The organism is Marivita sp., assembly GCF_020055675.1.
Classification (GTDB): domain Bacteria; phylum Pseudomonadota; class Alphaproteobacteria; order Rhodobacterales; family Rhodobacteraceae; genus Marivita.
This window is the reverse complement of sequence record NZ_JAIPUS010000009.1, coordinates 1-113,812: the sequence shown is the minus strand read 5'-3', so window position 1 is coordinate 113,812 and position 113,812 is coordinate 1. Positions and strand designations below refer to the sequence as shown.

Here is a 113,812-nt window from a genome sequence, read left to right as displayed (position 1 = left end):
CTCGTCTTGACCCCTGCCGCGTCCCCGACATCTCTGTTGTGCCGGTGGACCCATCCACGCACTTGACGCGCCTGGGTCGGCCTGCGCATGTATACCGCGATTGGCGCATGCCATGCCAGCCCCGACGAAGAAGAAACCGAATGCTGCTGCTCATAGACAATTACGACAGTTTTACCTACAACCTCGTGCACTATCTGGGTGAGCTTGGCGCCGATGTCCGGGTCGCACGCAACGACGCTATCTCGGTGCAAGAGGCACTGGCGATGAACCCGGCGGGTATCCTGCTGTCGCCCGGCCCCTGCGACCCGGATCAAGCGGGCATCTGCCTTGACTTGACCCGTGCCGCCGCCGAAACACGCGTTCCGCTCTTGGGCGTGTGCCTGGGCCACCAGACGCTGGGACAGGCGTTCGGAGGACAAGTGGTGCGCCATTCGGACATTGTTCACGGCAAGATGGGGGTGGTGCATCATGACCAGGCGGGCGTGTTCGCCGGGCTGACCTCTCCGTTCAAGGCGACGCGGTATCACTCTTTGGTGGTCGCACGCGACAGCCTGCCGGATTGCCTCGAGATCACGGCCTGGCTCGAGGACGGCACCATCATGGGGCTGCGCCACCGCCAACTGCCCCTGCAAGGCGTGCAGTTCCACCCCGAATCCATCGCCTCGGAACATGGGCACGCGCTGCTCCGGAATTTCGTGACCGACATGAAGGTGCCCGCATGAGTGATCTGATGAAGCCCCTGATCTACGCAGCCTCGGAAGGCCCTCTGAGCCGGTCGCAGGCCGAACAGGCGTTCGAGCTTCTGTTTGACGGCGCGGCGACCCCGGCGCAGATCGGTGGCTTGTTGATGGCGCTGCGGGCGCGGGGCGAAGCCGTGTCCGAATACGCCGCAGCGGCCTCGGTGATGCGCGCCAAATGCACGCCCGTAACCGCGCCCGAGGGCGCGATGGATATCGTCGGCACGGGCGGCGACGGGATGGGTACATTGAATATCTCGACCGCGGCGGCCTTTGTCGTTGCCGGTGCTGGAGTGACCGTCGCCAAGCACGGCAACCGCAACCTGTCCTCCAAATCCGGTGCGGCAGATGCTCTGACCGAAATGGGAATCAACGTCATGGTCGGGCCCGACGTGGTGGAGCGTGCGCTGGAACAGGCTGGCATTGGCTTCATGATGGCCCCGATGCACCATCCGGCGATGAAACACGTCATGCCGGTGCGGCAGGAACTGGGATCAAAGACGATCTTCAACATCCTTGGCCCGCTGACCAATCCCGCCGGCGTCAAGCGGCAGCTGTCCGGGGCCTTTGCCATAGACTTGATCTTTCCGATGGCCGAAACGCTCAAGGACCTGGGGACCGAAAAAGCGTGGTTGGTACATGGCGGCGACGGGACCGACGAAATCTCGATCGCGGAACCGACCCAGGTGGCCGTTCTGGAGAATGGCAAGATCCGGGGCCGCGAGGTTCATCCCGAAGATGCTGGGCTGCCGGTGCATCCCTTCCGCGACATCCTTGGCGGCACCCCTGCCGAAAACGCGGCGGCCTTCCGCGCGTTGCTCGACGGGACCAGGAGCGCCTATCGCGATGCGGTGCTGCTGAACGCGGCAGCGGCGCTGGTGGTGGCGGACAAGGCGAAGGACCTGAAATCCGGCGCCGAAATGGCTGCCGACAGCGTCGACAGCGGCGCCGCGAAGGCCCGCGTCGAGGCGCTGGCGCGGGTCACGCAGTCGGCGTGACGCGGTGTATCCGGGTGGCAGACGATGCGGTGACGCATCGTCGATGTTCCGACATCGGACCCCCCCATGGCTCTGCTCCGGGCCCCGCAGGACTGTCACCCCGGGCAAACCACGGACATGCAGCATGCTGACGCCTCCCCGACATTGGGGTCATCTGCCGTTTTTCCAGGAAAGCCTGCCCGCGATCCGGACAGCCCTGGAGGCCGAAAGCCGCCCCGTTCTGCCCCCGGCAAAGCAGGTCTTTGCCGCCCTCGACGCCTGCGCGCCGGCCGATGTGAAGGTGGTGATCCTGGGCCAGGACCCCTATCCGACGCCCGGACACGCGCATGGGCTTGCGTTTTCGGTCGCGCCCGATGTCGCACCGCTGCCACGGTCCTTGGCGAATATCTTCAAGGAGTTGCGCGATGATCTGGGGGCTGCGCCACCCGATGGAGATCTGCACTTCTGGGCCGATCAGGGTGTGCTCCTGCTCAATGACGTTTTGACAGTGCCCGCCGGGGCGGCGCGCGGGCACCGGCGGCTGGGCTGGCAACGGCTCGTGCCGCAGGTGCTCGATGCGCTGTCAGACCGGCCGCGCGCCTTCGTGCTTTGGGGCAATGATGCGCGCGGCCATGCCGCCCGATTGCAAGACAAGGGCCACTTCGTCCTGCAAAGCGCCCATCCCTCGCCGCTTTCGGCGTATCGCGGGTTTTTCGGATCGCGCCCCTTTTCCACCGTGAACGCTTGGCTTAGACAGCAAGGACACGCCCCGATCAACTGGACAACGCCATGAGTGCCACCATCCTAGACCGCATCAAGGCTTACAAGCTCGAGGAAATTGCCGCCGACAAGTCGCGCGTGCCGCTCTCGGAGATCGAAGCCAGGGCAAAGGACGCCGACGCTGTTCGGCCCTTTGGCGCTGCGCTGCGCAATGCGCAGGTGACAGGCTATGGCCTGATCGCCGAAATCAAGAAGGCGTCGCCCTCAAAGGGCTTGATCCGGGCGGATTTCGAACCGGCAAGCCTTGCGCAGGCCTATGAAGCCGGAGGGGCGGCGTGCCTGTCGGTGCTGACCGACGCGCCGAGTTTCCAGGGGGACAAGTCGTACCTGGTCGCCGCGCGGCGGGCCACCTCGCTGCCCGCGCTGCGCAAGGACTTCATGTATGACACCTACCAGGTGGCCGAGGCGCGCAGCCTTGGCGCGGATTGCATCCTGATCATCATGGCCAGCGTCAGCGATGCACAGGCGGCGGATCTCGAAGATGCCGCGATCGCCTGGGGGATGGACGTGCTGATCGAGGTGCACGACCGCAGCGAACTGGACAGGGCCCTGGCGTTGAAGTCCGCGTTGATTGGCGTGAACAATCGCAATCTCAAGACCTTCAAGACCACACTTGAGACAACACGTGACCTGTCGAAGCATCTGCCACCTGACCGGATGCTGATTGCCGAATCCGGCCTGTCAACGCCGTCCGACCTTGCCGATATGGCCGCCCATGGCGCGCGCAGCTTCCTGATCGGGGAAAGCCTGATGCGGCAGGCCAACGTGGCCGAGGCGACGCGCGCGCTGCTGGCCGACCCGGTGGCGGCATGAGCGGGTTGTCGCATTTCGACGCAAAGGGCGATGCCCATATGGTCGATGTCTCCGACAAGGCCAGCACGGCGCGGATCGCGGTGGCCGAAGGTCACATCAAGATGGCGCGGGAAACCTTTGATATCATTCATGAGGGCCGGGCCAAGAAGGGGGACGTGCTCGGAGTTGCGCGACTTGCCGGGATCATGGGCGCCAAGAAGACGGCCGACCTGGTTCCGCTTTGCCATCCCCTTCCCGTAACCAAGGTTTCGGTCGAGCTGACCCCGGCGCCCGATCTGCCCGGTTTTCGGATCGAGGCAACGGTCAAGACCACGGGCCAGACAGGCGTCGAGATGGAGGCGCTCACCGCCGTTTCCACCGCTGCGCTCACCGTCTATGACATGGCCAAGGCGGTGGACAAGGAAATGGAGATCAGCGGCATCCGCGTCATGCTGAAGGATGGCGGCAAATCCGGACGGTACGAGGCGGTATGATCTCGGTCGCAGACGCGCTGGAACATCTATTCGCACTGGCCCGCCCGCTCGAGGCCGAGACCGTCCCGCTGTTGCAGGCGCATGGCCGGGTGTTGGCCAGGGATGTTGCGGCGACCCGCGATCAGCCGCCCTTCGATGGTTCCGCGATGGATGGCTACGCAGTCGTCGAGGCAAAGCCCGGAGCCAGGCTGCGCGTGATCGGTGAATCCGCCGCCGGCCAAAGATTTGAGCACCCTGTCAAACCCGGCGAAGCGGTCCGCATCTTTACCGGCGCCCCGGTTCCCGCAGGGGCGAAAACGGTTGTGATCCAGGAAGATGTCACGCGCGATGGTGATACGATCACGCTTGGCGACCGGCTGGGCGATACCTCCCATATCCGGCCGGCGGGCGGCGATTTTCGAATCGGCGACACGGTTGGCGCAGGCCGTATTATCGGGCCCAACGACATTGCACTTCTGGCCTCCATGAACGTGGCCGAGCTGCCGGTGACACGGCAGCCCGTGGTGGCGCTCATCTCCACCGGAGACGAGCTTGTCATGCCAGGAGAGACCCCCGGTTCCGACCAGATCATCGCGTCGAACACGCTCGGCCTGCATGCGCTGATGCGGGATCTTGGGGCCGCGCCGCGCTTGCTTCCCATTGCGCGGGACAACGAGGCATCCTTGCGCGCCGCGTTCGATCTGGCGCAGGGGGCAGATGTGATCGTGACCATCGGAGGCGCCTCGGTGGGCGATCATGATGTGGTGGCCAACCTCGCTCCGCAAATGGGGTTCGACCAGACCTTCTACAAGGTGGCCATGCGCCCCGGCAAACCGTTGATGGCCGGGCGGTTCGGCGACTCCATAATGATTGGCCTGCCTGGCAATCCGGTGTCGGCGATGGTGTGCGGGCATGTCTTCCTTGCGCCCGTCATCCGCGCGATGCTTGGCCTGCCCACCGCGCCTGCGCCCCGCAAATCGGGCATCCTTGCTCAGGCCCTGACCGCCAATGGACCGCGCGAACACTACATGCGCGCCCGCTTTACAGATGCGGGGCTTGTCGCCTTCGACGCGCAGGACAGCTCGCTCTTGCGGGTTCTTGGCCAGTCGGACGCGCTGATCGTGCGGGCACCGAACGATCCACCGCGCATGGCCGGTGACACGGTCGAATATCTGCCTATCCGCTAGACGATCGCACTGCGTTCACAAATTCTTGACACAAAACAAGAACATTATTAGAACAAACGGCGAGGATCATCCGAGCGGAGGCAGAGCATGCTCACCAAAAAACAACTCGACCTGCTGGAGTTCATCAGCAAACGCGTTGCGCGCGACGGCGTACCGCCCAGTTTCGATGAAATGAAAGAAGCGCTTGATCTGCGGTCGAAATCAGGAATCCACCGCCTGATCACAGCGCTTGAGGAACGCGGATTCATCCGCCGCCTTGCCCATCGCGCCCGCGCGATCGAGATCGTGAAACTGCCGGATTCGCTCATGCAGAAACAACCCGGCTTCACCCCCCGTGTGATCGAGGGCGATCTGCCGGATGGGCCGGGTCCGGCCAACACCCTCGAGGTTGAAGACACCGGGGCAGTCGATCTCGAACTCATGGGGCGGATCGCCGCCGGTGTGCCGATCCAGGAAATCAACGATGTCCCCCCGAAGATGGCGGTCCCGGGCACCATGCTGTCCAGCAATGGACGGCACTATGCGCTTGAGGTCAAAGGCGATTCGATGATCGACGCCGGGATAAACGATGGCGATGTCGTGGTGATCCGCGAAACGTCTTCCGCAGATAACGGCGATATCGTGGTGGCCCAGATCGAAGGCTACGAAGCGACGCTGAAACGCTATAAACGCAAGGGTGAAAGCATCATCCTCGAAGCGGCAAACCCGGCGCATGATCCGCGCATCCTGCCAGTGGGCGACGTCAAGGTACAGGGGCGCCTGGTCGGTCTGATCCGCACTTACTGAGCATCGCGCACCGCTTGGTTGTTCCACAGGCGCGCGCCGGATCGGTCGCGCGCCTTTTCGATGATCCAGGTGTCATCCACCCCGCGCGTAACGGCGAGGCTGCCAAGTGGGCCAAGCATGGGTGCATCGATCACCGTGCACCGCGCCGCCGTCGGGTGATCCGGCAGATCGGCGCTGGCGATGACCAATTCACCCGCATTGCATCCATCGAATGTCGCCGCGTTTCGTTTGCCATGGATGTGACGCACCTGGCCACGTGCCGCCGCCCAGAGGTCCGCGGCCGCCGGTTGGCTCAGGCCGTGGCCGTCATTCTCCAACCAGACGCGGGCGACAAAGCCCGACCCTTTCGGCCGCGACAGCGCACGACCCTGATCGGTCATAACCCCCACGAGCGTGCCGCCTTCGGCAACGAGGATCGGTGGACGATCGGCCCCGCTCCACAGCAGCACGGCAAGAGCCACCGGGCCCAGTCCGACCCACCGCCCGCGCCCCTGCCAGACAACAACGAACAGACACCCCAACGCGATCAGCGGCAGGACAGAGGCGCCTGGCGTCATCACGGGACGCACGGCCCCGTCCAGTTTCGCCATGTGCTGTGCAACCGCCAGGATCCAGTCGAGGCCGAGACCCATCACGCCGAGACCCAGACGCTCGAGTCCCAAGGGCATCAACAGCACGCCCAGCACCGCCGCCGGGATCACCACGAGACCCATCAAGGGCACCGTGAGCAGGTTCGCGACCAGGCCGTATTGTGCCACCTGGTTGAAATGCGCCATGGCGACCGGAGCCGTGGCCGCCCCGGCAACCGCGGAAGACAGCACAACCGAAGCCACGCCGCGCAGCACACGGTGGCGCGGCAATTCATGCGTGCTGTCGCGGATCGCTCCGAACACCGCGACCAGCGCCGTGGTTGCCGCGAAAGACATCTGGAACCCCGGCCCCATCATCGCCTCTGGGCGCAGAGCCAGGACGATCACCGCAGCCAGCGCCACCGCCCGCAGGGAAATGGCACGCCGGTCCACCATCACCGCAAGCAGCATCACCGCCACCATGACAAAAGCCCGTTCGGTCGCCACATTGCCCCCCGAAAGCGCAAGGTAGATGGCGGCGACGCCCAAAGCGCCCGCCGCCGCGATTTTCTTGATCGGCCATCGCAGGCCGATCGGGGTGAGCAACAGGCCAAGCCGTAACAGGGCGAAGGCAAAGGCGCTGACCAGCCCCATATGCAGGCCCGAGATGGCCAGAAGATGCGCAAGGTTGGTGTCGCGCAGAGCCTGCAAAACGGGTTGCGGGATCGCGCTTCGGTCGCCAGTGATGATGGCGGTGGCAAACGCCCCGATCTCCCCGGCAAGCGCCGCCTGAACACGCGCCGAGATTGCCATCCGGACTTGAAACATGGGGCGGTTCCGCCCCGCCTTTTCCCACAGGACAAGCGGTACACGGGTATATCCCACCGCGCCGAGCCGCAGGAACCAGGCGTGGCGCCGGAAATCAAAGCCGCCGGGTTCCACCGCACCGCCCGGCGGGCCCAGATGGGCGGTGGTCATGATGGTCATGCCCGGCCGCGGCGTCAGGCTTTCGGACGTGATGTGCATCGACAGGCGCACACGTGTCGGCGTTTCAGACAGCGGCACATTGGTCAGCCAGACACGGTCCAGCGTGATGCGCAATGCGTCCGAGGCAGAACGGTCAATGGCAACCACACGGCCCGTCACCGGCCCGTAGTACCGCCACTCCAGCACCGGCCCCGCCACCAGGTGCGCCCGCGTTCCAGCCAGCGCAACCCCCAGCGCCACCATCGACACGGCGCACATCAGCGGCGCAAGGGCGGACCGACTGCGCAGGTAAAGCAAGAGAGTCATGCCGCCGCTTGTGCCACTGGCAATCAGAACCCAGGTCGGCGGCTCGATCCGCAGCGCAAAGAACAACCCGATTCCCAGCCCAAGGCACACCGGAACGAACGGAAACAGCCCGCCCCGCTGCGCCAGAAGCAGGTCGGGGATGACAGACCGGACCCGCGCCATACTTGCCCCCGTGGATGGTGCTGGTTAAGAGAGCCTTAAGTTATCTCCTAGACAGTTATCGAAAGGTAAACGCGCCCAATGTCCGGCCAGATCGTCACCCGTTTCGCCCCCTCGCCCACCGGTTTCCTGCATATCGGCGGTGCGCGCACGGCGCTGTTCAACTGGCTGTATGCGCGGGGATGCGGAGGAAAGTTCCTGCTGCGAATCGAGGATACCGACCGGGTGCGCTCGACCCCAGAGGCGACGGCAGCGATTCTCAAGGGGCTGGATTGGCTTGGGCTGGATCATGACGGCGAGGTCGTGAGCCAGGCCGCCGGGGCCGAACGTCATGCCGAGGTGGCGCATGCGTTGCTGGCAAAAGGCGCGGCCTACAAATGTTTTTCCACGCAGGACGAAATAGAAGCGTTTCGCGAAGCCGCGCGTGCCGAGGGCAGATCGACGCTTTTCCAGAGCCCCTGGCGCGATGCCGAGCCGTCATCGCATCCGGACGGACCTTTCGTCATCCGTCTGCGCACCCCGCAGGACGGCACAACGGTGATCCGCGACGAGGTGCAGGGCGATGTCACCATCCGCAACGATCAGTTGGATGACATGGTGCTGTTACGCTCGGACGGCACACCGGTCTACATGCTGGCGGTTGTTGTCGATGACCACGATATGGGCGTGACCCATGTGATCCGGGGGGATGACCACCTGAACAATGCGGCGCGCCAGATGGGGATCTATACCGCGATGGGCTGGGACGTGCCGGTCTGGGCGCATATCCCGCTGATTCACGGCCCCGACGGCAAGAAACTGTCGAAACGCCACGGCGCGCTTGGGGTCGATGAATACCAGGTGTTGGGCTACCCGGCGGCGGGGATGCGCAATTACCTGGCGCGTCTGGGCTGGAGCCATGGCGATAACGAGTTCTTTACCGATGATCAGGCAAAAGAGTGGTTCGACCTGAACGGCATCGGCAAATCCCCGGCGCGGTTCGACTTCAAGAAGTTGGAGAATCTGAGTGGACAGCACATGGCCGTGGCGGAGGATGCTGCACTGCTGCATGAATTGCAGGAATACTTGGCGGCAGCGGAAAAACCACTTCTGAACAAGGCACAGGCCGCCGGGATGCTCGATGCGATGTATTGCCTCAAGGACCGGGCGCGCACCTTCCCGGAACTGATTGAAAAGGCTCATTTTGTTCTGGTCAGGCGCCCGGTAGAGGCGGACGGGAAAGCGTCCAAGGCCCTGGATGCGGTATCCCGTGGTATACTGAAATCGTTGACGCCGCAGTTGCAAAATGCTAGCTGGATGCGCGACGATCTTGAAGCCGTCACATCCCGGATCGCCGAAGAGCACGGGACAAAGTTCGGCAAGCTGGCAGGCCCGATGCGGGCTGCTCTTGCGGGCCGGACCGTGACGCCGAGTGTGTTCGATATGATGCTGGTTCTGGGGCGGCAGGAAACCGTTGCCCGCCTGGAAGAAGCAGCCGCTGCGGGCGACAAATGACACCGATTGGTGCATGTTGCCGTAGATTGGGGAAGCTGGCTTTGAACCACTGTTCAAGGCAACGAGACGAAGGGACCACGTATGTCTGACACCTCTAAAAACGCGACGCTGAGGATTGGCGACTCCTCCTACGAACTGCCGATCCATTCCCCCACCGCAGGACCGGATGTGATCGACATCCGAAAACTCTACGGTCAAGCGGGTGTGTTCACCTATGATCCCGGTTTCACCTCGACCGCGGCCTGTGACAGCACCATCACCTTTATCGATGGCGACAAGGGTGAATTGCTGCACCGCGGCTATCCGATCGATCAGCTTGCAGCGAAATCGCATTACCTCGAAGTCTGCTACCTGCTGCTGTACGGCGAATTGCCCTCGGCCGCGAAACTTGAGGAATTCGAGACCACGATCACCCATCACACGATGATCCACGAGCAGATGCACAATTTCTTCCGTGGGTTTCGTCGCGACGCGCATCCGATGGCCACGATGGTGGGTGTCGTCGGCGCGATGGCTGCGTTCTACCATGACAGCACCGATATCAATGATCCGCGCCAGCGCGAAGTCGCCTCGCACCGCTTGATCGCTAAGGTGCCGACGATTGCCGCGATGGCCTACAAGTATTCGATCGGCCAGCCCTTCGTTTACCCGCGCAACGATCTGGATTACGCGGCGAACTTCCTGCACATGTGTTTTGCCGTGCCGGCCGAGGAATACGTGGTCGACCCGATCCTCGCCCGGGCGATGGATCGCATCTTTACGCTGCACGCCGATCACGAACAGAACGCGTCGACATCCACGGTGCGCCTGGCGTCGTCTTCCGGGGCCAACCCGTTTGCCTGTATCGCGGCGGGCATAGCCTGCCTTTGGGGTCCGGCGCATGGTGGTGCGAATCAGGCCTGCCTGGAGATGCTCAAAGAGATCGGATCGCCGGAAAACATCCCGGAATATATCGCCCGCGCCAAGGACAAGGACGATCCTTTCCGTCTCATGGGCTTTGGCCACCGCGTCTACAAGAACTTCGATCCTCGTGCGACGGTGATGAAACAGTCTGCGGACGAGGTGCTCGATCTCCTGGGCGTCGAAAACAACCCGGTGCTCGCAACCGCAAAAGAACTGGAAAAAGCGGCGCTTGCCGATCCCTACTTCTCGGAAAAGAAGCTGTTCCCGAATGTGGATTTCTATTCCGGCATCATCCTCGAAGCCATGGGATTTCCGACCGCGATGTTCACCCCGATCTTTGCATTGAGCCGGACCGTGGGTTGGATTTCCCAGTGGAAAGAGCAGCTTGCCGATCCACAGATGAAAATCGGCCGTCCGCGCCAGCTTTACCGTGGCGAAACAACGCGCGATTACGTCGATATCGAAAACCGCTAGAGCGAACTGCGCAAAACCGGGCACCGGTTTTGCGGGTCCCCGACATGGGTGTTCAATGAATGAGAGCGGGTCGCGTGACCGCAGATGAACGCGACCCGCATATTCCATTTATAGTCGCCGATCCGATGAACGCGACCGCGATCGCACCATGTCGCGTAGAATTTTACCCAGACCGGTCGCGCGCGTAACACCTATTGTGTCGACGCTGTCTGGTCGGAAGATGCGTATCTCCCGCTCAGGCGCAACCGCCGCACGGCATGACGCCGCTTATCGTCCCTCGTATAGCGCAGGGCGCTTTTCGAGGAACGCCACAGCACCTTCCTTGAAGTCGCGGGTCTGGCCGCACTGGCCTTGCAGCTTGGCTTCCAACGCAAGTTGTTCTTCAAGGGTATTGTCAAACGACGCGCGGATGGCGTGTTTGACGTGGTGATAGGCGACTGTCGGGCCTTTGGCCAAATGCGCCGCGCGGCTCTGCCAGTGCTGTTCGAATGCGGCATCGGGCACCGCTTCCCAGATCATGCCCCAGTCGTCCGCCTGGCGCGCGGTGATCTTTTCGGCAAAAAGCGCCGCGCCCATGGCCTTGGCCAGCCCCATCTGGCGCGGCAGGTAATAGGTGCCGCCGGCATCCGGGATCAGGCCAATGCGGGTGAAGGCTTGCAGGAAGAAGGCGGAGTCCGTCGCGATCACCACGTCGGCGGCAAGCGCGAGGTTGGCCCCTGCCCCGGCCGCAGCCCCGTTGACCGCGCTGATGGTCGGCACCGGGCAATCGAAAATCGCGCGCAGCATCGGGACGTATTCATCACGCAGCGTACGTTCCAGATCGAGATTCGCAGTGCTCGTCCGATCTCCTAGATCCTGCCCTGAGCAAAACGACTTGCCCGCCCCGGTCAGTACAACGACGCGGGCGGCGCGTCCGCCCTCCTGCACCGCATCCGTGATCTCGGCGCGCATCTGGGTGTTGAGCGCATTCATCACATCGGGCCGGTTCAGGGTGATCGTTGCGATATCATCGGTAATGTCGAATGTGATCGTCTGGTAGTTCATCTGCCCTGCTCTTGTTGCGCCAGTTCGGCGCATGACACACCAGACTGCCTGCTTTGGCAAAGGTCAACGCGCCGTCAAGACTCCCTGAGCAGCTCGTTCAACCGTTTTTCCTCATCTTCGGACAGACGCATCTCTGTCGGCTCGGTGGCGGCTGCGCGGCTGCGTACATAGAAGATGCCAACACCAAGCGCGATCAGGAACAGAGCCGGAGCCGCGAGCCACAGAATAATGTTCCACCCGTCGGTGCGCGGCTTGAGCAGAACAAATTCGCCATAGCGGTCAACCAGGTACTGGACAACCTGCTCATCGCTGTCGCCCTCGACCAGTCGGTCTCGCACCACAAGGCGCAGCTCGCGCGCCAGATCGGCGTTGGATTCGTCGATGCTCTCGTTTTGGCAGACAACGCAGCGCAGACCTTTGGACAGGTCGCGCGCGCGCTCTTCCAACGCCGGGTCGTCCAATACCTCATCGGGTTGGACGGCCATAACCGGAGTCGCCATCGGAAATGCGACGGCCAGGCACAGGATCAATGCACACGCACGGATCCGGGCTGCCACTGTCCAAACCCCGATCATTCCGCGGGAACTCCCGATGGTTCTGCGGCTTGCCGCCGCGTGCCGGCGGCAACGCGGTAGCGCCGGTCGGACAAAGACAGAGTTCCGCCCAATGCCATCAGGATCGAACCCGCCCAAATCCAGTTCGCGAGCGGTTTGATATAGGTCCGCATGACCCAGCCGCCATTGTCCTGTTCATCGCCGATCACCACGTAAAGGTCGCGCAGGACGCGGTAGTCGATCGCCGCCTCGGTCGTCGGCATCTGCGCCACGGGATAGTTGCGCTTTTCCGGGTTGAGTACGGCAATCTGTTCTCCATCCTGGCGCACGATGACGTCGCCCATGGTCGAGAAATAGTTGGGTCCACGCACCTCGTTGACGGCCGTCAGCTCCAGTTCGAAATCACCGACCTGGAATGGCTCTCCGATCTGGGCCACGCGGATGTCCTCTTGTTCCCATGCCATCAGACCTGCAATGCCAACCATGGTGATGCCAAATCCGATATGCGCTGTCGCCTTGCCCCAGTCAGACCGCGGCAGCCGGAACAGGCGTGACCAGTCACGCGTCTGGCCCAACCTGTTTACAAGATCCAGAACCGCGCCCGACACGATCCACGTGCCGAGGAACATGCCCACCGGACCCAGAAGGCTATTGCCCGTCTGCACGGTCCAGAACAAGCCCAGCACCAGCACACTCAGGATGAAGCCGGGAAGCAATTGCTTAAACGCGCGGCCTACCTTGGCACGCTTCCAGCTCAGCATCGATCCCAGCGGCAAGAGCAGGCCAAGCACCACCATGAACGGCGTGAACGCCATGTTGAAAAAGGGCGCACCAACGCTCAGCTTGGTGTCAAAGAACATCTCGGCCACGACCGGCCACATTGTGCCGATGAAAACCACGAAGCAGCTCACCGCCAGAAGGATATTATTCGCCACCAGCGCGCTTTCCCGGCTGGCCACCCCAAAGACACCCTTGGCCTCCATCCTGCTGGCCCGCGCTGCAAAAAGCGTCAGCGCGCCGCCGGTGAAGAAAATCATGATCATCAGGATGAACACCCCGCGTTCAGGATCATTGGCGAACGCATGAACCGAGGTCAGCAGGCCAGAGCGAACGATGAACGTGCCGATCAGCGAGAATCCGAACGCGAGGATTGCCAGCAGGATGGTCCAGCTTTTCAGTGCCTCGCGTTTCTCGACCACGATGGCCGAGTGCAACAGCGCCGCCGCCAGGAGCCATGGCATGAAGGAGGCGTTCTCGACAGGGTCCCAGAACCAGAAACCGCCCCAGCCAAGCTCGTAGTAGGCCCACCACGATCCAAGCGCGATGCCGATGGTCAGGAACACCCAGGCCGCCAGCGTCCAGGGCCTCACCCAGCGCCCCCAGGCCGCATCGACGCGTCCCTCGATCAGGGCCGCGACCGCAAAGCTGAAACAAATGCTCAGCCCGACATAGCCCAAGTACAGGAACGGCGGGTGAAACGCCAATCCGGGGTCCTGCAACAGCGGATTGAGGTCTTGCCCGTCGAAAGGCGGCACCGCAAGGCGCAGGAACGGGTTCGAGGTGAACAGGATAAAGGCGAAAAACGCCACTGCCACGGAGGATTGCACCGCGAGAACCCGTGCGCGCAGCGTTGGTGGCAGACCGTTGCCGAACCAGGCGGCCATCGCGCCGAACAGCGTCAGGATCAGCACCCAGAGCAGCATCGATCCTTCGTGATTCCCCCATACGCCGCTGATCTTGTAGATCATCGGTTTTGCCGAATGACTGTTTTGCCAGACAAGCTTGAGAGAGAAATCCGAGGTCACGAACGCATAGGTCAGCGCGACAAAGGAAAAGCCCGTCAACAGGAATTGCACCGTCGCTGCGGGTTCGGCAACGGCCATCCATCCCGGCCAGCGTTTGTGTGCGCCCACCATCGGGACCACGGATTGCACGATCGCGACAAGAAACGCGAGAATGAGGGCGAAGTGACCGAGTTCTGTAACCATACCAAACACTATAGGGATCGCGCAGCCATGGGCCAATCCATTTCGTGTGTCAGAGCGGTTCACATTGTCGCAAGCGTCGGGATCAGCGGGATCTTCGGTGCCGCTGCCAGTCTTCCAGCGCTGCGTTTCCATCGGTATGGACCGGGCCGGGCGGGTCCACGACAGGCTCGGCCTGCGACGCCGGGCGGGCTGGCATTGATGCCATGCGGGCCACCAGATCGCGCTGAAATTCCTGCCCCTTGGCCTGGTGCCGCGCGCCAAAATAGAAACTGACGATGGCGCCCAGGAGCCACCAAAGCGGGTCCGGCACCAGCGCGAGCCCGGACATCCGCGCAGCGAACCATGCGGGATCGACCATCGCGGAGACGAACAAACCCAATGTGCCCAAGGCCATCGCCGGGCGCGGCACGCGGTTGAGTGCATCCATCAAACGGTCGAACCATCCACGCTGCGGCGCGTAAAATTCCTGCGCGTACTGCGCAAGTGATGCCCCATAGCGGTCGAGATCCCGCTGTGCCTGCGCCTCGGCATTGGGGCGAAACACCTCTGCGGTGTCACGGACAAGGTTGCGCCCTGACCCGAAGACCAGCGAAAACACCTGTTCAATCAATCCCATGCTGCCACCCTTTGCCGGAACGCCTCTGCTGTCAGATGATACCGTGCGGCCAAAAAGGTCTCGGCACGTGTGATCCACCCCCCTTTGCCTCCGGCTTGGGTTCGCGCGTATTTGCGGCTGGCAGGGCGGCGGTCGGCCAGCGCAAAGTAGTAATTGCGCCGCTCGATTCCATAGGCATCCACGATATGATCGGGCGCCACTGCGTGGGCCCGCGCGGAGGCCGCGATGGTCTTTGGCCCGATCACGCCATCGACCTCGACCTTGAAGCCCATCTTGCCCAACAACCGTTGCAGGATCTTCACCGAATTGGCCCCGGCATTCACGTACATATCAAAGACTGTGGCCTGCAATGGTTCGGGCAATTCAGCGATGCGCGGGCGCGTGAAATAATGCGCGACAAAGATTTCGGCCGCCTGGGCTGCCGTGAGTCGCCGTACATCCGTCTCGTTCACCCGCCCGTCGCCAGTCAGGTCCAGTCCCAGCCGCCGCATCGTATGGATTGTCACGCCATGCTTGGTGGCGCCCCCCGGATCATCCGGGTCATTCACGTATCCGCCTTCTCTCGCGACGATCTCCTGCGCGATCCGGTACACATCGCTGTTTTGCCCGTCCATAGTCCTCACCCGATTGCCTTGCTGCGCAAAGACTGCAAAGCTGCGGGTTAACAGAGTCACAAACGGGCGCACGCAAGACCATGGACAACGGATATCCCTCTGATATGGAAGAGAAAACAGCAGAGGACATCATCTGCCACCTGGACCTTTCCCCACATCCCGAAGGCGGGCATTTCCGCCAGACATGGGAGGCGAACGGTCCCGGTCGCCCCTCCGGCACCTGTATCTTTTTCCTTCTGGCCGCGGGAGAGCACAGCCATTGGCACCATGTCGATGCGACGGAGATCTGGCATCACTACGCCGGTGCGCCGCTCATTCTGTCGATTGCCGCGACAGATGACGGTCCCGCACAGGATTGCCACCTGGGCCCGGACCTGTTCGCCGGCCAGTCACCTCAATTGATCGTGCCGCCGCATTACTGGCAGGCCGCACGCAGTACCGGTGACTGGACCCTGGTTGGCTGCACCGTGAGCCCAGGCTTCCGTTTCGACGGTTTCACCCTGGCGGCACCGGGATTTGACATTCCCCGCGCGGATTGAAACATCATCGGAATGACCATCCCCTATCTGACCCCGCTGGCCGCTGAGGCCCAACGCGCCCTCGGCATATCCCGGCCATGGCCGCTCGCGATTGCGGACCGTGTCCGTTTCGGTGAGATCGATCCGCTCAACCATGTGAACAACGTGGCCTATCTGACATGGTTCGAAACCGCACGGGTCGTGTATTTCAAGCAGATTGGATTGTCGCGCTACAAGGATCCCGACGTCGAGCCCCGCATCGTCATCCGCCGCGGCGAGATCGACTGGCTTCGGGAAATGCGCGCGAACGAAGATTACGTGGTTCTTTCCCGCACGATCGCCTATCGCACCACCAGTTTCACCATGGAGCAGGAAATCTGGGCCGGCGGCAGCAAACGGGCCGCCTTTACCTGCGTCATCGTCCTGCTCGAACCGGATGGCAGCGGCCGGATGCCGATACCGGACAACATCCGTGCCCACTTTCACACCGTCGATGGCGTTCCGGAGCCACCCGCAACGGCATAGTACCGTCGTCAGCCAGCCACCGGCTCAGCCAAAGCGTTTGACATAATCGACAAGCGCTTGCGTGCTTGGGTCCTTGTCTTCGGCCGACGCGGCACCGCTGACCACCGGGCCAAGCGATGTGGCCAGTTCCTTGCCAAGCTCGACACCCCATTGGTCGAACGAGTTGATGCCAAGGATTACCCCTTCGACAAACACCCGGTGTTCATAAAGCGCGACGACCTGGCCCAGCACCTCGGGTGTCAGCCTGGGCATCATCAGCGTGGTGGACGGACGGTTGCCCGGGAATACCCGGTGCCGCGCCTGCCGCTCCAGGTCATCTCCGCTCAGCCCTTTGGCCGCCATGCGCGCGCGCGCCTCTTCAAGAGACCGGCCACGCATCAACGCTTCGGATTGGGCAAGACAATTGGCGATCAGCAATTCATGGTGGTGGCGCAGATCGCTCTCGTGGCCTTCGGCGGCGACCATGAACTCGCATGGGATCACCCGTGTGCCCTGATGGATCAACTGGTAGAACGCGTGCTGACCGTTCGTGCCGGGTTCGCCCCAGACCACGGGCCCGGAATCCAACGGCAGGTTCGCCCCGTCCATCGCCACGGATTTGCCGTTGCTTTCCATCTCCAGTTGCTGGAAATAGGCGGGCAGACGCGACAGCCGATTGTCATAGGGCAGAACCGCGCGTGTCGCATGGCCCAAGCCTTGATTGTGCCAAATCCCCACCAGCGCGAGCAGCACCGGCATGTTTTCATGCAAATCTGCAGCCCGGAAATGCCGGTCCATCGCCTGCCCGCCGCGCAGAAACGCGCGGAAGCCCTGCGGCCCGATTGCGATCATCAGCGACAGGCCGATCGGCCCCCACAACGAGTAACGTCCGCCGACCCAGTCCTCGAAGCCAAGCACGCGCTCGGGCGGGATACCCCACTCGCTCGCGGCGCCGGCATTGGACGACAGCGCGATGAAACGCCCGTCGGTGGACACACCGTGATCCTGCAACCAGGCCCGCGCCGTGCGCGCATTGGTCATGGTCTCGATCGTTGTAAAGGTCTTGGAGGCGACGATGAAAAGTGTCGTTTCGGGGTCGCATCCGCGAAGCGTGTCCGCGATATCCGCGGCATCCACGTTCGACACGAAATGGCAACGCGGTCCGTCGCGATAGGGTGACAACGCCTGATAGGCCATCGCGGGCCCAAGGTCAGACCCGCCTATGCCGATATTGACCACATCGGTGATCGCGGACCCGCGCGCCTCGTTTGCCACAACCTCCATCCGGGCCAGGGTGCCGTAAACCCCGGGCATGACATCCTGCCCGTCCACCAGAACCGCATCGCCATCCAGGTTGCGCAGTGCCGTATGCAGCACCGCACGGGCCTCGGTTTCATTGATCTTCTCCCCCGTGAACATCGCGTCACGCCGCGCCGGGATATCCGCGGCCCTGGCGAGCGCGAACAGCATGTCACGCGTGGCGGTATCGATCTGCGTCTTGGAATAGTCGAACAGCAGGTCGAGCGCCGTCACACTGAAGACCTTTGCCCGGTCGGCATCCGCTTCGAACAGGCCAAGTATCGACCGGTCACGCCCCGCCTCGGCCGCCGCTTTGAGTTCCTTCCACATTCTGCTCACTCCGACCAATGGACCGTCGCCTCCTCGATCACCGCGTTGATTGGCGCATCCTCGGGCAGCTTGCCCTTCGCGTTGGCCAGCGCGTCTTTCTTTTCGGACCCGAAAATCAGCACATGCTTGCGGATGGCATCATTCAGAACCCGCCCGCTGAGCGTGATGCGCGGCTCGGGCGCACCGGGCGCGCGCATTGCCACAAGGATCGGCGCGTTTGGTGACAGAGCGATCTCAAGCTGGTCTGCGCCCGGGAAAATCGACGCGGTGTGCATGTCGGTCCCCATACCCAGCAACAGAACGGCCAGCGGCAATGCGGGTTCGATCTGCGATTCCAGGTCGACGAGAACCTCCTCGGGGGTGTCAGCCGGCGCGTAGAGCGGCAAGAGACGCGCCGCCGCCGCGCGATCCACCAGCAAGCGTTCGCGGATCAGCCTTGTGTTCGAGCGGTCGCTCTCTTCGGGCACCCAGCGTTCGTCGGTCAGCAGAACGTCGACCCGGCTCCAATCCAGATCGGCGGCGCAGAGATCGTCGAATACCGGACCTGGCGAGGTGCCCCCGGGTACCGCCAGTACCGCGCGGTCCTCGTGGCTCAGGATCGAGCGCAGATCCCCCGCGATCCGGTTGGCAAGATTGATCGCCAACATTTCGCGATCGGGGTAAGATTGAAAATCGTAGCTCATGCCTTCACCTCTCGCCATTTGCGTCCATCCCGATGCATCAGCATCAGCGCGTCTTCGGGTCCGGAGCTCGCGGGTTCGTACTCCTTTGGCACGTCGTTGCGCATCACCCAATCCGCGATGATCGGATCTGTCCAGGCCCAGGCCGCCTCGACCTCGTCACCCCGCATGAAGAGCGTCTGGTCCCCCCGGATCACGTCCATGATCAGCCGCTCGTAGGCATCCGGTGCCTCTTCGGCCTCGGCGCCCAGCGTTTCGGCAAAGCTCATGTCGAGCGGCACATCCAGAAGTCGCATCCCCCCCGGCCCCGGTTCCTTGATCGTCACATCCAGCGTCATTCCTTCGTTCGGCTGCAACCGGATCGCCAGCACGTTGCGGTGCCGGCCCGCATCCACGCCAAAGATCGAATGCGGTGCGTCCTTGAACACCACTGCAATTTCGGAGGTACGCGCCTTGAGCCGCTTGCCCGTGCGCATATAGAACGGCGTACCGGCCCAGCGCCAGTTGGAGACATGGCACTTCATCGCGACAAAGCTTTCGGTGCTTGACTTGGGATTCTCAACATCCTCGCGATAGCTCGGCGCGTCCCGGGCCGCGCCATATTGGCCGCGCACGACGTGATGCCAATCTACAGGCTCCAGCGCGCGGATCACCTTGAGCTTTTCGTCCCGCACCGCATCCGGATCGAACTTCGCCGGAGGCTCCATCGCGATAAGACACAAAAGCTGCATGAGGTGGTTTTGTACCATGTCCCGCATCGCGCCGGACTTGTCGTAATAGCTCCCCCGGCCGCCAACACCCACGGTCTCGGCCACGGTGATCTGGATGTGATCGACGTATTGCGCGTTCCACAGCGGCTCGAAGAGCATATTGCCAAAGCGCACGGCCATGAGGTTCTGCACCGTCTCCTTGCCAAGATAATGGTCGATCCGGTAAATCTGCGCCTCATCGAAATGTTGCGCCAGCGTGGCGTTGAGCGCCTTGGCAGACTTCAGGTCATGGCCGAACGGTTTTTCCACCACGATGCGACTGTCGGGTGTGGCCAGGCCAAAGCGATGCAGGCGTTCGGCCAGATCACCGAACAGCGACGGCCCAACCGAGAAATAGAACGCACGCACACAGTCCGGGCGCATCTTGCCGTTCAACTCGTTCCAGCCGCCATCACCCTTTGCATCGGTGGTGACGAAATGGATCGTGTCGAGAAACGCCTCCAGCGTGCCGCGTTCGCATGTCCGGCCACCGCCGAACTCCTCGACGGCGTCGGACACCATGTTGCGATATTCTGCATCATCAATGTCAGATCGTGCGGCGCCGATGATCTGTGATCCTTCGGGCATTTGCCCCGAACAGAACCGCCGGAAAAGACCCGGCAGGATCTTGCGGCGGGCCAGATCGCCTGTGCCGCCAAAAATGACAAGGTCGAACGGATCAACGGGAATAACGCGGGACACCATGGCACGGTCCTTCCGATTCTGATTGGTTTGCGGACTTGTTAGCGCTAACGGACCAGATGTAAACGTATTTCTGTCTTTCGCAGACAAGAGTATCATTCCGAAGCGACACTGCAATAACCGATGCCGGCCGGGATCTCATAGCAGCGGCAAGCAGCCGCCCGCCTGTCATCAACGCGCTTGATCCCGCCTCTGCCGCGTGCCACCACCCACCCAGCCAAGGAGGTTCCGATGCCACCCCGCAAAATCATCATCGACACCGATCCGGGCCAGGACGATGCGGTCGCCATACTGCTTGCGCTGGCCTCACCCGAGGAGATCGAGGTTCTGGGCATCACCGCCGTTGCGGGCAACGTACCGCTGACACTGACGGAACGGAACGCGCGGATCGTCTGCGAATTGGCGGGCAAACCTGACACGAAGGTCTTTGCCGGGTGCGATGCACCGATCGCTCGCAAGCTGATCACGGCAGAGCATGTGCACGGCAAGACCGGCCTCGACGGTCCGACCCTTCGCGACCCGACCATGCCGCTTCAGGACCGGCACGGCGTCGACTTCATCATCGACACGCTGCGCCGCGCCCCCGCGGGGACCGTCACGCTCTGCCCGCTTGGACCGCTGACCAATATCGCCACCGCCCTGGACCGTGCACCCGATATTGCCAGCCGCATCCAGGAGATCGTGCTGATGGGCGGTGCCTATTTCGAGGTGGGCAACATCACCCCGGCGGCGGAATTCAACATCCATGTCGACCCCGAGGCCGCCAGAATGGTCTTTGCCTGCGGTGCGCCCATCACCGTGATGCCACTGGACGTGACCCACAAGGCGCTTGTCACCGCTCCGCGCAACGACGCCTTCCGCGCCATGGGCAGCCCGGTTGGCGTTGCGGTGGCCGAGATGACGGATTTCTTCGAACGGTTCGACAAGGAAAAATACGGCAACGCCGGTGCACCGCTTCACGACCCCTGTGTGACCGCCTACCTCATACAGCCGGAGCTGTTCACGGGACGGCACATCAATGTCGAAATCGAAACGCAGTCCGAGCTGACACTTGGGATGACCGTTGCCGACTGGTGGCGCGTGAGCGGGCGCGCGCCAAACGCGATGTTCATGGGCGATATAGACGCCGACGGTTTTTTTGAATTGCTGACAAACCGGTTGTCCCGGCTATGAGATCCCTGCACCTTGCCAAGCCCGAGGATCTGCCAAAGCTGCTGCCGTTGGTTGCCGCGTTTCACGACCATCAAGGGTTCGCCACCACGGCCGAGCATCAGCACGACGCCATCCTGCCACTGCTGCAAGGCAGCCCGCATGGCGCGGTCTGGCTCATCGGACCGCGCCGTGCGCCGGTGGGATATGTCGTGGTTTCTTTCGGATGGTCTGTTGAATATGGCGGCATGCACGCCATCGTGGACGAACTTTTCGTGCGCAGCGCCGTGCGCAAGCGCGGAATGGGGTCCGAGGCGCTCAATGCACTGGCCAAGGCTCTGCGCGTTGGCGGCATCCGCGCCCTGCACCTTGAAGCACAGCAAAGCGATGATGCCCTAAAGAGCTTTTATCACCGCGCCAAGTTCATCACCCGGCACGGCTATACCTATATGACGCGCACGCTCTGAGCGTCAGATCGACGACACGACGATGATCATCAGCAGCGAATACAGCATGACGCCCCCGCCGATCAGCCAGATCGGATAGTTGCGCCCGACACTGGCCTTGGCCAGCTCCTTGGCCTGATAAAGCAGGTCCGGCCACGTGTAGCTGACAAAATCGCCCTGGGTAAAGATCACCTCGATGCGGCCTTCGTCATCCACCACCGGCAAGCGGCGGAAGCGTTCATTCGACATGATCCGCAACCAATCCACCACGTCATCCGTCGCCTTTGCCAGTTTCGGATCACGCGTCATGATATCGGCAAGCGTTGTGGTCTTCGCATCTTTCCCGACATTGACCAGCTTTTTCATCACATCGCGTTCTGTGGCGATCCCGATCACTTTCTGATCGTCGTCAACGACAACGACGGACCCGAAATTCTTCGCGCTCATCTCGGTCACCGCCTCGGCCACGCTTGCGGTTGGCGGGAAACAGAGCGGTTTCGGTTTCGATGCGAATTCGGGCCGGTCCTTGAGACTCATGCCATATGTCGTCGAGGCAACCATGCGGGATACTCCTTTAAGTTTACTTCCAATGTAGGATAGCGCCGATTTCGCCAAGACAAGCCACTGGAGACATGGCCCGCCTGACCCTATATTGACGGCATGACCCTACATATCCCCTTCGACAACAGCTATGCTGCCTTGCCCGATGGCTTTTTCGCCCGTGTCCAACCAGAACCCGTCAAAGCACCGTCGCTGATCGCGGTGAACGCGCCCTTGGCCCGAGATCTGGGCATCGACGGGCTGGACGATCCGAACCTCGCAGCCGTGTTTGCCGGCAATGCCGTGCCCGGCGGTGCGGCGCCGCTTGCACAGCTTTACGCCGGCCACCAGTTCGGCCAATACAATCCGCAATTGGGCGACGGCCGCGCCGTTCTGCTGGGCGAAACCGTTGGGACAGACGGCATCCGACGCGACATCCAGCTCAAGGGATCGGGCCGCACGCCCTATTCCCGCATGGGGGACGGGCGCGCCTGGCTTGGGCCGGTGTTGCGCGAATACGTCGTCAGCGAAGCGATGCACGCGCTGGGCGTGCCCACAACCCGCGCTCTGGCCGCTGTTCGCACGGGCGAGAAGGTGGTCCGCGAACGCCCCTTGCCCGGTGCAGTGCTGACCCGCGTCGCGCAAAGCCACCTGCGAGTCGGCACGTTCCAGGTCTTTGCCGCGCGTGGCGACACGACCGCTTTGCAAACGATGTTCGACTACGCGGTGGACCGTCATTATCCAGATGCCACCGACCCCGCGCGTTTCCTCGATGCCGTGATGCACAAACAGTCGGCATTGGTCGCACAATGGCTCAGCCTTGGCTTCATCCACGGCGTGATGAATACTGACAATTGCAGCATCTCGGGCGAAACCATCGATTACGGCCCCTGCGCCTTCATGGACAGCTATCACCCCGAAACCGTCTATTCGTCGATCGACCGGTTCGGGCGCTACAGCTATGCCGCGCAGGCCGACATGATCGTGTGGAACATGGCGCAGCTGGCAACGGCACTCCTGAGCCTGATGCCCGACCCCGAAGCGGCGGTCGACCCGTTCACGGCACAAATTCACACCATGCCCGAGATGATCCGCGCCGAATGGCTGACCCGCTTTGCCGCCAAGATCGGCATCTCCGACCCCAAGCCCGAGGATGCGCAGCTTGTGACCGATTTGCTGTCGCTCATGCAGGTGTCGGAGACAGATTTCACCAACACATTCCGGGGCCTGGTCGACGGCACCGCACGCGACCAGTTCGCGGACCCCACCGGGTTCGACCAATGGGCCGTGGGCTGGCAAGCCAGGCTCGATGGCGAAGACGACCCACAGGGGCGAATGCGGTCGGTTAACCCCGCGCTGATCCCGCGCAATCACCGCATCGAAGACATGATCACCGCTGCGATTGCCGGCGACGATGCGCCGTTCCACCGTCTCAATGCGGCCTATGCCAACCCATACGAGGATGACGAGTCCTGTAACGATCTGCGGCTCCCCCCCAGATCGAACGAGGTGGTCCACGCCACATTCTGCGGGACCTGACCCGCGCGCGGCCATAACAGTCGCTTCCGAATGGAGAATCTGTCATCGTGGACGGAATCAATTTCGGAGGAGCGTTATGAGTCTCATGGGAACACTGGCCAAGATGGCCATCGGGTATGCCGCTGCGCGCGGCGTTGATAAATTCTCTGGCAGCAACGGGATGAGCGGCCTGTCGGGCGGCGCGCAAGTCGAAGGCGACAACCCGATGGCCAAGATGCAGGCGCAGATGGGACAGATGCTCGGCGGTGGTAGCAGCGGTGGCGACAACCCGCTCTCCGGGTTCATGGAAAAATTCCAGGGCGGCGGTCTCGACCTTGCCGCGATGATGGGCGGTGGCGCCTCTGGCCAGACACAGGACACGGGCAATGACGGCGGCCTGCTGTCCCAGATGGGGGGCAAGGGCGGTGCAAGTCTTGCCGGTATTCTTGCCGCAGCGGGCGGCGCGGCCACGGCAACCGGCAAAAGCACGGGCGACATGCTCGACCAGATCAATAAATCCGGGGCCACCGCACCCCAGGCCGAGGAAACCGCGTCCCTGATGCTGCGCGCGATGATCCAGGCCGCAAAGAGCGATGGCGGCATCGACGAGGCCGAGCGCGCAAAGATCCTCGAAACCGTGGGCGACGACGCCGATCCCGACGACATCGCCTTTGTGCAGGAACAGCTCGCGGCACCGGTCGATGCCGAAAGCCTCGCCAAGGATACGCCCGAGGCGCTGCGCGCGCAGGTCTACTCCGCATCCTTGATGACAATCCGCCTCGATACCCAGCCCGAAGCGCAATACCTGGACACATTGGCCCGGTGCATGGATCTCGACCAGCCGACGGTGAACAGCCTGCATCTGCAAATGGGCGTTCAGCCACTTTACAGCTGAATGTGATATACCCCCCATGAAAGGCATTTTGCTCGCCTGTCTCGGTGTCCTGATCCTGACGCCGGACGCTCTTCTTATCCGTCTGTCCGGCCTCGATGCGGCACCGTTGGTGGCATGGCGCGGGTTAGCCATGGGCGCGTGTTTTCTCGTCGCGGCCACGCTGGCCGGACAGATGCGACACTACGCGCGCCTTGCCTCGAAAGTCGGGGTCGGGCTGGTGCTGGCGCAAGCGGCGAATGCCACGCTCTTTGCCCCTGCCATCGCAATGGCGCCGGTCGCGCTTGTGCTGATCGCGGTGGCCACGGTTCCGATCTGGGCCGCCGTCCTGTCATGGCTGCTCTACCGCCAGCCGACCCGCCCGGCGACCTGGGTCACCATCGTGGTTGTCTGCGCAGGGATCGTTCTTGCCATGACCGGCAAGGGGGACATGGCGATTTCGCCCCTTGCGTTGATCGGCGTGGCCTGCGGCCTGGGCGTGGCGCTTAGTCTCGCGCTCAGCTTCACGCTTCTGCGTCACAACCCGGATATTCCACTTCTGCCCGCCATTGGCACAGGTTCGATGCTGGCCGGGCTGACGGCCTTCAGCGTCACATCACCCGCCGCAATGGGCGCCGGCACCACTTGGGCCATCGCTGTTGCCAGCTTCCTCGTGCTGCCGCTGTCCTTTTACCTGATGTCAGAAGCATCCCGGCACACCGCATCGGTCAATGTCAGTCTTGTGCTTCTGCTCGAAACAGTGCTTGGTCCGTTCTGGGTCTGGTGGTTTCTGGCCGAAACGCCCAATATCAACATGATCACGGGCGGGGCGATCGTGATAACGACGCTGGCACTATATCTTCGGCACCTGCGGCGACGCGCGTGGCCGCCAGTTCCGGCCTGATCCGGTTGGATTTTTAGCCGCCCGCTTATGGTCATGACCGGTACAGTTGGCTAAAACGCGTCGCACCACGACACGAGGCTTGGGCGATGTCCGATACGATCATCTTGCGCTGCGAAGCCCAAGGGCTGCGCCTGACGGACCAACGGCGGACCATCGCACGGGTTTTGCAAAGCTCCAACGACCACCCCGATGTCGAAGAGCTCTATGCACGGGCGGCCGGCGTCGACCCGAACATCTCGCTTGCCACGGTGTACCGAACGGTCAAGCTGTTTGAAGAGGCCGGGATCCTCGAAAAAGTCGATTTCGGCGATGGTCGGGCGCGTTATGAAGACGCCGAGCGCGATCACCATGACCACTTGATCGACCTGCACACCGGCAAGGTCATCGAATTTGTCGACCCCGAGATCGAGGCGCTCCAGGAAAAAATCGCCGCGAAACTGGGCTACAAGCTCAAGGGCCACAAGCTCGAACTCTACGGCGTGCCGATGAAGAAATGAACATCCCGGTCCGCAGGCTGTCGTTGCACAGGCAAAGAATACAGGCAAGGAATACGGCGCCCGCAACACCACAGGGTTCCCCGCCCCGTCGATCCTTTTGTGAATCAGGGCTGGTGGCACCCGGCAAATGCGCCTAGCACGCAGGGATGCAGAATCTTCAGGGTATAATCCTCATGATCCTCGCCATGGCGGGATTTGCGCTTGGCGATGTCGGGATCAAGACGCTCTCGGACAGCCTGTCGCTCAGCCAGATCGTCATGACCATGGGGGTCTGCGGCACGAGCTTTTTCCTTCTGCTCTGCCGTGCCAGGGGCCAGCCGGTGCTGACCCGCGGCCTGCGCCACCCGGCGGTCGCCACACGGGGCCTGGCCGAGATCGCCGCGGCGCTCTTCATGGTCAATGCGCTTGCCCTGACCCCGCTGTCGCTGGTGACCAGCGTGACGCAGGCCGGCCCGCTTTTGGTGGCCATCGGCGCGGTTCTGGTGTTCGGGGAAAAAGTCGGCTGGCGGCGCTGGTTCGCGATCCTCGTAGGGCTGACTGGCGTGATGATCGTGCTGCGCCCCGGCACGGCCGATTTCAACATCCTCGCCCTGCTGGCGGTTGGCGCGACACTGGCGCTGGCGATGCGTGATCTGTCCACCCGCGCCGCCCCCAAGACGCTCAGCAACCTGCAACTCGCGACAGTCGGCTTTGCCTCTTTCCTCGTCGCCGCGCTGGTTCTGATACCCTTCACACCCCCGTGGCAGGTGCCGACACTGGCACAAACCGGGCTTCTGGCGCTCGCCGTCTGCCCGACGATTGCCGCCTATTATGCGATCACCGCTGCCATGCGGGTTGGCGACATCTCGGTCGTCACACCGTTCCGCTATACCCGGCTGCTTTTCGGCGTCGTTCTGGGTATCGCGTTCTTCGGCGAAACGGTGGACCTGTGGATGGCCATCGGCGGCACGCTTGTGGTGGCCTCTGGCATCTATACCGTTCTGCGCGAACACAGACTGCATCGGCAAGCGATATCGGGCCTGCAGGAGCCCCGTTAGCGCTACCAAGGACCCGTTTACTTTGCCTCCGGCCCTGATATACGGAGCGTCGAACGTATCTGCTTCGGGACCCCTACGCCATGAGCACCATCATCGACATCCACGCCCGCGAAATCCTCGACAGTCGTGGCAACCCCACCGTCGAAGTCGACGTCACCCTGGAAGACGGCACCATTGGCCGCGCCGCAGTGCCCTCGGGTGCGTCAACCGGCGCCTACGAGGCGGTCGAAAAGCGGGACGGCGACAAGAGCCGTTATATGGGCAAGGGCGTGCTCGAGGCGGTGGCCGCCGTGAATGGCGAAATCGCGGAAGAGATCGTGGGGCTCGATGCCACCGGACAGGTGGGCATCGATATGGCGATGATCGAACTGGACGGCACCGACAACAAGGGCCGGCTTGGTGCCAATGCCATTCTCGGCGTCAGCCTCGCCGCGGCCAAGGCCGCCGCCGATTTCACCGCACAGCCGCTCTTTCGCTATGTCGGCGGCACCTCGGCGCGGGTTCTGCCAGTGCCGATGATGAACATCATCAATGGCGGCGAACATGCCGACAACCCGATCGACATCCAGGAATTCATGATCATGCCGGTGGCGGCGGACACCATCCGCGATGCGGTGCGCATGGGATCCGAAGTATTCCATACCTTGAAAAAGGAACTGTCGGCCAAGGGCCTGTCCACCGGGCTGGGTGACGAGGGCGGCTTTGCGCCCGAGCTTGGATCGACCCGCGAGGCGCTGGATTTCATCCTGCGATCCATCGAAAAAGCAGGCTACACACCCGGCGACGACATTATGCTCGCTCTCGATTGTGCCGCGACCGAGTATTACAAGGACGGAAAATACGTCTATTCGGGCGAAGGCAAAACCCTGACCTCGGATGAAAACGTGTCCTACCTTCAGGCGCTGGTGAACGACTACCCGATCCTGTCGATCGAGGATGGCATGTCCGAAGACGACTGGGACGGCTGGGCGATGCTGACCGAAGTGATGGGCGACACCGTGCAGCTGGTGGGTGACGATCTCTTCGTGACCAATCCGACGCGTTTGGCAGATGGCATCGCGCGCGGCTGCGGCAATTCCATGCTGGTCAAGGTGAACCAGATCGGCACCCTGACCGAAACGCTGAAGGCGGTCGACATGGCCCACCGCGCGCGGTTTACCAACGTGATGTCGCACCGCTCGGGCGAGACCGAGGACGCCACGATCGCCGATCTTGCCGTGGCGACGAATTGCGGGCAGATCAAGACCGGATCACTTGCCCGCTCCGACCGGTTGGCCAAGTATAACCAGTTGATCCGTATCGAGGAAATGCTGGCCGAGACGGCAGAATACGCCGGACGATCAATCCTCAGACGCTGATTTCGAATTTTCCTTCGGAAAATCCGACAGGCCGGGCGCTGCGCGCCCGGCTTTTTTGCATATTTGGAAAGAGAAGAAGGGCGCGGCGCGTCAGCTTCCTGCTTTGGGGTCCTTGTAGGTGCCCTGCTCCTTGAGAGCATCCACAACTTCGGCCGGCATGTATTCCTCGTCGTGTTTCGCAAGGATTTCCGACGCCTCGAATACGCCGTTCACGTATTTTCCAGTACCGACCATGCCTTCGTTTTCCGAAAAGAGGTCGGGCAAGACACCAGAATAGGTCACCGGCACGGTGGCGCCGCCATCCGTCACGGAGAATGACACGGTCGATCCCTGTCCGCGCACGATGGATCCTGCCTCGACCAGCCCGCCGATGCGAAACGTTTCGTTGGCCGCGGGTGGCTCTGCCATCACCTGACTGGGAGAGCGAAAAAAGTTTATTCCGTCGCGCATCCCGTATCCGACGAGCGCGGTGGACAACACCAGCGCGATCGTCGCCAATGCGATGACCTGGATACGGCGTTGCTTCTTGAGCGATTTCAGAGCCATCGGGACCTCTCGACTATAGCTATCCGTATATATTCACTATCATGCCACGCGCAAACTGAGGCAGATCAAAATGCCGCAGTCTGCTGACCAGAGCTTACGGGAAACAGGGAGCCAGCAAAAGTCCCGTCGTTTCTTCAAGCCCCAGCATCAGGTTCGCATTCTGGAGCGCCTGCCCCGACGATCCCTTGGTCAGGTTGTCGAGCGCCGCCACGACAATCGCACGCCCCGGGATCCGGTCGCCGGTGACGCCGATATGGCACAGGTTCGATCCGCGCACATGATGGGTCGAGGGCGTTTCGCCAAACGGCAGCACCTCGAGGAACGGCTCATCGGCATAGGCGCGGCTCAGCGCGCCATGCACCGCCTGCGCATCGCCGCTGACATACCCGGTGGCAAGAATGCCCCGGTTTGCCGGGATCAGGTGCGGCGTAAACTGGACCCGCACCTCTTCGCCCGCCAGCGCGCTGAATTCCTGATCGAATTCACCCAGGTGACGATGCGTGCCGCCCACCGCGTAGGCATTGACGCCTTCGGACAACTCCGCATGTAAAAGATTTTCCTTGAGCGACCGGCCTGCCCCCGAGACGGCGCATTTCAAATCGAGGATGATGTCCCCGAGCCCGATCACCCGGTCTTCGATCAGCGGGCGCAGCATGTATTGCCCGGTCGCCGCGTTGCAGCCGGTACCGGCAACCAGCCGTGCATCCCTGATATCGTCGCGGTAGAACTCGGTCAGCCCGTAGACCGCCTCTTTCTGCATCTGCACCGCAGCATGCGGCGTCCCGTACCATTTTTCATAATCCGCCGGATCGCGCAGCCGGAAATCCGCCGAAAGATCGACGATCTTGAGATGTGTCGGCAGTTTCGAGATCACCTCCTGGCTTGTCTTGTGCGGCAGCGCGCAGAAGCACAGGTCGATCCGCGAAAAATCGACGTCTTCCCAAGGCACCAGCGGCGGCAGATCAAGATGGCGCAGGAAGGGAAACACCTGCGCGATGGTCTGGCCGGCCTTGGAATTGGCGGCCAAAGCGGCGATCTCGATGTCGGGATGCGTGGCGGTCAGGCGCAGCAATTCTGCTCCGGTATAGCCGCTGGCACCGATAATGGCGATTTTGCAGGTCATGGGGTCACTCCGGTGACGACAGGAATTAGGGAACTTGGGGGCGGGCTCAGGCCGTTTCGAAAGTGATCTTGCGTCGCAGGAATTGCGTCGCGTGATCCGACACCCGCTTTGCATCGCCGGTGGTGAGATACATCGCCTGCGCGCCCGGGCCGGTCATGCCGGGATGGCGTGCCAGGTAATCGGCCAACGAGGCCGCGACAAGATCTGCCTGCGAATAGACCGTCACATCCGGCCCCAGCGCGTCCTGGAAGATGTCTTGCAACAACGGGTAATGCGTGCAGCCCAGGATCGCCGCCTGCGGGGTCGGCATCTTGCGCTTGAGCGCGTCGACATGGCTGCGCACCAGCGCCTCGGCCAGGATCATGTCACCCTCCTCGATGGCATCGACAAGTCCGCCACAGGCCTGCGCCTCCACATCGACGCCGATCGCCCGAAATGCCAGTTCGCGCTGGAAGGCACGGCTGCTCACCGTTGCCGGCGTTGCGAACAGCGCGACATGCTGCACCGCCACTTCGCGCGGCGGGGAATTGTCGCCCCATTGCCGTTCGGTCAAGGCTTCGATCAATGGCACGAACACGCCCAGAACCCGCTTGTCGCGCGGAACCCAGCTTTCCTGCATCCGCCGCAGGGCCGCCGCCGAGGCGGTGTTGCACGCAAGGATCACCAGGTCACACCCGGCGCCCCAAAGCCGCTCGGTGGCGGCACAGGTCAACGTGTAGACATCATCGGCGTTGCGTACGCCGTAGGGCGCGTGCTTGTTGTCGCCCAGGTAGACGAACGGCACATCTGGCAAGCGCCTGGATACGGCGTCCAGCACCGTCAGCCCGCCCAGACCACTGTCAAAAATGCCTACTGCCATCGCGCCCTCGCCACATCGGCCCGGGCTTGCGCCTATCCGCGCCCCCGATGCCGTTCCTCAAACTCGAAGCCGTAATCATAAGATGCAAACGGCGTCGGAGACAGCTCATACGTCGCTTTGCGCAGGAAATCCATCAACTCCCGCGCGTCTTTTTTGCGCGAGTTGATCTCTTGCGCCGGGATCGGCTGGCCGATCACCACGCGCACGGGCGTATCCACCCGTTTGCGGAACTCCTTGATCAGCAGCCCCATGCGCAGCGTGTAGTGCAAATGACTTGCCAGCTGGAACAACCGGCTGGTGTGCCCGTCGAAATAGATCGGCACCACGGTGGCGTTGGATTTGGCGATCATCCGGGCGGTAAAGCCGCGCCAGCCGGGATCCATCGGTTTGGCAAAGGGTGTCACGGCCGTGGAGACGGTTCCGCCCGGAAACACGCCGATACAGCCCCCCTCGTCCAGATAGCCAAGCGCTTCTTTCCGGGTCGCCACGTTACGCGCAACAGCCTCGCGCGTATCGTCGAAATTCACCGGCAGAATGATCCGGTCGAGCTCCTGCGCCTTGCGGAAGACCTGGTGCGCGAGAATGCGGAAATCACCCCGTGTGACCGACAGGATATGACCGAGGATCAAACCGTCGAGGATGCCGTAAGGATGGTTGCCGATCACGATCAGCGGGCCGTCCCTCGGGATATTGTCCAAGGTGCCGCCCACCACATCAAGGCTAAGCCCGTAACGTGCGACCATCACTTCCCAGAAATCACGCCCCTGCGCGACCTCGGTCTCGTAGCCTGCTGCGCGTTTGATCAGGCTCAACCGGCCGGTGGCGTTTTCGATCAGGCGGATCATCGCGCGCCCGGGTTTGGAGCGCGCGGAATAGGCGTAGGATATATCGCGTGCGGCGGATGCTGGCACCAATGCAACTCCGATCAAGGAAGGGTCAGGACGTGGTAACGCCCCACGTCATAGCCGGAAAGATGTAACAGACGTTTAAAGCCTTTGTGACGCAGGCGGGCCAGCCCCCCGCTCACTCCGCCGCCTGCTGCACCCCCGGTCCGCCCTGACGCAAGGTAGCCAAAAGATCTTCCCGGCGCTTTTCGGCCTTGCCGGCATTTGCCTCTTTCACCGGTCCGAACCCCTTGATCTGGAGCGGCAATTCGGCCAGCGCGACCAGCGCGTCCATACGAGCCGCATCAGCCTTGGGCAACCAGTCCGCAAGATCCGCCTCGTATTGCCGGATCAAGGCACGCTCCATGCGGCGTTCGGCGGTTCGACCAAACGGGTCGAACGGCGTGCCGCGCAGCCATTTCAGCTTGGCCAAAAGCCCGAACCCCCTGAGCATGCTTTCGCCATAGGTTTTTTTGACCGGTCGTCCGTCCGGTCCTGTCTTGCTCAGCCCCGGCGGCGCCAGGTGGAAGGACATCTTGAAGTCGCCGTCGAACTGGGCCCGCGCCTTGTCACGCGTTTCCAGATGCAGGCGCGCCACCTCGTATTCGTCCTTGTAGGCCAAGAGCTTGTGATACCCCAGCGCGACCGCCTCTTTCAGTCGCGGGTCCTGCGCCCGATCGACCAGCTTGCAATACCGCTTGGCCAGCCGTTTGCCCTGGAATTTCACCAGATGATCGGCGCGATATGCGATACGATCTTCCAGCGTCTTGGGCAGCGACACCACGTTCGGCGCGATCGCCTGCTGCGCGTCGTCGGGACAGACCACCGCCCAGCGGCCAATTTCGAAGGCGCGGATGTTCTTTTCAGCCGCCGCCCCGTTCAATTCGATGGATCGGACAATGGCAGCACGGGACAGTGGCACCAAGCCACGTTGCCATGCCGCCCCGAGCAGCATGATGTTCGAAAAGATCGAATCCCCCAACGTGGCTTGCGCCAGTTCGGATGCGTCGAACAAGTCCAGCCTGTCACCCAGCCGCGCTTGCAGGGCGACTTGCAGCCTGTCGCTTGGAAGTGCGAATTCCGTATCGCGTGTGAAATCGCCCGTCATGAATTCGTGGTTGTTCACCACGCCGCCGGTACGCCCCGTGCGCATCAATCCCAGGGTCTTTGCCCCGGCGCTGACAACAAGGTCGCCGCCGATAAGCGCATCGGTTTCCCCGGTCGCCACGCGAATGGCGCTGATATCGTCGGGCGCATCCGCGAGCCGCAGATGAATATGGACTGCGCCGCCCTTCTGGGCGAGGCCTGCCATTTCCATCATGCCAGCCCCCTTGCCATCGATCTGCGCCGCCTGCGCCAGCACGGCGCCGATGGTCACAACGCCGGTTCCACCGACACCGGTGATCACCATGTTCCAAGTCCCGTTAATTTCGGGCAAACGCGGCTCCGGCATGTCGGGCAGCGTGATCTCCGCCGTGGCGGCCTTTTTCGTCTGCGCCCCTTCGAGCGTTACGAAAGACGGGCAAAACCCCTTGAGGCAGGAAAAATCCTTGTTGCAGGACGACTGGTCGATCGCCCGCTTGCGGCCCAGTTCGGTGTCTTTTGGCACGATCGACACGCAGTTCGACTGTACGCCGCAATCGCCGCAGCCTTCGCAGACATCGGTGTTGATGAACACACGCTTGTCCGGGTCCGAAAACTGCCCCCGCTTGCGGCGGCGGCGCTTTTCGGCGGCGCAGGTCTGGATGTAGACGATGGCGCTGACACCCGGGACCTTTGCAAACTTATCCTGCACGGTTTGCAAATCCGACCGTTCCGCAAATTCAATGTCTTGCGGGAAGGACTTCAGGTCAACCTCCTCTTTCTCGTCATAGACGACCGCAAGATGTTTCACGCCCATCGCGCGCAGTTCCGCTGCGATCTGCTGAGGGCCAAGCCCGCCATCGTTCTTCTGCCCACCGGTCATGGCGACGGCATCATTGTAAAGGATCTTGTAGGTGATCGTCGTGCCCGCAGCCAAGGCCCCACGGATCGCCTGCACCCCGGAATGGTTATAGGTCCCGTCTCCGATGTTTTGAAAAACATGCGGCGTCTTGGAAAACAGCGATTCGCCGATCCAGTTGGCGCCCTCCGCGCCCATATGAGTGAACCCAAGGGTTTCTCGGTCCATCCATTGCACCATGTAGTGACAGCCGATCCCGGCATAGGCGCGGCTGCCTTTTGGCACCTTGGTCGAGGAATTGTGCGGACAACCCGAACAGAAATACGGCAGACGCGGCGCGATTTCTTCGGCATTGTCGGCTTTTCGAGCCTCATCAAGGGCTTGCATCCCGGCCTTGATGTGATCCGTGTCGCGGCCTTCCTCGATCAGGATCTGGCCCAATTTCTCGGCAATCAGGATCGGGTCGAGTGACCCGCGCGTCGGGAAAAGCTCGGGGCCGTGCGTCGATCCGGCGCCACCACCCTTGTGCCAGCCCCAGACGCGCCGGCCGCGCCTGTCGTCGAATATCGCTCCCTTGATCTGCACCTCGATCAGCTTGCGCTTTTCCTCAACGACGACAATCAGATCAAGCCCCTCGGCCCAGTCCTGGAAGCCCTTCATGTCCAGCGGCCAGGTCTGTCCCACTTTGTAGGTCGTGATCCCAAGCCGTTCCGCCTCGGCGGCATCAATCCCCAGCAACGACAGCGCATGCACCAGGTCAAGCCAGTTCTTGCCCGCCGCGACAAGGCCGATCCTGGCACCGGGCTTGCCCCAGACCCGCTTGTCCATCTTGTTGGCGTGCGAGAACGCCTCTGCCGCAAGGCGCTTGTGGTCGATCATCCGCATTTCCTGGTTGTGCGGCGTGTCACCTAGACGGATGTTCAGCCCGCCTTCGGGCATGTCGAACTCGGGCAGGACAAAACTCATCCGGTCCGGCCGGCCATCGACAACCGCCGTCGCCTCGACCGTGTCCTTCATCGTCTTGAGACCGACCCAAAGCCCGGCAAACCGCGACAGGGCAAAGCCGTAAAGACCGTAATCAAGGATTTCCTGCACCCCGGCGGGCGACACGACGGGCATATACGCGTCCACCATCGCCCAGTCGGACTGGTGCAGCACCGTCGAGGATTCGCCGGTATGGTCGTCTCCCATGGCCATCACGACACCGCCCTGCGGCGACGTGCCAGCCATGTTCGCGTGGCGCATCGCATCGCCGGACCGGTCCACGCCCGGCCCCTTGCCATACCAAAGCCCGAACACCCCGTCATGGGTGCCCTCGCCGCGCAATTCGGCCTGCTGCGCACCCCAAAGCGCGGTCACGGCCAAGTCTTCGTTCAGCCCTTCCTTGAAGGTCACATCGGCGGCATCCAGGAATTTTGCTGCGCGGGTCATCTGCTGATCGACCGCGCCGAGTGGCGAACCACGGTAGCCCGTGACATAGCCGGCCGTGTTCAGGCCCGCTGCAACATCGCGCGCTTTTTGCGTCAGCATCAACCGCACCAACGCCTGCGTCCCGTTCAGCAGAACAGGCGATTTGGAAAGATCGAAACGGTCATTCAGCGTAATCTCGGCTTTGGTCATTTTACGCCTCCCTGCGTGAAATGGTGCCTTGTCATGGTGCAAATTTAGGTCACATATACTGACCTTGCTACCAATTTCTGTTGAAATTTCCGTGTTTCGATAAGATCTCGTGCAATAATCAATTTATGCCCTATAGACGGGCCCGAACGGAAAAAGAGTAAAAGATGGATTGGGACAAGCTCAGAATATTCCACGCAGTTGCCGCCGCAGGAAGCCTCACGCACGCCGGCGACATGCTCCACCTGTCGCAATCCGCGGTGTCCCGGCAGGTTCGGGCGCTCGAAGAAGCGCTCAATACCGTGTTGTTTCACCGCCATGCCCGCGGGCTGATTCTCACCGAACAAGGTGAATTGCTGTTCGACGCCACCCGCTCCATGAACAAGCGGATCGAGGCAGCCACCGCCCGTATCCGCGACAGCGAAGAAGAGGTGTTCGGCGAACTGCGCGTGACCACCACCATCGGGTTCGGCTCGCTCTGGCTCGCGCCGCGCCTGCCCAAACTTTACGAGAAATACCCGGACCTCAATATCGACCTGATGCTCGAGGAGCGCGTTCTCGACCTGCCCATGCGCGAGGCCGATGTCGCCGTGCGCATGAAAGAACCGAGCCAGGCCGACCTGATCCGCAAGAAACTGATGTCGATCCGAATGCGGCTTTACGCGACCCCCGAGTACATCGCCGAACATGGCGAGCCTTTGACGATCGAGGATATCTCACAGCACCGTCTAATCTGCCAGAATCCGCGTGCCGCACAGGTCAGCGCGGGTATGACACTTGTGCAACAGTTGCTCACGCAGGACATCCGGTCGACCCTGACGGTCAATAACTATTTCGGCGTCCTGCAAAGCGTTCTGTCGGGCCTCGGAATCGGCGTTCTGCCCGATTACATCATCGAGGATTTCCCGAGCGTCCGGCGCGTGATCCCGGATTTGGAATCCAGTGAAGTCCCTGTTTTCCTTGCCTTTCCTGAAGAACTCCGCCAGTCCAAACGCATCGCGGCCTTTCGGGATTTCGTCCAGGAGGAGATCTTTGCACACCGCCAGACCCGCAAGGCACTGGAGGTCGGTCGCGCGGACAAAGTGTGACCCATGCACCTCAAGCATAGCGGGAATGACGGCAGCGGAAGGCAACTCCTCTTGCCAGACACAGGATTGCTGACATATTCAGCAAACATGAGGTGACACGCTGATTTGCGCATCATCTTCATACCTCCCTGTTGGACTACGGCCGAGCTTTTAGCTCGGCCTTTTTTTGCAGAATCCGCCTTCACCGACCCGTGGAATCAGACACGAGAAAGGCTGCACCTTTGGCACCGCCTTTCTTCGGATCGCACGGCGGACGTGTCAGCTTCGCGCCTTGGCCTGGCGTGACATGCGCTCCGCGATGCCGTCACGCGACAGGGCCGATTTCGGCGCATCCGACGCCTTGTGCTTTTCGATGGCCCGAATGCTTGAATAGGCAAAAGCAAGGACGAACCCCAAGGTGCCGAAGGTCAGAATTCCAAGTCCAATACCCATCTTCGTCTCCTTTCATTCTCATCGGTCGTCATTGACATCGTGACCAAAATTACGGGAGCGCAGCAAAAGCAGATCAGATAAATTATAAAAAATACGTGTTTTCAATAGCATACAAATGTATACTTCAAATACCGCTTATTTCCGTGGCACGCCGATCAGGCGATGACCAGAATAACGGCAAGCCAGAAAACCGCGAGGCCCAGAAGCCCGAACTGTCCCGCGAAAAACGAAAACCCCGCCAGAAGCGCCAGCACGCCGCCAATCACGGCCGCCTGTGTCAAGGTAGGCCTCCCCGCCAACGCGGCCTCGACATCTGCAAGGTCGCGACCGGGCCACGGCCCGGCGATCAGGGCCGCAGTTACAAGCCGGCAATGCGCTCCGATTTTTTGCAGCATGTCCAACACCCTCCCGACTGTCGACACCCGTGTGCGGAAGGCTCACTACCACATGTGCAAAATTTCGCGCAAGGGGGAAGGCCTTTCGCCGCCTGACCGCTTGGCGTAAGGAGAAGCGGAACGATCAAGAGGATGCCGATGCAAGACCCCGCCATCACCGAAGACCTGATCTCCGCCCACGGCGTCAATGCCGATGAATATGCGGAAATTCTGCGGATCCTGAACCGCGAGCCGAGTTTCACCGAACTCGGCATCTTCTCGGCCATGTGGAACGAGCATTGTTCCTACAAGTCGTCCAAGATTCACCTCAAGACCTTGCCCACCACCGGCCCGCAGGTGATCTGCGGTCCCGGCGAAAACGCGGGCGTTGTGGATATCGGCGACGGTCAGGCCGTGGTGTTCAAGATGGAAAGCCACAACCACCCCTCTTACATCGAACCCCATCAAGGGGCAGCAACAGGTGTCGGCGGCATCCTGCGCGACGTGTTCACCATGGGCGCGCGCCCGGTGGCGGCGATGAATGCGCTCAGCTTCGGGGAAAAAGACCACCCCAGGACGCGCCAGCTTGTACATGGCGTGGTCGAAGGCATCGGCAGCTATGGCAATTGCTTTGGCGTGCCCACGATTGGCGGCGAAGTCCGGTTTCACGCGGCCTATAACGGCAATTGCCTCGTCAACGCGTTTGCCGCCGGATTGGCGGATGCGGACAAGATCTTCTATTCGGCGGCCAGCGGCGTCGGCCGCCCGGTGGTCTATCTTGGTGCGAAAACCGGACGTGACGGGGTCGGCGGCGCCACGATGGCCAGCGCCGAATTCGACGATACCATCGAGGAAAAACGCCCCACCGTTCAAGTCGGCGATCCGTTCACCGAAAAACGCCTGATGGAGGCCTGCCTCGAGCTGATGCAGACAGGCGCAGTCGTGTCCATTCAGGACATGGGCGCTGCTGGCCTGACCTGTTCCGCCGTGGAAATGGGCGACAAGGGTCAGCTTGGCATCCGCCTCGATCTGGAAAAGGTGCCTCAGCGCGAAGAAAGAATGACCGCCTACGAGATGATGCTGTCGGAATCCCAGGAACGCATGCTCATGGTGCTCGACCCCGCGAAAGAGGCCGAGGCCCGCGCGGTGTTCGACAAATGGGATCTCGACTTCGCCATCGTCGGTGAAACCATCGCCGAAGACCGATTCCTCGTCGTCCATGACGGCGTCACCAAGGCTGACGTGCCCCTGTCGCGCCTCAGCTCCTCCGCCCCCGAATACGACCGCCCATGGGAACCGTCAGAACCGCCCGCGCCGCTTGACGATGTCCCGGCGGTCGATCCCGTCGATGCGCTCAAATCGCTGATCGGCAGCCCGAATTACTGCGCGCGCAATTGGGTATTCGAACAATACGACACGATGGTGATGGCCGACACCGTCGAAGGACCGGGCTGGGGCGCCGGTGTGATCCGCGTGCATGGCACCGACAAAAAGCTGGCCTTCACCTCGGACGTGACGCCGCGATATGTCCGCGCAAACCCGGTCGAAGGCGGCAAACAAGCCGTGGCCGAAGCCTTCCGCAATCTCTGCGCCGTGGGTGCGCGGCCTCTGGCCACAACCGACAACCTGAATTTCGGCAACCCTGAAAAACCCGAGATCATGGGGCAATTCGTCGGGGCGGTGCAGGGCATCGGCCGCGCCTGCGAAGCGCTCGGCACACCCATCGTGTCCGGCAATGTTTCGCTCTACAATGAAACCGACGGCCAGGCGATCCTGCCGACCCCCACCATCGGCGCGGTCGGCTTGATCGCTGCGGACGAAGAGCCGATCCTCGGGCGGGCCCGCGACGGGCATGTGGCGCTTGTGATCGGGGATACACAAGGTCACCTGGGCCAGTCCGCGCTGCTCTGCGAGGTCTTCAACCGCGAAGAAGGCGATGCCCCCGCGGTGGACCTGATCGCCGAACGCCGCAATGGCGAATTCATCCTCGCGCAACGCGATTTGATCAAGGCCTGTACCGATCTGTCGGATGGCGGGCTTGCATTGGCCGCTTTCGAGATGGCCAGCGCTTCTGGCGTGGGCGTCCTGATCGACGAGACCGATCAGGCCCGGCTTTATGGCGAAGACCAGGGACGGTATCTGGTCGCCTGCAATTTCGATCAGGCCGAAGCCCTGATGATCGCCGCAGGTCAAGCGGGAGTGCCGATCCAGAGCGTCGGACGTTTCACCGGCGACACCGTCCGGTTCGGTCGCAGCCAGGCCCCCTTGTCCGAGCTGACAGACCTGCACCAATCAGCCTTCGCAAGCCATTTCGCCGTTTGAACCGAACCACGGATCGGCGCCGGACACAGCCTGGGAAAGCATCTGCTCCAAACGACCGAACCGATTGGAGCATCGAGACAGATCGGGAATTCTACGTCTCCGTGCCCCCACACGGGGGCATTGGCCCGACCTGTCAGAGCATGCCTATCATGCGTGCCTTTTCGCCCGGATCATCCGGGCGCGATATCGCCAACGCAAGCTCTTCCAGCGACTGGATCGAGTGACCCGCGCGGAAACTGTCGACATGGGGCAGCATCGCGCGGATACCCGTCGCCTTGGGCGCGAATCCGTCCCAGCGCAAAAGCGGGTTGAGCCAGATCAGCCGGCGGCTCGACAGGTGCAGCCGCTCCATCTCGTGCTCCAGCGCCCCCGCATCGTCCCGGTCCAACCCGTCCGTGATCAGCAGAACCACCGCACCCTGCCCCATGACCCGGCGCGACCAGTCGCGGTTGAAGGCGTGCAGACATTGCCCGATCCGCGTGCCGCCCTCCCAGTCCTGCGCCTGCGCTCCCGCGGCGCGCAGGGCGGCGTCCACGTCCCGCGTGGCCAGGTGGCGGGTGATATTCGTCAGGCGCGTGCCGAAGGTGAAGGCATGCACCCTGGCCCATCCCGCGCCTTTCTCGTTCGCGACCGCGTGCAGGAAATGCAGCACCATGCGCGAATACTGGCTCATCGACCCGGAAATATCGCAGAGCACGACCAGGTTGGGCCAGCGCGGGCGCGGCGTCTTGCGGGCAATGGTGCGAATCTCGCCGCCCTGCCGCATGGATTTCATCAGCGTGCGCCGGTAATCCGCCTGTCGCCCCAGCGCCGCCGCCGTGCCGCGCCGCGACGGAATCGGTTTCACCGGGAGCGACATCCGCGCCAGCATCCGCTTCGCCGCGGCCACCTCAGCCGTCGACATCTGCTCGAAATCCAGCGTGCGCAGCTTTTCCTCCGCCGACATTGTGAGGGTCGATTTGATCTCGATCTCGGTGCCCTCTTCGGACTGCTCTGCCTCCGGCACATCCGGCACCAGATCGTCCAGAAGCGCCTGTGCCGCGCGTTTTTCGCCCGAGGCGGCGGATTTTTCCTCCTGCACACCGCGAATGGCCGGGAGCATCATCGACATCATGTGCTCAAGATACTGCGGATCGCGCCAATAAAGACGAAAGACCTGCGCAAAGATCACCCGGTGTTCGGGGCGATTCACGAAACAGGCGTGCAAGGTCCAGTAAAAATCCATCCGTTCGGTGAACCCCGCCGCTTCGACGGCGCGGATGGCGTCGATCACCCGGCCCGGCCCGATCGGCAGACCGGCCCGGCGGAGGGCACGGGCGAAGTGGATGACGTTCTGTGCCAGACGCGGATTGTCGGGCAGTTCGAGGGGGATGTATTCGGCCATTACATGGCCAACTGGAGGCTCTGCCTCCAGACCTCCGGGATATTTTTGAACCAGAGAAGCATCATGCCGGTTCGACAGATGCCTTGGCTTCGTCCAGCAGGCGTTTGGCCTCCGAACCTTGAAGTTGCTGGATGTCGTCCTGGTATTTCAGGATCGCGCCCAGCGTGTCCGAGATCACCTCGGGGGACAGGTCGATCACATCCAGCGCCAGAAGGCATTTCGCCCAGTCGATGGTTTCGGCAACGCCGGGTTTCTTGAAGATGTCCTCGGTGCGCAGCCGCTGCACGAAGGCAACGATCTCGCGGCTCAACCTGGCCGAGGCTTCGGGCGCGCGGGCGTGCAGGATCTCGAGCTCGCGGTCGAAATCGGGGTAGTCGACCCAGTGATAGAGACACCGGCGTTTTAGCGCGTCATGCACTTCGCGGGTGCGGTTCGAGGTCAGGATCACAATCGGCGGCTCGGGTGCCGTGATCGTGCCCATCTCGGGAATCGTGACCTGGAAATCCGACAGCGCTTCGAGGAGAACCGCCTCGAACGGCTCATCGGTGCGGTCCAATTCGTCGATCAGCAATACGGGCGGCCCGGCGGCATCGGGGCGCATTGCTTCGAGAAGCGGGCGCTCGACCAGGAAATCGGGGCTGAACAGCTCTTTTTGCAAGGCATCGCGGTCTGCCCCACCCGCCGCTTCGGCGGTGCGGATGGCAATCATCTGCGCCGGGAAGTTCCATTCGTAGACGGCGCTCGATGCATCCAGACCCTCGTAGCATTGCAGGCGGATCAGTTTGCGCCCCAGGCTCTTCGCCAGCGCCTTGGCGATCTCTGTCTTGCCGACGCCGGCCTCCCCTTCGAGAAACAGCGGCCGTCCCAGTTTCAGCGACAGGAACACCACGGTGGCCAGCGGCCGCCCGCAGACATAGCCGGTGTCGGCCAGCGTGGATTGGACGGCGTCGATACTCTGTGGTGTCTGCATCGGGGGGCTCCTGTTGTTCAGGCCTTGCTGCCCCGGCCACGGCCCCGAGGTCAATAGCGCCAAGGTCGCACAAGCCGCAGACCGTGGCCTTTGCCTGACGGCGAAATACGTGCGGGACTGGCAGTGTCTCAGCAACAGAACATCATGGAGTCCCCTGTATTTCGGCCCAATTCTGCCTAATTTGACCGATAGCTGTTCATTCGAAATTCGATCCCTGAAAACGGGCCCAAGCCATCAAGGACACGTGGAGCATGCACGAGACCCGCGACCCATATACCCGATCGCTGAGCGACCTGAGCCCGTCGCAATGGGTGCAGGAAATCAAGGATTTGGGTGAAACATACGGCTTTTTCGAGCCTTTGGGAAAGAACCACACCGGCACCTTCATCGAAAAGGGCGACACCCTGCTGGTCAGCCTTGAATCGCTCCCGGCCATTCAGGCCCTGTCCAACGAGGCGCGGCCCGCAGGCTTTGACATCGCGCAGGCGAACGATTGGTCCTGCCTGTCCGTGGTCTGCAACCACGACACCTGGTTCCGCGACAAGGAAGTGTATGCGTTTTTCGACCAGATGACCGATGACGGCTTCTTCGAGGATTTCGAAAAGGTGATCTTTTACGGGGCTGGCCCTTGCGGCTATGCCGCCTGTGCCTTTTCTGTCGCCGCCCCCGGCGCGATTGTGGTCGCGCTCGAACCGCAGGCGACACTGGACCCGCGCGTCACCGAATGGGATGACCGGTTCACCCATATGCGCCGCACCGATTTCACCGACCGCTATGGCTATGCCCCGGACATGCTCGAGGCCGCCGAAGCGGCCTATGTCGTCTACGACCCCGCCAGCCCGCTGGACGCCATGCACGCCGCGCTGTTCGAACGCAGCGGCATCACGCGCTTCCGCGCCCGGCACATGAGCAACGGGATGCAGGCGCGCCTCGAGCAGCTTGACGCGCTTGAACCACTTGTCACGACGGCTGCGGACGGGACGCTGGATGATACGGTCTTTTCCCGTCTTTACCGCGCACGCCGCAACCACGTGGGATATTGCAAACGGCTGTTCGCCGCGGTCGAAGCGCGCGGCCACCCCTCCATGACCGAGGCCGTTTGCGCTTATATCGTCAACAATTTCGGCGGTCCGCGGTATCGTCGCAAGCTGAATGACTTGCGCAAGACCCGCACGGTCCCGAAGGACGAAGACGCATGACGATACTTATCGGCGCGTTGCGCGGCCTTGCGGCAAAACGGGGTCCGACAGCGGCCTCGGCAGACCCTCTGGTGTCACCCGGCACCGCGTGCTAATGGCCATAGCATGACCGACACGCTGACCATCCATACGCCCGACGACTGGCACCTGCATCTGCGCGATGGCGCAATGCTGCGCGCCGTGGCTCCCGAAAGCGCCCGCCATTTCGCGCGCGCGATCATCATGCCGAACCTTGTTCCACCGGTTGTCACCGGCGCGGATGCCGCCGCCTACCGCGACCGCATCCTCTCTGCCCTGCCCGAGGGGTCGGGCTTCACGCCGCTGATGACGCTTTACCTGACCGAGGACACCGATCCCGACGATCTGGCCCGCGCCCATGCCGACGGCCTGATCACTGCGGTCAAGCTTTACCCGGCGGGGGCGACCACCAATTCGACCAGCGGAGTGCGCGATTTCGAGGTCATCCGCCCGGTGCTGGAGAAAATGGCCGAGATAGGTTGCCCGCTTTGCGTGCATGGCGAGGTCACGGATCCCGATATCGATATCTTCGACCGCGAGGCCGTGTTCATCGACCGCGTCCTTGACCCGATCCGCCGCGCCACACCGGGTCTGCGGGTCGTGATGGAGCATATCACCACCAAGCAGGGCGTCGAATACGCCTCCGAAGGCGGCCCCGACCTGGGCGCCACGATCACCACGCATCACCTCGTGATCAACCGCAACCATATATTGTCCGGCGGGATCAAACCGCATTACTATTGCCTCCCCGTCGCCAAACGCGAGGAACACCGCATTGCACTGCGCCGCGCGGCAGTTTCGGGCGATCCGACCTTCTTTCTGGGCACCGACAGCGCGCCGCATACAGACGCCAACAAACTGCTGCCCTGCGGCTGCGCGGGATGCTTCACCGCGACCAACACGCTGTCGATCCTCTCGCATGTGTTCGAAGAGGAAAGCGCGCTGGACCGGCTGGACTCCTTCACCAGCATCAACGGTCCCAAGTTCTACCGCCTGCCGGCAAACGACAGCACCATCACCCTGAAGCGCGGCGACCCCGTGGCGTATCCTGCCCGGATCGAAACCGATGACGGCCCGGTCACCGTGTTTGATCCCGGCTATCCGCTGCATTGGCGCGTGGTGGGCTGATCGGTGCACGCGGCTTTGGCGCTCTTTTCCTTCATCTGAAAACCCGCTAGAGCGATCCAAAAGCCGGAGTCGCCATGATCCCTTCCTCCTATCCCGCTGCCGAAGACATCGCCCGCCTGTCCGCCCGGATGCTGCTCGAGATCGGTGCGGTGAATTTCCGACCTGATGATCCGTTCACGCTCGCCTCGGGCCTGCCCAGCCCGACCTATATCGACTGCCGGAAACTCATCTCCTTCCCCCGGATCCGGTCGACACTGATGGATTTCATGGCCGTCACCGTGATGCGGAACGCCGGCTTCGAAGCCTTTGATAACATTGCCGGCGGCGAAACCGCAGGCATTCCCTTCGCCGCGCTGGTAGCCGAGCGCATGGCCCTTCCGATGAGCTATGTGCGCAAGAAACCCAAAGGGTATGGCCGCAACGCCCGCATCGAGGGTGACATGACAGAGGGCCAGCGCGTCTTGCTGGTCGAGGACCTGACCACCGATGGCGGCTCCAAGCTCAGCTTCGTGGACGCGATCCGAGACACCGGGGCCACCTGCGCCCATACGGCGGTAATCTTTTACTACGACATTTTCCCGGAAACCCGCACAACGCTGGGCGATCACGGCGTCACCCTGCACCATCTGTGCGCCTGGTGGGACGTTCTGTCCGAGGCCCGCGCGCAGGGCAGTTTCAACGCCGCCACCCTGTCCGAGGTCGAGGCCTTCCTGACCGACCCCCGCGCCTGGCAGGAGGCGCGCAAGCGCTAGGGCCAGACGCACGCGCGCAGCCCGGCGCGGCCTGTTCCGCCCGATCAGCGCGGGCCGCGATCCGGCCTGCGACAGCCCGTCCGATCCCGGCCGCGCCGCCATGAGGCCCTTGGCCTGCGCGACCTTCAAAAAGAGACAGAATCGGAGTCATCCAGCCGGATCGGCGTCACACCACTCAGACACGTCGCCCCGCGAGCCGGCACAACGCAAAGGGTTTGTTAAAGATTTGTAACAAGGTCTTGCGCGTTGTTTCGCGACCACAGCGAGTCGCAGCTCATCCAAGATGTTGACGAAACGACCTGTTTCAACGCAATATCGGCCATAAACTGGCGCCCAGCCTTTTCCACAGGTTTATACACTTTGTGCTTTCGAGACGACCTCGCTAGGTCAAAGGCTCGGGCCAGTCAGGGGAACAGAATGAACGAGATCACAGGCTTCAACCCAACCGGAGCCGAAATCCAGAACGCGGAGACGATGCCCCACTCGGTCGAGGCCGAACAGCAGCTTCTTGGTGCAATCCTGACCAATAACGAGGTTTTCGACCGCATCGCGTCGATCATCGGTCCTCAGCATTTCTACGATCCGGTCCATGCCCGCATCTTCGATATCGCCTCCGCGCGGATCGCCAAGAACAACCTCGCCTCTCCGGTCACGCTCAAGGCCTTCATGGAGGACGATGAAGGGCTTCAAGAACTGGGCGGACCGCCCTACCTTGTCCGCCTGGCCGGCGCCGCGATCAGCTCTTTCGCCGTGCGCGACTATGCCCAGATGATCTATGATCTGGCAGTGCGCCGCGACCTGATCTCGCTGGGTCGCGATATCAGCTCGCGCGCAGCCAAGGTGGATGTGCAATCCGAGCCGCGCGAACAGATCGTCGAGGCGGAACAGGCGCTGTACAAGCTGGCCGAGCAAGGCCGAAGCGACAGCGGATTTCAAAGCTTTCTCAAGGCGGTGACGGACGCGGTGAATGTTGCCAATGCCGCCTATCAACGCGAGGGTGGCCTTGCCGGGATCTCAACCGGCCTGACGGATATGGACCGCAAGCTTGGAGGGTTGCACAAATCCGACCTTCTGATCCTGGCCGGGCGCCCGTCGATGGGAAAAACCTCGCTCGCGACCAACGTGGCGTTCAATATTGCCAAAGCCTATCGCAAGGGCGAACGTCCCGATGGCACCGAAGGAACGGTCGAAGGCGGGGTTGTCGGCTTTTATTCGCTGGAAATGAGCGCTGAGCAGTTGGCAGCAAGGATCCTGTCGGAAGCGGCCGAAGTGCCCTCAGAACAGATCCGCCGCGGCGACATGACCGAGCAGGAGTTCCGACGCTTTGTCGACGCCGCGAAGTCGCTCGAAGCCTGCCCGCTTTACATCGACGACACGCCGGCCCTTCCGATCAGCCAATTGGCCGCCCGCGCGCGGCGTCTGAAGCGGACACACGGTTTGGATGTGTTGATGGTCGACTATCTGCAGCTTGTCCGCCCCGCCTCGGCCAAGGACAGCCGTGTGAACGAAGTGTCGGAAATCACGCAGGGTTTGAAGGCGATTGCCAAAGAACTAGACATTCCCGTGATCGCGCTGTCGCAGCTGTCGCGGCAGGTGGAAAGCCGCGACGACAAGCGACCTCAACTTTCGGACCTGCGCGAATCCGGCTCGATCGAGCAGGACGCGGATGTGGTGATGTTCGTGTACCGCGAGGAATACTACAAGGAACGCGAAAAGCCGAGCGATCACGAGCTGGAGAAGATGGCTGCGTGGCAGGACGAGATGGAGCGCTTGCACGGGCGCGCCGAGGTCATCATCGGCAAGCAGCGTCACGGCCCTATCGGGTCGGTCGAACTCAGCTTCGAGGGTCGCTTCACCCGTTTCGGCAACCTGATCAAGCCTTGGCAACAAGGCGCGGACGAGATGTAAGCCAGACTAACCGGCAGCCTAACTCAGCGTGATCGCGCCGCCGAACGGGATGTCGGTGTCCCATCCATCGTAGACACCGTGAATTGCACAGGCGGCGCGAATACAGCCGGAATGGGTCACGACAATTGATTTGTCGGGTGTCGCATCAAGGGCGTGGCGGATGCGCGCTTCAAGCATCGCCACGCTTTCGCCACCATGGCCGTCATAGTGCAGGAAATCAGCAGCCCAGGCATCCAGCCCGTCGCGCGGGATGTCTGCCCACGGCGTCCGTTCCCACGCCCCGAAATCCATTTCAATCCAATGCGGTAGGATGGTTAACTCACCTGACACATGAGCTGCGGCGCGCGCGGCCAATTGACGGCACCGCCATAGCGGAGAGGACACGATCCGCGTCGCCTCCGGCAGGCGGCGCACCACGTCTTTCTGCTCGGTCTCGAAACTCTCGGCCAGGGCGAGATCGGTGCGTCCATAGCAGGTGCCCTTGGCCACCTCCGGAGTGGTATGGCGCACCAGCGTCAAAGCCATGCCTGGACCTCAAGATATCGTCCGGTTTCAAATACTTTCTGCACCACGCCAAGACAGGCAAAGATCGTCAGCCGGCAGGGCTGAATCGCGGGCCCCTGGGGCCCGCGCAGGTGCGTGAAGAAGGTCGGGAAAACCCGACCAGGCGCACCCGGCGGCTTGCTCTGGCGATTGATCCATGTGGCCGATGGCTTGATGACGTCACCGCTGGTCATGGGGCTGGCTTAGCCGCCGGTCGCGGCCCTCACAATAGCAAAACCGACGCACCCTAAATGGAAACGTTCCGAACCAGCAATTCCGGCTTGACCAGCCCCTGAGACGCGCACAGATACCCGCGCATGGCACAGGCACTTCTTACGATTGATCTGGATGCGATCCGGGCGAACTGGCGAGCGCTGGACGGGTTGACCACCGGCGAAACCGCGGCCGTGGTCAAGGCGGACGCCTATGGGCTGGGCGTGGACAGGGTCGCCCCTGCCCTTGCCGAAGCGGGCGCGCGAACGTTTTTCGTGGCCATCGCCGAGGAAGGTGCTGCCCTGCGCAAGGTGCTTGGCCCCGGCCCGAAGATCTGTGTCTTCGGCGGGCACATGGCCGGTGATGCGGAGATGATCCGAGAGGCCGAGCTGGTGCCGATGATCAACTCCATCGACCAGATGTTGCGCCATGTCGAGGCGCTGCCCGGACATGCCTTCGGCGTCCAGCTTGATTCGGGAATGAACCGGCTGGGCATGGAAGCCGCAGAATGGGCCGCGCTGCGCGACATTGCCATCGGCCAGAACCTTGTATTGATCATGAGCCATCTTGCCTGCCAGGATGATCCGAACCACGGCATGAACGCCTATCAGCTGCAGACCTTTCGCCAGATGACGGACGGGATCGCCGTGCCCAAATCGCTGGTCGCGACGGGCGGTACTCTTTTTGGTCGGGACTATCACTTTGACATGACGCGCCCCGGGATCGGGGTCTATGGTGGACGGCCCTACATGGACGCGCGGCCAGTGGTCGAGGTGTCGGTCCCGATCATCCAGGTGCGCGAGGTCAGCCCGGGCGAATCCGTGGGATACGGCAACAGTTGGGTGGCGCGCGTGCCGGGGCAGATCGCCACCATTTCGGCGGGCTATGCCGATGGTGTCCTGCGCGGCATTGGCCCCAAGGCCTATGTCTGGGCAAACGAGACCCGTTGCAAAGTGGTGGGCCGCATTTCGATGGACCTGATCGGCGTCGATGTGAGTGCTGTCACCTCCATGCCCGACAGGGTCGAACTGATGGGCCAGCGGCAATCGATCGATACCCTCGCCGATGCCGCCGGAACCATCGGGTACGAGATCCTGACATCGCTGGGCGCGCGCTATGCCCGGCGCTACACCGGCGCGTGATGGCGGGGTGCACATGAGCATTTTCGATCCCTCCCCGATCTTGCTGGCCTATATCTTCGTCCAACGTTTCGTGTTTTTCGAAGTTCTGGGCCTGTTGGCGCTGTTGCGCGTGATCGTGGGGCGCGGTGCGGCGCGACTCCCGGCGGCGGTGACGCTTGCAATCTGCGTCGCCGTCATCGCGGCAAGCCTCGCGCCGGCCCTTGGGCTTCAGGGTCATCCGTTTTACCGGCAGATGGCCTCGATCATGGCCTACCAGGGGGGGGTCGCCTTGCCCTTGTTTGCATCGGCGCTCTTTGCCACAAGCCTGCTGCTTGGCGATCGCCGGTGGCGCTGGATCGACGGGGCCCATCTGATCGGGCTGCTGGCCTTCGTGCTTTTATGGATCGCGACAAAATTTTGACCCTGTCCGCTCTGCGCTGGATCAACCTGTCGCTGCTGGTCCTGTACCCGGTGGCATGGGCAGCGCCCTTGATGCGGGCCGGGCTGTTGCCGCTTTTCGGGCTGAGCGAGATCAGCGTCCTGACCGGGATTCGCGCGCTCTGGGAGAGTGACAGGCTGCTGGCACTGGTCGTCATCCTGTTCGCGCTGGTGGCACCTTACGTCAAAACGCTGGGTCTTGCGTTGGTACAATTCGGTGTGATGGGCCGATCCGCCCTGCCCGTCCTGTCCATCATCAGCAAGCTGGCGATGGCCGATATATTTCTGATCGCACTTTATATCACCATCGCCAAGGGCGTCGGCATCGGGCATCTTGAAACCGCTTGGGGGCTGTATCTCTTTACCGCCTGCATCCTAACCTCGCTCGGCCTGAGCATGACCGAGGCGCGCGTGACACGGGATTGATCACGCTGCGAAGACAGTCCCGCGCCTCCGGATGAATTCTCCACATCCGCGGCGACAGTCCGGAAAATCATTAAAAAACAGTATGTCCATTTTTGCTTTCGGCATAAAGTCGCCGAAGTCGCGGATGGTATGAGTGCTTTCGGGGGACATTCAAGATGGGTGCGCTGCAATCGTTTGGCGGTGCCATGACATGGCTGATGCACCGGTTGATGTTTGCAACCGTGGCCCTGCTGGGTCTTGGCCTGTCGGGATACACATTGGTCTGTGCTTTTGGGTATGCGCCATGGCTCGAGATGACCGCAACATTTGGGGGTGTCGCCTATTCGCAGGCTGGATGGCTGGTACAAGTTGCGGCAACGGCGCTTTTGCTGGGCCTTTGTTTTTTCCTGCCTGCCAACGCCCGGATCATGACGCTGGAAAACTCGCATCGTCGCTTTCACATCGCCATGGAGGACGTCGCCCGCGCCTACCGGCTCTGCCATGCGTCAGACCGCGAGGGGGTGTTCAAGATGAGGTCCGAATTTGATTCGGTGCGCGAACGCATGGCCTATCTGCACGATCATCCCGATCTGGCCGAACTGGAGCCTTCGGTGCTCGAAGTGGCCAGCCAGATGAGCCACCTGTCCCGCGACCTGGCCCGGACCTATTCCGAAAGCAGTGTTGCCCGCGCCCGGGATTTCCTGGTCCAGCGACAGCAGGAGATCGAGGAGTTCAACACCCGCCTCGACGCGGCCAAGGCGACAGCCTCGGAAATGCGTGTCTGGGCCGACAAGGTCGCGCTTGAGGAAAGCGTGGCGCAAGCGCAGCTCGCGCGTCTGAACGCGGAACTGGCCGACATCCTCCCGGAGTTGCACAAAGGCACGGACACCCCGACGATCCCGCACGACAGGGTGCCACAGCAGGTGCCACACCGGAACCGGCGACCGAAGACGGCCACGATCCGGACGACATCCCCGACACGGACGACAACCGCATTGTCGCCCTGCTCGCGCGTCGGGCCGCCGAATGACACCGTGCTGACAGACATCGCTTGCAGGCCCGCTCGGCTTGGGTCACAAGCACCGCCATGGCGAAATCCTCCGCAAACTTCGTGTGTCAGTCCTGCGGCAACACGACCACCAAGTGGTCGGGCCGCTGCGATGCCTGCGAAACGTGGAATTCGATCGTCGAGGAAACGCCACTGGCCACCGGCCCCGCGGCCCGAACGCTGGGCGCTTCGAAAGGCCGGGCCCTGCCGCTGAGCGATCTTTCGGGAACCGAGGCGCCACCCCCCCGCACAACGTCGCACATGAACGAACTCGACAGGGTGCTGGGCGGCGGCCTGGTGCCCGCTTCGGCGCTTCTGGTTGGCGGCGATCCGGGTATCGGAAAATCGACGCTCCTGTTGCAGGCCGCCGCCGCCTTTGCCAACGCCGGGCTGAAGGTCATCTATTTTTCCGGCGAAGAAGCCAGCGCGCAGGTGCGGATGCGCGCCGCTCGTCTTGGCCTGCGCGACGCCCCGGTCAAGCTGGCGACCGAAACCAACCTGCGCGACATCCTGACGACGCTGGAGAACGAAAAACCCGATCTCGCCATCATCGACTCGATTCAGACCATGTGGGCCGACAACGTGGCCTCTGCCCCTGGCAGCGTGGCGCAGGTGCGCGCCTCGGCACATGAGCTGACAAGCTTTGCCAAACGGCGCGGCACCTCCATTGTCATGGTTGGCCATGTCACCAAGGACGGCCAGATCGCCGGCCCGCGCGTGGTCGAACACATGGTCGACACGGTGCTGTATTTCGAAGGCGAGCGCGGGCATCAATTCCGCATCCTGCGCGCAGTCAAGAACCGCTTCGGCCCGGCGGACGAAATCGGCGTCTTCGAGATGACCGGCGCCGGGCTGGCCGAGGTGGCGAATCCCTCGGCGCTGTTCCTTTCGGACCGCGGCGACCCGACACCGGGATCGGCCGTTTTCGCGGGAATCGAGGGCACCCGCCCGGTTCTGGTGGAATTTCAGGCTCTTGTGGCCCCCACGCCACACAGCCAGCCGCGCCGCACGGTGGTCGGCTGGGACGGCGGACGCCTTGCGATGATCCTTGCCGTGCTGGAGTCGCGCTGCGGCATCCCCTTTGCCGGAATGGACGTGTATCTCAACGTGGCAGGCGGTATGAAGGTCAGCGAACCGGCCGCGGACCTTGCCGTGGCCGCGGCCCTTCTGTCCGCGCGCGAGGACATCGCCCTGCCCCCGGAAACGGTGGTTTTGGGCGAGATCAGCCTCTCCGGCGCGCTGCGCCCGGTGGGACAAACCGAAAATCGGTTGAAAGAGGCACAAAAACTTGGTTTTACCGCTGCCATCGTGCCAAAGGGTGGGAAATCGGTCGCGCGTGAAGGATTCACCGCGACGGAAATTGACGCTTTGGCAAGCTTTGTTGGTGATGTGTTCGGCGCAGGTTAGCGCCATCCGAATAAAAAGAAGGGCAAGAGGCCGATGGAAGGGTTCACCATTATTGATGGCGCGGTTGCCGTCGTCATCGTTCTCTCCGCGCTTCTGGCCTATTCTCGCGGCATCGTCCGCGAGGCGATGGCCATTCTGGGCTGGATCGCCGCGGCTGTGCTGGGCTTCATGTTCGGGCCGCAATTGCGGCCGCTGATGGTGGAAATCCCCATCATCGGTGAATTCATGACAGGCAGTTGCGAATTGAGCGTGATTGGCGGCTTCGCCGTGGTTTTCACCATTGCGCTGGTCATAATGTCGTTCTTCACGCCGTTGTTTTCCAGCTTGGTCCAGAGATCGGCCCTTGGCGGGCTGGATCAGGCGTTCGGCTTTCTCTTCGGGGTGGCGCGCGGGATTCTGCTCGTGGCGGTGGCGTTCTTTGTCTATCAGGTTGTCGTCACTGCGCAGGACGTCGCGATGATCGATGACAGCCGCTCCGCCGTGGTGTTCAGCCGCATGACCGGCCAGATCGAGGATCAGAACCCGGAAAAAGCCCTGGGATGGATCACCGCACAATACGAATCCCTGGTAAGCGTGTGCGACGCGCCGACCGAGAGCGATGCATAATTCATCACCCTTCATCATACCGCCGCGATAACATGATAGTTTCGTGACACTGACGCGAATGCCCCTTATGACGAGGGCATCTTCTGCTGCCACGGATTCGGAGCCCCGATTTGTCCGACACCCAGATGCCACCTGCCCATCCATTCGACGACGACAAACTCAAGGAAGAATGCGGCGTTTTCGGCGTGGTCGGGGTGACCGACGCGGCGAATTTTGTCGCCCTTGGCCTGCACGCGCTGCAACATCGCGGGCAGGAGGCTGGCGGGATCGTCAGTCATCACCCGGATCACGGGTTCAACTCTGCCCGCCGGTTCGGCTATGTCCGCGACAATTTCACCAGCCACAAGCTGATGGAAACCCTGCCCGGGGAGCTTGCCATCGGCCATGTCCGCTATTCCACCGCCGGATCCAAGGGCCAGACCCAGATCCGCGACGTGCAGCCTTTCTTCGGCGAGTTTTCCATGGGCGGCGCGGCGATTGCCCACAACGGCAACATCACCAATGCCGACGCCCTGCGTAAAGAACTGATCGACCGCGGCTCGATTTTTCAAAGCTCGTCTGACAGCGAATGCATCATCCACCTGATGGCGCGCTCGCTGCAGCGCGACATCCCCAGCCGGATGGAAGACGCGCTGCGCCGCGTTGAGGGGGCGTTTTCTGTGGTTGCCATGACCCGCACCAAGCTGATCGGTGTGCGCGACCCGCTGGGTGTGCGCCCGCTGGTGCTGGGCAAGATCGCGGATGGCTATGCGCTCAGCTCGGAAACCTGCGCGCTCGATATCATCGGCGCAGAGTACGTGCGCGAGATCGAACCCGGCGAAATGGTTGTTATCACCGCCGACAAGGGTGTCGAATCCCTCCACCCCTTCCGCCCGCAGAAATCCCGCTTCTGCATCTTCGAACACGTCTATTTCTCGCGCCCCGACAGCATCATCGGCGACCGTTCGGTCTACGAGACCCGCCGCCAGATCGGCGTGGAACTGGCCCGGGAAACCCCCGTGGAGGCCGACCTGGTCTGCCCGGTCCCCGACAGCGGCACGCCCGCAGCCATCGGCTATGCCCACGAATCCGGCATCCCCTACGGCATGGGGATCATCCGCAACCAGTACATGGGCCGCACCTTCATCGAGCCGACAGAGCAGATCCGCAACATGGGCGTGCGCCTCAAGCTCAACGTCAACCGCGCGCTCATCAAGGGCAAACGCGTGGTGCTGGTTGACGACTCAGTCGTGCGGGGCACGACCAGCCGCAAGATCAAGGAAATGATCCTCGATGCCGGCGCCGCCGAAGTGCATTTCCGAATCGCCAGCCCGCCGACGTCCTGGCCCTGCTTTTACGGTGTCGACACGCCGCAGCGCGAAAAATTGCTGGCCGCCACAATGTCCGAAGACGAAATGCGCGACCATCTGGGCGTCGACAGCATCAAGTTCATCTCGCTCGACGGGCTTTACCGTGCCGTCGGCGAAAGCTCGGGCCGCGACAACACATCGCCGCAATATTGCGATGCCTGTTTTTCCGGCGAATACCCGATCGAGCCGTCCGACATGCTGGAAAAGGGCTTCGAGATGAAGGCCGCCGAGTAATCTCGGCGCGCTTCCGCGCAGGCACAGACTCCGGCTTTCCATTGCTCACGATCCCCGCCATCTGGCGGGTCATCGGAACAATCATGGTCGGACAATGGCACAAGACACCACCCCGCCGCTGGTCGCGCAACACGCGACCCGGACAACCCGCGATCTGGGCGGCGCAGTGACGCTGCTGGGGATCTTCGGGTCACAAAGCGACCTGCACGCCCTTCTGAAACTGCGCGGCGGCAAGACCACGACGGTGACATCGTGAACGGACAGACAATTGTCGCCATCGAAGAAAGCCGTATCGCGATGGCGCGCAACGGGACCGCACGCTGGCTCGAGATGCCCGCACCCCGGTCCTGACCTTCTCTGGTTAGAAAATATCCCGGGGGAGTCGCGCCTGCGCGACGGGGGCGGAGCCCCCAACAAGAAAAGACCCCCGCCGATCGCTCGACGGGGGTCTTTTTTGGTCCAGATGCCAGTTTCTTAAGCGGTGCGACCCTTGAACGCTTTCCACGCACCGGTCACGATCAGAGCCGCGATCACGGCCTTGACCGCATCCCCGATCAGGAACGGCGCGATGAAATGGGTCCAGTAGACCCCGATCTCCTGGCCAACCCAACCTGCTTCAATGCCCGTCGCCGACGCCACGGCCATCGGCCACGCAATGCCGGGGAGATACAGCAGCATCGACAGGACCAGTGCCACGAGAACCGTCGATACGACGCCCCGTGCGATGCCGCGATCTGCCGCCAGACCCGCGAGCCATGCCATCAGGACAAAGCCTAGAAGAAAGCCTGCGGTCGGACCGGCAAAGGCAAGACCGTTCATGCCGTTTGCGAAAACCGGCAGCCCCATCGCGCCGTAGCCCAGATAGGTCAGCAATGTCGCGGTGCCCAGACGAGCGCCGAAACTCAGGCCGACGATCAGGATCGCAAGGGTTTGCAGTGTCATCGGCACCGGAAAGAACGGGACCGACACCTGTGTCGCCGCCGCAATCAGCGCAGCGCCCCCAAGCGCCAGAAGCACCTGGCGGGTAAGAGTAGTCTTGCCGAAGGCGGCTTGGGTAAGTGTCATGGCGCAGGTCCCTCATATGACGGTTGTTTTGCGGATATTTGCCACGGTTCCATGTGCAAATGCAACATCGAGTCATGCACTGCCCTCTTGCAGGCGCGGCGGCAAAAAGGCATGTGGCATCGCATGACAGACACATCCCGTCCCCTCGCGCTGGTCACAGGCGCCTCTCGCGGTCTCGGCTTTGCGCTGGCCGAGGCGCTGGCCGACACGCATCATGTCATCGCCGTGGCCCGCACCGTTGGCGGGCTCGAAGAGCTTGACGACCGCATTCAGAAACGCGGCGGCACCGCCACGCTCGCGCCGATGGACATTGTGAAAGCCGATGCCATGGCACAGCTTTGTCGGTCGGTGCATGACCGCTGGGGCCAGATCGCGCTCTGGGTTCATACCGCGATCCACGCCGGGCCGCTGACGCCGGTGGATCATCTCGATGCCAAGGACTGGAAGAAATCACTGTCGATCAACACGGATGCGATGGCGCATCTGGTTCCCTATATCTCGCATCTTCTGGCCAGCGACGGGCGCGCGGTGTTCTTCGAAGACAACCATGGCGGCGAAAAGTTCTACGGCCACTACGGCACCACCAAGGCGGCGCAAATCCATCTTGCCCGCAGTTGGCAGGAAGAAACCAGGTCGATCGGCCCCGACGTGCGTATCCTGTCGCCAAAGCCTATGGCGACCCACCTGCGCGCCCGCTTCTTTCCCGGCGAGGACCGCGCGGCCCTTGCCGCGCCGGCGCAAGAGGCGGCCCGCCTGTTGCCGGACATCCTCGGCGCGTGACCCGGCAACCGATGCTGTGACGCATCGGTGATTCTCCGATCCGGGAAATCCCCGCTGCAGCGGACAGGGGGATCCTTGCCGCAGGGCGGGGCTTGGCCTATGCAGGACAAAACTCGAGGCAGAGCATATGCGCATACTCATTACCAATGACGACGGAATCAACGCACCAGGCCTCAAGGCGCTGAGCGAGATCGCCACTGATTTGGCCGGTCCTTCAGGCGAGGTCTGGACAGTGGCGCCGGCCTTCGAACAATCCGGGGTCGGGCATTGCATCAGCTACACCCACCCGATGATGGTCAGCAAAATGGGAGACCGCCGCTTCGCCGCCGAAGGCAGCCCGGCCGACTGCGTCCTTGCCGCGTTGCACGATGCGATGACGGGGGCGCGGCCGGATATCGTGCTCTCCGGTGTGAACCGGGGCAATAATTCCGCCGAGAACGCGCTCTATTCAGGCACCCTGGGCGGCGCGATGGAAGCGGCGCTCCAGGGCATTCCGGCGATTGCCCTGTCTCAATACTACGGACCCGACAATGTCGACTCCGAGGACCCTTTCGACGCGGCCCGCACACATGGTGCACGCGTGATCCGGACAATCCTCGAACATGATCCGCAGGGCCAGGATGGCTACCGGCTGTTCTACAACGTGAATTTCCCCCCCGTCCCCGCGGCCCAGGTGCAAGGCACCCGGGTGACCCCGCAGGGCATCCGGCACAGCACACATTTTTCGGTGGAGCCGCATAATTCTCCTTCCGGGCGTCGGTTCCTGTGGATCAAGGGCGGCGACCAGCGTGCGCCGACGCAACCGGGCAGCGACGCGGCGGAAAACCTTGCCGGGTTCATCAGCGTGACGCCGATGCGCGCGGATCTGACAGCGCAAGACCAGCTCGACGCGATGCGGGGCGCGTTTGCCGGATGATCGACGCGGAACTCAAGATGCAGTTCCTTTATGCGCTGCGCTCGCGCGGCGTGACGAATTCTGCGGTCCTGACCGCGATGGAGCAGATCGACCGTGCACCGTTCATCAAGGGTTATTTCGCGGAACGCGCCTATGAGGACATGCCCTTGCCTATCGCCTGCGGCCAGACGATCAGCCAGCCCTCGGTGGTGGGACTGATGACCCAGGCGCTCGATATCAACCCCCGCGACACCGTGCTCGAAGTGGGAACCGGATCGGGCTACCAGGCCGCAATCCTGAGCCACCTGGCCCGGCGGGTCTATACCGTGGACCGGCACTCCCGCCTCGTCCGCGAGGCGCGCGAGGTGTTTGACCGGCTTGGCCTGACCAACGTGACAGCCTTCACCGCAGATGGCAGCTTTGGCCTGCCGGACCAGGCTCCGTTCGACCGCATCCTTGTCACGGCTGCAGCCGAGGATCCACCCGGACCGCTGCTGTCGCAGCTCAAGGTCGGCGGGATCATGGTTTTGCCGGTCGGGCAATCGGACGCGGTACAACACCTGATCCGGGTGCGGCGCACGGATCAGGGACTGGATTACGACGAATTGCGCGCCGTGCGTTTCGTGCCGCTGGTCGAAGGGGTGGCGCGCGACGCGTAGAGCGGGCATAGTAGAGAGTGTGACGATCGGGAGACAACCGGCGCATTTGTGAGGGTATCGACATGGCAGACCGTAGTTTTTCGCTTCAGGCACGTATTCGATTCGGCACCTGCCTGTCGCTGATCATCGTGTTGGCGGGGTGTTCCGACCCGCTCGATCTTGATCTGCGCGGCATGATGAGCGGCGGCTTCAACACCTCGGATGCCGCGAATGCCACAACCATGCCTCGTCCGGAGCCGGACGACCGCGGGGTAATCTCCTATCCGAATTACCAGGTCGCCGTGGCGCAGCGCGGCGATACCCTTGGCAAGTTGGCTGCCCGCATCGGGCTGCCCGCAGACGAGCTGGCCCGCTACAACGGGGTTCAGACGGGTGATCCGCTGCGCGCCGGCGAAATCATCGCCCTGCCCCGCCGCGTGGCCGAACCCTCGCCCGCAACCGGCACCGCGACCACCGGACCGATCCGAACCCCGTCAGAAGTGGACATCACCACTCTGGCCAGTGATGCGATCGACCAGTCCGAGCCAACCGAGCCAAGCCAAGCCGACGACCAGCGCAGCACGCCGCAGGCGGCATCGGAACCGATCCGGCACAAGGTCGAGCGCGGCGAAACCGCCTTTACCATTTCGCGGCTCTATGATGTCTCGGTGCGGTCCCTGTCCGAATGGAACAGCCTCGACAGCGATTTTTCGGTCCGCGAGGGTCAATTCCTGTTGATCCCAGTGACAACACAAGCGCCCCCGTCCGAGGCCGAAGAGACGACGGAGACCGCGTCAACGCCGCGACCCGGCACCGGCTCGCCCACACCGCAACCCCCTTCGGCATCGCAGCCGCTGCCGGCAGAGTCGCCGGAACCGGCTGCGGCCACGTCGCCGGCCACGCAGGACCCGGACCCCGAACCGGTCGCCGACATCGGCGAGCAGACCTCGGCCAGCGCCCCGGATACGGCGATGAGCTTCCCGGTACAGGGCAGCATCATTCGCGAATACGCCGAAGGCCGCAACGAAGGGATCGACATCGGTGCATCCGTGGGGAGCACGGTCAAGGCGGCCGCCAGCGGACAAGTCGCCGCGATCACGCGCAACACCGACGGGATCAACATCCTGGTGGTCCGGCACCCTGACAATCTGCTGACCGTTTATACCCATGTCGACAACATATCGGTCACCAAGGGCGACGCGGTCAGCCGGGGTCAGTCCATCGCCGAGGTTGGCGATTTCGATCCCGCCCGCGTGCATTTCGAGGTGCGCAAGGGCTTCGACAGTGTCGATCCGATGGACTACCTGCGCTGAACTGTCCAGATTTTCATCCGGACATGCCGACGACACGGATTATTCATGCGCATGATCCGGTCCATTCGCCAAGGCCTTGCCCAGGCGGGGCAAACGGGCCTTTTTCATCAGCTTGCGACGGTCCCAGACGGCGCCGGACAGGCGATTGGCCTCGGCATGGACGCGCGAGACCACCTCTGTCACGGCGTCGGGCGCGCTGGCATGCATACCCAGCAGAAACGAGTCCGGATCCGCCCGTGACAGGCCTTCCTCTGCCAATATCCCACGCGGAAAATCCTTGGCGTTCATGGTCAGGATCACGTCAGCATGGCCCGCAATCGCCGCCGCGAGCACATGCACATCATTGGTATCCGGCAACCACAAGCGATCCAGCAAGGCGTTCAGCGGCCTGACCTGCGCCTTGGGCCACTGCATGGTGATCATTGCAATCTCTGCTTCGGCCTGCGCCGGACCCTCTGGCCCCAGCTTGACCGCCGCGCGCCGCCATTCACCCAGGATACGCTCGGACCACAACGGCAAGAACAGACCCTGAGCCGCCACGCCCAGCAAAACCTCACGCATCACGGTGGGATAGAGAACGCAGGTGTCCAAAAGCACCTTCACAGCCGGAAAAACAGCGCCTTGAGGTAGCCCGATTCCGCCAGTTGCGGCAGCAATGGATGGTCCGGCCCCGCGTGCCCGGTGTGGATCAGTTGCGCCCGCCGTCCGGCCCGGCCAATGCCCCGCAGACACGCGCCGGTAAAGGCCGACAGGTCCACCGCGTGCGAGCAGGAACACAGCACGAGATATCCGTCTTCGGAGACCAGCGGCGCGGCCAGCCGCGCGATCCGTTCATAGGCGCGCAGCCCCGCGTCGCGCGCCTTGTGTGACGGGGCAAAAGCGGGCGGGTCGCAGACCACCAGGTCGTGTTCGGCGCTGTCCTCGCCAAGGGCGGTCAGAACATCGAAGGCATCCCCCTTGGTTGTGGTCACCCTGTCACCTGCGCCCATCTGCGCCGCCCCCTGCGCGCAGAGCGCGAGGGCCGCTTCGGACCCGTCCACGCAGTGCGCCTGCACCGCGCCATTGGCCAACGCGGCCAATCCGAATCCGCCGACATGGGAAAAGACGTCAAGGACACGGGCGCCCTGCGACAGCCGCGCGGCAAAGGCGTGGTTCGGGCGCTGGTCGTAGAAAAGCCCGGTTTTCTGCCCCCCCAGCAGATCGGCCATATACGTCGCACCGTTCATCTTCACAGGGATCGGGGCCGTTGGTGGGGGGCCCAGTAGAACCGCGTCCCCACCATCCAACCCTTCGAGGCTCCGGCCCCGGCCGCCGGCGTTCTTGAGGATTGTCGTCACCCCTGTCACCTCGGCCAGCGCCGCGGCCAGATCGGGCAGCAGGACATCTGCCCAGGCGGCGTTTGGCTGGATCACCGCAGTGTCACCGAAGCGGTCAATGATGACACCGGGAAGGCCATCCACCTCGGCATGCACTAGGCGGTAGAAGGGCGTTGTGAACAGCCGCTCGCGCAGGGACAGCGCCTTGCGCAGCCGGGTCGCAAACCAGGCACGATCCACGCCCCCCGTCTCGGCGCTGTCCAGCACGCGGGCAATTATCTTGGAGTTCGGGTTGACCCCGACCAGCGCCATGGGCGCGCGGTCCGAATCCTCGAGAAGTGCGATCGTACCGGGGGCCAGCGCGCGGGTGCGCCGGTCGGTCACGACCTCGTTGGCATAGACCCAAGGATAACCGCGCCGAATGGCTTGCGGTTTGGTTTTGGGAAGAAGGCGGATTACAGGCAAAGGGGACTGTGTCATGCCGTCCCCCTTACGCCCCTCACTCCGAGGGGGAAAGCCGCTTTTGTCGTGTCAGGACTTATTTGACAGGGTCTGGGCCCTAGAGCTCATTGATCGCCTGCAACAAGCCCAGATCGGCGTTTTGATGGCCGCGCGGGGTTGTCAGCTCGTCGATGAATACACGGGTCAGATGGGCGATGATGCGCGATTTCTGTGTCACGCCGCGCGCATCAGAGGCAATTGCCGCCTGCCCGGCCAGGCCTTGAAGATCGGCGCTCACATCCTTGGTGGGCGCGATCTGCCGGCCGGTTTGCACATCGACGAGACGGTATTTGAAATCGATGTCATGTACACCGCCGACCGAATAGCGCGCCTTTTCCGACAGCGCGTGAAAGCGGGTGACCTGGACATCCATGCGCACCGGGCGGGTGCCCTTGATCCTGGGCGCGGCGTTGCGCAAACCGGCCTCGACGATGGCCTGTATCTGCGCATGCCGGTCGCCCATCGGATCGCCGCGCCAGACGATATCGCCGCGTGGATAATAGAGATTGCGTTCGCTCACTTCGAGCGACCGTGGCACCGACACGGTGAAACTGTCGATCGTGACGTCTGTCTGGGCGCGGCCCATGATTGGCGCCTCGGGCATCGCCGAGCGTGTGGCCGATGGCGGCGCGGCGCAGGCCGACAGCGTTATGGCGATCAGCAGACCGGCCAGTATCTTGATGGGGGTTTTCATGGGTCTCGCCTCCTTTGCGGAGCAAATGCTCTTTGTCCTCGGCATCTTGGTGACAGCGGAAATCGACCGCATCGCGGCAAAATATGTACAATTTCACGCAGCGGTCCGTGCCGCCGGGCCCCGGGATTTCCCGAGTTTACGCTTTACTGTTAGCGCTAACTTCGCTAAATGGCAGGCATGACAACGGCGGATCTGGCGCGGAGGCAACATGGCACACTCGCTCAATGACACGATCAAACGGGTCACCGAACGTGTCCAGGAACGCTCGGAAGAGACGCGCGCGCGCTATATCGGGCGGATGCGTCAAGCGGCTGCCGAAGGCCCCCGCCGCGCGCATCTGAGCTGTGGCAACCAGGCCCACGCCTATGCCGCGATGGGGAAAGACCAGGGCACGCTGGCCACCGAGCGCAGCCCGAATATCGGCATCGTCACCGCCTACAACGATATGCTCTCGGCGCATCAGCCGTTCGAGAAATACCCCGAAATCATCCGCGAGGCGGCCCGCGCCGCAGGCGGAACGGCACAGGTCGCAGGCGGGGTTCCAGCCATGTGCGATGGCGTGACCCAAGGCCAGGTCGGGATGGAGCTGTCGCTGTTTTCCCGCGATGTGATCGCGCTCGCCGCAGGGATCGGGCTCAGCCACAACACCTTCGATTCCGCAGTCTATCTCGGTGTCTGCGACAAGATCGTCCCGGGTCTCGTGATCGCGGCCGGCACCTTTGGCTATCTGCCCGGTCTCTTCCTGCCCGCCGGTCCAATGCCCTCGGGCCTGCCGAACGACGAAAAGGCCAAGGTGCGCCAGCAATTCGCCTCGGGCGAAGTGGGGCGCGACGCGCTGATGAAGGCGGAAATGGCCTCCTACCACAGCCCCGGAACCTGCACCTTCTACGGCACCGCCAACAGCAACCAGATGCTGATGGAATTCATGGGACTGCACCTGCCCGGTGCGTCTTTCGTCAATCCCGGCACCCCGCTGCGCGAGGCTCTGACAGTGGCAGGCACCGAACGCGCGCTGGAAATCACGCAGCTGGGCAATGATTACCGCCCGGTTTGCGATGTGCTCGATGAAAAGGCGTTCGTGAACGGCATCGTCGGGCTGATGGCCACGGGCGGGTCGACCAACCTTGTCTTGCACCTTCCGGCAATGGCGCGCGCCGCTGGCGTGGAATTGCGGCTCGAGGATTTCGAAGACATTTCCTCGGTCACGCCGTTGATGGCCAAGGTCTATCCGAATGGCCTGGCCGACGTGAACCATTTCCACGCCGCGGGGGGGCTGGGCTTCATGATCGGACAACTGCTTGAAAACGGTCTCTTGCATGAAGATGTCAAGACCGTCGCGGGTGACGGGCTGCACTTGTACGCGCAGGAACCCAAAGTCACGGATGGCCGCGTCGTCTATGGCCCCGGCGCGGGCGAGACGCAGAACGACAAGATCCTGCGCCCGGCGACCGATCCATTCCAGGCGACCGGCGGGCTCAAACAGCTCGAAGGCAATCTCGGCAAGGGCATGATGAAAACCTCGGCGGTGGCCAGGGAACGCCATGTAATCGAAGCCAGGGCGCGCGTGTTCCAGGAACAGGAAGACGTGAAAGCCGCATTCAAGAACGGCGAATTCACCGAGGACACGGTGGTCGTCGTGCGGTTCCAGGGACCCAGCTCAAACGGGATGCCCGAGCTGCACTCGCTCACTCCCATACTCGCCGTGCTGCAGGATCGCGGCCTCAAGGTGGCGCTGGTCACCGACGGGCGCATGTCCGGCGCGTCGGGCAAGGTTCCCTCCGCCATCCATGTCTCGCCCGAGGCGGCGCTTGGCGGTCCGCTTGCGCGCCTGCGCGACGGGGACCTGGTGAGGGTCGATGCGCTGGCAGGCCAGATTGCGTGCCTTGCAGAGGATTTCGATACGCGCGCCCCGGCCATTGCAGACCTGAGCTCAAATGGTCACGGTGTCGGGCGCGAATTGTTCGCGGCCTTCCGCAACAATGTGGGCCTTGCCGAGAACGGCGCAGCGGTTGTCGTATAGTGCACGCCCTGCAAAATGCGGATCCGTTTTGTGCTTCCCCGACAGGCCGTATAAAAACGGTCAGAGCGGATCGCGAGGCCGCAAATGACCGCGGCACATATTAAGGTCACACGCGAAGATCACATGACACGAGACTGGAATTCAACATGATCACGCCGATAGACGCCAGCCGGGAAACAGAACGCCTGTGCCACCTTGCGCCGATCATCCCGGTGCTCGTGGTCGAGGATGTCGCCGTCGCGCGGCCCTTGGCCGAAGCCTTGATCGCCGGGGGTTTACCGGTTCTGGAGGTCACGTTGCGCACCGGCTCGGCGTTGGACGTGATCCGCGAAATGGCCAAGGTCGAAGGCGGCGTTGTCGGCGCGGGCACATTACTGACGCCCGAAGATGTGCAGAACGCGGTGAACGCCGGTGCAAGGTTCGGTGTCTCGCCCGGCGCCACGGACCGTCTTCTGAACGCCTGCGAAGCGGCTGATCTGCCGCTCCTGCCCGGTGCGGCCACGGCCTCCGAGGCGATGGCGCTGCTGGAGCGAGGCTACACTGTGCAGAAATTCTTTCCCGCCGAAGCCAATGGTGGCGCGCCCGCCCTCAAGGCCATCGGTGCGCCGATCCCGCAGGTGCGGTTCTGCCCGACCGGGGGCGTGTCTCTGAAGAACGCGGCCGATTACCTTGGCCTGTCGAACGTGCTGTGCGCGGGGGGAAGCTGGGTCGCGCCAGCGGATCTCGTGACTGCGGGTGACTGGGCCGCGATCGAGACGCTGGCCCGCGAAGCCGCCGCACTGGTGAGGTAAGCGCGGGCCAAGCGCCTTCGAAGGCGCTTGGCGCAAGGCATTTCGAAATGCCTTTCACCGCGCACTCGGTTTCGATCTCCTTCATCCTTTTCCGGAACGCCACCGCCACTGGATCCGATACCCGTTGCGTGTCTTGGCGGAACATCCCGAGCGACAAACCTCTGTCTGTGGACGCGTCTTGCGCGTTCAGACCATGAGAAACGCGTCCCGGTACGCCCTGCGGGGCTTGGGATCAGAGGCCTTCGAAGGCCTCTGCACCGGGGAAGAGGATATCCACCCGGCTCAGGGGACGTCACCTTTTCTGGAAACCACCCGGGATCAGGCTTGGAGTTCTGCATCCCAGTACAGGAAATCCATCCAGCTTTCGTGCAGGTGGTTCGGCGGAAACTTGCGCCCCATGTTCAGCAATTCCTGTGCCCCCGGTTGCCGCGGTGGTTTACGCAGCGAAAGGCCTGTCTGACGCAGGCTCCTGGAACCTTTGCGCAGGTTGCAGGGCGCACATGCCGCCACCACGTTTTCCCAAGACGTGATCCCTCCGGCCGCGCGCGGCACGACGTGATCAAAGGTCAGATCGCCCTTGGCCCCGCAATACTGGCATTGAAATTCATCCCTCAAGAAAAGATTAAAGCGCGTGAAGGCCACGCGCTTTTGCGGTTTTACGTAATCCTTGAGCACCACGACGCTCGGTATTCGGAGCGTCATCGACGGGCTGTGCACAACCTCGTCGTATTCGGCCACGATATCCACCCGGTCGAGAAACGCCGCCTTGACCGCATCCTGCCACGGCCAGAGCGACAGCGGATAATAGGACAAGGGCCTGTAGTCCGCGTTCAGCACCAAGGCCGGATGATGCCGAAGCGCCCCTGGTTCACGCACGAAAGCTGTTCTGAAATTACCGTCCATCGGGGGAATCGTCTCCTGCCCTGTCTGCCTGTTTCAGCGTCAGGACGGGAGCCCCGCCCCGGTCAACTTGCCTCACTATATATCGCGGACACAAAGGGACAACCCCCGCAATATGCAGTGTTTGTCGCAGCGATACCGTGGAAAAATCACGCGCATATGACAGGTCGCTCAATCCGGGATGGAAAAAACCTGGCCTGGGTAGATCAGATCAGGGTCGCGGATCCGGTCCCGGTTGGCGTCGAAGACACGCACATAGGCAATGCCTTCGCCGTAACGGTCGCGCGCGATCGCCCACAGCGTATTGCCTGGCTGAACGGTGACGACCTTGGCCACGGTCTCGCCCTGCACGTCTGCCGCTTCAGCCAGCACATCGGGATCTTCGCGGCGGAACGGGCTTTCGACGCGCGAGGTGACCGCGCCGGAAACATCCACCGCGTCCACCCGCAGGGTATAGGTGCCGCTGTCCACGTTCGGCAATGTGGCGCGCCATTGGCCCTCCGCGTTGATCTCGGTCGTCTGGACAGGCTGGTTGTCAAGGTAGACACGCACGAATTCCGTGGCCACGCCCCGCCCATCCAGCGCGACCGCTCCGGCGGCTTCATAGGTGATCGCATCCAGCGCGATCTGGTCCAGCGTATCCGGCGCGCCGCCGCTTCCACTTTGCAGGACGTCGACGCCCTCGGAGGTGGACAGGAGAACCGCGGGGGCCGCCGGTTGCTTTGGGGCATCCGCGCTGGCCACCTGATCTTGGTCGTCAACTGTGTCGCGCGGGGCGACGCCGGCCTGCGGTCCGGTCAGGCCCGGCGCAGCAAGGGTCGCTGTCGGCGCGTCTTCGGGTGCGCTGTCGCGGGTTGCAGGTGCTTCGGCCGGATCACCACGCGCAGGCGCTGCGATGTCGGAGATCGGTGCGGTGAAAGCAGCAAGACCGTCGGTGTCAGGCGATGGATCACCCGTCTCCGGGGCAATGTCCAATGCCGGCGCCGCGGCCGTGGTCTCCGGCGCGCCCAGATCTGCCGGGGAAGCCAACACCCGAGGCGTTGGAGCGACGATCACCTCGTCCAGGCTGGAAATCGGGTCCGCCTGCCAGTTCGAGGCCAGGCTGATCACGCGTGCGACATCGCTGGACGGCAGGTCGAGAAACGCCACGAACTTGCCGCTGTCATCCACCTCGGCGCGGCGCGCCTCCTGGCCATCGACAAGAACGGAAACGTCCAATGCCCCCGGCGCGCGCCCCGCAACCAGGGTTTGCCCGTCCGGGCTGACGCGCACCACATCGAATGACGGCGCAATCGGCGCGACCACGTCCGGCGCTTCGGCGGGCCGGGGTGTTTCGGGGGGCGACATTTCGGCGGGCGCGTCCGGCACCGCCACCACCTGCGCGGCTGGGGGCGTCGGCGCAGGCTCGGGTGTCATCACACCGGTGGCGTAAAGCGTCACGGCAACCACACCTGCGGCAGCCGCGCCGCCCAGTACCATGCCGGTTGTCCCCTGTGCCAAAGCAAACTTGCTCATCTCGTCCCACTTGTTCGCGGTGATGCGCGAATTTGTGTCCCGCGCAGTTGAGCAAAGATATCAACAGGGGTATCACGAGGCAATCTCCCAGCCCGTGTCAAGGATACCATACATGCCCTCCACTTCGATTTGTGTCTATTGCGGCTCACGTTCCGGGGACAACCCGGCCTTTGCGGCCGAGGCAGACACCCTGGGCCGGGCAATCGCAGAGGCAGGTTGGCGGCTGGTCTATGGCGCGGGGGATGTCGGGCTGATGGGCACGGTGGCCCGCGCGGCGCAAAACGCCGGCGGCGAGACCTTCGGCGTGATACCGACGCATCTGCTGGACATCGAGGTCGGCAAGACAGACCTCACGCGGTTCGTCATCACCGAAACCATGCATGAGCGCAAAAAGGTCATGCTTATGAACGCCGATGCCATCGTGGTGCTGCCCGGCGGGGCCGGGTCGCTTGACGAGTTTTTCGAAGTCCTGACATGGCGGCAACTGGGCCTGCATGCCAAGCCGATTATCCTGCTCAGCGTGGAGGCGTATTGGGAACCGCTGTCAAAGCTGCTGGACCATGTTGTCGATCAGGGATTTGCCGATGCATCCTTGCTGCGTTTTGTCGAAACGACGACCGGCGCCTCTGACACCATCAGCGCCTTGCGCCGGGCCCTGTCCTGACCAAAAGCACTGCCCGAGTAGATCGCCAGCGCGGTCCAGATCAGCCCGAAGGCCACCGCATGAATGAGGCCGAACGGCTCTCCGAAGATCAAGACTGCGCAGAAGAATTGCAGCGTCGGATTGATATATTGCACGATCCCCACCGTCGACATGGTCAGCCTGCGCGCACCGAAGGAGAACAGGATCAGCGGCAACGCGGTGATTGGCCCCGAGGTCATCAGGAGCGCGGTTTGCACCGCATCGTCGCCATAGACGCCGCCCGGACCGGAATGCAGGCTGAAAAGCCATGCCGCCGCGATCGGGGAAAGCAACAGAACCTCGGCGGTGACGGACACGACCGGGCCGAGGTCCAGCCGCTTCTTGATCAACCCGTAAAGACCGAAGGTCGTGGCCAGCACCAGCGAGATCCACGGCACGATGCTCAACCCGATGGTGAGGCAGGTCACGGCGAGCGCCGCCAGCGCGATGGCGATCCATTGCGCGCGGCTCAGGGTCTCGCCGAACACGATCCGGCCCAGCAGGACCGCGACGAGCGGAAAGATATAGTACCCCATCGACGCCTCGGTCGCGCGACCGACCTGGATCGAGAAGATGAAGAGAAACCAGTTGGTCGAGATCATGATCGCGGCGAGCGCGATCACCGGCACAGATGCCCGCGAGGTGACCGCCCGCCACAGCATGTGCAGACGCCCCTGCAACATCAGCACGCCCGCGAAAAAGGCGCAGGACCACAGCGTGCGATGCGCCAGCACTTCGAGCGGCGGGATATCGGCCAGTGCCTTGTAAAAAAGCGGCGACAGCCCCCAGATCGTGCAGGCCGCGACGATTGCCAGAACGCCTTTGTGGGTGTCGGTCATTGTCGGATTCCTTTGCGCCTGCCCTAGTCTGTCACCTCCTCGGGGGCAAGCGCCCAAAGCCCTGGGCGGCTTCGGCCAATTCCTTGCAAGCCTTGCAAAACACTGGCGCGCAATGAAAAAGCCCTGCCGGGTGGGTGGCAGGGCTTTTCGTTTCCGGGACTATGCCGAAGATCAGGCCTTGGACAGGCGCTCTGCGACGTTGTCCCAGTTGACCAGGTTGTCGAGGAAATTGGCCAGGTAGGCCGGGCGCTTGTTGCGGAAGTCGATGTAGTAGGAATGTTCCCACACGTCGCAGCCCAGAAGCGCGGTCTGGTCAAAACAGACCGGGTTCACGCCGTTTTCGGTCTTGGTGACCTTGAGCGACCCGTCGGTGTCGACCACGAGCCACGCCCAGCCGGAACCGAACTGGCCTGCGCCCGCGGCGGAGAAGTCTTCCTTGAACTTCTCAACCGAACCGAACGCGTCCGAAAGGCGGCTTTCCAGCTCGCCCGGCATCTTGTTCTCGCCCGGACCCATCATTTCCCAGAACTGGTTATGGTTCCACAACTGGCTGATGTTGTTGAAAATGCCGGACTGCGCCACGGCGTTGGGATCGTAGGTGCCCTTGATGATCTCCTCCATCGACTTTCCGTCCCACTCGGTTCCGGCAATCGCCTTGTTGCCATTGTCGACATAGGCCTTGTGGTGGATGTCGTGGTGATACTCGAGCGTCTCTTTGGACATGCCCTTGCTCGCCAGCGCGTCATGGGCGTAGGGCAGATCAGGAAGTTCGAAAGCCATGGTGAGGTCCCCTCGTTGGTGCGTCATATTACACAGGCATACCTGATGTGACGCATTGCCAAGGTCAACCCTGCCAGCGCGCCAAACCGGGATTTATCCCGCCTGTCGGACGGTTAACGCGTCACCGGGTGAAATGGTTCACGGCCGACGCGTCATCCGCCGACGTGCTCAGCAAACCAAAGACATAGCCAGCGACCGACCGGAAACAGACCACCCGCGCGTTTCTGGCGTCATCCATCCAGAAGGCCGCAGCGACCTGTGCCAAACGTGTGCGGCGCAACTCGCCCGGCTCGAACACGCCCGGAGACATGTCGGCTGGGGCCAGTTTGGCGATGACTTCGCGCAGCATGCTGCCCTTAAGCCGGAACACCGTGCGGGCGTCAGAGACATTGACAACCAGCGCATGCGCGTCTTTCACCTTCTCGGCCAGTTCATCGGCCATTGCCCGGGCCCCTTCATATGGGCAGAGCAAAAGCATCTCGTCCGGGGACATCCAGAGCGCGCCGGTGTCGCCCGCGAAGGCCGTGCCGCGCTGCGCGGGGATATCTATTCCGAAGAGACCGTTGACCGAGGCGCGGATCGTGTCGTCCGCAAGATCCCCGCGCAGGGTGATCATGCCCTGCCCGGCCAGTTCCTCGATCTGCACCAGACCATCGAAGGCTGCGCCGTCAAGCGCCAGTTGCACATCAGACATTCTGCTTCGCCCCCTCGGGATCAAAGAACACGGGGTTCACGATTTTCGCCTTGACGGTGTCATCGCCACCGGCGGTGAGTTCGATCACCTCGCCCATGCGGTCCGGCCCATTCAGCACCAATCCCATCGCGATGCCTTTGTTCAGTGTCGGGCTGCGATAGGTCGAGGTGACGCGCCCTTGCGTGTTGCGTTGACCGTTTTCGTTGCTGGCATCGGCAATCGCGTGGGCCCCGTCCTTCAGCGTGGACCCGTCGAGCGTTTCCAGCCCCACCAGTTTCCAGCGCTTCGGATCGACCATGTGGCTGCGTTGCTGCGCGCGTTTGCCGATATAGTCGGTTTTCTTCTTGGAAATCGCCCAGTCAAGGCCAAGGTCCTGCGGGATCACCGTGCCATCGGTTTCATCCCCGATCATGATGAAGCCCTTTTCGGCGCGCAAGATGTGCAGCGCCTCGGTGCCATAAGGGGTGATGTTCCATTGCTGCCCGGCCTCGACCAGTTTGTCCCACAAGGCGCGGCCCAGGTTTGCGGCCACGGCGATCTCAAAGCTCAATTCTCCCGAGAAGGAGATGCGGTGAACACGGACCGAGAGGCCCGCCAATGCGCCGTCGGCCCACCCCATGAAGGTGAGCGCGTCTTGCGACACGTCCATGCCGCCCAGTTTTTCAAGCAGCTTGCGCGCATTCGGGCCGACCACGGCGATCTGCGCGTATTGCTCGGTGGCATTGACGGTCCAGACCTTCCAATCCCACCACTCGGTTTGCAGCCATTCCTCCATGTGTGCGTGAACGCTCTCCGCCCCGCCGGTGGTGGTGTGGCACAGGAACGTGTCCTCGTCGATCCGCGCCACCACGCCGTCATCACTGAGGAACCCGTTCTCGGTGCACATCAATCCATAGCGGCAGCGCCCGGGCTTCAGCGTGCTCATCATGTTGGTATAGAGCATGTCGAGGAAACGCCCGGCATCCGGCCCCTTGACGATGATTTTGCCCAGGGTCGACGCATCCAGCAGGCCAAGGCTGTTCCGGGTCGCCAGCACTTCGCGCTGCACCGCGTCTTCGACAGTTTCGCCCGGCTGCGGATACGCGTAGGGGCGGCGCCAATGGCCCACCGGTTCCCAATGCGCGCCGTTCGAGTCATGCCAGTCGTGCATCGGAGTCTTGCGGATCGGCTGAAAGATCTCGCCGCGGGCCTCGCCGGCGATAGCCCCGAAAGAGATCGGCGTGTAAGGTGGGCGGAAGGTGGTGGTTCCAACCTGCGGGATATCTTCGTTCAGCGCATGAGAAAGCGTCGCGAGACCATTGATATTGCTCAGCTTTCCCTGATCGGTTGCCATGCCCAGCGTGGTGTAGCGCTTGGCATGTTCAACCGATTCGAAGCCTTCTTGCGCGGCCAGTTGCACGTCCGACACCTTCACGTCGTTCTGGTAGTCCAGCCAGGACTTGGTTCGCAGCTTTCGCGGCGCGCCCTGTGGCATCATCCAGACCGGCACCAGCGGCGCCTCATCGGGCGCGTCGCCGCTGGGCGCGGCGGCGTCGCCCTTTGCAGCGCCGACAGCGCTTGCGGCGGTTTTTCCCGCATTGGCCGCGTTTTGCAGAACGGCGTTCAGATGCATCTCGCCATCCGCGGACCCAGCGGTGATCACGAACGGGGCGCCATCGTGGCTCGTGGGCGCGCGCGCATGATCCGGGCGGAAAGCGGCCTGGCCTTCGTCCCAGAACAGCTTGCCGCCACAATGGGACCAGAGATGCACCACGGGTGACCAGCCGCCGGACATGGCAACCGCATCGCAGAAAATCTCTTCAAGCACCTCGCCATCGCCCGCCTGAACGCCACGGCAAACGGAGTGCACACGTTTCGCGCCCTTGACCTTGACCGCCGCGGCACCGGTTTCGACCCGGATGCCAAGCGCCTTGGCGTCGTCCATCAGCGCGCCGCCGCCGTTGGGACGCGCGTCAAGGATCGCGGGAACCTTGAGCCCGGCCTGCACCAGCGCGATGGCGGTGCGGTAGGCGTCGTCATTGTTGGTGACAACCACGGTGCGGTCGCCGGGGCTGACGCCAAAGTTCACAAGGTAATCGCGCATGGCGGAGGCCAGCATCACGCCGGGAATGTCATTGCCCGCAAAGGACAAGGGCCGTTCGATGGCCCCTGTCGCGGTGATGATCTGGGCCGCCCGGATGCGCCACAACCGGTGGCGCGGGCCAGATGCTTCGGGCGCGTGATCGGTCAGGCGTTCGTAGCCCAGCACGTAGCCGTGGTCATAGACGCCCGCTCCCATGGTGCGGGTGCGGATTTGCGCATTCGGCAGTGCGTCCAGTTCCTCACACGCCTTGGCGACCCAGGCGTCCGGATCCATCCCATCGATGGTGCCACCGTCGACCGGCGCGCGGCCGCCCAGGTGGGCGGTCTGTTCGAGCAACAGCACCTTGGCCCCGGCGCGGGCAGCGGTAAGGGCGGATTGCAGACCGGCAACACCGCCGCCGATCACCAGCACATCGGTGAAGGCGTAGAAATGTTCGTAGCGGTCGGCATCGCGCGACTCGGAATCCGGGGCTTTGCCTAGACCGGCGGAGTGGCGGATGAAGGGCTCGTAGATGTGTTTCCAGAACGGGCGCGGATGGATGAACATCTTGTAGTAGAACCCCGCGCTGAGGAAGCGCGAGAGCGTGTTGTTGACGATTCCCACATCGTAATTCAGCGACGGCCAATGGTTCTGGCTGGTGGCGGTGAGGCCGTGGAACAGCTCGGTCGTGGTGGCGCGCTGGTTCGGCTCGAACCGGTCGCCCTCGCCCAGGCCCACCAGCGCGTTGGGTTCTTCGGAGCCAGACGCCACGACACCGCGCGGGCGATGATACTTGAAGCTGCGCCCCATCAGCATCTGGTCGTTTGCCAGAAGGGCCGAGGCAAGTGTGTCGCCCAGATAGCCGTTCAGGAGCGTGCCGTTGAACTTGAAGGACACAGGCCGGTCGCGGTTGATCAGGCGGCCCTGGGTTTGAACGCGGGTGCTCATAAGTCAGACCTTGGCGCTGGCGGAAGCGTCGGAGCCTCCGGCGGGAGTTTTGTTGGCAAGATGAAGGGTCACGCGATGTCCCTCCATGTGAATCCGGGGCGTTTGGCGCGGATGGTATCGAGCAGGTCTTTCGGCGGTTCCGTCGTCTGGGCGCTGTAGGTGCCGAACACTTCGAGCGTGTTGGTGCAGCGCGCCGCGTGGAACCACTTGCCGCAGCCGTTCACATGCCGCCAGCGTTCGAAATGCACCCCCTTGGGGTTTTCGCGGTGGAACAGGTAGCCGGTGAAATCGTCATCGCTCGACTCGGGGCCAAAGCGTTTCAGATGCGCTTCGCCACCGGGGTGCAGATCGGTTTCCTCGGCGGCGACGCCGCAATAGGGACATTCTAGGCACAACATGGCAGCCTCCGGAAATGGGACAGGTCGGGACAGCGACGGACCATCACCGGCGGCGCAATGGCGCGAGACGTGTCAGCCGGTGCTGTCTGAAGCTTCAGGGGATCCATAGGGCGGATCGGTTTGTTCATCGACGAAATAGACGACCCAACCCGCGAGGCCGAGGACGACCAACAGGATGGCGATGGCGAGAAGATATTTGAAGGCCATGAAGGAACTCCGTTCAGGGGTGTCGCATGAGCAACCCCCGCCCCGGGCACCGTGTTCCCGCACGGATCTTGATGCAAGGAGAAGGTCAATGCGCCACCCCCGCTGCCACGCTTTCATCGATGAACCGCCCCTCGCGGAAGCGATTGAGGCCGAATTCCGCGGTAAGGGGCGAATAGCCCTTGGCGATCAGCTCGGCCATGCCCCAGCCGGATCCGGGGATCGCCTTGAAGCCGCCGGTGCCCCAGCCGCAGTTGATGAAACAGCCCTCAAGCGGCGTCTTTGACAGGATGGGTGAGCGGTCGCCGGTCATGTCGACAATGCCGCCCCACCAGCGCAGCATCTTGAGGCGCGAGATCATCGGGAAGGTCTCGACCAGCGCGCGGACCGTTTCCTCGGCGTGGTGGAACGACCCGCGCTGGGTGTAGTTGTTGTAGCCATCCGCACCGCCGCCGATGACCATTTCGCCCTTGTCGGATTGGCTCATGTAGCCATGCACAGTGTTGGCCATGACGACCACATCCATGCAGGGCTTGATCGGCTCGGACACCAGCGCCTGCAGGGCCACGGATTCGATGGGCAGACGAAAGCCCGCCATTTCGGCCAGCACACCGGAATGGCCGGCGACGACCAGCCCCAGCTTGTCGCAGTCGATCTCGCCCTTGGTCGTGGTCACGCCTTTGACGCGGCCACCCTCCCGGCGCACCGCCGTGACCTCGCATTGCTGGATGATGTCCATGCCCATGTCCGAGCACGCGCGGGCATACCCCCAAGCGACCGCGTCGTGCCGCGCGGTGCCGGCGCGGGATTGCCAGAGCGCGCCAAGAACAGGGTAGCGCGGACCGTTCAATTCGATGATCGGGCAGAGCCGCTTGACCTCGGACGGGCTGATGAACGTCGTCTCGACGCCCTGCAGGTTGTTGGCATGTGCGGTGCGTTGGTAGCCGCGAACCTCGTGTTCGGTCTGGGCCAGCATCATCACGCCGCGGGGGCTGAACATGATGTTGTAGTTCAGATCCTGGCTCAGCGTTTCGTAGAGCGAACGCGCTTTTTCATAGATCGCGGCAGACGGATCCTGGAGGTAGTTCGAGCGGATGATGGTGGTGTTGCGCCCGGTATTGCCGCCACCCAGCCAGCCCTTTTCAAGCACCGCCACATTGGTGATGCCAAAATTCTTGCCCAGGTAATAGGCCGTGGCCAGGCCGTGCCCACCGGCCCCGACGATGATCACGTCATAGGCCTTCTTGGGGTGCGCCTTGCGCCAAGCGCGTTCCCACCCGGTCTGGTTGCGAAGGGCCTCACGGGCAACGGCGAAGGCGGAATAACGTTTCATGGGCGACTCGAGGCTTGGGACGATCTTGGGGATATGTGGACCGAACAGCCGGGTCTGCGGATACTCACAGCGCCGGTTTTCAGTGTTTTTGCGACATGGCGCTTTGTCACGGGGGTTTGCCCTTTTTTCAAAGGGACTGCAGGTATACATGATCGGTAAAACAGCTTGTGGATATTGCGAAAGATGACGGTTTTCTGGATCGCGACCATCGTTCTGGCCTTTGGTATGGCTGGCCTTCTGGGGCTGGCGCTCGTGCGGGGGCAGCGCAACACCGGCCCGGCTGAATCCTTCGATCTTCAGGTGTATCGTGACCAGCTGGGCGAGGTGGATCGCGATCTGCAACGCGGGGTGATTTCCAAAGAAGACGCCGAGCGTCTTCGGACCGAGATTTCGCGGCGCATCCTGTCTGCGGATGCCAAGGCCACCTCCGAGACAGCCGCGACGGCGCAGCCCAACGGGCTGGGTTACACGGTCGCAGCACTGATCGGGGCGACATTGATTGGCGGAAGTTATTGGATTTATTCGCAGCTCGGCGCGCCGGGCTACGGCGACCTGGGACTGGCGACGCGTCTGGACATGGCCGAGGAGGCGCGCGAAAACCGCCCGTCACAGGACAGTGCCGAAAGCCAGCTCCCCGCCGGTGACGCAGCCGAGATCCAACCGGAATACGCCGATCTGGTCAAACGCCTGCGCGGCGCGGTGTCCGAGCGGCCGGGCGACCTGCAGGGCCATGTCCTGCTGGCGCGGTCCGAGGCGGCGATGGGCAATTACGTGGCCGCCTACCGCGCACAGGAGCGTGTGCTGTCGATCAAGGGCGACAGGGCAACCTCGAAAGACTACGCCGACCTTGCGGACATGATGGTGCTGGCCGCCGGTGGCTATGTCTCGCCTGAGGCGGAGCGCGTGCTCGAGGCGGCGCTGAGCCGGGATGACCAAAACGGCGTGGCGCGATATTACATGGGGCTGATGATGGCGCAGACAGGGCGGCCCGATGTCGCCTTTCGCGTTTGGGACGGGCTGCTGCGGCGCAGCCCGCCGGATGCGACCTGGGTGCCGCCGATCCTTGCCCAGATCGAGGAGATGGCGCAGCGCGCCGGGGTCGATGACTACCAGGTGCCGAGTGTGGCCGCGGCCCCCGGCCCCACCGCCGAGGACCTGGAAAGCGCCGAGGACATGAGCCCCGAAGACCGCCAGCAGATGATCCAAGGCATGGTGGCACGGCTGTCCGACAGGCTGGCTACCGAAGGCGGGCCGCCCGAGGATTGGGCGCGGCTGATTTCGTCGCTGGGTGTTCTTGGCGACGAGGCGCAAGCCATTGCCATATGGAACAATGCGCAGGAGGTCTTTGCCGATAACCCGGACGCGCTCAACATCGTGCGCGAGGGCGCGCGCGCTGCCGGCCTGGTGCTGTGAGCCTGTGATTCACGGTGATTTCTCCAATTTTGCCGCGGCCCTGCCCCCGATGCGCGCAATCGCGGGGCTGGACCTGGGAACAAAGACCATCGGTGTGGCCGTGTCAGACGGGATGCGCAGCGTGGCAACCCCGCTTGAGACGGTGAAACGGCACAAGTTCGGACGCGACGCGGAGGCGCTTCTGGCGATCCTGGCAAAGCGCGACATTGCCGGGGTCGTGCTGGGCCTGCCGCGCAACATGAACGGGACCGAGGGACCGAGATGCCAGTCCACCCGCGCCTTTGCCCGCAATTTCAGCGCGCTCTGGGACCGTCCGATCGGGTTCTGGGACGAGCGCCTCTCCACGGTCGCGGCTGAAAAAGCGCTCCTTGAGGCGGATACGACGCGCAAACGTCGCGCAGAGGTGATCGACCATGTCGCGGCGAGCTATATCCTGCAAGGCGCGTTGGACAGATTGCGCTATATCGAGGCCCAGGGACGAGGGAGCGGACAGGCATGAAAGACGATACCCCGCAACGCGACCGGATCGACAGCCCTTGTGTGCAGATCTGCGTGGTGCATCCAGACGCCAGGCTGTGTACCGGCTGTCTGCGCACGATCGACGAAATCACCGCATGGTCGCGCATGTCGCCCGAGGCCCGCCGGGCGGTGATGGCGGAACTGCCGTCACGCGCGGGCCAATTGAAAAAGCGGCGCGGCGGCCGGGCGGGCCGGATCTCGCGGTAGAGCGATCTCGTGGGTTTCGCGGGACCCAAGTCACGGACGACATGCGCGCCGCCTCGGCTCTGGATCGCCTGCGACCCGGATCGCACCTGCCCTCGCGGACGGGGGCGATCCTTACGACAGGCCCGGGCATCAATGATGCGGCATCCACCCAGGCCCCCAGCGCCAGCAGGTCAGAGGCAGTCAGCAAGCGACGTAGCGAGCCGGCGCAAGAACAGCCTGTAGAACTCCGGTCCGGGCTCAAGATCAGCGCCGAGCGGGTCGAGAACGCCGGTTTGCGCCCCTGATCCATCCACCACGGCAGACACGATGCCGGGGTCGAATTGCGGCTCTGACAGAACGCAGGAAATGTTTCGGTCAGCGATGTGATCCTGGATCTCGGAAATGCGCGCCGGGCTGGGATCGGACGCATCCGAGACCGAGATCGCCCCGGAGGCCGGGAAATCGAAGGCCGCTTCGAAATACTGGTAGGCGTCGTGAAACACCACGAAGTTGCGCCCACGGACCGGGTCTAGGACCATGTTGATTTCAGCGCTGAGCAATGTCAGCTCGTCGCGCGCGGCAGCGGCGTTCGCATGGTAGGCGGCGGCATTGTCGGGATCGGCCGAGGCAAGGGCGTCGGCGATTGCCGTCAGCCAGACTGCGCCGTTTTTCGGCGACAGCCAGGCATGGGGGTCATTGCCCGCGTGTTCATGGCCGGCATGGTCTTCCTCGTCGTGCCCCGAATGGGCGCGGTCGTCGTGATCTTGCGTCTTGGTCTCCTCCGCATGGACGTGTTCGGACCCGTGCTGGTCTTGCGCGGCATGGTCGTCATCATGCGAAGCGTGGTCATGCCCGTCATGCACCTCGTGATCTGCCGCTTCAGCGTGACCCGCGCCGTGATCGTGGTCATGCGCCTCGAAAAGCGCGTTCTCGCGCACGGGCAACACGGTGGTGGTCTCAAGGTCGAAGAGCCCGATCACCGAGGCATCCCCGGCGAGCGTTGCCACCGCGTCCTCGAGCCATGGCGTCAGCTCTGGCCCGACCCAGAACACCACATCCGCGTCTTGCAGGGCTGATGCCTCTGACGGGCGCAGGCTGTATTCATGCGCCGAGGCCCCGGGGGCCACGATCAGCGATGGCTCTCCCACGCCTTGCATCACCTGGGCGACAAGCGAATGGATCGGCGTTATATCGGCCACCACGCTGGGCACGTCGGCGTTGACGGCGCCCGCAAACAGGGACGCGCCAACCGCGATGGGGATCAGGCTTCTGGACATTGCTCTCTCCATGTGATTTTATAACAATACGGACTGATTACAGGATATGTGATAATATGACAAGACTGCCCCGCGCAGAAAACTCCCCGCCCGCCGATCCGGTCGGCTTTGAATCGCATGACCACAGGACCTGCATCAGCGCCGCGACCAACGCCGCCGAGGCGCAATGCACGGCGGAAGGTCTGCGCTTTACACCGGTGCGGCGCAAGGCGCTGGAGATTCTCTTGCAGGAACACCGCGCGCTCGGGGCCTACGAGATGCTGGACCGGCTGCGCGACGCGGGCTTCGGATCGCAACCACCGGTCGCCTACCGCGCGCTGGAATTTCTGGTCACGCATGGCTTTGCGCATAAGATCGAACGGCTGAATGCCTTTATCGCCTGCGCGCATCCCGGCGCCAGCCATGCGCCCGCCTTCATGATCTGCCGCGAATGCCATTCCGTGGCCGAGGCGCAATCCACTCCCACCCGCGACACGCTGGGCGAAGCCGCGCGCACTGCGGGGTTCCGGATCGAACGCACCGTGCTGGAGGCCGAGGGCCTTTGCCCGGCCTGCATGGAAACGGCCGACACATGAGCCTTGTCACGGTGACGAACCTGAGCGTCGGCTACGGCGCGGAACCGGTGTTGCGGAATGTATCCCTGTCGATCGAACCGGGCGAGATCGTCACGGTTGTCGGCCCCAATGGATCGGGCAAGACAACGCTGCTGCGCTCTCTGATCGGCGCGGTTCAGCCGGGTGGAGGCCGGATCACCCGCAAGCCGGGATTGCGAATCGGTTATGTGCCGCAAAAACTGCATATCGACCAGACGCTGCCGATGACCGTGGACCGGTTCCTGCGCCTGCCTGGCAATACCTCGAAAACATCGAGCGCGGCAGCCCTTGACCGCGCGGGCGTGCCAGCGCTGTCGCGCCACCAGATGTCGGCGCTTTCGGGAGGTCAGCTTCAGCGCGTGCTGCTGGCGCGGGCATTGATCAACCAGCCGGATTTCCTCTTGCTCGATGAGGCAACGCAAGGTCTGGACCAACCGGGATCGGCCGCGTTCTACCAGCAGATCGAGCAGGTGCGGCAGGACACTGGCTGCGCCGTGCTGATGATCAGCCACGAATTGCACGTTGTGATGAGCGCGTCGGACCGGGTGATCTGCCTCAACGGGCATGTCTGCTGCGAAGGCACGCCCGATACCGTCTCGGCGGCCCCTGAATACCGCGCTCTGTTCGGGACGGGCACCGGCGGGGCGTTGGCGCTTTACCGCCATGACCACGATCATCACCATGACGGCGAATGTAACCACGGGTCCGACAAGGCGCATTCCGACAAAAAGACCGAGGCCGCAGAGTAATGCTGGATGATTTCATGACGCGCGCGGCGCTGGCCGGCATTGGCGTGGCGGTGGCTGCCGCCCCTTTGGGCAGTTTCGTGGTGTGGCGGCGCATGGCCTATTTCGGAGACGCCACGGCCCATGCGGCGGTGCTTGGCGTGGCGCTTTCGCTTGCGCTGCAAGTGTCGGTCTTTGCCGGCGCCATGGCGGTGGCGCTTGTCATGGCGGTGATCGTGACACTTCTTGCCGGGCGCGGCTACGCGATGGATACGCTGCTGGGCGTGCTGGCCCATTCGGCGTTGGCCTTCGGGCTTGTGGCGGTGTCGTTCCTGTCGGGCATCCGGATCGACCTGATGGCCTATCTGTTCGGCGACATTCTGGCGGTGTCGCGTGGCGATCTGGCGGTCATCTGGGGCGGAGCGCTTCTGGTGGTCGGGTTGATCGGGTGGCGCTGGTCGGCGCTTTTGACGTCGACGCTCAGCGCCGATTTGGCCTATGCCAGCGGCATTGATCCGAAGCGTGAACAACTGGTCCTGACACTGGCGCTGGCGATCACCGTGGCGATGGCGATAAAGGTGGTGGGTGTCTTGCTGATCACGGCGATGCTGATCATCCCGGCCGCGGCCGCGCGACCCTTTGCCAGCACCCCCGAGCAGATGGCCCTGACCGCCGCCGGGATCGGCGCGGCGTCCGCCGTGATCGGCTTGCAGGCGGCCTTGCTGCTGGACACTCCGGCGGGGCCCTCCATCGTCTGCGTTGCGGCGTTGGTCTTTCTTGGGTCAAGCGTCCTGAGCAGCCTGCGGACCTGAGCCGGTGCCGGCGATGCATCGGGGTCGGGACCCTAGTCCGGCGCGTTGGGGAAGAACAGCTGCTGATCGGCGACCGTGTAGGCGGCAATGGCGTCCTGCCCCTCGTCCGACACCAGCCAGTCCGCGAAGGTCTGCGCCGCATCCACGTTCACGGAGGGGCATTTCGCCGGGTTCACCGGGATCACGCCATATTGGTTGAACATATCCTCGTCGCCCTGCACGGTAATGGCGTAGTCCTGTTTGTTGCCGAAACTGATCCATGTGGCGCGGTCGGTCATGACATAGGCGCCCATGCCTATCCCGGCATTCAGCGTCGCGCCCATGCCGGAGCCGATCTCGCGGTACCACGCGCCCGAGGCTGCGGTCGGATCGACACCGCTGTCGGCCCAAAGTGCCATTTCCTTCTTGTGCGTGCCGCTGTCATCGCCACGCGAGGCGAAGAGCACGCCTGTCTCCGCGATCTTGGCCAGCGCCCCCTGCACATCATTCATGCCCCCGACACCCGCCGGATCGGCGGCGGGGCCGACAATGACAAAGTCGTTATACATCAGGTCCGTACGTTCGGTGCCGAACCCGGCGGAAACGAACTTTTCCTCCGATGGCTTAGCATGCACCAGAAGCACATCGCCGTCGCAATTCTCGGCGTTTCTGATGGCTTGCCCGGTGCCCACGGCCACGACATTGACCTGTATGCCGGTTTCCTCTTGGAAAATCGGCAGCAGGTAGTCGTAGAGACCCGAGTTCGCGGTCGATGTTGTCGACTGGACAATGATGGACTGGTCCTGCGCCCACGCAGCGCCCCCGATGATAAGTGCGGCCGTTGTTGCCATAAACTTTCTTGCAAGCATGTTGCTCTCTCCCTTTCTTGATGTGTCAGACGACAATCCTGCCGTTCAGGTAATCCCGGGCCGCATCACAGCGGGGCTCGGGGAAAAATTTGCTCGCTGGGCTGTGCTCGGCCACACACCCGCGGTGCAGGAACACGACGTCATCGGCCATGCGCCGCGCCTGCCCCATGTCATGGGTCACGAAGATGATGCGCACGCCGCTGTCCCGCGCCTCGCTCACGATCTGCTCGATGGCGAGGACCGAAGCCGGGTCGAGGCTGGCGGTGGGCTCGTCAAGGAACATGACCTCGGGATCGGTGGCGAGCGCCCGTGCGAGCGCCAGGCGCTGCGCCTCACCGCCGGACAGCAGCCGCGCGGGCTGATCAGCCTTGTGCGCGAGCCCCACATGATCAAGCAAGGCGTTGCGCCGGGCGCGATCCTTGCCGCGCACCTTGAGGACAAAGTCGACATTGGCCGCCACGGACCGCCGCAGCAGGACCGGCTTCTGAAACACCAGCGCCTGCCGCGCGGTCACATCCGCCGCGCCATGTCGATCCCAGAGGATCTGACCCGCAGTCGGTTGCATGAGGCCGTGGAGCAGCTTCAGAAGCAGGCTCTTGCCCGATCCGTTCGGCCCCATGACCACCGTGCAGCCGGATGCTCCGAGATCGAGACACAGCCCGTCCAGCACCGTCACGTCGCCGAAACGCAGCACGAGATCCCGAACCGCAAGCGGCAGGATCGGCATTTTCTGCGCGTCGACCGCATCGGAGGCGGTGGTCATGGCCATTGCGTCAGACATAGGCCTGCCGCGCCGCTGTCATTCGTACTGAGTGGACCGCCGCATTGACGCCAAGCGCAATCACCAGCAGAACGATGCCAAGAGCCAGGGCGAGTGCCAGATCGCCTTTCGATGTCTCCAGCGCAATCGCCGTGGTCATGACGCGCGTCAGGTGGTCGATATTGCCGCCTACGATAATCACCGCGCCAACTTCGGCCACCGCACGGCCGAACCCGGCGAGCCCGACAGTCAGGAGCGAATAGCGCGCGTCCCACAGAAGTGCCTGGACCGTCTGCACCCGCGTCAGACACAAGGAACGGAACTGCTCTGAATATTCGGAGTGCAGGTCCTCAATCACCTGCTGCGACAGCGCGGCAATGATCGGGGCGATCAGGATGATCTGGGCGATGATCATCGCGGTCGGCGTATAGAGCAGACCAAGAAACCCCAGCGGACCGGAGCGGGACAGGTGCAGGTAAACCAGCAGCCCGACAACCACAGGCGGCAGCCCCATCAAGGCGTTCATCACGATCAGCACGGCATTGCGCCCGCGAAAACGGCTGATCGCCACCAGCGCCCCGACAGGAAACCCGACCAGACAGGCGATGACCGTCGCGGTCAGGCTAACCTGCAGGGACAGAAGCACGATCTCGAACAGGTCCGGGTCGCCGGACAGCACCAGCTTTGCCGCAAGTCCCAAGGCGTCGGCAATGCTTTGCAAATTTTCCCTCGATTTGCATATTTTAACAATCGCCCGCATGAACGCAGGACATCGCGCATATTTCAAGGCTCATTTTCGGCGTTATGCGCGTTTGAACGTCGTCACGGTGCCCGGTTCGGACCGTGTGCTGGCAGATCGCCGGATGCATGGCTATGGCGGTCGCGGACCGCGTCGCGCAGACCTCCCGGCCCTTCGGTTATGACTGCGGTTCCAACCCGGATGTCAGGCCGCCTGGTCGCCCCCGAGTCCAGAGATCGCCGCGATAAGGTTTTCCTCGGTCACTTCTTCAGAGGTGAATGTGCGCATGACCCGGCCCGAGTACATCGCCACGATGCGGTCGGCGACATGCAGGACCTCGGGCATTTCCGAGCTGATCACGATCACCGCGTAGCCTTGGGCGGCCAAATCACGCAGAAGGTTGTGGATCTCGGCTTTCGAACCAACGTCGATGCCGCGCGTGGGTTCATCCACGATCAGCACATTGGGGTGCATCGACAGCCATTTGCCAATCACGATCTTCTGCTGGTTGCCGCCGGACAGATTGCCGACCGTCTGCTTCCAGCCCGGCGTGCGGATATCGAGCTTGTCGCGGTACTGGTCGAAGATCGCGATCTCTGCGCCGTCCGACACGAACGGCCCCGCCTTTAGGTCATCCACTTGCGGCAGAGTCATGTTATCACGGCAATTCATGCCCAGAACGAGACCCTGCCCCTTGCGGTCCTCGGGCACCAGCGAGATACCACGTTCGATCGCATCATAGGGGGAGTGAATTTTCACCTCTTGCCCATCAATGAGGATCGTTCCGGCCGATGGGTCGCGCAGCCCGAAGAGCGTTTCGGCAATCTCGGTCCGGCCCGCGCCGACAAGACCGTAGAACCCGACCACCTCACCGCGCCGGACCTCGAAGCTGACATCGGAATACAAATCGCCACAGCTCAAGCCCCGGACCTCGAGCGCGACATCGCCCAGTTCGTGATGGGACACGTTGCGGCTGAGATCGAGCTTGCGCCCGATCATCATCTGGGTGACGCCTTCTTCATTCGTTTCGGCCGTGTTGAGGGTGCCCTGGTACTGGCCATCACGCAGCACGCTGATACGGTCGGTGATCTTGAAAATCTCCTCCATCCGGTGAGAGATATAGGCGATGCCCACACCCTGCGATTGCAGATCCGCAATGACTTCGAACAGCACCACCTTTTCCGCATCCGTGAGCGAGGCAGTCGGTTCGTCGAAGATGACCGCCTTGGCATCCACGGTGAGCGCACGGGCGATTTCGACCATCTGCTGGTTCGCGATGGAGAGATCGCCGACACGGGTTCCGGCATCGAAGCCGACGTTCAGCTTTTTCAGGATCGCATTGGTTTTCTCGGCGAGCGTGGTCCAATCCACGCGGCCAAAGCTCTTGCGCGGCAGTTCTCCGAGGTAGATGTTCTCTGCCACGCTGAGTTCCTCGGCGAGGCTGAGTTCCTGGTGGATGAAGACGATGCCCTTGGCCTTGGCGTCCAGCGGACCGGACATGACCGTCGGCTCCTCTGCCACGATGATCTGGCCTTCATTGGGCTGGTGTATACCGCCAAGGACTTTCATCAGGGTGGATTTCCCGGCACCGTTTTCGCCCATCAACGCGTGGACCTCGCCGGGCAGGATGGACAGCGAAACGCCATCCAGCGCACGCACACCAGGAAAGGTCTTGACGATGTTCTCAAGCCGCAGGACAGGGGTTTTCCCGGTCATACCTTCAACTCCTCTTTGCCTTTCACGTTCAACTGCCGGTCAAGGAACAGCACGGCGATCAGGATCAGGCCGATCACGAGGTTCACGGTCGATGTGTCGGCGCCGATGTGGCCCAGCCCCTTGCGCAGAAGCTGGATCGCCAGCACGCCGCCAAAGGTCCCGATCACGTTTCCCGCGCCGCCGGTGATCTTGGTCCCGCCCAGAACCACCGCCGTGATGACCCATAATTCGTACAGCATCCCGTCATTCGGATTCACGCTGCCGCTTTCGGCATAGAACACCACCGCCGATAGCGCGGCCAGAAAGCCGATGATCATGAAGTTGATCATCATGTGCGGACCCACGCGGATCCCCGCGTTCACGGCAGCCTCGCGGTTGTTGCCGATGGCATAGGCGTTTCGCCCATGGACGGTTCTGGCCATCAGGAACCAGATCGCCAGCGTCACGAGAAGCAGCACCCAGGACGCGGTGGCCAATCCGAGGAACTCGGCCTCGGCAAAATCCACCAGCGTCCAGTTGAGATGCGATGTCGGGTTTTCCCCGTTGAACATGAAGACGATGCCGCGAAAGCCCAGCATCGACCCCAAGGTGACGATAAAAGCATCCACGCCGGTCTTCCAGACAATAAGCCCGTTGATCGCCCCGAAGAAGACACCGGATGCCAGCGCCAACAGGCAAGACACCGGGATCACCCAGTCGCCCAGCCCGGCAAAGATCGGCCAGGTCATGCTGTCCAGCAAAACGATGGCCGCGATGGCGAAAGTCGCCCCGACACTCAGGTCGATATTGCCGTTGACCATCACGATCGTCATGCCCATGGCGATGATGCCGATCGGCGCCGACTGCTTGAGCAGCAGCAGCATGTTGTCGATATCCATGAAGGCCTGATCCGTGATCGCCATGAATTCTCCGGCGATCGAGAAGAAGATCAGCTCAAGCACGATAAAACCCCATATCGCGCCGTTTTTCAGAGCCTTGGAAACTGTGCCCTTGTCCATGCTGATGTCCATGCTGCGTCCCCTCAAGCGATCGATGACCAGAGCTTGCCGCGTTTGGCCGCGATATCGAGCCAGACAGCAAGGATGATGATGACCCACGTCACGACATACTGGACGTAGAACTCCAGCCCCATGATAAGCAGACCGTTTTGGATGAACCCGAGGATCAGCACGCCGATGACGGTCTTGAAGATCGTGCCCGAGCCCCCCAGGAGCGAGGCGCCGCCCAGAATTACCGCAGCCAGCACTTCAAGCTCCATCCCCTGGCCCACGGTATTCTGCGACCCCAGCGACCGGCTGGCCTGGATCAGGCCCGCGGTGGCCACGCAGAAGGCCGAAATCAGGTAACAGGCGAACACGGTGCGCGCGCGGCGAATGCCGGAAAAGGTGGCGGCGGTGCCATTCCCGCCGACTGCATAGATCTTGCGGCCAAATGGGGTCTTGGACAGTATGATCCCCAGAATCGCGGCAAGTCCCAGAAAAATCAGGATCGGCATCGGAATGCCCAAGGCGCTGCCCTGACCGAAAATGCTGAACCAGGTGCCCTCCTTGTCGGCGATATCCATGTTCTGACCGCCTGAATAGGTGAGCGTCAATCCGTGAATGGCCGACAGCATTCCCAAGGTCACGATAAGCGAGTTGAGCCTGAGATACCCCACCAGAAAGCCGATAAAGGCCCCCAGGCACAGCGTCATGCCAAACATCGCCGGAATCGCGAGGAGCGGGCCAAGCTCATCGTGCAAATCCAGCACCACGATGGTTGAAAAAGACATCATCGACCCAACCGAAAGATCGAGGTTGCCGCTGATGACCACGAAGGTCACGCCAAGCGCCATGATCCCCAGGATGGCCGAGGACCGCACAACGCTGAACAGATTGTCCATGGTCAGGAACTTCGGGTTGGCGATGGTAAAGACGATCATGAAGATCGCGAAAGCGATCAGGATGCCCTGTTTTGCCAGAACAGTCCCGATCTGTTGTTTTGTCAGTGTGGCCATGAGCTCCTCCCAAAGATCGTTGGCATCCGGTCCATATCAGTCAGACCAGGGTCATTCCCCCGTCGATCATCACGATCTGACCGGTCATGTAGTCGCTGTCCTTGGACGCAAGAAATGTTGTCGTCCCGGTGATATCCTCCGGCGTGGCCACGCGGCCCTTGAGGATTTCGGACGAAAACTCCTCCATCGCCTGTCCCGGACGCTCGGCGGCCCCGATCTCCATCAGGTCCTGATCGACCTGTTCCCACATCTCGGTCGCGACGACCCCCGGCGCGAACCCTGTCACCGTGATACCATGTTTTGCCAGATCGCGCGCGCCCGATTGCGTCAGCGCGACCACGGCGAATTTCGAAGCGCAATACGGCGCGACATTGTCGAACCCCTGCCGGCTGGCGATGCTGGCGGTGTTGATGATCTTGCCCTGTCCGCCCTGGGCGATCATTTGGCGGGCGGCTTCCTGCATACCGATCATGCAGCCCAGACCATTGATGCCCATGATGAAATTCCAGTTTTCCTCGGTCACATCGAGGAAATTCATCGGCCTGTTCACGCCGGCATTGTTGAACTTGACATCCAGCCGGCCAAAGATGCCAACCGTGTGGGCGATCATTGCCCTGACCTGTTCGCGGTCTGTCACATCGACTGCCGCATGCGCCACACGCGCATCTGCGCGCGCCGCGCGCGCGGCGTTGGCATCCGCGACCTCGGCAACCTTGTCGGCATTGATGTCCGCGAAACAGACATTCGCACCTTCGTCCAGCAACGCCTCGCCAATGGCGCGGCCAATGCCTTGCGCCGCACCGGTCACGATGCAGGACCGCCCCGAGACTCCTGTCATCCCGTTCATCCATATGTCTGAGTGTAGAAGAAAACACGCGAGGCAGACGAACCGCCCCGCGCGTTCCGGGAGGAGATCAGAAGACGGGCTTGTCGTACTCGTCTTGATTTTCCTGAGTGATCTTCGGCGTGTCGAAGTAGTTGAGGAAAGGAACTTCCTCGCCGTTGAGCACATCGATCGCCGTTTTCAGAGCGGCTTCCGCGTCATCGACCGGCGACTGGTAGATCGATCCCCAGTAATCGCCGTCCTGCATGGCTTCGTAGCCCACCGCAAAGTTGGTGGCACCGACAAAGATGATGCCGTCGCGACCCGCTGCCTTGGCAGCATTCAAGGCGCCGACGCCCATGTTGTCATCGCCCGCGTAGACGCCGTCGATATCGTCATACTTGACGAGGAACGCCTCCATGACCTGCTGCGACTTCTCGCGGTTCCAGTCGCCCGGCTGCTTGTCGATCTGCTCCACGTTGGGGCAGACTTCCGGCAGACGATCATCGAAACCCTTGGCGCGCTCGATCGCTGTGGTGTAGCCCGGCTGACCGGTGATATGCACGACCTTGGCTTCGTCCTCGATGCCCATGTCCTTGAACTTGTCGCACATGATCTCGGCAGAGCGCTTGCCTTGGGTGATGTTGTCCGGACCCGAGAAGCTGGACACGAAGTCGAACCCCTGCTCGGCGATGTTCGAATTGGTGACGATCACCGGAATATCGGCCTGATGCGCCTTGCGCACCGCCGGGATCACCGCTTCACCGTTGGTTGGCCAGATAATGATCGCATCGACCTCTTGCTGGATCAGGTCTTCCATCTGCGCGATCTGCCGGGCCACGTCACCGCCCGCGTCCAGCACGACAGTCTCGACCATGTCATTGGCCTCGGCCGCAGCGATGAAGGCTTTTTCATACGTGGTTTGATAGCTGTCGACGCCGACGTTGTTCTGCGTGATGCCAATGGTCATTGTGTCGCTGTGCGACCCGGCCATTGCCGTGCCGGTCAGCGTTGTCGATGCAACCAGCGCTGCCGTTAATGTCGTTTTCATACTTTGGTCCTCCCACGGATATATTTAGAAACGATTGCGACCGTCCTCTCGGCCTGTTCCGTTGCCGGAGCAATCTGCGGTCTATGGAGCGATATTTCCCAAGCGGACGAACGCTCCTTTTTATCCATTTTCGATATATTTTTATCCATATTCGATTTTTAAGTGATATCCAATTTCCACCAGTCTGAACATTTTCAAGGGGTGGCGCCAGTGCCAACGCAAGCAATTCCAAGACACCGACCCAACCCAGGGACACAATGCACGAAACCTTCGCAAATGATATCCAATATGGACAAACACCGATGACACGCGCCGACTCCGCGCCGCGTCTTGTGGCGGGTCCCGAATTGGAAAGAGTGGTCGGGTTTCTGCAATCCCTGCATGTCGAGCTGGACAGCGCGATTGAGCCAAGCACGCCGAACCCGCATCTGAACATGATCCTGCACCTTCTGCACAGCCATTCCGAAGGGCGGCTGGTCTCGCCGTCGTCAATGGTCGCAGCGGCCGGGGTGCCCTATGCAACCGCAACGCGCAAACTGGCCGAGATCAAGCAGGCCGGGCTGATAGAACAGCGCCCCCGAACCAAGAGCGGCAAAAGCTTTTCCCTGCATCCAAGCCGCGAATTGCTGGACAATTTCAGCCAGTTGGCCGACCGGATCGAACGCATCGCGCGAACCTCTTTCGGGACGGCAGACGCCAGCGACAACTCGACCAGTTATTATTACGGCGGCTCCTACCAGGCCGCGCAGGCAACGATTGCCCCGCCCCAGGCCCTGCCCCGGCCGCTCAAGCTGTCCGGCGGACTGCGCATCCTGGTGCATGGCGATCCGACATTCATGGTGATGGACAACCTCAAGCGGCAGTTCGAACAACTGGTCGGCACGGGCATCCATCAACGCGCCTTCTCGATAGACCGCTTGCGCGAAGAAGCACTGCGCAATGCCGAACGCGGTAAAAGCCGTTACGACATCATTGCTGTCGACCTGCCCTGGCTTGGCGAGTTCGTCGCAAAGAAGATCATTCGCCCCCTGGATGAGGTGATGGATATCACCCGCCTCGATCCGGCGGATTTTCACACCGCCGGGTGGCGGGCCGCGCATTGGGACGGGCGGCCCTTCGGTGTGCCAAGCCAGACAACTCCGGAACTGATGTTCTACCGCAAGGACTGGTTTGCCACAGAAGGCCTGGAGCCGCCCATCACGACGCAGGCCGTGATCGACGCGGCCCGCCATTTCCATGCCCCGCGCCAAGGGCGCTATGGCGTGGCGTGGAACGCGGCCCGCGGGACAGCGCTGGGGCATACCTTCATGATGACTTGCGCCGCTTTTGGCCAGCCCATCGTGGACCTGCCCGAAATCGCCGGCGGCTATGATGCCGATCATCTGGGCGATGGAGGGTTCCGGCCCATGCTGAACGGCGATCGTGCACTGGCCGCGGCGAATTACCTGATGCAGCTGCTGGAATATTCGCCGCCCGATATCCTGTCGATGTCCTGGTACGAACGGGTGCGCCCCTATGCCTCCGGCAAGGTGGCAATGGCCTATGGCTATACCCTGCTGGCCCCGTATTTCGAGCTGGATGACAGCTGTTCGGCGCATGACAACACCGGCTACCTGCCACATCCGCACGGCCCCGAGGGCGCGCCCATCGCGCCGGTGGGGGGCTATGTCTTCTGCATCCCGTCCAACCTTGCGCCGGATCGCATCGAAGACGCTGTCGACGCGCTGGTCACCTTTACCTCGCCCGGCGCGCAAAAGCTCTATGCGCAAAGCGGCAGCCGCACCGCGCCCCGCTATTCGGTTGGCGCGGACCCCGAGGTGCGCCGCCTTTCACCGATCTTCGAGCTTGTGGACCAGATGTCGTGGCGCGACGAACTGCAATTCTGGCCGCGCCCGCCGATTCCGCAGATCTCGGACATCATCCGCATCTGCGGCCACGAACTTCACGATATGCTGCGCGGGATCGTCTCGCCGCGCGATGCGCTCGACCGCGCGCAGGCGCGGGCCGAGGACATAATGGGACAACAGGTCACTTAGGGAGGAAACCATGGACCCCAATCGCCTCAAAGGTAAGAATATCCTGATCACGGGCGCGGCCCGCGGCATGGGTGCCGCCAATGCCGAAAACTTTGCCGCGCAGGGCGCCAACGTGTGTCTTGGCGATCTTGATCAGGACGCGGCGCAAACGCTCGCCGAGCAGATCAACGCGGTCGGAAACGGCAAGGCGATTGCCGTGAAGATGGATGTCACCAAGCGCGAAGACAACGCCGCCGCCGTCGCGGCCACGGTAGACGCCTTCGGGTCGATCAATGTCGCGGTGTTCAACGCGGGCCTGAACAAGCCCCGGTTCTTCATGGATATCGATGAAGACAACTGGGACATGATCATGAACGTCAACACCAAGGCGATGTGGCTGGGCATGCAGGAAACCGCCCGCCAGATGATCGCCCAGGGCCCGATGGAAGATCACCCCTACAAGCTGATCAACGTGGGCTCCATCGCGTCGCGCAAGCCGCTGGTGGATGTCACCGTCTATTGCACTTCGAAATATGGCTGCCTCGCGCTCACCGAATGCGGCGCATTGGGGCTGGCCGAGCACAATATCACCGTGAACGGCTATGCGCCCGGCGTCGTGGTCACGCCGCTGTGGGAGCAGCTCGACAAGGACCTGGTCGACATCGGTTTCAAGGAGCGCGAGGGCCAGGCCTACGAGGATATTGTCGAAAGCAATCTCGTGATCAAGCGGGTCTCCTACCCGGACGACATCACCGGCACCGCCTCTTTCCTGGCCAGCGACGACAGCGATTACATGACCGGCCAGATGATCCACATCGACGGCGGCTGGGTCACGAAATAGGGTGCGCGATTTCACGCACCACCCCCGCAAAATTTCCAACCCACGGTGCATGCAGCCACGCACCCCACGGAGTTCATACACATGACACGCGCACTGATGCCGAACATGCTCACCCCCCAGGACCTCGAACCCAACTGGGAATGGCGCGACCGCCTGCCCGCCTGGGGTCATACCTCGGTCGATTTCGAGCGCCGGGTCGATCATGACCGGCTGCGCCGCTACCGTCTGGCCCGCACCCGGCAGAGCTTGCAAAACTCGCAGGCCGGGTCGCTCTTGCTGTTCGACGTGAACAACATCCGCTATGTCAGCGCCACCAAGATCGGCGAATGGGAACGCGACAAGATGTGCCGCTTTTGCCTGCTGACCGGCGACGATTCTCCCTATGTCTGGGATTTCGGCTCGGCCGCGGTGCATCACCAGCGCTATTCCGACTGGCTGGAGCCCGATCACTGCCTCGCCGGCGTCGTCGGCATGCGTGGCACCATCCCGCCGGAATTCGGCTTGATGCGCAAATATGCCAAGATGATCGCCGAACTGATCAAGGATGCCGGCATGGCGGACATGCCCGTGGGTGTGGACTATGCCGAAACCGCCATGTTCCACGCCCTGCGGGAAGAGGGCATCAATGTCGTCGATGGCCAGCAGATCATGCTTGCCGCGCGCGAAATCAAGAACTGGGACGAGATCCAGTTGCTGACGCAGGCCGCCAGCATGGTCGATGGCGTCTACCACATGATCTACGAAGAGCTGAAACCCGGCATCCGCGAGAACGATATCGTCGCCATGTCGAACAAGCTGCTGTATGAGATGGGATCGGACGATGTCGAGGCGATCAACGCGATCTCGGGCGAACGCTGCAACCCGCATCCGCATAACTTTACCGACCGCCTGATCCGTCCGGGCGATCAGGCCTTTTTCGACATCCTGCAAAGCTACCAGGGCTACCGGACCTGTTACTACCGGACATTCAACGTGGGCCGCGCAACGCCAGCCCAGAACGACGCCTATGTGAAGGCCCGCGAATGGATCGATGCGTCGATTGCCATGATCAAACCGGGCGTGACCACCGACAAGGTGGCCGAGGTCTGGCCCACGGCTGAATCGCTGGGCTTCCCGAACGAGGACGCGGCCTTCGGCCTGCAATTCGGCCACGGGCTGGGGCTGGCGCTGCACGAGCGCCCGATCATCAGCCGCGCCGTGTCTCTGGATCATCCAATGGAAATCCAGACCGGCATGGTCTTTGCACTGGAAACCTATTGTCCCGCGACCGACGGCTATTCCGCCGCGCGGATCGAGGAAGAAGTGGTCGTGACCGAGACAGGCTGCGAGGTGATCAGCCTCTTCCCGGCGGAAGAGCTGCCTATCGCCAACCGGTATTGATCATCTCCGCCGGAGGATGCCTCCGGCGGGAGTTTATTGGGCAAGATGAAGCGGGGGCCATGCGCCCTTGCCCCCTTTGGGAGGGAACCAATGGCCAAGGCCAAGACAAACACCGAAGACTACCTGCGCATGTATCGCCAGATGATGCGCATCCGCACCTTCGAGGACAACGCCAACCAGCTTTACCTGTCGGCCAAGATGCCGGGCCTTACGCATATGTATTCCGGGGAAGAAGCTGTTGCGGTTGGGATCTGCGAGGCGCTGACCGATGACGACCGGATCACCTCGACGCACCGGGGGCATGGCCATTGCGTCGCCAAGGGCGCGAATTTCAAGGAGATGTTCTGCGAGCTTCTGGGCAAGGAAGAAGGCTACTGCCGCGGCAAGGGCGGGTCGATGCATATCGCCGATCAAAGCCACGGCAACCTTGGCGCCAATGCCATCGTCGGCGGCTCCATGGGGATTGCCACCGGATCGGCCCTGCGGGCCAAGCTGCTGGGCCAGGACGATGTGACAGTGTGCTTCTTCGGCGATGGCGCCACCGCGCAGGGGCTGTGGTACGAGGTCATGAACATGGCCGCGCTCTGGACCCTGCCGGTGATCTATGCCTGCGAAAACAACGGCTATTCCGAATACACCAAGACCGAGGAAATCGCCGCCGGCTCCATCACCGCGCGGGCCGAAGCCTTTGGCATCGAGGCCTTCCAGGTGGATGGCCAGGACGTGCTGGCCGTCAACGAATTGACCCAGAAACTGGTCGCCCGCTGCCGCAAGGGCGACGGGCCGTTCTTTATCGAACTGATGACCTATCGCTACCACGGGCACCATGTCGGCGACATCAATCGCGAATATTACCGGTCCAAGGCAGAAGAAAAGGACTGGAAGGACAACCGCGATCCGATCATCCGTTTCCGGTCCTACCTGGTGAGCGAAGGCATCGCGACCGAAGACGAGATCGAGGCGATGAACACCGAGATCGAAAAGGACGCTTCCGAGGCCGTGGCCTATGCCGAAGCGGCCAAATACCCCGATGTGTCCGAAGTGGACATGCACATTTACGCGGACTGAGGAGAGAAAGATGAGAGAGATCACCCTGTCCCAGGCCGTGAACGAGGCTATCGCCGAGGAAATGCGCCGCGACCGCACCGTGTTCCTGATGGGCGAGGACGTGGCCGAAGCCGGAACCCCCTTCAAGGTGCTGTCCGGCCTGGTCGAGGAATTCGGCACCGAGCGCGTCATCGACACCCCGATCGCCGAGCCGGGCTTCGTGGGGCTGGCCGTGGGGGCGGCCATGACCGGCGCGCGCCCCATCGTCGACCTGATGTTCGGCGATTTCATTTACCTCGTGATGGATCAGCTTTGTAACCAGGCGGCCAAGCAGCACTATATGTCGGGTGGCAAACTGTCGGTTCCGATGGTGCTGCGCACCAATATGGGGGCGACCCGGCGGTCCGCCGCGCAGCATTCACAATCGCTCCAGGCGATCGTGGCGCATATTCCGGGGCTCAAGGTGGCGATGCCGTCTTCGGCCTATGAAGCCAAGGGCCTGATGAAAACCGCGATCCGCGACAACAACCCGGTCGTGATCTTCGAAGACAAGCTGATGTACCAGGACAAGGCCCCGGTGCCGGAAGAGGAATTCCTGATCCCCTTCGGCGAGGCGCATATCAAGCGCGACGGATCGGACATCACCCTGATCGCCACGTCCTCGATGGTGCAGGTGGCCGAAAAGGCTGCCGACCTGCTGTCGAAAGAGGGCATCGAGGCCGAGGTGATCGACCCGCGCACCATCGTGCCGCTGGACGAGGCCGCGCTGATCGAAAGCGTCAAGAAAACCAGCCGCGCCATCGTGATCGACGAGGGCCACCAGAGCTATGGCGTAACTTCGGAAATCGCGTCTCGGCTGAACGAAAAGGCGTTCTACCATCTCGACACACCGGTGATCCGCATGGGCGCGATGGATGTGCCAGTGCCGTTCAGCCCCGCACTCGAAGACATCACCGTGCCGACACCGGACCGCGTGGCCGAGACCGCGCGCAAGCTGTGTTCAGGGGAGCTGATTCATGCCGCATGATGTGACGATGCCCCAGCTTGGCATGGCACAGGACGCGGGCAAGATCGTGTCATGGCTCAAATCGCCGGGAGATCCGGTGTCCAAGGGCGACGCGCTGTTCGAGGTGGAAACCGACAAGGCCACGATGGAGGTCGAGGCGCAGGCAAGCGGGTATCTCACCGGCGTGTCGGCGTCAGAAGGCGAGGACGTGGCCGTTGGCTCTGTGATCGCGCGGATCTCTGACAGCGCCGATGACGACGGCCCTGCCCCCGATGCGCCCGCTCCGGCCGAACCCGATGGCACATCTGATGCGCTGCCCGAGGGTAAACCCGTCACCATGCCGCAGCTTGGCATGGCGCAGGACAGCGGTCTGCTGGTGAGCTGGCAGAAATCCCCCGGTGATCCGGTCAAATCCGATGATGTGCTCTTCGAGGTGGAAACCGACAAGAGCACGATGGAGGTTGAGGCCGGCAGCGATGGCTATCTTGCCGCAACCCTGGCCCAGGCCGGCGAAGAGGTGCCGGTGGGCCATGCGGTGGCGATCATCAGCGCGGACACGCCCGACACCCCTGTGTCACGCTCGGTCGCGGTCCGCACCACGGCGGCCTCCGAACCGGCACAGCCTGCGGCAGCGGAAACCGCGACACGGCCCGAAACGGCCGCCCCGGCACCTCCGGCGCCGCAGCCCGCGAGCGGACGCATCCTTGCCTCGCCCAAGTTGCGCAGGCTGGCGCTTGAACAGGGGCTGGACCTTTCACGGCTTGTCGAGGCCGGTCATCCGCAACCCTACCATGTCCGCGATCTCGAGGTGCTCAAGGCGCTGCCGCAGGTATCCGCGCACCCCGAAGTGACAGCCGGCGCAACAGCGCACCACCTCGTGGCCAAGGTTTCGGGCGACGCCCTGACCGATTTTACCCAATGGGCCGCCGACGCGCACGGTCTGACAGATGCCGATGTCCTGCTTGCGGGACTGGCCGGCGCCGCCCTGCCCGCGGCCGGAACGGTGGCCGTGGAACGCTTTGGCGCGTCGACATCCTATGCGATGCCCGACACTCGCCGGCTTTCCGGCGTGGCCAGAACCGACGCCGCGCCAGACCTGATCCTGCGCGATCTGCGCGGCACGGCCATTCGCCAGCCGCACATGGCGGCTGATGGCATTCCGGTTCTGACCCTGACGCAGCGTCGCAAGGGGGTGCGCATTACGATGGAATGCGCGGCTGGCCAGATGACGGCGCAGGGCGCGATCCAGCTTCTTACTGATTTCGCAGGCATGGTGGAGCAACCGCTCCGCCACCTGCTTTGACATTCGGGGACCGATATGGACTATACCGACCTTTACATCGACGGCACATGGCACCAGACAGCCGAGCGGTTCGACGTCATCAATCCCGCGACCGAAGAGGTGCTTGCCTCGGTTGCGTCAGCCGAAATCGCGGATGCCGACAAGGCACTGGACGCCGCCGAGAAGGCGATGGGCGACTGGGCCGCACGCAGCCCGCGCGACCGCTCCGAAGTGCTGCGCCGGGCGTGGGAATTGATGACAGAGCGCCGTGACCACTTCGCCCATCTGATGACGCTGGAAAACGGCAAGGCGGGCGTCGATGCACGAGGCGAGGCCGCCTATGCGGCCGAGTTCTTCCGCTGGTTCGCCGAAGAGGCCGTGCGCGCCGACGGGTTGATTACCCACGCCCCGGCCTCTGGCGCGCGGATCGTCGTGCAGCACAAGCCCGCCGGGCTGGCAGTGCTTGTCACGCCGTGGAACTATCCGGCGGCCATGGGCACCCGCAAGATCGCCCCCGCGCTGGCGGCGGGCTGCGGCGTCATCATCAAGCCGGCCTCCGAAACCCCGCTGACCATGCTGGCGCTGATGCCACTGCTGGAAGAAGCCGGCGTGCCACCCGGTCTCGTCAACGTGCTGCCATCGCGCAGGACGGGCGCGCTGGTCGATCACATGCTGCACGATCCGCGCGTGCGCGTCGTGAGCTTTACCGGCTCCACCGGCGTGGGCCGCAAGCTGTTGAAATCCGCCGCCGACCAAGTGCTCAAACCCGCGATGGAGCTGGGTGGCAACGCGCCCGTGGTCGTGCTCGAGGATGCCGATATGGACACCGCCATAGAGGGTACGATGCTGGCCAAGATGCGCAACCTCGGCGAAGCCTGCACCGCTGCCAACCGCATCTATGTGCACGCGGATATTGCCGAGGAGTACACCAGGCGGCTGACGGAACGAATGTCGGCCCTCAAGCTCGGCGATGGCACCGACCCAAGCGTCGATGTCGGACCGCTGGTCAATGCCGACACGCGCGACAAGGTGGCCGCTTTCGTGGCCGACGCCGTGGCCAAGGGGGCAAAGATAGAATGCGGCGGCGAGACGCCTGCGGGCAAGGGCTTCTTCTACCCGCCCACGGTCCTGTCGAACGTGTCCGAGGACGCCGACTGCGTGCAAGACGAAATCTTCGGGCCGGTCGCGGCGATCCAGACCTTCACCGACCAGGAGGAGGTCATCCGGCGCGCCAATGACACCGAATACGGCCTTGTCGCCTACGTGTTCTCCGGCGATTTCAAACGCGGCCTGCAGGTCTGCGAACGGCTGGATTATGGCATGGTCGGGCTCAATCGCGGGCTGGTCAGCGACCCGGCCGCCCCCTTTGGCGGGACCAAGCAATCCGGGCTGGGGCGCGAAGGCGGGCATGAAGGCATGCTCGAATTCATGGAAACGCAATACATCTCGGCAAGCTGGTAAAGGAGCGGACATGGCAGACGTTATCGCAAGCCCCACCACCCGGCGCCTTGCGCTTGAAAAGGGGGTCGAGATCGAGGACCTGGCCAAGCGGCTGGGCCGCCAGACCATCGGGCCGGAAGATCTTGGCGCCACCGCCGCGTCCGCGCCGGCTTCGGGAGCATCGGGTGCGGACACCTCGTATTGGGACGTCGATCACAGCCAGTACGGCCCGGTCACGGCCGAGCCGATGAGTCGGTTTGCCCAGATCGCGGCGCGGAACCTCGCGGCGGCGCAATCGCTGATCCCGGCGGTCACGCATCACGACAGAGCCGATGTCAGCGCGATCGAGGCGTTTCGAAAGAGCCTCGGATCAGAGGCCCGCCAGCGCGGTGTGAAGCTGACCGCGCTGGCGTTCCATGTGGCCGCGCTGGCGCGCTGCCTGCGCGCCTTTGCACGGTTCAACGCCTCATTGTCGCCGGATGGAGACACGCTGTTTCTCAAGGAGTACGTGCATATCGGCATCGCTGTCGATACGCCGCACGGGCTGATGGTGCCGGTGATCCGGGATGCCGATCGCAAGGGACTGTGGCAGATCGCGGCCGAGATCGGCGACCTGGCCGCGCGGGCACAGGCGCGCAAGGTGGGGCCGGATGAAATGGGCGGTGCCTCGATGACGATCACCAACCTGGGCGGGATCGGCGGCACGGCCTTTACCCCGATCGTCAACCCGCCGGAAGTGGCGATCCTTGGCCTGACCCGCACCGAGACCGTCACGGTCTGGGACGGCGACACGCCGCGCCCGGTGCCGATGGTGCCGCTGGACCTGTCCTATGATCACCGGGTGATCAACGGGGCGGATGCCGCGCGATTCCTGGCGCGGTATTCCGGGCTGATTGCTGATCCGCGCAACATGCTGATCTGAACAAACCTCCCGTCCCAGCCATGGGACGGGAAGACAGCCATTGATATTGCAGGGAAATTTCCGGCCAATTTACCACTTGTTAGGATCTCGACCGCAAGACACCGATACGGCTCGGGGCCATGGCCAGCCTGGCGTCATGCTGCACCCTGCCCCACACAAACCCCGCCTTGAGCGTCACGACAGCGCCGCCAGTCATGTCGGCAGCGCATGGGTCTGGGCCGCATGATGAAGCGCGGCGACAGCGCAGGAGGCCAGACGCGATTTCGCCCCGTCCGAACGCGAGTTCAGCACCACCGGCACCTTGGCCCCCAACAAGAGACCCGCGCCTTCGGCATGCGAGATGAAAGACAATTGCTTGGCCAGCATGTTGCCCGCGTCGAGCCCCGGAACGACAAGGATGTTGGCCCGTCCGGCGACCCCGCCCGTCAGACCCTTGGTCTTGGCAGCGGCCACGTCAACCGCGTTGTCCATGGCCAGGGGGCCATCGACCAACCCGCCGGTGATCTGGCCGCGATCGGCCATCTTTGACAACGCGGCGGCGTCGATCGAGGACTGGATCGCGGGGTTCACCGTTTCGACCGCCGACAGGATGCCGGCACGCGGGTCAAGCCCGAGCGACCGGGCCAGGTCGATCGCATTCTGGACGATATCCACTTTGGTGGGCAGGTCCGGCGTGATGTTGATCGCCGCATCGGTGACCATCACGGGGTGCGGCTGACCGGGGACATCCATGACAAAGACATGTGTAAAACGCCGCCCGATACGCAGGCCGTTCGCCTTGTCCAGCATCGGCACCAGCAGGTCGTCGGTATGCAAATGGCCCTTCATCACCGCCGCGGCCCGGCCCTCGTGCACCAGCTGGCAGGCCCTGGCCGCAGCCAGTTTGTCGCCGCCGGGCACGTCGATCAGCTCGAACGCGGAGATGTCCATGCCCGCCTCCGTCGCGGCGCGGTGAATGTCGTCGCCGCGCCCGACGAAAATCGGGACAATCAGCTTTTCCCGTGCCGCCAGCAGCGCGCCGCCCAATGAGTTGGGATCGTCCGGGGCAACCACAGCCGTGGGCACCGGCGGCAGCGCGTGGGCGCGTTCGAGCAACGCGTCGAAATGGCGGTGCCGCTGCACGACAAGACCCGGCGTCTCCACCTTGTCGCTGTCAAACCGGGTCTTCGGTGCGATCACCTCGGCCTCGCCCGACACGATCAGAGCGTCATCGCGGATGCGCCGCACCTCGGTTGCCAGGCGCACCACCCCGTCGGCGCGTTTTTCCAGCACCTTGACGGTGCAGCGCAGGTCTTCGCCGGCATGGGCGCGATCGTGGAAGTCGAGAACCTGGCGCCGGTAGAGTGTCCCCGGCCCCGGCAGGCGCATGCCCAGGACGGCAGAGATCAGCGCGCCGACGAACATGCCCGGCGCGACGCGTTCCGCTGTGCCGTCGCCATCGCCGTCCTCGGCCGGAAGGTGCATCGGATTGTAATTGCCGGACGCGGCGGCAAAGACATAGAGATCATCCAGCGTGATCAGACGGTCCATCTCGGCCACATCGCCGGGGGTGAGTTCGTCGAAGGTGCGGTTCATCAGTTTCATCGGACCAAATCTATCTGTGTCAGGATCGGTGCGCGGGGGGCGTGGCAGGCTTGCTTTGTCCTGGCGCCGCTGTGGCCGGGAATATGGCGCAGATGCATGACGTCACGATGACGCGGGTGTGCCGATCCGCCGGATCTGGCGGATAAGCCCCCGGGCCACGGCCAGCGCGCGGCCCGTGGCCTGCGCCATTTCCGGCAGGATCATCCATTCCAGCGACCATGCCGCGCCGGGTGGAGGACACGCAGGGCGCGCTGCTGTCGGCGCCCTGGATCGCCACGTCCTCGACCCCGTGCAGGATGGTTGCCCCGATCGCGTCCTGCGCCGCATAAAGATCGGCTGTCACCTCGGTCTGGCCATAGACCGTGACGGCGGTGCCGGTCAGCTCGCGAAAGTTGATCCGCACCATCAGGTCGTCATCGGCCAGATAACATCCCCCGTGCGCGATCCCGTCCTGCGCCATCCGGTCGGCCACACCAGCCTCGCGCAGCATGTCCGTGGTGCCTGCCTCAAGCACCCCTGCCCTGATCCGGGACAGCACATGATCGCGCGCGGCGCGTTCCAGAACCACCGTCTCCACACCCGCACGGTTGAGTAACTGCGACAAAAGCAGACCCGACGGGCCGCCGCCGATGATCGCCACCTGGGTTTTCGTCCGCGCGCACCTGGCCACGCCGCTCCGGTGAGGGCGACGCGGATGTCGCGGGTGCGGGCGTCCGCCCGGCCGGTCTGGGTGGCGGCCCGACGGGTCATCAGCGGGCCTGCTGCATGAGATCGGTCAGCTGCGCCTCTGTCAGCGGCACCGGGTTGGCCTTCATCGAGGAAGAGGTCGCGGCAGAGGTGGCGGCCTGTGCGCGGGCGTCATCACCGATACCCTGCGCGTCAAGCCCGGGCAGTCCGGCGTCGCGCGACCAACCGTGCAGCCTGTCGAAGGCGGCGTCGGGCGGGCCGCCAAGGGCCTGCACGATCCAGCCCTGCACGTCGGCCATGCGTTGGGTCAGCACCCTGTCGCCGCCAGCCTGCGCATTGGCCCGCAATCCATGTGGCAGGAGCGCGCCACAGATCGCGCCATGAGCGGCGGTGGACAGACCGCCCAGCGGCCCCGCCAGCCCGTGCACCACGCCGAGCCCCGCGTTGGCGAGCGCCAGGCCGCCACACAGGCTGACCCAGGCCATGGCATCGCGCGCGTCCGGGTCTTCGCCCTGCATCAAGGTCTGGATCGCGGTCAGGCCACGCGGGATCGCGTCGCGGCAGATCAGGTCGGTCATCGGGTTGGCGCGGGACGACAGGTAGGGTTCGATCACCTGCGTGATCGCGTCGAGGCCCGAGGCAAGCGTCACGGCGCGGGGGCAATTGTCGGTCAGCGCGGGGTCCACGATGGCGCGGGCGGGCAGCATTGCCGGGTCACGCAGGCTGACCTTGCGGCGCGCCTCGGGCACCGAGATCACCGCGTTGCGGGTCACCTCGGCGCCGGTGCCGGCTGTCGTGGGACAGGCCGTGAAGGGCAGCGGCGGTGCCTCCAGCGGCAGGCCCTTCCCGACCACTTCGAGATGGTCCAGCATCGGGCGCTCGGCCGGCGCGAGGGCGGCGATGGCCTTGCCCGTGTCGATCACGGCGCCGCCGCCAATCGCGATCACGCTGTCGATCCCTGCGCTGCGGGCGGCAGACACCCCGCGCTCTATCAGCGCGATGTCAGGTTCGGCTGCGGCAGAAAAGAGCGTGACCTGCGCCCCCTGCGCCTCAAGTGCGGATCTTAGCCAGGCGGCGCGTGACGGATCGGACCCGGTCACCAGAAGGACCCGCTGGCCCAGCGCGGCGATCGAGGCGACGGCGCGCGCCGCCACGCCCCGGCCAAAATCTATGGTCCCGGCGGTGGCGAAGGTAAAAGCGGAAAGGGTCATGCACGGTCCTGACGGTCTGGAAACACCCCCAGATGTGCCAAGCTTTTCCCCGACTGTCGAGAGCGCCGCGCCAGACCGGCTTTCGGGCCGTCACGCCGCGGCCCTGGCGCCGGGGTCCGGCTGCAACCGCCCCGCCGCGAGCACCGACAGGATCACCATCGCCGATGCCGTGCCCAGCACGAGCGGCAGCCCGCCCGCCTGGTAGCTGAGGCCGGACAGAACCGTGCCAAGCAGCCGGCCACCGGCATTGGCCATGTAGTAGAAGCCGACATCCATCGTGACCCGTTCGCTCTGGGTGAATTCGAGGATCAGATACGAATGCAGCGCGGAGTTGACGGCAAAGAGCGCACCGAAAAAAAGCAGCCCGATCACGAGGGTGACGGTCAGCCATGTCTGCGGTCCCGGCGACAGCAGCGCCGCGACGGTCAGCACGACGGGCACAGCCACCAGGTACAGCGCCCAGCGCCGCGCATCCGCGATCAGCGCCGCCTCGCCGCGTTGCCCTGCGCGCAAAAGCCGGGGCGTGTTGGCCTGCACCATGCCGTAAAGGATGATCCAGACCGCCATGAACGTGCCGATCAGGAAAAACGCGGTGCGGTTGCCCTCTTCGGTGCCATCCGACAGGACCGCGTAGAAATAGATCGGGATGCCGACGACGAACCACACGTCGCGCGCACCGAACAGGAACACCCGCGCCGCCGACAGCCAGTTCACGTTTGACGATTTGGAAAACACCTCGGAAAACTTGGCCTCCTTGCGGCCGCGCGGCAGGCCCGAGGGCATGAAGACCAGAACGGCGGCAAGGATCACCGCCAGCACCGACGCCATCGCATAGACCGCCACGCCGAAGCCCAGGGTCGCGAGCAGCCCCGCGCCAAGCAGGAAGCCCAGACCCTTGACCGCGTTTTTCGATCCGGTCAGCACCGCCACCCAGCGAAACAGCCCGCCGCCCTCGCTCGGGGCGAGCAGCTTGACCGCCGACTTGGACGACATCTTTGCCAGGTCCTTTGCCACGCCGGACGCGCCCTGAACCGCCATGACGAAAGCCACAGATGCGGCGATGCTCCAGGACGGGTCGAGCTGCGCCAGCACGACCAGGGCAGCGACCTGCAGGCCCAGCCCGGCATAGAGCGTCGAGGTCATGCCGAACCGCGCCGCGATCCAGCCGGCGCTCAAGTTCGTCACCATGCCCGCGACTTCGTACAGCACGAAGAGATAGGCCAACTGGATCGGCGTGAAGCCCAGCGTGTGAAAGTGCAAAAGCACCAGCATCCGCAGCGCTCCATCGGTGAGCATGAAGGCCCAATAGGCCGCCGTGACGGCGATATAGGCGGACAGGCCATCGGGGCGGGTCATGGCGCTGCGCCGACCATGAGCGCCACATCGACCAGGCGGTGCGCGTAGCCCATCTCGTTGTCGTACCACGCGTAGACCTTCACCTGCGTGCCGTTGACGACCATGGTCGAGGGCGCGTCGACGATGCCGGAGCGTGTGTCGTTGGTGTAATCCGCCGAGACCAGGGGGCGTTCCTCGTAGCCGAGGATGCCTTTCAGGTCGCCGTCGGCCGCCGCCTTGAACAGCGCGTTGACCTCGTTCTCGGTCGTGGCGCGCTGCATCTCGAACACGCAATCGGTGATCGACGCGTTGAGCAGCGGTACGCGCACGGCATGACCGTTGAGGCGGCCCTGGAGATCGGGGTAGATCAATGTGATCGCCGTCGCACTTCCCGTGGTGGTCGGGATCAGCGAATTGAGCGCGGACCGCGCGCGACGGAGGTCCTTGGCGGGGCGGTCGACGATGGTCTGGGTGTTGGTGACATCATGGATTGTCGTGATCGACCCGTGGCTTATCCCGATCTTTTCGTGCAACACTTTCACAACGGGCGCCAGGCAATTGGTGGTGCAACTGGCGGCCGTGACAATGCTGTGATGCGCCGGATCATAGATATCCTGGTTGACGCCATAGACGATATTCGCGGTCGGGCCATCCTTGACCGGGGCAGAGACCACGACTTTCTTCGCGCCCATTTGAAAATAGGGGGCGAGTTTCGCCTCAGATTTGAAAACGCCGGTGCAGTCGATCACCACGTCCACACCCTCCATCGGCAATTCAGACAGATCGGATGTGCCGATGAACGGAATGCGCTGACCGTCGATGGTGATACTGTCGGCGTCATACGAGACCTCGGCATCCCAGCGGCCATGCACCGTATCGAATTCCAGCAAATGCGCATGCATCTCCGGATCGCCCACCGCGTCATTGATCCATGCGATATTGGCCCCCCGCTCCAGCAGAGGTTTCAGGGCCAGTTTTCCGATACGGCCAAGGCCGTTGAGCGCGTAGGTGGTCATGCGTTGGGTGCCTTTTCGGTTTGTCCGATGTCGTCGACGGCGCGTTGCAGGGATATGCGATCCAGCGTGTCCATCGGCATCGCGGTGAAGGAGGTGATCCGGTTGCGCAGCGCGCCATAGGCGGCCTGAAAGGCGAGGCTGCGTTCGGCGTCGGAGCCTGTCGCCTTGACCGGGTCTTCCATGCCCCAATGCGCGGTGACGGGTTGGCCCTCCCAAGTCGGGCACTCCTCGTTCGCGGCGCGGTCGCAGACGGTGAACACGAAATCGAAGCGCGGCGCGTCGGGCTGTATGAATTCCTGAACGTTCTTGGCGCGCAGGTCCGACACGTCATGCCCCTTGCCGCGCAGCAGATCGATGGCCATCGGGTTCAGCTCCGAATACGGCTTGGTGCCCGCGGAGTAGACGGCAAACCTGTCGCCGGCCATGTCGCGCAGCAGCGTTTCGGCAAAGATCGACCGGGCGGAATTGCCGGTGCAGATAAAGAGCACGTTGAGTTTGTCGGAGACCATGTCCTGAAGTCCTTGTCCAAATGTGGCGGCCAACGGGCTGCACATGTCCGGCCTGCCCCGGCAGCAGTCGAGCAGCAGGAAATCCAGCATCGTTTGCACGCGGTTTACGTGGATCGTGTAACGCAGCGATGTCCCGCTGCGGGTTTGCGTGAGAAGGCCCGAGTCCAGCAGGTTGGACAGGTAGGCCGACAGGGTTGACGGTTTGATCGCCAGCGCGGCCGCGATTTCGCCGGCCGGCACGCGATCCGGGTAGCGGCGCATGAGCATGCGAAAGATGGCCAGCCGTTGCGGGTGGCCAAGGGTCGCGAGTTGGTCTGCAGTTATAATTTCCATATTTCGTGAATAATCGAAATATGGATCGGGTCAATCGCTTTCTTGTCGTTCCCAGGGCGTTTTCGCCCCGAGTTTCGCGTTGCGATGTCCGGCAAAAGGCGTAAACCCGCGCATGTTGACCCGTTCGGAGACCCGCCATGCCTCTGCCCATCGCCCGCATTGCCCCGGTGACCCGGCCCCTGAGGGGCCGTGTGACCCTGCCGGGGTCCAAATCGGTGACCAACCGGGCGCTTCTGGTTGCCGGTCTGGCGCGCGGCCCGAGCCGGTTGACCGGCATCCTGCGCAGCGACGACACGCACTACATGATGGCCGCGTTGCGCGCGATGGGGGTCGAGATATCCGAGATCGACGCAACCACGGTCGAGGTCACGGGCACCGGCACCCTGCACCCGGCGGACGAGCCGCTGTTCCTTGGCAATGCGGGTACAGCGACACGTTTCCTGACCGCCGCTGTCGCATTGGTGAAGGGCACCACGGTCGTGACCGGTGACGCGCATATGCAAAAGCGCCCCATCGCGCCCCTGCTCGAAACGTTGCAGGCAATGGGCGTCGAGGCCGTCTCGGAAAGCGGCTGTCCGCCTGTCACCGTGCATGGCACCGGTGCGTTCTCGGCGGGCGGGATCGAGGTGAGCGGCAAATTGTCGAGCCAGTATATCTCGGCGATCATGATGCTTGCGGCGATGGGCGAGACAGAGACCCGGATCAGCATTGGCGGCGGGCAGATCGGTGCGATCGGGTATCTGCACATCACCGCAGCCGTGATGCGCGCTTTTGGGGCCAAGGTGGCGTTCCCGTCGGACCGGGAGATCGTCATCGCACCCGGCGGCTACAGCGCGGCCGATTACCATGTCGAGCCCGATGCCAGCGCGGCAACCTATCTCTGGGCCGCAGAAAAGCTGACGGCCGGCGATATCGATATCGGCACCGCACCTGAGGACATGAACCAACCCGACGCCAAGGCATATGACCTGATCGCGGCCTTCCCCGACATGCCACCCGAAATCAACGGATCACAGATGCAGGACGCCGTGCCGACGCTTGCGGTTCTCGCGGCGTTCAACCGGACCCCGGTGCGCTTTACCGGGATCGAGAACCTGCGCGTCAAGGAATGCGACCGGATCGCGGCGGTACACGCGGGGCTGGAGCAGGTGCGCGCGGGGCTTGCCACGGTCGAGGGGGACGAGCTGATCGTTCACGCGGATCCGGCGCTGGAGGCGCATGTGAGCGACGCTTTGATCGACAGCCATGCAGACCACCGCATCGCCATGTCGTTCGCGCTTGCCGCGATGAAGGTTCAGGGCGTGCGGATCGAGGACCCTTACTGCGTGTCCAAGACGTTCCCGAATTACTGGGATGTGCTGCGCGGGCTGGGGGTCGAGGTCGAGATCAGCGAGGGGTGATGGCGCAAGCGCTATCGATTGTACGATGAACGCGCCCGTCCGGGTGGGCGGACGCGCCGCCGCACTTGCGCGACGGCGGTTTGCTCAAATCTTGCGACCTGTTCGCGCATCAGTTTCCCTTACAGAAACTCACTCCGCGGCGATCTGCGCCGCAGCCTGATCGCCCCGCAGCGCGACCCATGCACCGCCACCGGTGTAGCGCCAGCCCAGCCGCCCCTCGTCATCCATCGCGAAAAGCCGCAACCAGCCATTGTCGAACAGCGCCGCAACCCCGGGGTGCCGGGTCAGGATCTCGGTGATCGCCTCGCGCGGTGCTTCGATGGCGACGGTCAGGCGCAACGGATCGTGCATGAACCGCGCGCCGTCGTGCACGGATTGCCACGGCAACCCGCCGCGCAGCACACCGCCATTGCCTTCGATCACACCAATGCCGCCGGTCACGTTGTGCAGCAACTTGTTGCCCGCCCCGAACGCATCCGGTGCCACGGAAGACCCGTAATATTGCAGGCTGATCCAGCTGGCCACCACCACGGGCGCGGTCAGGATCAGTTCGAGCACGCCAAAGCCGCTGTCCTGCCGCCAGTCATAGCTGTGCAGGAAGGACCGCCCGTTCAGGCTCCGCCCGGCGGTCCGGTGGCGCGGCGCGGCAATGAAAGCGGAACAGCCCGCAAGCCCCCATTCGGGCCGGGTTTCCGACCAATCGGTCGCCCGTGCCGAGACCGCCGCCTGGTCCGTCGCCCGCGGCAACCGGGCCGAGCGTTCCGTCCGCGTTACCCTGGCCGCCAGTTTCAGCGCCTGCTTCAGACCGGCGATGACCGACGCTTGGCCATGTCCGGCCGGCAGATCCTCTTCGTAAAGCCGCATGTCGTCTGTCACCGTATCGTGCAGACCGGCCAGAAAGACCGTGTCGGGTGCCACGTCGAGTCCCTTTTCGACCAGGCCCGCGCGCACCTCGGTGTCGTTGAGCAAGCCGGCGGCAAGCCGCGCGTTCACGTCCCCCGCATGGCCGCCGCAGGCGCCGCATTGCAGCGCACTGGCGTGCGGGTTGTTGACCACGCCCGCGCCATGCCCGGCAAGCAGCACAACCCGGCCGAAATCCGAGGTGAGCGACATTCCCGACAGGATCGCTGCGGCCATGCCGATCCGGTCTTCCAGCGAAATGCTGTCCGACAAGGCCGGGGGCGGACCGCTGCCAAGGCTGGGGTGTTTCCGCGCCAGCGAGTCCCGCACCAGCTTGCCAAGGTAGAGCGGACCGGTGGCTTCGACGAAGGCAAAGCTGCTGACCGCCGCCAGCCGGAACCGGCCCCAGGCGCGCGTCACCCGTTTCGCCACGCGGGTCAGCATATCGCTGTCCTGCGGATCGGTCGCAGCCGAGGTGGCCCCCGGATTGATCAGCACCGGGCCGCGCAGTTCGGACACGTCAGACGCGAAACCGTGATGCGCCGCCGCGATGCCGAAAAAGCCGGCAAAGCCGATGGTGTCGATCCCGTCGCCCGAGGCTTCCAGCGCCCGCCGGAACACTTCGGAGCGCACGTCGATGCAGAAGGCCGCCTGCACCTTCGGGGCCTCGGCCCGGTCGCGCCCCGGTTGGGCCAGCGTGGCGTCAAGCGCGCGCGCCGCCGCGTGATCGGCGGCAGCTTGCAGGGCAGCATCGATCAGGTCGTCCTTGCCGGGTACGATGGGTTGGGCATGCGCCTTGAGCACCTCTTCCCACCGCGCCCCGATCTTGTCCTTGTAGCGCGCCAGCAGCGCCGCCTCGAACACCAGTTTCGCGGTCAGAAGATCGGTGATGTCATTGTTGCCCGCGCCCTTGAGGCTGGCCCGGAACGCCTCGCCGGAGGCCAATTGCGCCCAGCCGCCCAGCCGCATCAGCAGGGTATGGAAATAGCTTTCGCTGGCCTCGGCGGTGATGCCCATGTCCTCGGCGCATGTCGTCAAGGCGCCACGGGCGGACATGGACATTGACGCCACCCGCGAGGCAAAGCCGGTCAGGCCGAAAATCTCGGGCGTCAGATCGCGCTGCGCGAAAGACCGCCAGGACAGCCATGCCCGCGTTCCGGGCGCCGGCCAGAGCGCCTGGCCGGTATCGTAATGCCCACTGGCCCAGTGGCCGATCCGGTCTGCCACGAAATCGGGCCAATTGACGTCCGACACCTCTTCGGCGAGGTCGGCCAGCGTCGGCAGGATCTGCGGCGCGGGGGGGGACAGGTCCATCGCGGCGATCAGCGCATCGACCGTGATGTCAAGCTCGGGCACCTCTGCCAATCCCGCCTCAAGATCCGCAAGGCTCAAGTCACCGGCCGCCAGCTTGGCCTTGAAATGCGCCCGTTCCGGCACGGAGCGAACGCCCGCCACCCGCGCCATCCGGGCTGCGGCCATCTGCAAGGGCTCGCCGGCCTGGCCCACGTAAGGGTTCACCGCGACCGTCGCCTCCAGCGACCAGAGCGGCGGGATATGCGCGGCCGCGTTCTTGGCCCCTGCCATGATTTCGAGCGCCGGCCCCGAGAACCGTTCAACCATTGTCAGCATGTTCTGATCTCCTGTCCTGTTCCTCACCGGTTCCGCGCCGCCCAGCCGCCGGTCAGCCGGTCAAACACCGCGTTGAGGTAAAAGCCGTTGGAAAGATGCACCCGAAGGCCTTGCGCCGCCGGATGGGTCGCCCAGTTCGGAAAGGTCGCCTGCGCCCAGGCCACGGTGCCGAAGCTCAGGACCGTCAACGCCATCAGCGCCCATTGCAGCGGGCCGGGCGACGGGGTCGCCGGCACCGTGCCTGCCGTCAGCGCGATCGCGATGGATTGCAGCGCGAAATAGCTGAGCGTCGTGGCGACGGAATAGGCCGCCATGCGCCGGGTCAGCACCTCGGGCGCGGCATCGGCCAGGCCCTGCGCCAACAGGTAGGCCACGCCCATCACCAGCACCGCGCCCAGCACGATGGCCTGCGCCGATTTGCCGTCGATCCCCAGCAGCAGCCCGATGATGGCGTAAATCGCCAGGGCCAGCGCGAAGGATTTGAGCACCGCGCGCCCGTTCGGGATCGCCACCGGGCCGGGCCGCCGGATCGACGCGACCTGCGCCACCGCCCCGCCCGAGGCCAGGAAGGCATGCGCCTTGTAAAGCGAATGCGCCACGATATGCAGCAGTGCCAGCGGGAAGAGCGCCAGGCCGCATTGCAGGATCATGAAGCCCATCTGCGCCACCGTGGACCACGCCAGCGATGTCTTGACCGAGGGCTGGGTCAGCATGACCAACCCGCCGAACAGGGCAGAAAATCCGCCGATCATCACCAGCACCGACAGAACACCGGGGGCCAGCAGCAGCACATCGGCAAAGCGGATGAGCAGGAAGCCCCCCGCGTTCACCACGCCCGCGTGCAGCAGGGCCGAAACGGGTGTGGGCGCCTCCATCACCTCGGTCAGCCAGCCATGGGTGGGGATCTGCGCCGATTTGAACAACGCGGAGATCGCCAGCAGCGCCGCCGCCAGCATCGCTGCGCCGCCCCCCTCACCGGCGCGTGCGGCGTCGAGGATCGTGGCAATGTCCGCCGTCCCATAGGCCGCCGCCAGCGCGAAGGCCCCCGCGATCAGACCGGCATCGGAGGCAGCTGAACACAGGGCCTTCTTGCGGGCCGCGCGCTGTGCCGCCGCCCTTTCGGGATAGGTCAGCAGGAGCCGGTTCACGCAGAGGCCCACCGCACCCCAGCCGAGGATCAACTGGATCAGGTTGCCCGCTGTCACCAGTAGCAGGACCGACGCCAGACCAAGGCTCAGCCAGCCGAGAAACCGCGTCTGGGTCTTTTCCCCATCCGTGTAGGTGACCGCAAAGCGCATCACGACCCAGCCGATAAAGCTGACCAGCATCAGCATGGTCACGCTGACCGCGTCGATCCGGGCGGCGATGCCCATCTCGGCGGCGCCGATCAGCGGGCCGGTGGTTGATCCATCGCGGATCAGCAGCGCCAGCGCGCCCAGAGAAACGATGATCGAGGCGAGCCCGGCATATTCGCCAAGCCGCAGCAGGGCCGACCCGCGCGGCAATTCGCGGCGCATGTAGACAAGGCCGACAAGGGCGAAAAAGACGGGAGCCAGAAGCGGCAAGGCGGGTATCATGTTACGGTCTCCTGAGTGGGCGTCATCCTGACCGACGGACCTAGCGGGCCATTTTGATGAATAAAAATACATTGTTTATGTATAATCGTTTACTTATACAGAACGAATGTCGGATCTGAATTATCACCACCTGCGCTATTTCTGGGCCGTGGCCCATGATGGCAACCTGACCCGGACTGCCGAGCGTCTGAACCTGTCGCAATCGGCCTTGTCGTCGCAAATCAAGCAGTTGGAGGAACGGCTGGGGCAAATCCTGTTCGAACGGCGCGGCCGCGCGCTGCACCTGACCGAAGCGGGCCGTATCGCGCTGGACCATGCCGACACGATCTTTTCGGCGGGTGAGGAAATGCTGGCCACCCTGCGCGACACGGCCCATCCGGCCCGCGCCTTGCGGGTCGGCGCGCTCTCCACCCTGTCGCGCAATTTCCAGATCACCTTCCTGGAACCGGTGCTGGGCCGCCCGGATGTGGAGGTGATCCTGCGGTCGGGCAGCGCGGCAGAGCTTTACGCGGCGCTCGATGCGCTGAACCTTGACGTGGTGCTGACCAATACGCCGCCGGCCCGCGACGCGATCAGCCCCTACCTGACGCAGAAACTGGCGGATCAGACCGTGGGTCTGTTCGGCACCCCGGACCGCGTGTCCGGCAATCGCCCGTTCGAAGACCTGGTGGCCGATCATCCGCTGATCCTGCCCACCCGCGACACCCAGATCCGCAATGCCTTTGACACGCTGCTGGCCCGCGTGCAGGCCAAACCGACCATCGCCGCCGAGGTCGACGACATGGCGATGATCCGTCTTCTCGCCCTGCGTGGCACCGGCTTGGCCGTGGTGCCGCCCATCGTCGTGCAGGACGAACTCGCGCGCGGCGATCTGGTGCAGGCGATGATGCTCGACCTGCATGAGCTTTTCTATGCGGTGACGCTCGACCGGCGTTATCCGAACCCGTTGCTGAAGGAGTTGCTGGAGGTGGCGGGGCGGTAGCTTTGCCGAACACAGGGCATGCGCCCGCCCGCCATGGGGCGGGCGGGCGCATGCCCGAGACGCAAACGTCTCAGGCGGGTACCGCAATTCACGGAATGATCTCGAACTTCGTCACATCGACCATGCCCCGGTCGGTGATCTTGAGCGCCGGGATCACCGGCAGCGCAAGGAACGCCAATTGCAGGAACGGCTCATTGAGCGTGACACCCAGACCCTTGGCAGCGCGGCGCAGATCAACCAGCCGGTCATGCACCTCCTCGAATGGCGCAAGGCTCATCAACCCGGCCACAGGCAAGGCCAATTCGGCCAGCACCGCGCCCCCAGCCGCGACGACGAACCCGCCCTCGATCTCGGACAGGCGGTTGGCGGCCAGAGCCATGTCGGCGTAATCGACCCCGACGCAGGCGATGTTGTGATGGTCATGGCACACAGTGGAGGCAATCGCGCCGCGCTGCAGGCCGAAGCCCCGAACAAAGCCCGTGGCGATGTTGCCGTTGCGCCCATGCCGTTCGACCACCGCGATGCGGATCAGGTCGCGGGCGGGATCGGGGTGCTTGTCGCCATCCGCGACGGGGATCTCCTCGTGCAGATGGTTCGTGATGATCTTGCCCTCGACAATCCCGATCACGTCGGTGTCAGCCCGGTTCGCCTTGGCGCGGAAGTCCTCGGCGCGCAGGTGCGGCGCATGGACTGACCCGCGACCGACCGGAGCTATCGTTGACCGCTTGGTAAAATTCTCCGGCACGGCCTCCACCCCGGCGCAGAACACGGTTTGCACATCGCAGGCCTCTAGCGAGCGCAGAGCGACGATATCCGCCCGTTTGCCCGGCGCGATCAAGCCACGATCCCTGAGTCCGAATGCCTCGGCCCCCGACAGCGATGCGGCGCGATAGGCGGCAAGCACCGGCGTGCCAAGCGCGATCAGGGTGCGGATCATGTGATCCAGATGCCCCTCTTCCGCGATATCCAGCGGGTTCCTGTCGTCGGTGCACAGGCACATATAGGGTGCAGTGCGCTCGGTCAGCAGCGGTTGCAGCGCGTGCAGGTCTTTCGACACCGATCCTTCCCGGATCAACACGCGCATGCCCTTTTGCAGCTTCTCGCGCGCCTCCTCCGCCGTGGTCGCTTCGTGTTCGGTGGATATCCCGGCGGCGATATAGGCGCTGAGGTCCATGCCGCGCAGCTGCGGGCAATGGCCATCGATATGGCCGCCTTCAAACAGGTGCAGCTTCTCCATCACCTGCGGGTCGCGATGGATCACGCCGGGATAATTCATGAATTCGGCCAGCCCGATGCCCGACGGATGTCCCCTCAGGGGCGCCAGATCGGCCGCCAGCAATTCGGCCCCGGCGGTTTCCATATGGGTCGAGGGCACGCAGGAGGACAGCTGCACACGGATATCCATGAGCGTATGCGCGCTTGCCTGCTGGAAATAGCGGATACCGTCCGCGCCGATCACATTGGCGATCTCATGCGGGTCGCAGATGGCGGTGGTGACCCCATGGGGTGCCACGCAGCGGTCAAACTCGAACGGCGTGACAAGCGAGCTTTCGATGTGCAGATGCGTGTCGATGAAGCCGGGCACGAGGATCAGTCCCGTCATGTCGCGAACCGTGGCCCCCTCGTAGTGGCCACAGGTGCCCGCGATCATGCCGTCCGCAATGGCGATGTCACCGTCGAGCAGGTCGCCGGTGACAAGGTCGAGCAGGCGGGCGCCACGCAGCACCATGTCGGCGGGGAGGTCCCCGCGCCCGACGGCGATACGGTGTTCCAGTTGTTCCCGGTCTGTCATGATCCTGTCGCTCCTGCTGCTGTTCGGGGCGGAGTCTAGGCCAGCCGATGCCGAGCAACCAAGACGTCAATCTTTAACGCTAACGACTCAGAGGGAAAATCCGGTGATTTTCCCCGTGCATGCCGGAGATCCGCGAAAAGCCGGCGGCCAATAACGGCATACAATCGCATACCGGATCAATATGTCACACCGTGCACACGACGGCTCTGCCCCTTGCACACGCTTGGGTTACCGCAAACAGGAAAGTTGGGCTCGTTCCAAAGTTGCGAATTATTTGAGCATGTTACGTTGCGTTTGGTAAATTTGTTTACCAATTTTGCGCTCTTTTTGAAAATAATTGACACCTAACATACTGATTTTTATTCGCTTATTTTATTGTTTGCAACTTTCGGTATGATGATCACGAAGTTGCGATGACACCTCGGTGATCGCATTCTTAAACGCCCGGGGAGGATCGGGCGGAGCAAGGGAGTTCAAAGCGATGAATGAACAAACAACCGGAGATGCGGGCACAGCTGTCTATCCCCCATCCGACGACATTATCCGTAACGCGCATGTTGATTCGGCGCGGTACGAGGAGATGTATGCGCGGTCGGTGTCCGATCCGGAAGGGTTCTGGGCCGAGGCGGCGCAGCGGCTGGACTGG

The 113,812-nt window shown here is 63.1% G+C and carries 107 protein-coding genes and 1 pseudogene; 56 read left to right on the top strand and 52 right to left on the bottom strand.

What is annotated here, in order from left to right; all coding sequences use genetic code 11:
* Positions 1-140: 140 nt before the first annotated feature.
* From LCF59_RS08600 to lexA, 7 genes are all read left to right on the top strand, one after another.
* Positions 141-722, top strand: a complete 582-nt coding sequence (locus LCF59_RS08600; RefSeq protein ID WP_292287047.1) for an aminodeoxychorismate/anthranilate synthase component II — start codon at positions 141-143, stop codon at positions 720-722.
* Positions 719-1,735 (top strand): anthranilate phosphoribosyltransferase, encoded by a 1,017-nt coding sequence (trpD, locus tag LCF59_RS08595; RefSeq protein WP_292287046.1) that lies wholly within the window; start codon positions 719-721, stop codon positions 1,733-1,735. Before LCF59_RS08600 ends, trpD begins: the two co-directional genes overlap by 4 nt.
* A 124-nt stretch (positions 1,736-1,859) precedes the next feature.
* Positions 1,860-2,507 (top strand): uracil-DNA glycosylase, encoded by a 648-nt coding sequence (locus tag LCF59_RS08590; protein ID WP_292287045.1) that lies wholly within the window; start codon positions 1,860-1,862, stop codon positions 2,505-2,507.
* Positions 2,504-3,307 (top strand): indole-3-glycerol phosphate synthase TrpC, encoded by an 804-nt coding sequence (gene trpC, locus LCF59_RS08585; protein WP_292287044.1) that lies wholly within the window; start codon positions 2,504-2,506, stop codon positions 3,305-3,307. Before LCF59_RS08590 ends, trpC begins: the two co-directional genes overlap by 4 nt.
* Positions 3,304-3,780, top strand: a complete 477-nt coding sequence (gene moaC, locus LCF59_RS08580) for a cyclic pyranopterin monophosphate synthase MoaC (RefSeq protein WP_292287043.1) — start codon at positions 3,304-3,306, stop codon at positions 3,778-3,780. Before trpC ends, moaC begins: the two co-directional genes overlap by 4 nt.
* Entirely contained in the window at positions 3,777-4,946 is a 1,170-nt protein-coding gene (gene glp / locus LCF59_RS08575) for a gephyrin-like molybdotransferase Glp (protein WP_292287042.1), read from the top strand. The genes moaC and glp overlap by 4 nt, the downstream gene beginning before the upstream one ends.
* A gap of 87 nt (positions 4,947-5,033) precedes the next feature.
* A complete protein-coding gene (gene lexA / locus LCF59_RS08570) occupies positions 5,034-5,732 on the top strand; it encodes a transcriptional repressor LexA (RefSeq protein WP_292287041.1) in 699 nt (232 codons plus the stop codon).
* Here the strand turns inward: lexA and LCF59_RS08565 are convergent.
* Positions 5,726-7,756 carry a ComEC/Rec2 family competence protein gene (locus LCF59_RS08565; protein WP_292287040.1) on the bottom strand — a complete coding sequence of 677 codons (2,031 nt, stop codon included), beginning with the start codon at positions 7,754-7,756 and terminating at the stop codon, positions 5,726-5,728. The two genes, lexA and LCF59_RS08565, sit on opposite strands and share 7 nt — an antisense overlap.
* A 78-nt stretch (positions 7,757-7,834) precedes the next feature.
* Between LCF59_RS08565 and gltX the strand changes: the two genes are divergently transcribed.
* Both gltX and gltA read left to right on the top strand, forming a co-directional pair.
* Positions 7,835-9,247 carry a glutamate--tRNA ligase gene (gltX, locus tag LCF59_RS08560; protein ID WP_292287039.1) on the top strand — a complete coding sequence of 471 codons (1,413 nt, stop codon included), beginning with the start codon at positions 7,835-7,837 and terminating at the stop codon, positions 9,245-9,247.
* An 81-nt stretch (positions 9,248-9,328) separates the two neighbouring features.
* A complete protein-coding gene (gene gltA, locus LCF59_RS08555; protein ID WP_292287038.1) occupies positions 9,329-10,624 on the top strand; it encodes a citrate synthase in 1,296 nt (431 codons plus the stop codon).
* Positions 10,625-10,891: 267 nt separating this feature from the next.
* Here the strand turns inward: gltA and LCF59_RS08550 are convergent, their stop codons facing one another.
* The 5 genes from LCF59_RS08550 to LCF59_RS08530 form a co-directional block, all read right to left on the bottom strand.
* Positions 10,892-11,668 (bottom strand): enoyl-CoA hydratase-related protein, encoded by a 777-nt coding sequence (locus tag LCF59_RS08550; RefSeq protein WP_292287037.1) that lies wholly within the window; start codon positions 11,666-11,668, stop codon positions 10,892-10,894.
* A gap of 74 nt (positions 11,669-11,742) precedes the next feature.
* Positions 11,743-12,243: a cytochrome c-type biogenesis protein gene (locus tag LCF59_RS08545; RefSeq protein ID WP_292287036.1), complete on the bottom strand. Its 501-nt coding sequence runs from the start codon at positions 12,241-12,243 to the stop codon at positions 11,743-11,745.
* Positions 12,240-14,210, bottom strand: a complete 1,971-nt coding sequence (locus LCF59_RS08540) for a heme lyase CcmF/NrfE family subunit (protein ID WP_292287035.1) — start codon at positions 14,208-14,210, stop codon at positions 12,240-12,242. Before LCF59_RS08540 ends, LCF59_RS08545 begins: the two co-directional genes overlap by 4 nt.
* Before the next feature lie 82 nt (positions 14,211-14,292).
* Positions 14,293-14,826 carry a holin family protein gene (locus LCF59_RS08535; RefSeq protein WP_292287034.1) on the bottom strand — a complete coding sequence of 178 codons (534 nt, stop codon included), beginning with the start codon at positions 14,824-14,826 and terminating at the stop codon, positions 14,293-14,295.
* The gene (locus LCF59_RS08530; RefSeq protein WP_292287033.1) at positions 14,817-15,440 is read right to left on the bottom strand and encodes a holin-associated N-acetylmuramidase; all 624 of its coding nucleotides are present in this window, start codon (positions 15,438-15,440) and stop codon (positions 14,817-14,819) included. Before LCF59_RS08530 ends, LCF59_RS08535 begins: the two co-directional genes overlap by 10 nt.
* Before the next feature lie 104 nt (positions 15,441-15,544).
* Between LCF59_RS08530 and LCF59_RS08525 the strand changes: the two genes are divergently transcribed.
* Together LCF59_RS08525 and LCF59_RS08520 are read left to right on the top strand one after the other, a co-directional pair.
* Positions 15,545-15,979 (top strand): cupin domain-containing protein, encoded by a 435-nt coding sequence (locus LCF59_RS08525; protein ID WP_292287032.1) that lies wholly within the window; start codon positions 15,545-15,547, stop codon positions 15,977-15,979.
* Positions 15,980-15,991: 12 nt separating this feature from the next.
* Positions 15,992-16,483, top strand: coding sequence for a thioesterase family protein (locus tag LCF59_RS08520; RefSeq protein ID WP_292287031.1), 492 nt, complete (start codon positions 15,992-15,994; stop codon positions 16,481-16,483).
* A gap of 24 nt (positions 16,484-16,507) precedes the next feature.
* Here the strand turns inward: LCF59_RS08520 and pgi are convergent, their stop codons facing one another.
* From pgi to zwf, 3 genes are read right to left on the bottom strand one after another with little or no spacing between them, the layout of a single operon-like run.
* On the bottom strand, positions 16,508-18,091 hold the full coding sequence (gene pgi, locus LCF59_RS08515) for a glucose-6-phosphate isomerase (protein WP_292287030.1): 1,584 nt from the start codon (positions 18,089-18,091) through the stop codon (positions 16,508-16,510).
* Between the two features lie 5 nt (positions 18,092-18,096).
* A complete protein-coding gene (gene pgl / locus LCF59_RS08510; protein WP_292287029.1) occupies positions 18,097-18,774 on the bottom strand; it encodes a 6-phosphogluconolactonase in 678 nt (225 codons plus the stop codon).
* Positions 18,771-20,225, bottom strand: coding sequence for a glucose-6-phosphate dehydrogenase (gene zwf, locus LCF59_RS08505; RefSeq protein WP_292287028.1), 1,455 nt, complete (start codon positions 20,223-20,225; stop codon positions 18,771-18,773). The genes pgl and zwf overlap by 4 nt, the downstream gene beginning before the upstream one ends.
* A gap of 228 nt (positions 20,226-20,453) precedes the next feature.
* Here zwf and LCF59_RS08500 point away from each other — a divergent pair, with 228 nt between their 5' ends.
* Both LCF59_RS08500 and LCF59_RS08495 read left to right on the top strand, forming a co-directional pair.
* Positions 20,454-21,395: a nucleoside hydrolase gene (locus tag LCF59_RS08500; RefSeq protein WP_292287027.1), complete on the top strand. Its 942-nt coding sequence runs from the start codon at positions 20,454-20,456 to the stop codon at positions 21,393-21,395.
* Positions 21,392-21,838 (top strand): GNAT family N-acetyltransferase, encoded by a 447-nt coding sequence (locus tag LCF59_RS08495; RefSeq protein WP_292287026.1) that lies wholly within the window; start codon positions 21,392-21,394, stop codon positions 21,836-21,838. Before LCF59_RS08500 ends, LCF59_RS08495 begins: the two co-directional genes overlap by 4 nt.
* A 3-nt stretch (positions 21,839-21,841) precedes the next feature.
* On the opposite strand, the gene LCF59_RS08490 is transcribed toward LCF59_RS08495, so the two are convergent.
* The gene (locus LCF59_RS08490) at positions 21,842-22,378 is read right to left on the bottom strand and encodes a CBS domain-containing protein (protein ID WP_292287025.1); all 537 of its coding nucleotides are present in this window, start codon (positions 22,376-22,378) and stop codon (positions 21,842-21,844) included.
* A gap of 99 nt (positions 22,379-22,477) precedes the next feature.
* Between LCF59_RS08490 and LCF59_RS08485 the strand changes: the two genes are divergently transcribed.
* The 6 genes from LCF59_RS08485 (at position 22,478) to eno (ending at position 28,542) form a co-directional block, all read left to right on the top strand.
* Positions 22,478-23,896 carry a YdiU family protein gene (locus LCF59_RS08485; RefSeq protein ID WP_292287024.1) on the top strand — a complete coding sequence of 473 codons (1,419 nt, stop codon included), beginning with the start codon at positions 22,478-22,480 and terminating at the stop codon, positions 23,894-23,896.
* 76 nt (positions 23,897-23,972) lie between these two features.
* Positions 23,973-24,770: a DUF533 domain-containing protein gene (locus LCF59_RS08480; RefSeq protein WP_292287023.1), complete on the top strand. Its 798-nt coding sequence runs from the start codon at positions 23,973-23,975 to the stop codon at positions 24,768-24,770.
* A gap of 16 nt (positions 24,771-24,786) precedes the next feature.
* Positions 24,787-25,650, top strand: coding sequence for a DMT family transporter (locus LCF59_RS08475; RefSeq protein WP_292287022.1), 864 nt, complete (start codon positions 24,787-24,789; stop codon positions 25,648-25,650).
* Between the two features lie 86 nt (positions 25,651-25,736).
* Positions 25,737-26,147: a Fur family transcriptional regulator gene (locus LCF59_RS08470; RefSeq protein WP_292287021.1), complete on the top strand. Its 411-nt coding sequence runs from the start codon at positions 25,737-25,739 to the stop codon at positions 26,145-26,147.
* A gap of 146 nt (positions 26,148-26,293) precedes the next feature.
* Positions 26,294-27,184, top strand: coding sequence for a DMT family transporter (locus tag LCF59_RS08465; RefSeq protein WP_292287020.1), 891 nt, complete (start codon positions 26,294-26,296; stop codon positions 27,182-27,184).
* 80 nt (positions 27,185-27,264) lie between these two features.
* Positions 27,265-28,542 (top strand): phosphopyruvate hydratase, encoded by a 1,278-nt coding sequence (gene eno / locus LCF59_RS08460; RefSeq protein WP_292287019.1) that lies wholly within the window; start codon positions 27,265-27,267, stop codon positions 28,540-28,542.
* Positions 28,543-28,632: 90 nt separating this feature from the next.
* On the opposite strand, the gene ccmE is transcribed toward eno, so the two are convergent.
* The 5 genes from ccmE to LCF59_RS08435 all read right to left on the bottom strand — a co-directional run bounded on the left by ccmE (position 28,633) and on the right by LCF59_RS08435 (position 35,516).
* A complete protein-coding gene (gene ccmE / locus LCF59_RS08455; protein WP_292287018.1) occupies positions 28,633-29,088 on the bottom strand; it encodes a cytochrome c maturation protein CcmE in 456 nt (151 codons plus the stop codon).
* Positions 29,089-29,182: 94 nt separating this feature from the next.
* Positions 29,183-30,211: an N-acetyl-gamma-glutamyl-phosphate reductase gene (argC, locus tag LCF59_RS08450; RefSeq protein ID WP_292287017.1), complete on the bottom strand. Its 1,029-nt coding sequence runs from the start codon at positions 30,209-30,211 to the stop codon at positions 29,183-29,185.
* 46 nt (positions 30,212-30,257) lie between these two features.
* The gene (locus LCF59_RS08445) at positions 30,258-31,070 is read right to left on the bottom strand and encodes a glutamate racemase (RefSeq protein ID WP_292287016.1); all 813 of its coding nucleotides are present in this window, start codon (positions 31,068-31,070) and stop codon (positions 30,258-30,260) included.
* Between the two features lie 32 nt (positions 31,071-31,102).
* On the bottom strand, positions 31,103-31,915 hold the full coding sequence (locus tag LCF59_RS08440) for a lysophospholipid acyltransferase family protein (protein ID WP_292287071.1): 813 nt from the start codon (positions 31,913-31,915) through the stop codon (positions 31,103-31,105).
* A gap of 178 nt (positions 31,916-32,093) precedes the next feature.
* Positions 32,094-35,516: an indolepyruvate ferredoxin oxidoreductase family protein gene (locus tag LCF59_RS08435; RefSeq protein ID WP_292287015.1), complete on the bottom strand. Its 3,423-nt coding sequence runs from the start codon at positions 35,514-35,516 to the stop codon at positions 32,094-32,096.
* A gap of 164 nt (positions 35,517-35,680) precedes the next feature.
* Here LCF59_RS08435 and LCF59_RS08430 point away from each other — a divergent pair, with 164 nt between their 5' ends.
* The gene (locus LCF59_RS08430; protein ID WP_292287014.1) at positions 35,681-36,601 is read left to right on the top strand and encodes a LysR family transcriptional regulator; all 921 of its coding nucleotides are present in this window, start codon (positions 35,681-35,683) and stop codon (positions 36,599-36,601) included.
* Between the two features lie 258 nt (positions 36,602-36,859).
* On the opposite strand, the gene LCF59_RS08425 is transcribed toward LCF59_RS08430, so the two are convergent.
* Both LCF59_RS08425 and LCF59_RS08420 read right to left on the bottom strand, forming a co-directional pair.
* Positions 36,860-37,033: a hypothetical protein gene (locus tag LCF59_RS08425; protein WP_292287013.1), complete on the bottom strand. Its 174-nt coding sequence runs from the start codon at positions 37,031-37,033 to the stop codon at positions 36,860-36,862.
* 155 nt (positions 37,034-37,188) lie between these two features.
* Positions 37,189-37,428 (bottom strand): hypothetical protein, encoded by a 240-nt coding sequence (locus tag LCF59_RS08420; protein ID WP_292287012.1) that lies wholly within the window; start codon positions 37,426-37,428, stop codon positions 37,189-37,191.
* Positions 37,429-37,566: 138 nt separating this feature from the next.
* Here LCF59_RS08420 and purL point away from each other — a divergent pair, with 138 nt between their 5' ends.
* The gene (purL, locus tag LCF59_RS08415) at positions 37,567-39,729 is read left to right on the top strand and encodes a phosphoribosylformylglycinamidine synthase subunit PurL (RefSeq protein WP_292287011.1); all 2,163 of its coding nucleotides are present in this window, start codon (positions 37,567-37,569) and stop codon (positions 39,727-39,729) included.
* A gap of 133 nt (positions 39,730-39,862) precedes the next feature.
* On the opposite strand, the gene LCF59_RS08410 is transcribed toward purL, so the two are convergent.
* Complete coding sequence (locus LCF59_RS08410; protein ID WP_292287010.1) at positions 39,863-41,113, bottom strand: VWA domain-containing protein; 1,251 nt, start codon at positions 41,111-41,113, stop codon at positions 39,863-39,865.
* 61 nt (positions 41,114-41,174) lie between these two features.
* A complete protein-coding gene (locus LCF59_RS08405; protein WP_292287009.1) occupies positions 41,175-42,083 on the bottom strand; it encodes a MoxR family ATPase in 909 nt (302 codons plus the stop codon).
* Positions 42,084-42,334: 251 nt separating this feature from the next.
* Between LCF59_RS08405 and LCF59_RS08400 the strand changes: the two genes are divergently transcribed.
* From LCF59_RS08400 to LCF59_RS08385, 4 genes are all read left to right on the top strand, one after another.
* On the top strand, positions 42,335-43,282 hold the full coding sequence (locus LCF59_RS08400; RefSeq protein WP_292287008.1) for a phosphoadenosine phosphosulfate reductase: 948 nt from the start codon (positions 42,335-42,337) through the stop codon (positions 43,280-43,282).
* A 105-nt stretch (positions 43,283-43,387) separates the two neighbouring features.
* Positions 43,388-44,428: a dihydroorotase gene (gene pyrC, locus LCF59_RS08395; RefSeq protein ID WP_292287007.1), complete on the top strand. Its 1,041-nt coding sequence runs from the start codon at positions 43,388-43,390 to the stop codon at positions 44,426-44,428.
* A gap of 74 nt (positions 44,429-44,502) precedes the next feature.
* Positions 44,503-45,180 carry an orotate phosphoribosyltransferase gene (locus tag LCF59_RS08390; protein WP_292287006.1) on the top strand — a complete coding sequence of 226 codons (678 nt, stop codon included), beginning with the start codon at positions 44,503-44,505 and terminating at the stop codon, positions 45,178-45,180.
* A gap of 417 nt (positions 45,181-45,597) precedes the next feature.
* Entirely contained in the window at positions 45,598-47,088 is a 1,491-nt protein-coding gene (locus LCF59_RS08385; RefSeq protein WP_292287005.1) for a replicative DNA helicase, read from the top strand.
* 18 nt (positions 47,089-47,106) lie between these two features.
* Here the strand turns inward: LCF59_RS08385 and LCF59_RS08380 are convergent, their stop codons facing one another.
* Both LCF59_RS08380 and LCF59_RS08375 read right to left on the bottom strand, forming a co-directional pair.
* Positions 47,107-47,613, bottom strand: a complete 507-nt coding sequence (locus LCF59_RS08380; RefSeq protein WP_292287004.1) for a histidine phosphatase family protein — start codon at positions 47,611-47,613, stop codon at positions 47,107-47,109.
* Positions 47,604-47,825, bottom strand: a complete 222-nt coding sequence (locus tag LCF59_RS08375) for a hypothetical protein (protein ID WP_292287003.1) — start codon at positions 47,823-47,825, stop codon at positions 47,604-47,606. Before LCF59_RS08375 ends, LCF59_RS08380 begins: the two co-directional genes overlap by 10 nt.
* A gap of 123 nt (positions 47,826-47,948) precedes the next feature.
* On the opposite strand from LCF59_RS08375, the gene alr reads away from it, so the two are divergent.
* From alr to LCF59_RS08340, 7 genes are all read left to right on the top strand, one after another.
* The gene (gene alr / locus LCF59_RS08370; protein ID WP_292287002.1) at positions 47,949-48,986 is read left to right on the top strand and encodes an alanine racemase; all 1,038 of its coding nucleotides are present in this window, start codon (positions 47,949-47,951) and stop codon (positions 48,984-48,986) included.
* 13 nt (positions 48,987-48,999) lie between these two features.
* A complete protein-coding gene (locus LCF59_RS08365) occupies positions 49,000-49,386 on the top strand; it encodes a hypothetical protein (RefSeq protein ID WP_292287001.1) in 387 nt (128 codons plus the stop codon).
* Positions 49,365-49,829 carry a paraquat-inducible protein A gene (locus LCF59_RS08360; RefSeq protein ID WP_292287000.1) on the top strand — a complete coding sequence of 155 codons (465 nt, stop codon included), beginning with the start codon at positions 49,365-49,367 and terminating at the stop codon, positions 49,827-49,829. The genes LCF59_RS08365 and LCF59_RS08360 overlap by 22 nt, the downstream gene beginning before the upstream one ends.
* Before the next feature lie 1,066 nt (positions 49,830-50,895).
* Positions 50,896-52,263, top strand: coding sequence for a DNA repair protein RadA (gene radA, locus LCF59_RS08355; protein ID WP_292286999.1), 1,368 nt, complete (start codon positions 50,896-50,898; stop codon positions 52,261-52,263).
* A 33-nt stretch (positions 52,264-52,296) separates the two neighbouring features.
* Entirely contained in the window at positions 52,297-52,869 is a 573-nt protein-coding gene (locus tag LCF59_RS08350) for a CvpA family protein (RefSeq protein ID WP_292286998.1), read from the top strand.
* Between the two features lie 125 nt (positions 52,870-52,994).
* The gene (purF, locus tag LCF59_RS08345) at positions 52,995-54,452 is read left to right on the top strand and encodes an amidophosphoribosyltransferase (RefSeq protein WP_292287070.1); all 1,458 of its coding nucleotides are present in this window, start codon (positions 52,995-52,997) and stop codon (positions 54,450-54,452) included.
* A gap of 94 nt (positions 54,453-54,546) precedes the next feature.
* Positions 54,547-54,708, top strand: a complete 162-nt coding sequence (locus tag LCF59_RS08340) for a hypothetical protein (protein WP_292286997.1) — start codon at positions 54,547-54,549, stop codon at positions 54,706-54,708.
* 218 nt (positions 54,709-54,926) lie between these two features.
* On the opposite strand, the gene LCF59_RS08335 is transcribed toward LCF59_RS08340, so the two are convergent.
* On the bottom strand, positions 54,927-55,517 hold the full coding sequence (locus LCF59_RS08335) for a biotin transporter BioY (protein WP_292286996.1): 591 nt from the start codon (positions 55,515-55,517) through the stop codon (positions 54,927-54,929).
* Positions 55,518-55,640: 123 nt separating this feature from the next.
* On the opposite strand from LCF59_RS08335, the gene LCF59_RS08330 reads away from it, so the two are divergent.
* The 4 genes from LCF59_RS08330 to LCF59_RS08315 all read left to right on the top strand — a co-directional run bounded on the left by LCF59_RS08330 (position 55,641) and on the right by LCF59_RS08315 (position 59,143).
* Entirely contained in the window at positions 55,641-56,297 is a 657-nt protein-coding gene (locus LCF59_RS08330; RefSeq protein WP_292286995.1) for an SDR family oxidoreductase, read from the top strand.
* A gap of 127 nt (positions 56,298-56,424) precedes the next feature.
* On the top strand, positions 56,425-57,213 hold the full coding sequence (gene surE, locus LCF59_RS08325; protein ID WP_292286994.1) for a 5'/3'-nucleotidase SurE: 789 nt from the start codon (positions 56,425-56,427) through the stop codon (positions 57,211-57,213).
* Positions 57,210-57,851 (top strand): protein-L-isoaspartate(D-aspartate) O-methyltransferase, encoded by a 642-nt coding sequence (locus tag LCF59_RS08320; protein WP_292286993.1) that lies wholly within the window; start codon positions 57,210-57,212, stop codon positions 57,849-57,851. Before surE ends, LCF59_RS08320 begins: the two co-directional genes overlap by 4 nt.
* 62 nt (positions 57,852-57,913) lie before the next feature.
* On the top strand, positions 57,914-59,143 hold the full coding sequence (locus LCF59_RS08315) for a LysM peptidoglycan-binding domain-containing M23 family metallopeptidase (RefSeq protein WP_292286992.1): 1,230 nt from the start codon (positions 57,914-57,916) through the stop codon (positions 59,141-59,143).
* Between the two features lie 39 nt (positions 59,144-59,182).
* Here the strand turns inward: LCF59_RS08315 and LCF59_RS08310 are convergent, their stop codons facing one another.
* From LCF59_RS08310 to LCF59_RS08300, 3 genes are all read right to left on the bottom strand, one after another.
* Positions 59,183-59,746, bottom strand: coding sequence for an RSP_2648 family PIN domain-containing protein (locus LCF59_RS08310; protein WP_292286991.1), 564 nt, complete (start codon positions 59,744-59,746; stop codon positions 59,183-59,185).
* Positions 59,743-60,939, bottom strand: a complete 1,197-nt coding sequence (locus tag LCF59_RS08305) for an RSP_2647 family RNA methyltransferase (protein ID WP_292286990.1) — start codon at positions 60,937-60,939, stop codon at positions 59,743-59,745. Before LCF59_RS08305 ends, LCF59_RS08310 begins: the two co-directional genes overlap by 4 nt.
* 79 nt (positions 60,940-61,018) lie before the next feature.
* Complete coding sequence (locus LCF59_RS08300; RefSeq protein ID WP_292286989.1) at positions 61,019-61,654, bottom strand: DUF6778 family protein; 636 nt, start codon at positions 61,652-61,654, stop codon at positions 61,019-61,021.
* 208 nt (positions 61,655-61,862) lie between these two features.
* Between LCF59_RS08300 and edd the strand changes: the two genes are divergently transcribed.
* Entirely contained in the window at positions 61,863-63,674 is a 1,812-nt protein-coding gene (gene edd, locus LCF59_RS08295; RefSeq protein ID WP_292286988.1) for a phosphogluconate dehydratase, read from the top strand.
* A 146-nt stretch (positions 63,675-63,820) separates the two neighbouring features.
* Positions 63,821-64,465, top strand: a complete 645-nt coding sequence (eda, locus tag LCF59_RS08290) for a bifunctional 4-hydroxy-2-oxoglutarate aldolase/2-dehydro-3-deoxy-phosphogluconate aldolase (RefSeq protein ID WP_292286987.1) — start codon at positions 63,821-63,823, stop codon at positions 64,463-64,465.
* Between the two features lie 318 nt (positions 64,466-64,783).
* Here the strand turns inward: eda and LCF59_RS08285 are convergent, their stop codons facing one another.
* Positions 64,784-65,368, bottom strand: coding sequence for an HNH endonuclease (locus tag LCF59_RS08285; RefSeq protein WP_292286986.1), 585 nt, complete (start codon positions 65,366-65,368; stop codon positions 64,784-64,786).
* Between the two features lie 168 nt (positions 65,369-65,536).
* The gene (locus tag LCF59_RS08280; protein ID WP_292286985.1) at positions 65,537-66,880 is read right to left on the bottom strand and encodes a LysM peptidoglycan-binding domain-containing protein; all 1,344 of its coding nucleotides are present in this window, start codon (positions 66,878-66,880) and stop codon (positions 65,537-65,539) included.
* A 112-nt stretch (positions 66,881-66,992) separates the two neighbouring features.
* Here LCF59_RS08280 and LCF59_RS08275 point away from each other — a divergent pair, with 112 nt between their 5' ends.
* Positions 66,993-67,544, top strand: a complete 552-nt coding sequence (locus LCF59_RS08275; RefSeq protein ID WP_292286984.1) for a TIGR00730 family Rossman fold protein — start codon at positions 66,993-66,995, stop codon at positions 67,542-67,544.
* Here the strand turns inward: LCF59_RS08275 and rarD are convergent.
* The 7 genes from rarD to LCF59_RS08240 all read right to left on the bottom strand — a co-directional run bounded on the left by rarD (position 67,451) and on the right by LCF59_RS08240 (position 74,820).
* On the bottom strand, positions 67,451-68,401 hold the full coding sequence (rarD, locus tag LCF59_RS08270) for an EamA family transporter RarD (protein WP_292286983.1): 951 nt from the start codon (positions 68,399-68,401) through the stop codon (positions 67,451-67,453). The genes LCF59_RS08275 and rarD overlap by 94 nt on opposite strands.
* 171 nt (positions 68,402-68,572) lie before the next feature.
* Positions 68,573-69,181 (bottom strand): superoxide dismutase, encoded by a 609-nt coding sequence (locus LCF59_RS08265; protein WP_292286982.1) that lies wholly within the window; start codon positions 69,179-69,181, stop codon positions 68,573-68,575.
* Between the two features lie 121 nt (positions 69,182-69,302).
* Positions 69,303-69,875 carry a sarcosine oxidase subunit gamma gene (locus tag LCF59_RS08260; RefSeq protein ID WP_292286981.1) on the bottom strand — a complete coding sequence of 191 codons (573 nt, stop codon included), beginning with the start codon at positions 69,873-69,875 and terminating at the stop codon, positions 69,303-69,305.
* Positions 69,868-72,885, bottom strand: coding sequence for a sarcosine oxidase subunit alpha family protein (locus tag LCF59_RS08255; RefSeq protein ID WP_292286980.1), 3,018 nt, complete (start codon positions 72,883-72,885; stop codon positions 69,868-69,870). The genes LCF59_RS08260 and LCF59_RS08255 overlap by 8 nt, the downstream gene beginning before the upstream one ends.
* A gap of 68 nt (positions 72,886-72,953) precedes the next feature.
* Positions 72,954-73,283, bottom strand: coding sequence for a sarcosine oxidase subunit delta (locus LCF59_RS08250; RefSeq protein WP_292286979.1), 330 nt, complete (start codon positions 73,281-73,283; stop codon positions 72,954-72,956).
* 72 nt (positions 73,284-73,355) lie between these two features.
* Positions 73,356-73,490: a hypothetical protein gene (locus LCF59_RS08245; protein WP_292286978.1), complete on the bottom strand. Its 135-nt coding sequence runs from the start codon at positions 73,488-73,490 to the stop codon at positions 73,356-73,358.
* Between the two features lie 85 nt (positions 73,491-73,575).
* Entirely contained in the window at positions 73,576-74,820 is a 1,245-nt protein-coding gene (locus tag LCF59_RS08240; protein WP_292286977.1) for a sarcosine oxidase subunit beta family protein, read from the bottom strand.
* Positions 74,821-75,003: 183 nt separating this feature from the next.
* Here LCF59_RS08240 and ccmI point away from each other — a divergent pair, with 183 nt between their 5' ends.
* The 3 genes from ccmI to LCF59_RS08225 are packed head-to-tail and all read left to right on the top strand — an operon-like array spanning position 75,004 to position 76,959.
* Positions 75,004-76,233 (top strand): c-type cytochrome biogenesis protein CcmI, encoded by a 1,230-nt coding sequence (ccmI, locus tag LCF59_RS08235; protein WP_292286976.1) that lies wholly within the window; start codon positions 75,004-75,006, stop codon positions 76,231-76,233.
* 4 nt (positions 76,234-76,237) lie between these two features.
* Positions 76,238-76,732 (top strand): Holliday junction resolvase RuvX, encoded by a 495-nt coding sequence (gene ruvX, locus LCF59_RS08230; RefSeq protein WP_292286975.1) that lies wholly within the window; start codon positions 76,238-76,240, stop codon positions 76,730-76,732.
* On the top strand, positions 76,729-76,959 hold the full coding sequence (locus tag LCF59_RS08225; RefSeq protein WP_292286974.1) for a DUF1289 domain-containing protein: 231 nt from the start codon (positions 76,729-76,731) through the stop codon (positions 76,957-76,959). Before ruvX ends, LCF59_RS08225 begins: the two co-directional genes overlap by 4 nt.
* A gap of 170 nt (positions 76,960-77,129) precedes the next feature.
* Here LCF59_RS08225 and LCF59_RS08220 read toward each other — a convergent pair whose 3' ends face one another.
* Complete coding sequence (locus LCF59_RS08220) at positions 77,130-78,215, bottom strand: zinc ABC transporter substrate-binding protein (RefSeq protein WP_292286973.1); 1,086 nt, start codon at positions 78,213-78,215, stop codon at positions 77,130-77,132.
* A 56-nt stretch (positions 78,216-78,271) separates the two neighbouring features.
* On the opposite strand from LCF59_RS08220, the gene LCF59_RS08215 reads away from it, so the two are divergent.
* The 3 genes from LCF59_RS08215 to LCF59_RS08205 are packed head-to-tail and all read left to right on the top strand — an operon-like array spanning position 78,272 to position 80,345.
* On the top strand, positions 78,272-78,790 hold the full coding sequence (locus LCF59_RS08215) for a transcriptional repressor (protein ID WP_292286972.1): 519 nt from the start codon (positions 78,272-78,274) through the stop codon (positions 78,788-78,790).
* Entirely contained in the window at positions 78,787-79,557 is a 771-nt protein-coding gene (locus LCF59_RS08210) for a metal ABC transporter ATP-binding protein (protein WP_292286971.1), read from the top strand. The genes LCF59_RS08215 and LCF59_RS08210 overlap by 4 nt, the downstream gene beginning before the upstream one ends.
* Positions 79,557-80,345, top strand: a complete 789-nt coding sequence (locus tag LCF59_RS08205) for a metal ABC transporter permease (RefSeq protein ID WP_292286970.1) — start codon at positions 79,557-79,559, stop codon at positions 80,343-80,345. Before LCF59_RS08210 ends, LCF59_RS08205 begins: the two co-directional genes overlap by 1 nt.
* A 32-nt stretch (positions 80,346-80,377) precedes the next feature.
* Here LCF59_RS08205 and LCF59_RS08200 read toward each other — a convergent pair whose 3' ends face one another.
* The 8 genes from LCF59_RS08200 to LCF59_RS08165 all read right to left on the bottom strand — a co-directional run bounded on the left by LCF59_RS08200 (position 80,378) and on the right by LCF59_RS08165 (position 88,278).
* The gene (locus LCF59_RS08200; protein ID WP_292286969.1) at positions 80,378-81,175 is read right to left on the bottom strand and encodes a substrate-binding domain-containing protein; all 798 of its coding nucleotides are present in this window, start codon (positions 81,173-81,175) and stop codon (positions 80,378-80,380) included.
* A gap of 43 nt (positions 81,176-81,218) precedes the next feature.
* Entirely contained in the window at positions 81,219-81,974 is a 756-nt protein-coding gene (locus tag LCF59_RS08195; RefSeq protein ID WP_292286968.1) for an ATP-binding cassette domain-containing protein, read from the bottom strand.
* The gene (locus tag LCF59_RS08190; RefSeq protein WP_292286967.1) at positions 81,967-82,674 is read right to left on the bottom strand and encodes an ABC transporter permease; all 708 of its coding nucleotides are present in this window, start codon (positions 82,672-82,674) and stop codon (positions 81,967-81,969) included. The genes LCF59_RS08195 and LCF59_RS08190 overlap by 8 nt, the downstream gene beginning before the upstream one ends.
* A 222-nt stretch (positions 82,675-82,896) precedes the next feature.
* The gene (locus LCF59_RS08185; protein WP_292286966.1) at positions 82,897-84,408 is read right to left on the bottom strand and encodes a sugar ABC transporter ATP-binding protein; all 1,512 of its coding nucleotides are present in this window, start codon (positions 84,406-84,408) and stop codon (positions 82,897-82,899) included.
* Positions 84,405-85,406, bottom strand: coding sequence for an ABC transporter permease (locus LCF59_RS08180; RefSeq protein WP_292287069.1), 1,002 nt, complete (start codon positions 85,404-85,406; stop codon positions 84,405-84,407). The genes LCF59_RS08185 and LCF59_RS08180 overlap by 4 nt, the downstream gene beginning before the upstream one ends.
* Positions 85,407-85,429: 23 nt before the next feature.
* Positions 85,430-86,404 carry an ABC transporter permease gene (locus LCF59_RS08175; protein ID WP_292286965.1) on the bottom strand — a complete coding sequence of 325 codons (975 nt, stop codon included), beginning with the start codon at positions 86,402-86,404 and terminating at the stop codon, positions 85,430-85,432.
* A gap of 40 nt (positions 86,405-86,444) precedes the next feature.
* Positions 86,445-87,242: an SDR family oxidoreductase gene (locus LCF59_RS08170; protein WP_292286964.1), complete on the bottom strand. Its 798-nt coding sequence runs from the start codon at positions 87,240-87,242 to the stop codon at positions 86,445-86,447.
* 76 nt (positions 87,243-87,318) lie between these two features.
* Complete coding sequence (locus tag LCF59_RS08165; RefSeq protein WP_292286963.1) at positions 87,319-88,278, bottom strand: sugar ABC transporter substrate-binding protein; 960 nt, start codon at positions 88,276-88,278, stop codon at positions 87,319-87,321.
* 302 nt (positions 88,279-88,580) lie between these two features.
* On the opposite strand from LCF59_RS08165, the gene LCF59_RS08160 reads away from it, so the two are divergent.
* The 8 genes from LCF59_RS08160 (at position 88,581) to LCF59_RS08125 (ending at position 98,211) form a co-directional block, all read left to right on the top strand.
* A complete protein-coding gene (locus LCF59_RS08160) occupies positions 88,581-90,314 on the top strand; it encodes an extracellular solute-binding protein (protein ID WP_292286962.1) in 1,734 nt (577 codons plus the stop codon).
* A 10-nt stretch (positions 90,315-90,324) separates the two neighbouring features.
* Positions 90,325-91,134, top strand: coding sequence for an SDR family oxidoreductase (locus LCF59_RS08155; protein WP_292286961.1), 810 nt, complete (start codon positions 90,325-90,327; stop codon positions 91,132-91,134).
* An 81-nt stretch (positions 91,135-91,215) separates the two neighbouring features.
* A complete protein-coding gene (locus LCF59_RS08150) occupies positions 91,216-92,514 on the top strand; it encodes a Xaa-Pro peptidase family protein (RefSeq protein ID WP_292286960.1) in 1,299 nt (432 codons plus the stop codon).
* 90 nt (positions 92,515-92,604) lie between these two features.
* Positions 92,605-93,582 carry a thiamine pyrophosphate-dependent dehydrogenase E1 component subunit alpha gene (locus LCF59_RS08145; protein WP_292286959.1) on the top strand — a complete coding sequence of 326 codons (978 nt, stop codon included), beginning with the start codon at positions 92,605-92,607 and terminating at the stop codon, positions 93,580-93,582.
* Between the two features lie 10 nt (positions 93,583-93,592).
* Complete coding sequence (locus tag LCF59_RS08140) at positions 93,593-94,588, top strand: alpha-ketoacid dehydrogenase subunit beta (protein WP_292286958.1); 996 nt, start codon at positions 93,593-93,595, stop codon at positions 94,586-94,588.
* Positions 94,578-95,870: a biotin/lipoyl-containing protein gene (locus LCF59_RS08135; protein ID WP_292286957.1), complete on the top strand. Its 1,293-nt coding sequence runs from the start codon at positions 94,578-94,580 to the stop codon at positions 95,868-95,870. The genes LCF59_RS08140 and LCF59_RS08135 overlap by 11 nt, the downstream gene beginning before the upstream one ends.
* A 15-nt stretch (positions 95,871-95,885) precedes the next feature.
* Positions 95,886-97,310 carry an NAD-dependent succinate-semialdehyde dehydrogenase gene (locus tag LCF59_RS08130; protein ID WP_292286956.1) on the top strand — a complete coding sequence of 475 codons (1,425 nt, stop codon included), beginning with the start codon at positions 95,886-95,888 and terminating at the stop codon, positions 97,308-97,310.
* 10 nt (positions 97,311-97,320) lie between these two features.
* Positions 97,321-98,211: a 2-oxo acid dehydrogenase subunit E2 gene (locus LCF59_RS08125; protein WP_292286955.1), complete on the top strand. Its 891-nt coding sequence runs from the start codon at positions 97,321-97,323 to the stop codon at positions 98,209-98,211.
* 192 nt (positions 98,212-98,403) lie between these two features.
* Here LCF59_RS08125 and LCF59_RS08120 read toward each other — a convergent pair whose 3' ends face one another.
* From LCF59_RS08120 to LCF59_RS08095, 6 genes and pseudogenes are all read right to left on the bottom strand, one after another.
* Positions 98,404-99,795: a bifunctional enoyl-CoA hydratase/phosphate acetyltransferase gene (locus LCF59_RS08120; protein ID WP_292286954.1), complete on the bottom strand. Its 1,392-nt coding sequence runs from the start codon at positions 99,793-99,795 to the stop codon at positions 98,404-98,406.
* 235 nt (positions 99,796-100,030) lie between these two features.
* Positions 100,031-100,465: pseudogene (locus LCF59_RS08115) on the bottom strand (FAD-dependent monooxygenase); the annotation flags it as partial.
* A 79-nt stretch (positions 100,466-100,544) separates the two neighbouring features.
* A complete protein-coding gene (locus LCF59_RS08110; protein WP_292286953.1) occupies positions 100,545-101,693 on the bottom strand; it encodes an iron-containing alcohol dehydrogenase in 1,149 nt (382 codons plus the stop codon).
* 90 nt (positions 101,694-101,783) lie between these two features.
* A complete protein-coding gene (gene arsJ / locus LCF59_RS08105) occupies positions 101,784-103,049 on the bottom strand; it encodes an organoarsenical effux MFS transporter ArsJ (RefSeq protein WP_292286952.1) in 1,266 nt (421 codons plus the stop codon).
* The gene (locus LCF59_RS08100; protein ID WP_292286951.1) at positions 103,046-104,044 is read right to left on the bottom strand and encodes an ArsJ-associated glyceraldehyde-3-phosphate dehydrogenase; all 999 of its coding nucleotides are present in this window, start codon (positions 104,042-104,044) and stop codon (positions 103,046-103,048) included. The genes arsJ and LCF59_RS08100 overlap by 4 nt, the downstream gene beginning before the upstream one ends.
* The gene (locus LCF59_RS08095) at positions 104,041-104,886 is read right to left on the bottom strand and encodes a helix-turn-helix domain-containing protein (RefSeq protein WP_292286950.1); all 846 of its coding nucleotides are present in this window, start codon (positions 104,884-104,886) and stop codon (positions 104,041-104,043) included. Before LCF59_RS08095 ends, LCF59_RS08100 begins: the two co-directional genes overlap by 4 nt.
* 137 nt (positions 104,887-105,023) lie before the next feature.
* Between LCF59_RS08095 and LCF59_RS08090 the strand changes: the two genes are divergently transcribed.
* Positions 105,024-106,286 carry a 3-phosphoshikimate 1-carboxyvinyltransferase gene (locus tag LCF59_RS08090; RefSeq protein WP_292286949.1) on the top strand — a complete coding sequence of 421 codons (1,263 nt, stop codon included), beginning with the start codon at positions 105,024-105,026 and terminating at the stop codon, positions 106,284-106,286.
* 129 nt (positions 106,287-106,415) lie between these two features.
* Here the strand turns inward: LCF59_RS08090 and LCF59_RS08085 are convergent, their stop codons facing one another.
* Both LCF59_RS08085 and LCF59_RS08080 read right to left on the bottom strand, forming a co-directional pair.
* Positions 106,416-108,815, bottom strand: a complete 2,400-nt coding sequence (locus LCF59_RS08085; RefSeq protein ID WP_292286948.1) for a YbcC family protein — start codon at positions 108,813-108,815, stop codon at positions 106,416-106,418.
* A gap of 23 nt (positions 108,816-108,838) precedes the next feature.
* Positions 108,839-110,392, bottom strand: coding sequence for a proton-conducting transporter membrane subunit (locus tag LCF59_RS08080; protein WP_292286947.1), 1,554 nt, complete (start codon positions 110,390-110,392; stop codon positions 108,839-108,841).
* Positions 110,393-110,498: 106 nt separating this feature from the next.
* On the opposite strand from LCF59_RS08080, the gene LCF59_RS08075 reads away from it, so the two are divergent.
* Positions 110,499-111,374: a LysR family transcriptional regulator gene (locus LCF59_RS08075; protein ID WP_292286946.1), complete on the top strand. Its 876-nt coding sequence runs from the start codon at positions 110,499-110,501 to the stop codon at positions 111,372-111,374.
* Positions 111,375-111,462: 88 nt separating this feature from the next.
* Here LCF59_RS08075 and ade read toward each other — a convergent pair whose 3' ends face one another.
* Positions 111,463-113,166: an adenine deaminase gene (gene ade / locus LCF59_RS08070; RefSeq protein ID WP_292286945.1), complete on the bottom strand. Its 1,704-nt coding sequence runs from the start codon at positions 113,164-113,166 to the stop codon at positions 111,463-111,465.
* A gap of 481 nt (positions 113,167-113,647) precedes the next feature.
* Between ade and LCF59_RS08065 the strand changes: the two genes are divergently transcribed.
* On the top strand, positions 113,648-113,812 hold a 165-nt coding region (locus LCF59_RS08065; RefSeq protein WP_292287068.1), incomplete at its 3' end, for an acetyl-coenzyme A synthetase N-terminal domain-containing protein.

Bases quoted from the DNA above. Each gene is read 5' to 3' on its own strand.
- LCF59_RS08600 (WP_292287047.1), top strand. From the start codon at position 141: ATGCTGCTGCTCATAGACAATTACGACAGTTTTACCTACAACCTCGTG.
- trpD (WP_292287046.1), top strand. From the start codon at position 719: ATGAGTGATCTGATGAAGCCCCTGATCTACGCAGCCTCGGAAGGCCCT.
- LCF59_RS08590 (WP_292287045.1), top strand. From the start codon at position 1,860: ATGCTGACGCCTCCCCGACATTGGGGTCATCTGCCGTTTTTCCAGGAA.
- trpC (WP_292287044.1), top strand. From the start codon at position 2,504: ATGAGTGCCACCATCCTAGACCGCATCAAGGCTTACAAGCTCGAGGAA.
- moaC (WP_292287043.1), top strand. From the start codon at position 3,304: ATGAGCGGGTTGTCGCATTTCGACGCAAAGGGCGATGCCCATATGGTC.
- glp (WP_292287042.1), top strand. From the start codon at position 3,777: ATGATCTCGGTCGCAGACGCGCTGGAACATCTATTCGCACTGGCCCGC.
- lexA (WP_292287041.1), top strand. From the start codon at position 5,034: ATGCTCACCAAAAAACAACTCGACCTGCTGGAGTTCATCAGCAAACGC.
- LCF59_RS08565 (WP_292287040.1), bottom strand. From the start codon at position 7,756: ATGGCGCGGGTCCGGTCTGTCATCCCCGACCTGCTTCTGGCGCAGCGG.
- gltX (WP_292287039.1), top strand. From the start codon at position 7,835: ATGTCCGGCCAGATCGTCACCCGTTTCGCCCCCTCGCCCACCGGTTTC.
- gltA (WP_292287038.1), top strand. From the start codon at position 9,329: ATGTCTGACACCTCTAAAAACGCGACGCTGAGGATTGGCGACTCCTCC.
- LCF59_RS08550 (WP_292287037.1), bottom strand. From the start codon at position 11,668: ATGAACTACCAGACGATCACATTCGACATTACCGATGATATCGCAACG.
- LCF59_RS08545 (WP_292287036.1), bottom strand. From the start codon at position 12,243: ATGATCGGGGTTTGGACAGTGGCAGCCCGGATCCGTGCGTGTGCATTG.
- LCF59_RS08540 (WP_292287035.1), bottom strand. From the start codon at position 14,210: ATGGTTACAGAACTCGGTCACTTCGCCCTCATTCTCGCGTTTCTTGTC.
- LCF59_RS08535 (WP_292287034.1), bottom strand. From the start codon at position 14,826: ATGGGATTGATTGAACAGGTGTTTTCGCTGGTCTTCGGGTCAGGGCGC.
- LCF59_RS08530 (WP_292287033.1), bottom strand. From the start codon at position 15,440: ATGGACGGGCAAAACAGCGATGTGTACCGGATCGCGCAGGAGATCGTC.
- LCF59_RS08525 (WP_292287032.1), top strand. From the start codon at position 15,545: ATGGAAGAGAAAACAGCAGAGGACATCATCTGCCACCTGGACCTTTCC.
- LCF59_RS08520 (WP_292287031.1), top strand. From the start codon at position 15,992: ATGACCATCCCCTATCTGACCCCGCTGGCCGCTGAGGCCCAACGCGCC.
- pgi (WP_292287030.1), bottom strand. From the start codon at position 18,091: ATGTGGAAGGAACTCAAAGCGGCGGCCGAGGCGGGGCGTGACCGGTCG.
- pgl (WP_292287029.1), bottom strand. From the start codon at position 18,774: ATGAGCTACGATTTTCAATCTTACCCCGATCGCGAAATGTTGGCGATC.
- zwf (WP_292287028.1), bottom strand. From the start codon at position 20,225: ATGGTGTCCCGCGTTATTCCCGTTGATCCGTTCGACCTTGTCATTTTT.
- LCF59_RS08500 (WP_292287027.1), top strand. From the start codon at position 20,454: ATGCCACCCCGCAAAATCATCATCGACACCGATCCGGGCCAGGACGAT.
- LCF59_RS08495 (WP_292287026.1), top strand. From the start codon at position 21,392: ATGAGATCCCTGCACCTTGCCAAGCCCGAGGATCTGCCAAAGCTGCTG.
- LCF59_RS08490 (WP_292287025.1), bottom strand. From the start codon at position 22,378: ATGGTTGCCTCGACGACATATGGCATGAGTCTCAAGGACCGGCCCGAA.
- LCF59_RS08485 (WP_292287024.1), top strand. From the start codon at position 22,478: ATGACCCTACATATCCCCTTCGACAACAGCTATGCTGCCTTGCCCGAT.
- LCF59_RS08480 (WP_292287023.1), top strand. From the start codon at position 23,973: ATGAGTCTCATGGGAACACTGGCCAAGATGGCCATCGGGTATGCCGCT.
- LCF59_RS08475 (WP_292287022.1), top strand. From the start codon at position 24,787: ATGAAAGGCATTTTGCTCGCCTGTCTCGGTGTCCTGATCCTGACGCCG.
- LCF59_RS08470 (WP_292287021.1), top strand. From the start codon at position 25,737: ATGTCCGATACGATCATCTTGCGCTGCGAAGCCCAAGGGCTGCGCCTG.
- LCF59_RS08465 (WP_292287020.1), top strand. From the start codon at position 26,294: ATGCAGAATCTTCAGGGTATAATCCTCATGATCCTCGCCATGGCGGGA.
- eno (WP_292287019.1), top strand. From the start codon at position 27,265: ATGAGCACCATCATCGACATCCACGCCCGCGAAATCCTCGACAGTCGT.
- ccmE (WP_292287018.1), bottom strand. From the start codon at position 29,088: ATGGCTCTGAAATCGCTCAAGAAGCAACGCCGTATCCAGGTCATCGCA.
- argC (WP_292287017.1), bottom strand. From the start codon at position 30,211: ATGACCTGCAAAATCGCCATTATCGGTGCCAGCGGCTATACCGGAGCA.
- LCF59_RS08445 (WP_292287016.1), bottom strand. From the start codon at position 31,070: ATGGCAGTAGGCATTTTTGACAGTGGTCTGGGCGGGCTGACGGTGCTG.
- LCF59_RS08440 (WP_292287071.1), bottom strand. From the start codon at position 31,915: ATGATCCGCCTGATCGAAAACGCCACCGGCCGGTTGAGCCTGATCAAA.
- LCF59_RS08435 (WP_292287015.1), bottom strand. From the start codon at position 35,516: ATGACCAAAGCCGAGATTACGCTGAATGACCGTTTCGATCTTTCCAAA.
- LCF59_RS08430 (WP_292287014.1), top strand. From the start codon at position 35,681: ATGGATTGGGACAAGCTCAGAATATTCCACGCAGTTGCCGCCGCAGGA.
- LCF59_RS08425 (WP_292287013.1), bottom strand. From the start codon at position 37,033: ATGGGTATTGGACTTGGAATTCTGACCTTCGGCACCTTGGGGTTCGTC.
- LCF59_RS08420 (WP_292287012.1), bottom strand. From the start codon at position 37,428: ATGCTGCAAAAAATCGGAGCGCATTGCCGGCTTGTAACTGCGGCCCTG.
- purL (WP_292287011.1), top strand. From the start codon at position 37,567: ATGCAAGACCCCGCCATCACCGAAGACCTGATCTCCGCCCACGGCGTC.
- LCF59_RS08410 (WP_292287010.1), bottom strand. From the start codon at position 41,113: ATGGCCGAATACATCCCCCTCGAACTGCCCGACAATCCGCGTCTGGCA.
- LCF59_RS08405 (WP_292287009.1), bottom strand. From the start codon at position 42,083: ATGCAGACACCACAGAGTATCGACGCCGTCCAATCCACGCTGGCCGAC.
- LCF59_RS08400 (WP_292287008.1), top strand. From the start codon at position 42,335: ATGCACGAGACCCGCGACCCATATACCCGATCGCTGAGCGACCTGAGC.
- pyrC (WP_292287007.1), top strand. From the start codon at position 43,388: ATGACCGACACGCTGACCATCCATACGCCCGACGACTGGCACCTGCAT.
- LCF59_RS08390 (WP_292287006.1), top strand. From the start codon at position 44,503: ATGATCCCTTCCTCCTATCCCGCTGCCGAAGACATCGCCCGCCTGTCC.
- LCF59_RS08385 (WP_292287005.1), top strand. From the start codon at position 45,598: ATGAACGAGATCACAGGCTTCAACCCAACCGGAGCCGAAATCCAGAAC.
- LCF59_RS08380 (WP_292287004.1), bottom strand. From the start codon at position 47,613: ATGGCTTTGACGCTGGTGCGCCATACCACTCCGGAGGTGGCCAAGGGC.
- LCF59_RS08375 (WP_292287003.1), bottom strand. From the start codon at position 47,825: ATGACCAGCGGTGACGTCATCAAGCCATCGGCCACATGGATCAATCGC.
- alr (WP_292287002.1), top strand. From the start codon at position 47,949: ATGGCACAGGCACTTCTTACGATTGATCTGGATGCGATCCGGGCGAAC.
- LCF59_RS08365 (WP_292287001.1), top strand. From the start codon at position 49,000: ATGAGCATTTTCGATCCCTCCCCGATCTTGCTGGCCTATATCTTCGTC.
- LCF59_RS08360 (WP_292287000.1), top strand. From the start codon at position 49,365: ATGGATCGCGACAAAATTTTGACCCTGTCCGCTCTGCGCTGGATCAAC.
- radA (WP_292286999.1), top strand. From the start codon at position 50,896: ATGGCGAAATCCTCCGCAAACTTCGTGTGTCAGTCCTGCGGCAACACG.
- LCF59_RS08350 (WP_292286998.1), top strand. From the start codon at position 52,297: ATGGAAGGGTTCACCATTATTGATGGCGCGGTTGCCGTCGTCATCGTT.
- purF (WP_292287070.1), top strand. From the start codon at position 52,995: ATGCCACCTGCCCATCCATTCGACGACGACAAACTCAAGGAAGAATGC.
- LCF59_RS08340 (WP_292286997.1), top strand. From the start codon at position 54,547: ATGGCACAAGACACCACCCCGCCGCTGGTCGCGCAACACGCGACCCGG.
- LCF59_RS08335 (WP_292286996.1), bottom strand. From the start codon at position 55,517: ATGACACTTACCCAAGCCGCCTTCGGCAAGACTACTCTTACCCGCCAG.
- LCF59_RS08330 (WP_292286995.1), top strand. From the start codon at position 55,641: ATGACAGACACATCCCGTCCCCTCGCGCTGGTCACAGGCGCCTCTCGC.
- surE (WP_292286994.1), top strand. From the start codon at position 56,425: ATGCGCATACTCATTACCAATGACGACGGAATCAACGCACCAGGCCTC.
- LCF59_RS08320 (WP_292286993.1), top strand. From the start codon at position 57,210: ATGATCGACGCGGAACTCAAGATGCAGTTCCTTTATGCGCTGCGCTCG.
- LCF59_RS08315 (WP_292286992.1), top strand. From the start codon at position 57,914: ATGGCAGACCGTAGTTTTTCGCTTCAGGCACGTATTCGATTCGGCACC.
- LCF59_RS08305 (WP_292286990.1), bottom strand. From the start codon at position 60,939: ATGACACAGTCCCCTTTGCCTGTAATCCGCCTTCTTCCCAAAACCAAA.
- LCF59_RS08300 (WP_292286989.1), bottom strand. From the start codon at position 61,654: ATGAAAACCCCCATCAAGATACTGGCCGGTCTGCTGATCGCCATAACG.
- edd (WP_292286988.1), top strand. From the start codon at position 61,863: ATGGCACACTCGCTCAATGACACGATCAAACGGGTCACCGAACGTGTC.
- eda (WP_292286987.1), top strand. From the start codon at position 63,821: ATGATCACGCCGATAGACGCCAGCCGGGAAACAGAACGCCTGTGCCAC.
- LCF59_RS08285 (WP_292286986.1), bottom strand. From the start codon at position 65,368: ATGGACGGTAATTTCAGAACAGCTTTCGTGCGTGAACCAGGGGCGCTT.
- LCF59_RS08280 (WP_292286985.1), bottom strand. From the start codon at position 66,880: ATGAGCAAGTTTGCTTTGGCACAGGGGACAACCGGCATGGTACTGGGC.
- LCF59_RS08275 (WP_292286984.1), top strand. From the start codon at position 66,993: ATGCCCTCCACTTCGATTTGTGTCTATTGCGGCTCACGTTCCGGGGAC.
- rarD (WP_292286983.1), bottom strand. From the start codon at position 68,401: ATGACCGACACCCACAAAGGCGTTCTGGCAATCGTCGCGGCCTGCACG.
- LCF59_RS08265 (WP_292286982.1), bottom strand. From the start codon at position 69,181: ATGGCTTTCGAACTTCCTGATCTGCCCTACGCCCATGACGCGCTGGCG.
- LCF59_RS08260 (WP_292286981.1), bottom strand. From the start codon at position 69,875: ATGTCTGATGTGCAACTGGCGCTTGACGGCGCAGCCTTCGATGGTCTG.
- LCF59_RS08255 (WP_292286980.1), bottom strand. From the start codon at position 72,885: ATGAGCACCCGCGTTCAAACCCAGGGCCGCCTGATCAACCGCGACCGG.
- LCF59_RS08250 (WP_292286979.1), bottom strand. From the start codon at position 73,283: ATGTTGTGCCTAGAATGTCCCTATTGCGGCGTCGCCGCCGAGGAAACC.
- LCF59_RS08245 (WP_292286978.1), bottom strand. From the start codon at position 73,490: ATGGCCTTCAAATATCTTCTCGCCATCGCCATCCTGTTGGTCGTCCTC.
- LCF59_RS08240 (WP_292286977.1), bottom strand. From the start codon at position 74,820: ATGAAACGTTATTCCGCCTTCGCCGTTGCCCGTGAGGCCCTTCGCAAC.
- ccmI (WP_292286976.1), top strand. From the start codon at position 75,004: ATGACGGTTTTCTGGATCGCGACCATCGTTCTGGCCTTTGGTATGGCT.
- LCF59_RS08225 (WP_292286974.1), top strand. From the start codon at position 76,729: ATGAAAGACGATACCCCGCAACGCGACCGGATCGACAGCCCTTGTGTG.
- LCF59_RS08220 (WP_292286973.1), bottom strand. From the start codon at position 78,215: ATGTCCAGAAGCCTGATCCCCATCGCGGTTGGCGCGTCCCTGTTTGCG.
- LCF59_RS08215 (WP_292286972.1), top strand. From the start codon at position 78,272: ATGACAAGACTGCCCCGCGCAGAAAACTCCCCGCCCGCCGATCCGGTC.
- LCF59_RS08210 (WP_292286971.1), top strand. From the start codon at position 78,787: ATGAGCCTTGTCACGGTGACGAACCTGAGCGTCGGCTACGGCGCGGAA.
- LCF59_RS08205 (WP_292286970.1), top strand. From the start codon at position 79,557: ATGCTGGATGATTTCATGACGCGCGCGGCGCTGGCCGGCATTGGCGTG.
- LCF59_RS08200 (WP_292286969.1), bottom strand. From the start codon at position 81,175: ATGGCAACAACGGCCGCACTTATCATCGGGGGCGCTGCGTGGGCGCAG.
- LCF59_RS08195 (WP_292286968.1), bottom strand. From the start codon at position 81,974: ATGTCTGACGCAATGGCCATGACCACCGCCTCCGATGCGGTCGACGCG.
- LCF59_RS08185 (WP_292286966.1), bottom strand. From the start codon at position 84,408: ATGACCGGGAAAACCCCTGTCCTGCGGCTTGAGAACATCGTCAAGACC.
- LCF59_RS08180 (WP_292287069.1), bottom strand. From the start codon at position 85,406: ATGGACAAGGGCACAGTTTCCAAGGCTCTGAAAAACGGCGCGATATGG.
- LCF59_RS08175 (WP_292286965.1), bottom strand. From the start codon at position 86,404: ATGGCCACACTGACAAAACAACAGATCGGGACTGTTCTGGCAAAACAG.
- LCF59_RS08170 (WP_292286964.1), bottom strand. From the start codon at position 87,242: ATGACAGGAGTCTCGGGGCGGTCCTGCATCGTGACCGGTGCGGCGCAA.
- LCF59_RS08165 (WP_292286963.1), bottom strand. From the start codon at position 88,278: ATGAAAACGACATTAACGGCAGCGCTGGTTGCATCGACAACGCTGACC.
- LCF59_RS08160 (WP_292286962.1), top strand. From the start codon at position 88,581: ATGACACGCGCCGACTCCGCGCCGCGTCTTGTGGCGGGTCCCGAATTG.
- LCF59_RS08155 (WP_292286961.1), top strand. From the start codon at position 90,325: ATGGACCCCAATCGCCTCAAAGGTAAGAATATCCTGATCACGGGCGCG.
- LCF59_RS08150 (WP_292286960.1), top strand. From the start codon at position 91,216: ATGACACGCGCACTGATGCCGAACATGCTCACCCCCCAGGACCTCGAA.
- LCF59_RS08145 (WP_292286959.1), top strand. From the start codon at position 92,605: ATGGCCAAGGCCAAGACAAACACCGAAGACTACCTGCGCATGTATCGC.
- LCF59_RS08140 (WP_292286958.1), top strand. From the start codon at position 93,593: ATGAGAGAGATCACCCTGTCCCAGGCCGTGAACGAGGCTATCGCCGAG.
- LCF59_RS08135 (WP_292286957.1), top strand. From the start codon at position 94,578: ATGCCGCATGATGTGACGATGCCCCAGCTTGGCATGGCACAGGACGCG.
- LCF59_RS08130 (WP_292286956.1), top strand. From the start codon at position 95,886: ATGGACTATACCGACCTTTACATCGACGGCACATGGCACCAGACAGCC.
- LCF59_RS08125 (WP_292286955.1), top strand. From the start codon at position 97,321: ATGGCAGACGTTATCGCAAGCCCCACCACCCGGCGCCTTGCGCTTGAA.
- LCF59_RS08120 (WP_292286954.1), bottom strand. From the start codon at position 99,795: ATGAAACTGATGAACCGCACCTTCGACGAACTCACCCCCGGCGATGTG.
- LCF59_RS08110 (WP_292286953.1), bottom strand. From the start codon at position 101,693: ATGACCCTTTCCGCTTTTACCTTCGCCACCGCCGGGACCATAGATTTT.
- arsJ (WP_292286952.1), bottom strand. From the start codon at position 103,049: ATGACCCGCCCCGATGGCCTGTCCGCCTATATCGCCGTCACGGCGGCC.
- LCF59_RS08100 (WP_292286951.1), bottom strand. From the start codon at position 104,044: ATGACCACCTACGCGCTCAACGGCCTTGGCCGTATCGGAAAACTGGCC.
- LCF59_RS08095 (WP_292286950.1), bottom strand. From the start codon at position 104,886: ATGGAAATTATAACTGCAGACCAACTCGCGACCCTTGGCCACCCGCAA.
- LCF59_RS08090 (WP_292286949.1), top strand. From the start codon at position 105,024: ATGCCTCTGCCCATCGCCCGCATTGCCCCGGTGACCCGGCCCCTGAGG.
- LCF59_RS08085 (WP_292286948.1), bottom strand. From the start codon at position 108,815: ATGCTGACAATGGTTGAACGGTTCTCGGGGCCGGCGCTCGAAATCATG.
- LCF59_RS08080 (WP_292286947.1), bottom strand. From the start codon at position 110,392: ATGATACCCGCCTTGCCGCTTCTGGCTCCCGTCTTTTTCGCCCTTGTC.
- LCF59_RS08075 (WP_292286946.1), top strand. From the start codon at position 110,499: ATGTCGGATCTGAATTATCACCACCTGCGCTATTTCTGGGCCGTGGCC.
- ade (WP_292286945.1), bottom strand. From the start codon at position 113,166: ATGACAGACCGGGAACAACTGGAACACCGTATCGCCGTCGGGCGCGGG.